Annotated in this window: 94 protein-coding genes and 9 pseudogenes (2 of these 103 running past the window's edge); 60 read left to right on the top strand and 43 right to left on the bottom strand. The window is 68.3% G+C overall.

Translation table 11 applies throughout. From position 1 onward, the window contains the following. The 17 genes and pseudogenes from OHT21_RS06045 to OHT21_RS05960 all read left to right on the top strand — a co-directional run. Nucleotides 1-10, top strand: partial view of a mycothiol-dependent nitroreductase Rv2466c family protein gene (locus OHT21_RS06045; RefSeq protein ID WP_328767205.1) — the final stretch only. The gene continues 632 nt to the left of window position 1, outside the view; 10 of the gene's 642 nt are visible here — the last part of the coding sequence; its start codon lies off the left edge, out of view; it ends in the stop codon at nucleotides 8-10. Between the two features lie 301 nt (nucleotides 11-311). Then, nucleotides 312-953, top strand: a complete 642-nt coding sequence (locus OHT21_RS06040) for a mycothiol-dependent nitroreductase Rv2466c family protein (RefSeq protein ID WP_328767204.1) — start codon at nucleotides 312-314, stop codon at nucleotides 951-953. Nucleotides 954-972: 19 nt separating this feature from the next. Then, nucleotides 973-3,000 (top strand): ATP-binding cassette domain-containing protein, encoded by a 2,028-nt coding sequence (locus tag OHT21_RS06035; RefSeq protein WP_328767203.1) that lies wholly within the window; start codon nucleotides 973-975, stop codon nucleotides 2,998-3,000. Beyond that, complete coding sequence (locus OHT21_RS06030) at nucleotides 2,997-3,815, top strand: energy-coupling factor transporter transmembrane protein EcfT (protein ID WP_328767202.1); 819 nt, start codon at nucleotides 2,997-2,999, stop codon at nucleotides 3,813-3,815. The genes OHT21_RS06035 and OHT21_RS06030 overlap by 4 nt, the downstream gene beginning before the upstream one ends. Before the next feature lie 81 nt (nucleotides 3,816-3,896). Continuing rightward, a complete protein-coding gene (locus tag OHT21_RS06025; RefSeq protein WP_328767201.1) occupies nucleotides 3,897-4,580 on the top strand; it encodes a class II aldolase/adducin family protein in 684 nt (227 codons plus the stop codon). A 602-nt stretch (nucleotides 4,581-5,182) separates the two neighbouring features. Continuing rightward, entirely contained in the window at nucleotides 5,183-6,151 is a 969-nt protein-coding gene (locus OHT21_RS06020; protein WP_328767200.1) for a YihY/virulence factor BrkB family protein, read from the top strand. Nucleotides 6,152-6,745: 594 nt separating this feature from the next. Next, complete coding sequence (locus tag OHT21_RS06015) at nucleotides 6,746-7,741, top strand: hypothetical protein (protein ID WP_328767199.1); 996 nt, start codon at nucleotides 6,746-6,748, stop codon at nucleotides 7,739-7,741. Beyond that, nucleotides 7,738-8,844 (top strand): alcohol dehydrogenase catalytic domain-containing protein, encoded by a 1,107-nt coding sequence (locus tag OHT21_RS06010; protein WP_328767197.1) that lies wholly within the window; start codon nucleotides 7,738-7,740, stop codon nucleotides 8,842-8,844. The genes OHT21_RS06015 and OHT21_RS06010 overlap by 4 nt, the downstream gene beginning before the upstream one ends. Before the next feature lie 25 nt (nucleotides 8,845-8,869). After that, nucleotides 8,870-9,544, top strand: coding sequence for an MBL fold metallo-hydrolase (locus OHT21_RS06005; protein ID WP_328767196.1), 675 nt, complete (start codon nucleotides 8,870-8,872; stop codon nucleotides 9,542-9,544). Between the two features lie 205 nt (nucleotides 9,545-9,749). Beyond that, a complete protein-coding gene (locus OHT21_RS06000; protein WP_328767194.1) occupies nucleotides 9,750-10,541 on the top strand; it encodes an antibiotic biosynthesis monooxygenase family protein in 792 nt (263 codons plus the stop codon). Nucleotides 10,542-10,610: 69 nt separating this feature from the next. Continuing rightward, complete coding sequence (locus tag OHT21_RS05995) at nucleotides 10,611-11,168, top strand: pyridoxamine 5'-phosphate oxidase family protein (RefSeq protein ID WP_328767193.1); 558 nt, start codon at nucleotides 10,611-10,613, stop codon at nucleotides 11,166-11,168. Between the two features lie 170 nt (nucleotides 11,169-11,338). Beyond that, nucleotides 11,339-12,553, top strand: coding sequence for a sensor histidine kinase (locus OHT21_RS05990; RefSeq protein ID WP_328767192.1), 1,215 nt, complete (start codon nucleotides 11,339-11,341; stop codon nucleotides 12,551-12,553). A 7-nt stretch (nucleotides 12,554-12,560) separates the two neighbouring features. Continuing rightward, nucleotides 12,561-13,295, top strand: a complete 735-nt coding sequence (locus OHT21_RS05985; RefSeq protein ID WP_328767191.1) for a response regulator transcription factor — start codon at nucleotides 12,561-12,563, stop codon at nucleotides 13,293-13,295. A gap of 243 nt (nucleotides 13,296-13,538) precedes the next feature. Next, nucleotides 13,539-14,403 (top strand): annotated as a pseudogene (locus OHT21_RS05980) (M1 family aminopeptidase); the annotation flags it as partial. 134 nt (nucleotides 14,404-14,537) lie between these two features. Continuing rightward, nucleotides 14,538-15,787 (top strand): annotated as a pseudogene (locus OHT21_RS05970) (serine hydrolase domain-containing protein). A 274-nt stretch (nucleotides 15,788-16,061) separates the two neighbouring features. Then, nucleotides 16,062-16,115: pseudogene (locus OHT21_RS05965) on the top strand (hypothetical protein); the annotation flags it as partial. Between the two features lie 175 nt (nucleotides 16,116-16,290). Then, the gene (locus tag OHT21_RS05960) at nucleotides 16,291-16,542 is read left to right on the top strand and encodes a transposase family protein (protein ID WP_328767189.1); all 252 of its coding nucleotides are present in this window, start codon (nucleotides 16,291-16,293) and stop codon (nucleotides 16,540-16,542) included. Here the strand turns inward: OHT21_RS05960 and OHT21_RS05955 are convergent. Continuing rightward, nucleotides 16,481-17,332, bottom strand: a complete 852-nt coding sequence (locus OHT21_RS05955) for an SDR family oxidoreductase (protein WP_328767188.1) — start codon at nucleotides 17,330-17,332, stop codon at nucleotides 16,481-16,483. The two genes, OHT21_RS05960 and OHT21_RS05955, sit on opposite strands and share 62 nt — an antisense overlap. 234 nt (nucleotides 17,333-17,566) lie before the next feature. Between OHT21_RS05955 and OHT21_RS05950 the strand changes: the two genes are divergently transcribed. The 5 genes from OHT21_RS05950 to OHT21_RS05930 all read left to right on the top strand — a co-directional run bounded on the left by OHT21_RS05950 (nucleotide 17,567) and on the right by OHT21_RS05930 (nucleotide 22,503). Further along, nucleotides 17,567-18,091 carry a flavin reductase family protein gene (locus tag OHT21_RS05950; protein WP_328767187.1) on the top strand — a complete coding sequence of 175 codons (525 nt, stop codon included), beginning with the start codon at nucleotides 17,567-17,569 and terminating at the stop codon, nucleotides 18,089-18,091. A gap of 73 nt (nucleotides 18,092-18,164) precedes the next feature. After that, the gene (locus tag OHT21_RS05945) at nucleotides 18,165-19,376 is read left to right on the top strand and encodes an acyl-CoA dehydrogenase family protein (RefSeq protein ID WP_328767186.1); all 1,212 of its coding nucleotides are present in this window, start codon (nucleotides 18,165-18,167) and stop codon (nucleotides 19,374-19,376) included. Nucleotides 19,377-19,410: 34 nt separating this feature from the next. Beyond that, entirely contained in the window at nucleotides 19,411-20,283 is an 873-nt protein-coding gene (locus OHT21_RS05940; protein WP_328767185.1) for a fumarylacetoacetate hydrolase family protein, read from the top strand. A 27-nt stretch (nucleotides 20,284-20,310) separates the two neighbouring features. Then, the gene (locus OHT21_RS05935) at nucleotides 20,311-21,243 is read left to right on the top strand and encodes a VOC family protein (RefSeq protein ID WP_328767184.1); all 933 of its coding nucleotides are present in this window, start codon (nucleotides 20,311-20,313) and stop codon (nucleotides 21,241-21,243) included. Between the two features lie 318 nt (nucleotides 21,244-21,561). After that, nucleotides 21,562-22,503, top strand: coding sequence for an SGNH/GDSL hydrolase family protein (locus tag OHT21_RS05930; protein ID WP_328767183.1), 942 nt, complete (start codon nucleotides 21,562-21,564; stop codon nucleotides 22,501-22,503). Between the two features lie 486 nt (nucleotides 22,504-22,989). On the opposite strand, the gene OHT21_RS05925 is transcribed toward OHT21_RS05930, so the two are convergent. From OHT21_RS05925 to OHT21_RS05910, 4 genes are read right to left on the bottom strand one after another with little or no spacing between them, the layout of a single operon-like run. Further along, on the bottom strand, nucleotides 22,990-24,447 hold the full coding sequence (locus tag OHT21_RS05925; RefSeq protein ID WP_328767182.1) for a HAMP domain-containing sensor histidine kinase: 1,458 nt from the start codon (nucleotides 24,445-24,447) through the stop codon (nucleotides 22,990-22,992). Further along, nucleotides 24,444-25,163, bottom strand: coding sequence for a response regulator transcription factor (locus OHT21_RS05920; protein ID WP_328767180.1), 720 nt, complete (start codon nucleotides 25,161-25,163; stop codon nucleotides 24,444-24,446). The genes OHT21_RS05925 and OHT21_RS05920 overlap by 4 nt, the downstream gene beginning before the upstream one ends. A gap of 49 nt (nucleotides 25,164-25,212) precedes the next feature. Then, a complete protein-coding gene (locus tag OHT21_RS05915) occupies nucleotides 25,213-27,120 on the bottom strand; it encodes an ArnT family glycosyltransferase (RefSeq protein WP_328767179.1) in 1,908 nt (635 codons plus the stop codon). After that, entirely contained in the window at nucleotides 27,117-28,358 is a 1,242-nt protein-coding gene (locus OHT21_RS05910; RefSeq protein WP_328767177.1) for a bifunctional glycosyltransferase family 2/GtrA family protein, read from the bottom strand. The genes OHT21_RS05915 and OHT21_RS05910 overlap by 4 nt, the downstream gene beginning before the upstream one ends. A 116-nt stretch (nucleotides 28,359-28,474) precedes the next feature. On the opposite strand from OHT21_RS05910, the gene OHT21_RS05905 reads away from it, so the two are divergent. The 3 genes and pseudogenes from OHT21_RS05905 to OHT21_RS05895 form a co-directional block, all read left to right on the top strand. Then, nucleotides 28,475-29,806 carry a glycosyltransferase 87 family protein gene (locus OHT21_RS05905; RefSeq protein ID WP_328767176.1) on the top strand — a complete coding sequence of 444 codons (1,332 nt, stop codon included), beginning with the start codon at nucleotides 28,475-28,477 and terminating at the stop codon, nucleotides 29,804-29,806. Between the two features lie 51 nt (nucleotides 29,807-29,857). Beyond that, nucleotides 29,858-30,496, top strand: coding sequence for a DedA family protein (locus OHT21_RS05900; RefSeq protein ID WP_328767175.1), 639 nt, complete (start codon nucleotides 29,858-29,860; stop codon nucleotides 30,494-30,496). A gap of 485 nt (nucleotides 30,497-30,981) precedes the next feature. Next, a pseudogene (locus OHT21_RS05895) lies at nucleotides 30,982-31,443 on the top strand (transposase family protein); the annotation flags it as partial. Between the two features lie 56 nt (nucleotides 31,444-31,499). Here the strand turns inward: OHT21_RS05895 and OHT21_RS05890 are convergent. From OHT21_RS05890 to OHT21_RS05880, 3 genes are all read right to left on the bottom strand, one after another. Continuing rightward, nucleotides 31,500-33,434, bottom strand: a complete 1,935-nt coding sequence (locus OHT21_RS05890; protein ID WP_328767174.1) for an ATP-binding protein — start codon at nucleotides 33,432-33,434, stop codon at nucleotides 31,500-31,502. A 375-nt stretch (nucleotides 33,435-33,809) separates the two neighbouring features. Then, nucleotides 33,810-36,119 carry a beta-L-arabinofuranosidase domain-containing protein gene (locus OHT21_RS05885; protein ID WP_328767173.1) on the bottom strand — a complete coding sequence of 770 codons (2,310 nt, stop codon included), beginning with the start codon at nucleotides 36,117-36,119 and terminating at the stop codon, nucleotides 33,810-33,812. Nucleotides 36,120-36,480: 361 nt separating this feature from the next. Beyond that, on the bottom strand, nucleotides 36,481-37,836 hold the full coding sequence (locus tag OHT21_RS05880; RefSeq protein ID WP_328767172.1) for a glycoside hydrolase family 43 protein: 1,356 nt from the start codon (nucleotides 37,834-37,836) through the stop codon (nucleotides 36,481-36,483). A 281-nt stretch (nucleotides 37,837-38,117) separates the two neighbouring features. Between OHT21_RS05880 and OHT21_RS05875 the strand changes: the two genes are divergently transcribed. Beyond that, the gene (locus tag OHT21_RS05875; protein ID WP_328767171.1) at nucleotides 38,118-38,405 is read left to right on the top strand and encodes a hypothetical protein; all 288 of its coding nucleotides are present in this window, start codon (nucleotides 38,118-38,120) and stop codon (nucleotides 38,403-38,405) included. Between the two features lie 22 nt (nucleotides 38,406-38,427). On the opposite strand, the gene OHT21_RS05870 is transcribed toward OHT21_RS05875, so the two are convergent. The 4 genes and pseudogenes from OHT21_RS05870 to OHT21_RS05855 form a co-directional block, all read right to left on the bottom strand. Further along, nucleotides 38,428-40,695 (bottom strand): glycoside hydrolase family 97 catalytic domain-containing protein, encoded by a 2,268-nt coding sequence (locus OHT21_RS05870; RefSeq protein ID WP_328767170.1) that lies wholly within the window; start codon nucleotides 40,693-40,695, stop codon nucleotides 38,428-38,430. A 209-nt stretch (nucleotides 40,696-40,904) separates the two neighbouring features. Next, on the bottom strand, nucleotides 40,905-41,345 hold the full coding sequence (locus tag OHT21_RS05865) for an AbfB domain-containing protein (RefSeq protein WP_328773970.1): 441 nt from the start codon (nucleotides 41,343-41,345) through the stop codon (nucleotides 40,905-40,907). Between the two features lie 12 nt (nucleotides 41,346-41,357). Then, nucleotides 41,358-42,221, bottom strand: a pseudogene (locus tag OHT21_RS05860) (family 43 glycosylhydrolase); the annotation flags it as partial. 336 nt (nucleotides 42,222-42,557) lie between these two features. After that, a complete protein-coding gene (locus OHT21_RS05855; protein ID WP_328767168.1) occupies nucleotides 42,558-43,988 on the bottom strand; it encodes a glycoside hydrolase family 43 protein in 1,431 nt (476 codons plus the stop codon). Nucleotides 43,989-44,916: 928 nt separating this feature from the next. Here OHT21_RS05855 and OHT21_RS05850 point away from each other — a divergent pair. Then, nucleotides 44,917-46,878: an RICIN domain-containing protein gene (locus tag OHT21_RS05850; RefSeq protein WP_328767167.1), complete on the top strand. Its 1,962-nt coding sequence runs from the start codon at nucleotides 44,917-44,919 to the stop codon at nucleotides 46,876-46,878. Between the two features lie 208 nt (nucleotides 46,879-47,086). Then, nucleotides 47,087-47,538, top strand: a pseudogene (locus OHT21_RS05845) (transposase); the annotation flags it as partial. 361 nt (nucleotides 47,539-47,899) lie between these two features. Here the strand turns inward: OHT21_RS05845 and OHT21_RS05840 are convergent. From OHT21_RS05840 to OHT21_RS05820, 5 genes are all read right to left on the bottom strand, one after another. Beyond that, on the bottom strand, nucleotides 47,900-48,028 hold the full coding sequence (locus tag OHT21_RS05840) for a hypothetical protein (protein ID WP_328767165.1): 129 nt from the start codon (nucleotides 48,026-48,028) through the stop codon (nucleotides 47,900-47,902). A 117-nt stretch (nucleotides 48,029-48,145) separates the two neighbouring features. After that, complete coding sequence (locus OHT21_RS05835; RefSeq protein ID WP_328767164.1) at nucleotides 48,146-50,527, bottom strand: beta-glucosidase family protein; 2,382 nt, start codon at nucleotides 50,525-50,527, stop codon at nucleotides 48,146-48,148. 144 nt (nucleotides 50,528-50,671) lie between these two features. Continuing rightward, on the bottom strand, nucleotides 50,672-51,565 hold the full coding sequence (locus tag OHT21_RS05830; protein ID WP_328767163.1) for a carbohydrate ABC transporter permease: 894 nt from the start codon (nucleotides 51,563-51,565) through the stop codon (nucleotides 50,672-50,674). A gap of 1 nt (nucleotide 51,566) precedes the next feature. Further along, nucleotides 51,567-52,469, bottom strand: coding sequence for a carbohydrate ABC transporter permease (locus OHT21_RS05825; protein WP_328767162.1), 903 nt, complete (start codon nucleotides 52,467-52,469; stop codon nucleotides 51,567-51,569). After that, a complete protein-coding gene (locus OHT21_RS05820) occupies nucleotides 52,466-53,782 on the bottom strand; it encodes an extracellular solute-binding protein (protein ID WP_328767161.1) in 1,317 nt (438 codons plus the stop codon). Before OHT21_RS05820 ends, OHT21_RS05825 begins: the two co-directional genes overlap by 4 nt. 751 nt (nucleotides 53,783-54,533) lie before the next feature. Here OHT21_RS05820 and OHT21_RS05815 point away from each other — a divergent pair. Further along, a complete protein-coding gene (locus tag OHT21_RS05815; RefSeq protein WP_328767160.1) occupies nucleotides 54,534-55,562 on the top strand; it encodes a LacI family DNA-binding transcriptional regulator in 1,029 nt (342 codons plus the stop codon). A gap of 67 nt (nucleotides 55,563-55,629) precedes the next feature. Here OHT21_RS05815 and OHT21_RS05810 read toward each other — a convergent pair whose 3' ends face one another. From OHT21_RS05810 to OHT21_RS05800, 3 genes are all read right to left on the bottom strand, one after another. Further along, nucleotides 55,630-56,850: a metallophosphoesterase gene (locus tag OHT21_RS05810; protein ID WP_328767159.1), complete on the bottom strand. Its 1,221-nt coding sequence runs from the start codon at nucleotides 56,848-56,850 to the stop codon at nucleotides 55,630-55,632. Nucleotides 56,851-56,944: 94 nt separating this feature from the next. After that, nucleotides 56,945-58,834, bottom strand: coding sequence for a propionyl-CoA synthetase (locus OHT21_RS05805; RefSeq protein WP_328767158.1), 1,890 nt, complete (start codon nucleotides 58,832-58,834; stop codon nucleotides 56,945-56,947). A 195-nt stretch (nucleotides 58,835-59,029) separates the two neighbouring features. Further along, a complete protein-coding gene (locus OHT21_RS05800; protein ID WP_328767157.1) occupies nucleotides 59,030-59,941 on the bottom strand; it encodes an alpha/beta hydrolase in 912 nt (303 codons plus the stop codon). Between the two features lie 166 nt (nucleotides 59,942-60,107). On the opposite strand from OHT21_RS05800, the gene OHT21_RS05795 reads away from it, so the two are divergent. Together OHT21_RS05795 and OHT21_RS05790 are read left to right on the top strand one after the other, a co-directional pair. Next, entirely contained in the window at nucleotides 60,108-60,266 is a 159-nt protein-coding gene (locus tag OHT21_RS05795) for a hypothetical protein (RefSeq protein WP_328767156.1), read from the top strand. A gap of 83 nt (nucleotides 60,267-60,349) precedes the next feature. Further along, nucleotides 60,350-61,360 (top strand): enoyl-CoA hydratase/isomerase family protein, encoded by a 1,011-nt coding sequence (locus OHT21_RS05790; RefSeq protein WP_328767155.1) that lies wholly within the window; start codon nucleotides 60,350-60,352, stop codon nucleotides 61,358-61,360. Nucleotides 61,361-61,494: 134 nt separating this feature from the next. Here the strand turns inward: OHT21_RS05790 and OHT21_RS05785 are convergent, their stop codons facing one another. Together OHT21_RS05785 and OHT21_RS05780 are read right to left on the bottom strand one after the other, a co-directional pair. Then, nucleotides 61,495-62,508, bottom strand: coding sequence for an NADP-dependent oxidoreductase (locus OHT21_RS05785; protein WP_328767153.1), 1,014 nt, complete (start codon nucleotides 62,506-62,508; stop codon nucleotides 61,495-61,497). Between the two features lie 332 nt (nucleotides 62,509-62,840). Further along, nucleotides 62,841-63,731 carry a DUF1963 domain-containing protein gene (locus tag OHT21_RS05780; RefSeq protein ID WP_328767152.1) on the bottom strand — a complete coding sequence of 297 codons (891 nt, stop codon included), beginning with the start codon at nucleotides 63,729-63,731 and terminating at the stop codon, nucleotides 62,841-62,843. A 131-nt stretch (nucleotides 63,732-63,862) separates the two neighbouring features. Between OHT21_RS05780 and OHT21_RS05775 the strand changes: the two genes are divergently transcribed. Beyond that, nucleotides 63,863-64,222, top strand: coding sequence for a DUF6463 family protein (locus OHT21_RS05775; RefSeq protein WP_328767151.1), 360 nt, complete (start codon nucleotides 63,863-63,865; stop codon nucleotides 64,220-64,222). A gap of 97 nt (nucleotides 64,223-64,319) precedes the next feature. Here the strand turns inward: OHT21_RS05775 and OHT21_RS05770 are convergent. Beyond that, nucleotides 64,320-64,691, bottom strand: a pseudogene (locus OHT21_RS05770) (IS5 family transposase); the annotation flags it as partial. Between the two features lie 85 nt (nucleotides 64,692-64,776). Then, on the bottom strand, nucleotides 64,777-65,343 hold the full coding sequence (locus OHT21_RS05765) for a TetR/AcrR family transcriptional regulator (RefSeq protein ID WP_328767150.1): 567 nt from the start codon (nucleotides 65,341-65,343) through the stop codon (nucleotides 64,777-64,779). A 348-nt stretch (nucleotides 65,344-65,691) separates the two neighbouring features. Here OHT21_RS05765 and OHT21_RS05760 point away from each other — a divergent pair, with 348 nt between their 5' ends. The 3 genes from OHT21_RS05760 to OHT21_RS05750 all read left to right on the top strand — a co-directional run bounded on the left by OHT21_RS05760 (nucleotide 65,692) and on the right by OHT21_RS05750 (nucleotide 68,932). Next, nucleotides 65,692-66,483: an SDR family NAD(P)-dependent oxidoreductase gene (locus OHT21_RS05760; protein ID WP_328767149.1), complete on the top strand. Its 792-nt coding sequence runs from the start codon at nucleotides 65,692-65,694 to the stop codon at nucleotides 66,481-66,483. Nucleotides 66,484-66,843: 360 nt separating this feature from the next. Then, on the top strand, nucleotides 66,844-67,905 hold the full coding sequence (locus tag OHT21_RS05755; RefSeq protein WP_328767147.1) for an alkene reductase: 1,062 nt from the start codon (nucleotides 66,844-66,846) through the stop codon (nucleotides 67,903-67,905). Nucleotides 67,906-68,014: 109 nt separating this feature from the next. Further along, entirely contained in the window at nucleotides 68,015-68,932 is a 918-nt protein-coding gene (locus OHT21_RS05750; protein ID WP_328767146.1) for an alpha/beta hydrolase, read from the top strand. A 382-nt stretch (nucleotides 68,933-69,314) separates the two neighbouring features. Here the strand turns inward: OHT21_RS05750 and OHT21_RS05745 are convergent, their stop codons facing one another. After that, nucleotides 69,315-69,827, bottom strand: coding sequence for a winged helix-turn-helix transcriptional regulator (locus tag OHT21_RS05745; protein WP_328767145.1), 513 nt, complete (start codon nucleotides 69,825-69,827; stop codon nucleotides 69,315-69,317). A 103-nt stretch (nucleotides 69,828-69,930) separates the two neighbouring features. Between OHT21_RS05745 and OHT21_RS05740 the strand changes: the two genes are divergently transcribed. Beyond that, a complete protein-coding gene (locus OHT21_RS05740) occupies nucleotides 69,931-70,431 on the top strand; it encodes a PaaI family thioesterase (RefSeq protein ID WP_328767144.1) in 501 nt (166 codons plus the stop codon). Nucleotides 70,432-70,604: 173 nt separating this feature from the next. Next, the gene (locus OHT21_RS05735; RefSeq protein ID WP_328767143.1) at nucleotides 70,605-71,195 is read left to right on the top strand and encodes a TetR/AcrR family transcriptional regulator; all 591 of its coding nucleotides are present in this window, start codon (nucleotides 70,605-70,607) and stop codon (nucleotides 71,193-71,195) included. Nucleotides 71,196-71,338: 143 nt separating this feature from the next. Here OHT21_RS05735 and OHT21_RS05730 read toward each other — a convergent pair. Further along, nucleotides 71,339-71,725 (bottom strand): annotated as a pseudogene (locus tag OHT21_RS05730) (response regulator transcription factor); the annotation flags it as partial. Between the two features lie 58 nt (nucleotides 71,726-71,783). Here OHT21_RS05730 and OHT21_RS05725 point away from each other — a divergent pair. The 8 genes and pseudogenes from OHT21_RS05725 (at nucleotide 71,784) to OHT21_RS05690 (ending at nucleotide 80,899) form a co-directional block, all read left to right on the top strand. After that, nucleotides 71,784-74,561, top strand: coding sequence for an ATP-binding protein (locus OHT21_RS05725; protein ID WP_328767142.1), 2,778 nt, complete (start codon nucleotides 71,784-71,786; stop codon nucleotides 74,559-74,561). Nucleotides 74,562-74,680: 119 nt separating this feature from the next. Next, a pseudogene (locus OHT21_RS05720) lies at nucleotides 74,681-75,085 on the top strand (zinc-binding dehydrogenase); the annotation flags it as partial. A 467-nt stretch (nucleotides 75,086-75,552) separates the two neighbouring features. Further along, on the top strand, nucleotides 75,553-75,981 hold the full coding sequence (locus tag OHT21_RS05715) for an ester cyclase (protein WP_328767141.1): 429 nt from the start codon (nucleotides 75,553-75,555) through the stop codon (nucleotides 75,979-75,981). 11 nt (nucleotides 75,982-75,992) lie between these two features. Continuing rightward, nucleotides 75,993-76,799 carry a strictosidine synthase gene (locus tag OHT21_RS05710; RefSeq protein ID WP_328767140.1) on the top strand — a complete coding sequence of 269 codons (807 nt, stop codon included), beginning with the start codon at nucleotides 75,993-75,995 and terminating at the stop codon, nucleotides 76,797-76,799. A gap of 214 nt (nucleotides 76,800-77,013) precedes the next feature. After that, nucleotides 77,014-77,829, top strand: a complete 816-nt coding sequence (locus tag OHT21_RS05705; protein ID WP_328767139.1) for an oxidoreductase — start codon at nucleotides 77,014-77,016, stop codon at nucleotides 77,827-77,829. A 162-nt stretch (nucleotides 77,830-77,991) separates the two neighbouring features. Further along, on the top strand, nucleotides 77,992-79,092 hold the full coding sequence (locus tag OHT21_RS05700) for a hypothetical protein (RefSeq protein ID WP_328767138.1): 1,101 nt from the start codon (nucleotides 77,992-77,994) through the stop codon (nucleotides 79,090-79,092). A 249-nt stretch (nucleotides 79,093-79,341) separates the two neighbouring features. Beyond that, nucleotides 79,342-80,208 carry an alpha/beta fold hydrolase gene (locus OHT21_RS05695; protein ID WP_328767137.1) on the top strand — a complete coding sequence of 289 codons (867 nt, stop codon included), beginning with the start codon at nucleotides 79,342-79,344 and terminating at the stop codon, nucleotides 80,206-80,208. A gap of 217 nt (nucleotides 80,209-80,425) precedes the next feature. Then, on the top strand, nucleotides 80,426-80,899 hold the full coding sequence (locus OHT21_RS05690; RefSeq protein WP_328773969.1) for a winged helix-turn-helix transcriptional regulator: 474 nt from the start codon (nucleotides 80,426-80,428) through the stop codon (nucleotides 80,897-80,899). Between the two features lie 125 nt (nucleotides 80,900-81,024). On the opposite strand, the gene OHT21_RS05685 is transcribed toward OHT21_RS05690, so the two are convergent. After that, nucleotides 81,025-81,972, bottom strand: coding sequence for an MBL fold metallo-hydrolase (locus tag OHT21_RS05685; RefSeq protein ID WP_328767135.1), 948 nt, complete (start codon nucleotides 81,970-81,972; stop codon nucleotides 81,025-81,027). A gap of 138 nt (nucleotides 81,973-82,110) precedes the next feature. On the opposite strand from OHT21_RS05685, the gene OHT21_RS05680 reads away from it, so the two are divergent. The 10 genes from OHT21_RS05680 (at nucleotide 82,111) to OHT21_RS05635 (ending at nucleotide 92,949) form a co-directional block, all read left to right on the top strand. After that, nucleotides 82,111-82,746, top strand: coding sequence for a TetR/AcrR family transcriptional regulator (locus OHT21_RS05680; RefSeq protein WP_328767134.1), 636 nt, complete (start codon nucleotides 82,111-82,113; stop codon nucleotides 82,744-82,746). A gap of 377 nt (nucleotides 82,747-83,123) precedes the next feature. Beyond that, a complete protein-coding gene (locus OHT21_RS05675) occupies nucleotides 83,124-84,317 on the top strand; it encodes an ABC transporter substrate-binding protein (RefSeq protein WP_328767133.1) in 1,194 nt (397 codons plus the stop codon). A 244-nt stretch (nucleotides 84,318-84,561) separates the two neighbouring features. Continuing rightward, complete coding sequence (locus tag OHT21_RS05670; RefSeq protein WP_328767132.1) at nucleotides 84,562-85,335, top strand: ABC transporter ATP-binding protein; 774 nt, start codon at nucleotides 84,562-84,564, stop codon at nucleotides 85,333-85,335. Next, complete coding sequence (locus OHT21_RS05665; RefSeq protein ID WP_328767131.1) at nucleotides 85,332-86,249, top strand: ABC transporter ATP-binding protein; 918 nt, start codon at nucleotides 85,332-85,334, stop codon at nucleotides 86,247-86,249. The genes OHT21_RS05670 and OHT21_RS05665 overlap by 4 nt, the downstream gene beginning before the upstream one ends. Continuing rightward, nucleotides 86,246-87,106 (top strand): branched-chain amino acid ABC transporter permease, encoded by an 861-nt coding sequence (locus OHT21_RS05660; protein WP_328767130.1) that lies wholly within the window; start codon nucleotides 86,246-86,248, stop codon nucleotides 87,104-87,106. Before OHT21_RS05665 ends, OHT21_RS05660 begins: the two co-directional genes overlap by 4 nt. A gap of 118 nt (nucleotides 87,107-87,224) precedes the next feature. Next, entirely contained in the window at nucleotides 87,225-88,349 is a 1,125-nt protein-coding gene (locus OHT21_RS05655) for a branched-chain amino acid ABC transporter permease (RefSeq protein ID WP_328767128.1), read from the top strand. A gap of 109 nt (nucleotides 88,350-88,458) precedes the next feature. Then, entirely contained in the window at nucleotides 88,459-89,067 is a 609-nt protein-coding gene (locus tag OHT21_RS05650; RefSeq protein WP_328767127.1) for a TetR/AcrR family transcriptional regulator, read from the top strand. Nucleotides 89,068-89,149: 82 nt separating this feature from the next. After that, on the top strand, nucleotides 89,150-90,622 hold the full coding sequence (locus OHT21_RS05645) for an aspartate aminotransferase family protein (RefSeq protein ID WP_328767126.1): 1,473 nt from the start codon (nucleotides 89,150-89,152) through the stop codon (nucleotides 90,620-90,622). 27 nt (nucleotides 90,623-90,649) lie between these two features. Continuing rightward, a complete protein-coding gene (locus tag OHT21_RS05640; RefSeq protein WP_328767125.1) occupies nucleotides 90,650-91,729 on the top strand; it encodes a phosphotransferase in 1,080 nt (359 codons plus the stop codon). A gap of 47 nt (nucleotides 91,730-91,776) precedes the next feature. After that, nucleotides 91,777-92,949 carry an ROK family transcriptional regulator gene (locus OHT21_RS05635; RefSeq protein WP_328767124.1) on the top strand — a complete coding sequence of 391 codons (1,173 nt, stop codon included), beginning with the start codon at nucleotides 91,777-91,779 and terminating at the stop codon, nucleotides 92,947-92,949. Between the two features lie 140 nt (nucleotides 92,950-93,089). On the opposite strand, the gene OHT21_RS05630 is transcribed toward OHT21_RS05635, so the two are convergent. Both OHT21_RS05630 and OHT21_RS05625 read right to left on the bottom strand, forming a co-directional pair. Next, a complete protein-coding gene (locus OHT21_RS05630; RefSeq protein WP_328767123.1) occupies nucleotides 93,090-93,662 on the bottom strand; it encodes an SDR family NAD(P)-dependent oxidoreductase in 573 nt (190 codons plus the stop codon). After that, a complete protein-coding gene (locus tag OHT21_RS05625; protein WP_328767122.1) occupies nucleotides 93,620-93,892 on the bottom strand; it encodes a class II aldolase/adducin family protein in 273 nt (90 codons plus the stop codon). The genes OHT21_RS05630 and OHT21_RS05625 overlap by 43 nt, the downstream gene beginning before the upstream one ends. Between OHT21_RS05625 and OHT21_RS05620 the strand changes: the two genes are divergently transcribed. Next, a complete protein-coding gene (locus tag OHT21_RS05620; protein WP_328767121.1) occupies nucleotides 93,886-94,017 on the top strand; it encodes a hypothetical protein in 132 nt (43 codons plus the stop codon). The two genes, OHT21_RS05625 and OHT21_RS05620, sit on opposite strands and share 7 nt — an antisense overlap. Before the next feature lie 138 nt (nucleotides 94,018-94,155). Here OHT21_RS05620 and OHT21_RS05615 read toward each other — a convergent pair whose 3' ends face one another. Further along, nucleotides 94,156-94,707, bottom strand: coding sequence for an aldehyde dehydrogenase family protein (locus OHT21_RS05615; RefSeq protein WP_328767120.1), 552 nt, complete (start codon nucleotides 94,705-94,707; stop codon nucleotides 94,156-94,158). A 265-nt stretch (nucleotides 94,708-94,972) separates the two neighbouring features. Between OHT21_RS05615 and OHT21_RS05610 the strand changes: the two genes are divergently transcribed. From OHT21_RS05610 to OHT21_RS05600, 3 genes are all read left to right on the top strand, one after another. Beyond that, entirely contained in the window at nucleotides 94,973-95,944 is a 972-nt protein-coding gene (locus OHT21_RS05610) for an SMP-30/gluconolactonase/LRE family protein (protein WP_328767119.1), read from the top strand. A 75-nt stretch (nucleotides 95,945-96,019) separates the two neighbouring features. After that, entirely contained in the window at nucleotides 96,020-96,859 is an 840-nt protein-coding gene (locus tag OHT21_RS05605; RefSeq protein WP_328767118.1) for an SDR family NAD(P)-dependent oxidoreductase, read from the top strand. Between the two features lie 52 nt (nucleotides 96,860-96,911). Then, nucleotides 96,912-98,183, top strand: coding sequence for an MFS transporter (locus tag OHT21_RS05600; RefSeq protein WP_328767117.1), 1,272 nt, complete (start codon nucleotides 96,912-96,914; stop codon nucleotides 98,181-98,183). Between the two features lie 81 nt (nucleotides 98,184-98,264). Here OHT21_RS05600 and OHT21_RS05595 read toward each other — a convergent pair whose 3' ends face one another. From OHT21_RS05595 to OHT21_RS05560, 8 genes are all read right to left on the bottom strand, one after another. Beyond that, nucleotides 98,265-100,934 carry a family 78 glycoside hydrolase catalytic domain gene (locus OHT21_RS05595; protein ID WP_328767116.1) on the bottom strand — a complete coding sequence of 890 codons (2,670 nt, stop codon included), beginning with the start codon at nucleotides 100,932-100,934 and terminating at the stop codon, nucleotides 98,265-98,267. A 50-nt stretch (nucleotides 100,935-100,984) separates the two neighbouring features. After that, a complete protein-coding gene (locus tag OHT21_RS05590) occupies nucleotides 100,985-102,367 on the bottom strand; it encodes an MFS transporter (protein ID WP_328767115.1) in 1,383 nt (460 codons plus the stop codon). 77 nt (nucleotides 102,368-102,444) lie between these two features. After that, entirely contained in the window at nucleotides 102,445-104,325 is a 1,881-nt protein-coding gene (gene uidA / locus OHT21_RS05585) for a beta-glucuronidase (RefSeq protein WP_328767114.1), read from the bottom strand. Nucleotides 104,326-104,401: 76 nt separating this feature from the next. Beyond that, nucleotides 104,402-105,223: an SDR family NAD(P)-dependent oxidoreductase gene (locus OHT21_RS05580; protein WP_328767113.1), complete on the bottom strand. Its 822-nt coding sequence runs from the start codon at nucleotides 105,221-105,223 to the stop codon at nucleotides 104,402-104,404. Nucleotides 105,224-105,249: 26 nt separating this feature from the next. Further along, entirely contained in the window at nucleotides 105,250-106,455 is a 1,206-nt protein-coding gene (locus tag OHT21_RS05575) for a glycoside hydrolase family 1 protein (protein WP_328767112.1), read from the bottom strand. Between the two features lie 352 nt (nucleotides 106,456-106,807). Beyond that, on the bottom strand, nucleotides 106,808-107,416 hold the full coding sequence (locus OHT21_RS05570; protein WP_328773968.1) for a TetR/AcrR family transcriptional regulator: 609 nt from the start codon (nucleotides 107,414-107,416) through the stop codon (nucleotides 106,808-106,810). Between the two features lie 161 nt (nucleotides 107,417-107,577). Next, the gene (locus tag OHT21_RS05565) at nucleotides 107,578-108,333 is read right to left on the bottom strand and encodes an aminoglycoside phosphotransferase family protein (RefSeq protein ID WP_328767111.1); all 756 of its coding nucleotides are present in this window, start codon (nucleotides 108,331-108,333) and stop codon (nucleotides 107,578-107,580) included. 136 nt (nucleotides 108,334-108,469) lie between these two features. Continuing rightward, entirely contained in the window at nucleotides 108,470-109,240 is a 771-nt protein-coding gene (locus OHT21_RS05560) for a methyltransferase domain-containing protein (RefSeq protein ID WP_328767109.1), read from the bottom strand. A 264-nt stretch (nucleotides 109,241-109,504) separates the two neighbouring features. On the opposite strand from OHT21_RS05560, the gene OHT21_RS05555 reads away from it, so the two are divergent. Further along, nucleotides 109,505-110,191: a phosphatase PAP2 family protein gene (locus OHT21_RS05555; RefSeq protein WP_328767108.1), complete on the top strand. Its 687-nt coding sequence runs from the start codon at nucleotides 109,505-109,507 to the stop codon at nucleotides 110,189-110,191. Nucleotides 110,192-110,198: 7 nt separating this feature from the next. Here the strand turns inward: OHT21_RS05555 and OHT21_RS05550 are convergent, their stop codons facing one another. The 5 genes in view from OHT21_RS05550 to OHT21_RS05530 are tightly spaced (at most 7 nt apart) and all read right to left on the bottom strand, a layout consistent with a single transcriptional unit that may run on beyond the window. After that, complete coding sequence (locus OHT21_RS05550) at nucleotides 110,199-111,542, bottom strand: glutamate-1-semialdehyde 2,1-aminomutase (protein WP_328767107.1); 1,344 nt, start codon at nucleotides 111,540-111,542, stop codon at nucleotides 110,199-110,201. A 7-nt stretch (nucleotides 111,543-111,549) separates the two neighbouring features. Further along, nucleotides 111,550-112,101, bottom strand: coding sequence for a dTDP-4-dehydrorhamnose 3,5-epimerase (gene rfbC / locus OHT21_RS05545; protein WP_328767106.1), 552 nt, complete (start codon nucleotides 112,099-112,101; stop codon nucleotides 111,550-111,552). Beyond that, nucleotides 112,098-113,375, bottom strand: coding sequence for a polysaccharide pyruvyl transferase family protein (locus OHT21_RS05540; RefSeq protein WP_328767105.1), 1,278 nt, complete (start codon nucleotides 113,373-113,375; stop codon nucleotides 112,098-112,100). The genes rfbC and OHT21_RS05540 overlap by 4 nt, the downstream gene beginning before the upstream one ends. Next, nucleotides 113,372-114,337, bottom strand: a complete 966-nt coding sequence (locus OHT21_RS05535) for a glycosyltransferase family 2 protein (RefSeq protein ID WP_328767104.1) — start codon at nucleotides 114,335-114,337, stop codon at nucleotides 113,372-113,374. The genes OHT21_RS05540 and OHT21_RS05535 overlap by 4 nt, the downstream gene beginning before the upstream one ends. Next, nucleotides 114,334-115,343: the 3' portion of a hypothetical protein gene (locus OHT21_RS05530; RefSeq protein WP_328767103.1), read on the bottom strand. The gene runs 289 nt beyond the window's last position; only the last 1,010 of its 1,299 coding nucleotides appear in the window; its start codon lies beyond the right edge, outside the window — the gene reads right to left on this strand; it ends in the stop codon at nucleotides 114,334-114,336. The genes OHT21_RS05535 and OHT21_RS05530 overlap by 4 nt, the downstream gene beginning before the upstream one ends.

Below are 115,343 nucleotides of genomic sequence, written 5' to 3'. Positions count from 1 at the left end.
CTTCGGCTGAGCTGCGGGCTTGGGCGCTCGGAACTTGGTGGCTGAGGGCCTTCAGTAACCGAGGTGCAGAGCCTCAGCCAGTCTGCTGCGACGAGCGATCACCTCTCCTTGCGGCTACGTCCGATGTCGCACGCCGCGCAGTTCGTGTGCACGATCGTGCGCCCGCGTTGAGCCGCCGCACCGGCGGCGAAGGCGCTGACCTGCAAAAAACCATCCACTAGAGCACGGTCTGAACCTGACTCAAGACATTGGGTGAGCGGCCGTGACTCGATCCCCATCGCACCCGATTTCATCTCACTGAGAGGTATGCCATGTCCGACAAGGCCCGTGCCGACTTCTGGTTCGACCCGTTCTGCCCGTGGAGCTGGATCACGTCCCGCTGGCTCCTGGAGGCGAGGGCGGTCCGTGACTTCGAGGTGTCGTTCCACCTCCTGAGCCTGGCGATCCTCAATGAGGATGACCTTCCTACCCAGTTCAGCAACCCGAAGATCATGGCGAAGGCGTGGGCGCCGGTCCGGGTGTTGGCGGCCGCCGAGCGCGCGCACGGCGCGGAGATCGTGGAGCCGCTCTACGCCGCGTTGGGCTCGCGCATCCACAACGGCGACAACAAGGCCTTCGGCGACCTGCTGAAGAAGGACTTCGACAAGATCATCGCGGAGGCGCTTGCCGAGGTCGATCTGCCGGCCGAGCTGGCTGACGCCGCCACCTCGGAGGAGTACCAGGAGTCGCTGCGCGCGAGCACTGACCAGGGCGTGAAGGCGCCCGGCGCCATCGCCGGCGTCCCGACCATCCACATCAACGGTGTCGCGGTGTTCGGTCCGGTGCTCTCTCGCATCCCTCGGGGCGAAGAGGCCGGCAAGCTGTGGGATGCCGTACTGACACTCGCTTCCTATCCGGATTTCTGGGAGATCAAGCGCCAGCAGCCCGAGGACCTGACGCCTGACGTCAGCTGAAGCGGAGAGGGCTGCGAACATGAAGACTGAAGCGTTCCGGCGAACCGGGCCGCTGCAACCAGCCGAACTTGCGCACGCGGCGGTGATGGCAGCCCTCTGCAGCGCCATCGCAGTCACCGCCGCCGCGCTGCCGTTCGCAGCCCCGCTTCTGACGCTCGGCACCGTGCCGATGGCTCTGCTGGCGTTCCGCCACCGTCTTCGGGTGCTCGGAGCAGCGGCGATCGCCAGCACCATCGTCACGTTCCTCGTCGTCGGCCTGGCAGGTCCCTGCGTGATAGTGATCTGTGCCTACATCGGTGGCCTGGTCGGCTTCGTGAAGCGTCGGGGCGGAGGCATCTGGAGCATCTCCATCGCCGCCGTCACGGCGGGCGCCGTCTTTGGGGTCGGTGTCGCAGCCTTGGTGGCAGTGCTCTCGGCATTCCGGAGCGTGATCTTCGAGCTCATCACCGGCTACTCCGACGGCGTCGCGAACATCCTCAGCGTGGTGCCCGCGCTGGAGTCGGTCGGCGACTGGGTGCGCGACGCCGCGGCGACGCTGATCGACTACTGGCCGATCTTCGTCATCTCGACCTCGATGGTCATCATGACCATCATCAACATGGTCGCCTGGTGGGCCGTGTCGCGAGTGTTCGCCCGACTCGGCAGCGTTCCAGACGTCCACCAACTGGACTTCGCCCACGACGACCGCCCGGTCGCACCCGTGCCGGTCACCTTGCGCGACGCCTGCTTCCGCTACCCCGGTACGGTCCAGGACGCTGTCGGCCCGCTGAACCTGACCATCAAGTCGGGGGAGCACGTGGCCGTCACCGGTGCCAACGGGTCCGGCAAGACGACTCTCATGCTGATGCTCTCCGGTCGTGAGGCCACATCAGGCGCCCTCGACCGCCCCGGGGCGGTCGGTCTTGGCCAGTTCGGTGGGACCGCAGTGGTCATGCAGCACCCGGAGAGCCAGGTCCTCGGTACCCGCGTCGTCGACGACGTCGTGTGGGGTCTCCCGTCCGGCGTCTCCGTCGACGTTGACCGCTTGCTCGCCGAGGTAGGTCTTGCGGAGCTGGGTGAACGCGACACCGGAGCCCTGTCGGGCGGCGAGCTCCAACGTCTTGCGGTCGCTGCAGCGCTTGCTCGGGAGCCGCGCCTCTTGATCGCCGACGAGATCACCAGCATGGTCGACCAGCCTGGCCGGGACACGCTCATCGACATGTTGACAGGGCTGACCCAGCGCCACGACATGGCGATCGTCCACATCACCCACTTCAACGACGAGGCCTGCACCGCCGATCGCATCGTCAACCTGACTGGCAACGAGGACAACGTCGACATGGTGGTCTCGGCGCCCGTCCCGGCCGCCAAGCTCGCGCCGAGCCACCGCAGCGGTCAACCACTGCTCGAGTTGCGGGGCGTCGGACACGAGTACGGCAGCGGCACCCCGTGGGCATCGACGGCCCTCCACGACATCGACCTTACGATCGGCGAAGGTGACGGCGTGCTGATCCACGGGCTGAACGGCTCGGGAAAGTCGACACTCGCGTGGATCATGGCTGGACTCGTGGAGCCGACGAAGGGCAGCTGCCTGCTGGACGGCAGTCCGGTGTCAGACCAAGTGGGTGCGGTCGCGATGTCGTTCCAGGCCGCTCGGCTCCAGCTGATGCGTGCCAGCGTCGAGTTCGAGATCGCTTCGGCGTCCGGGTTCGACCCCGGCGACCACAGCCGCGTGGAGCGCGCCCTGGTCACTGTCGGTCTGGACCCCGCGTTGGCGAATCGCCGTATCGACCAGCTCAGCGGCGGTCAGATGCGGCGTGTGGTACTTGCCAGCCTGCTGGCCCGTGAGCCGCGTGCGATCATCCTCGACGAACCACTTGCGGGCCTCGACGCTGCGAGTTCGCGTGGCTTGTTGGCGCTGCTCACCGAGTTGCGCCGGGACACAGGACTCACGGTGATCGTCATCTCCCACGACTTCTCCGGGCTCGACGAGCTGTGTCCGCGCACTCTGCAGCTGCACAAGGGCACACTCGTGCCGGCGCCGACTCACACCGGAGGCGCTCGATGACCGCGGCACAGACCGAATCCGTCAGGAAGCGCAGGCGTACCAAGCCGTTGGTGCTGCTGCGTCCGGTTCCCGGGAACTCACCCGTCCACCGTTTGTGGGCAGGTACCAAGCTGATCGTCGTGGCGGTCTTCTCGGTGCTGCTGGTGTCCTTCCCTACCTGGACGACGAGCGGACTGCTCGCTGTGTTCGCGCTGGCCGTGGGCAGGCTGGCCGGCGTCACGCGGGGAGTGCTGCCCACGATGCCGCCCCTGCTGTGGGTGCTCCTGCTCATCGGCGGCGTGGCGTTCGGCGCCGCAGGCGGTGACCCGGCCGGTCTTGGCGGCCTGCTCGGCTACCTGCAGTTGCTCCTGCTGACAGCCTCGCTGATGGGGATCTGCGCACTGGTGTCGTGGACGACCAACGTCTCGGAGGTCGCGCCCGCTGTCTCGAAGCTGGGCCTTCCGTTCAAGGCGTTGCGGTTTCCGATCGATGACTGGGCGGTGACCCTCGCGCTGACCCTGCGGGCGTTCCCGATCCTGAGCCAGGAGTTCCGTGTGCTTTTCGCTGCACGGCGGTTGCGCCCACGTGTTGCTGCGACGACCCGGCGGGAGCGCTGGCGTCGACGCAGAAGCGAGATGATCGACATGCTGGCCACCGCGATGACGGCCTCGCTCAGGCGCGCCGATGAGATGGGCGACGCGATCACGGCCCGGGGGGGCTCGGGCCAGATTTCAGCCCAGCCGTCGCGGCCGACGTCGAGAGACGCCGTCGCCTTCGCCGTGGTGCTGGCCGTGTGCGTGGTGTCCGTCCTGGTCCAGGTCACGACTGGCAGTTGAAGGCGGTCTCGGGTTCGAGCGGATCCGGATGGCGGAAACCTGTGCCGGGCCCCCGGGCGCGTTCGAAGGAGGTTCGACCAGATGAATGTTGTTGCTGACGTCGTGAGCGCCAGCCGCGCACTCGCGACCACTGGCCTGTCCGACATGGTGTGGGGCCACGCCTCAGTCCGCGATCCTGAGGGTAGGGGCGCCTGGATGAAAGCTTCGGGATTCGGCTTCGATGAGATCAACGAGGACCGGGTTGTCCTGGTCTCGCCGGAGGGCAAGGTGCTGCGGGGAACCGGGAACCGGCATCTGGAATTCCCCATCCACACCGAGATCCTCGCTCGCCGTGCAGATGTCGCGGCAGTGGTGCACACGCACGCTCCCGCGCTGAGCGCCTTCTCCTCGCTCCAGCGCGAGCTCCTGCCCATCTCCCACGATGCAGTGCCGTTCGCCCATCCGCAGTTGCCGCGGTTCACGGTCACAGGAGCATTGATCGTGACCAGGGACCTGGGCCGAGAGCTTGCCCAGGGGCTCGGTGACGCCAACGCGATACTGATGCCGCACCACGGCGCCGTGACGGTCGGCCCGGACATTGCGACGGCCGTCATGTACGCGGTGCTGCTCGAGCGCGCCTGCCACACCCAGCTCCTCGCTGAGGCTGCCGGCGGCGTACTCACTGCATCGAACGAGGCCGAGACCCGGTTCAAGCGTGAGCAGATCTGGAACCCACACCAGATCAAAGCCGGGTGGGAGTACTTGGTGCGCCGTGCACACAGCTAGGCGTGGGGCCAGCCCCGACGCGCGGATGGGGCCTCGTGGCCGAGGAGTGAGGTGGAGCGATGGTGACACCGGTCTGAGCACACATGCGACGGCCGTACAGGGGGAGGGCCCTCCCTCCTTGCGCCTTTGCGGAGGCAGGTCGCGCCGCCCGCCCTGCAGGGGAGTCGCTCCCGGCAGGATGTGCTGCGCCAGCAATCCGCTGAGGATGGCGGGAGCACCAGATCAGCCGATTGCGCGCCGTGGCTCCGCCAGCATTTGGTCGCCGAGATCGCATGGCCCGATCCCGGCCTGGTCGACCGCCTGATCCACGGTGCCCACAGGCACACGACGCGCCGCGCAGACGAGTTGGCTGCCGCCATCGCCTATGTCGCCGGACTCGGCGTCAGCCCTTACATCGCCAGCGCCACGCAGATCTCCTTGACGGCGGTCGCTCGCGACTCGGGCCTGGAGCAAGGCCGCACGTGCCCAGGAACAGGCTTGGGAACTGCAGACCATCGAGTCGTTCCACACGCACGGAACCCCGGCAGCAGAGGAACTGGCCTCCCTCGGCGAAGGAGACAGCAATCAAGTCTGATGAAGTCTTCGACGACGATGCGCAGGACATGGGCCGGGTCGTCAGGAAACTCGGGCAGGTCCGTCGGCTGGTCGTCCATGTCGCGGCCAAGTCCTGGGCCGACTCGATCTTCATGCGCTCGGCCGCTGCCGCATTCTGGCAGATGCTGTCCTTGGCGCCACTCCTGCTCGTCCTGCTCGGCAGCCTCGGTTATGTCGGCCACTGGTTCGGCCCGGACACCGTCGCGGTTGTGGAATCCAAGATCATCACCTTCTCCCGAAAGCTGATCAGCCCGAGCGTAGGCGACGACCTGGTGGCGCCGACGGTCGCCGACGTTCTTCAACCGGGCCACGGCGGCGTGCTCTCGATCGGCTTCGCACTGTCCTTGTGGGCCGGTTCGTCAGCCATAGCCGCGTTCGTGGACGCCATCACCGCGGCACACGGGCAAGCATCTGCCCGTCACCCGGTCTGGCAGCGCATCTTCGCCCTGCTCCTCTGCATCGGCTTCCTCATCGCCGCTGTGCTGATTCTGCCTGTGGTGGCCCTTGGCCCCTCGCTCGCGGGCCGCGTGCTGCCGGTGGAGTGGCGCGAACCCGGCCTGCGTCTCATCGACATCTTCTACTATCCCGGGACAGGCTTGCTGCTGATCGTCGCGCTCACCACCCTGTACAAGCTGGCTCTGCAGCACACGCTGCGATGGCGTCGCCTTTTCGGAGGCGCACTTGTCGCGGGCGTGTTCTTCATGGCTGCAAGCGAGGGCCTGCGCCGATATCTCAGCTGGACCGCACAGGCCGGCATCAGTTACGGCGCCCTGGCAACCGCCATCGCCTTCTTGCTCTTCAACTTCTTCCTCGGCTTCGCGGTCATCCTCGGGGCGGAGTTCAATGCGGGCGTCCAGGAGTTCTGGCCTTCTCCCGAGACTCGCTGGCCGCATCCGCTGACATGGTGGAGAACGCGCCGTGAGCTCACGCCGATCCGCAACCTGCAGACGTGCCTTCGCCGAGCGCGGGGACGGTGAACGGTATGGACGTAGCTCCGCCGAGTCCAACGAGGCGCGCCGTGCTGCTGTGGTCACGACGACCTCGGCCACGGCGTGGCGCGCCTGATCCGATCCTCCGCCCGGGGGCGCGTCTGGAGGCGGTCGCGCGACGCGAACGGCTCGGTCAGCAACGCTGTCGCGTCGCGTCCACGCGCCGTCATGGACGCACAAGTGGCTGACCTGACGCGGGAGTTCGATGGCAGTCCGCAAGCAGTCCTTGAGGGCCGTGGGAAACGCGACAGGGATCAGCCTGACCGTGTTCTCGTTTCTGGCACTCCGGGGGGCCAAGACCTCTGATCCATCACTCCGGGCCCAGCTGCACCCCTCTGTGACGGGCGACGCGAGGCGACAAGCGTCAAGTACGTAGACATATATCAACCAGGTTGATAATAATGGTGTGCGACCCTCGCCGCGCACCGTCGCACCACGGTGGTACGTCGTGGGTGGGGTCAGGCGGGGTCCTTGAGGCGCGAGCTCGGCGCTGAATCGCAGGTCTGCCACATCGGAGCGTCGTCCCGGCGTCACGCGGATGCTGCCGCGGCGCCTCCCATATTCAGAGACGAGGAGGTCTCCATGAGAGTCGTCGAAGACGTGATGACCATCAGATCTGATCGGCCACTGCGCAGCATCGATCGCGACGAGGATCTGCTTCTTGCGTCTCCTTACCCGAGCAAGCTACCGATCAAGCTGTGGAATGATCACGAGCTCCTGCCCATCGTTCACTTCCCGCAGAAGTACGTCGAGCAGAGGTTCGCGCCCCCGCGCGGGGTGTACGAGAACGACCAACTCCGGGTCGAGTGGCAGGTCATGAACGGTCGTCAGCCGTTCTACCACCGCAACTGCGATGTCGATGAGCTCTCGTACCAGATCGATGGTGAACGGACGCTGATGACCGAGCTCGGGGTCATCGAGCACCGGCCGGGCGAGTTCTCCCGGATCCCGTGCGGGGTCGGCCACGACAACTACGGTCGTAAGGAGAGCCACCTGGTCTTCTACCTGCCCGCGCCGGTCGCCGAGCTGGTCGAGCCGATTCGGACGTCGCAGCCGGTGATGCCGCCGTTCCCCGGCTGGGAGCCGGGTGAGGTCAACGAGGCCGTCACCCAGTGCATGGGGACGGTCGGCCACGACATCGCGGTGTTCCCCGCGGACGAGACGTTGCTCCTCGAGCGCGTGCACGCCGAGCCCGAGCGGATGCGGGTGCACTCGATCGGTGATGCTGTCGGCGCCACGTGGATCTACGCCACACCGACGATTCGACTCGGATACGTCAACACGACGGCCCGTGACGGGAGTCGGCGCTACCGGCGGACGCTCGACGCCGACGAGATCCAGTACCAGGTCTCTGGAATGCGCACCCTCGCGACCCAGCGGGGCATCGTTGAGCTGCATCCGGGCGACTTCGTGCGGATTCCGCTCGGCCTGGCCCACGCCGGCATCCCGCGCGACCGGTCGACCCACGTCTCGCTCTTGTCGCACCTCGAACTTCCGCAGGTCATCGATACCACGCGCACTGCGGATCCCTACTCGCCTGAGCGGCTGGGCGCAGCCGTCGAAAGGAGCCAGGCATGAGCACCATGCTGGCAACGCGGGCCCACGACGCGGAGAGTGCCCTTGTCCTTGAGGAGGTCCCGGTTCCCGAACCGGCTTCCGGTGAAGTGATCGTCAAAGTCGAGTCCGCCGGCCTTGCCCCCGGGATGATGTCGCTGCTCAAGATGGGGGCCTTCAAGCAGCTGCCAACGATCCTCGGGCACGAGATGGCAGGCACTGTTTCGGAGGTCGGACCCGACGTACCGGGCTTCACTGGAGGCGAGCGCGTCCGGGTCCACCCCCAGCTCAGCTGCGGTCACTGTGTCTACTGCCGATCCGACCGCGAGAACATGTGTGCTCAGTACGCGATGATCGGCCACGCGGCGTTCAGCGACGGTCCGTTGCCGCTGTACGAGCGCTACCACGACGGAGGGTTGGCCGAGTACGTTCGCGTCCCGTTCTGGCTGCTCGACAGGTTGCCCAACAACGTCAGCTTTGACGTCGGCGCGAAGGTCCACGACCTGGGTAACGCCGTCCGGATACTGAAGGAGTGCCACCTGCCACAGGCTGCGACCGTGGTCATCACCGCGGCGACCGGCACGATGGGCACCGCGAGCGTCAAGTTCGCCAAGCAGTTCGGCATTGGCCGGCTGATCTTGGTGGGCCGCAGCGGCGAGCGACTCAAGGACGTCGAGAAGCTGGCGGAGGCCGACGGCATCCCCGTCGACTCCATTGCGACCGAGAATCTATCCGAGGGCTGGGAGGCCAACAGCGGCCTCACCGGGGCGATCCGGCGTCTAGTTCCGCAGGGCGTCGACGCTGTCCTCGACTATGTGCCATCCAGCCCGATCACTGCTCACGCCATGGCGTCCATGGCCACAGGCGGCGTTCTGGCGCACATGGGCGGCAACACCGTCCCGGTGCCCATCCCGCCGATCGCGATCATGGGTAACTGCTGGCGATTCGTCGGCACCAGGGGCGACACGCGCAACGACGTGGTGGACGTGCTGAAGCTCCTCGAGATCGGTGCCGTCACTGCAGACGACCTGATCACGCACCACTTCCCGCTCGCCGAGACCGTCACGGCGATCCAGGACATGCAGCAGCGCAGGAAGCCCATGTGGATGACGATCGTCCACCCGTAGTGGACCGCCGGCAAGGAATCTCACAATGAAGCTGACGCACTACGGGCACGCGTGCGTACTGGTGGAACTCTCGGGCGATAACGGCATCATTCGCATTCTGTTCGACCCCGGTGGCTATTCGCGGGACTTCGAGCACGTGGTCGACCTCGATGCAGTCTTCCTCACTCACGCGCATGCGGACCACGTTGACGGCGAGCGCCTCGGCAAGCTACTGGCCGACAACCCTGCGGCCGAGCTCGTGCTCAACGCTCACACGCAGGCAGCCCTCGCGGGACTTGGGGACATCGCACCAAGCCGGATGCGAATCGTTGGTCCCGGGAGCACGTTCGTCCTTCGAGGGGTCAGGGGCGAGGTCGTCGGCGGTGACCACGCGTGTATCCACGCCGCACTCCCGATCGTGCCGAACAACGGGTACATCATCGACGGCAGCCTGCTGCACCCTGGTGACGCCTTGGACGCTCCGACCGGATCGGTCGACGTCTTGCTGCTTCCCATCGGTGGGCCGTGGATGAAGATCGGCGAGGCGATCGACTACCTGCGGACGGTGGCGCCCCGGCTCGCCGTGCCCATCCACCAAGCCGGCCTCGCCCCGGCCCACCAGAAGATGCATTGCGGACTGCTCCGCGACCTGGCGCCGGAGGGGACCGAGATCGCGGTCCTCGAGCACGGGGTCTCTCAGGACGTCGGGACGTCGCAGTGAGCAGCTCCGCAGCCTGGTGGCCTCCCGGGAGGAGAGCATGACCGTGGCGTGCATCTGTGCCAGAGGGCGCGAAGGCTTCATGCAGCCCGATCTTGTCAAACCGAGGGGCAGATGGGTCTCGGAGCGCTGGTACGACGAAGATCACCACAATTAGCGGTTCGCCGGTCGACCAGCGTCGATCGCCACAGAATGAGGAAGACCGCCGATGATCACACTGCACGACTTCGACGCTCGGGCGCCGTTCATGGCTCAGTTGAATGAGTCCAGAGACGAGCCCGTCACGATTGTGAACACCTTCGTCACGCCTCCCGGCCTGGAGGACGACGTCATCGAGGTATGGCGCCTGGACTCAGAGGTCATGAAGACGAAGGCGGGGAACATCTCCCAGCAGCTGTACCGCGGAGCGGCCGGCCGCGTCGTCACCAACGTCGCTGACTGGGAGTCGGCGAAGGACCTGCAGAACGCCTTCATGAGTCCCGAGTTCCAGACCCTACTCCCGACCTACCCGGACGGATCGGCGGCGTACCCGCACCTGGTGCGGCCGGTGGAAGTGCCCGGTGTCTGCCTGGGCGCACCGTGGGACGGGGAGCCCGCCCCGGCGGCGGGGGAACCGGCTGCCGGCGCATCTGCGATCGAGTACGTCGACTTGTGTCCTGACGTTCCGCTCGCCGAACAGTTCCAGGCCACCAATGGCGCCTTCACGCTGCTGGACATCTTCGTCGTTCCGGACGGCGCGGTCGACCAAGCCATCCACGCGTACCAAAAGACCGGTGCATACATGAAGGGCCGCAGCGGGTTCATCCAGGCCCAGCTCTACCGGGGCATCGGGACCAGCAACGTTCTCGTCAACCTGGCGGTCTGGGAAACCGTGCGTGCCCTGCAGGACACCTTCTTCGACCGAGACTTCCTGGCCGTTCTTGCCCACTACCCACCCGGAATACGTTGCTTCCGACAAGTGCTCCGCCGCGTCGCCGTACCCAACGTCTGTGTCGACTAGGCACCTCGTGTCATGCCTGTTGCGGGCGTGACATGTGAAGACAACTCCACCCCAGTACAAGGAGCGATCATGTCCAAACCTGAACCGACCGTGGCGGAAATCGAGACCGAGATCATTGAGCTGCTGCGCACCGAGGAGCTCTCAAGCCTGGCCACGATCGACGCCGACGGGTTTCCGTCCTCGGCGAGGATGCACCTCGCCGGCGACGGGCTGATCGTGTACATGCACACCTTCAAGAACACGCGCAAGCACGTCCACATCCAGCGCAATCCCAATGTCAGCTACGACATCGCCTACCTGCCGCCCGACGGCTTCTACGGTCGGTTCACGACCCGGTCGCTGCAGGTGCAGGGGATCGCCACAGTCGTCACTGACATCGACGAGATCCGTCACGCCTCGAAGATCAGCCTGGACCAGTTCCCCTGGGCGTCAGACACCTCCCTGTTCAACAACATCAAGCCGCCGGACAAGGGAATGCAGGTCTTCTACCGCATCCAGCCGGTGCGCGGGATGTGGGCCGATGCCCGAGTCAGCCTGGCCTACCGAGCGCTGCTCGAGTTCAGCGAGGACGGGAAGTCGATCGCCCAGGTGTCCGGCTACAAGATGGCGGCTGCGCCTCCGGCGTGAGCCGCTGGCAGCAGGACGGAGACCCGAGGGCGGGGCACAGCGATGCTCGCCGACTACGCTGCGTACAGTTGGCCGCCAGCCACCGAGTGGGCGCTGTCGCACGACGGGACTCGCTCGCGAGAGGATGGGCGCCAGAGCCGTTACCTTCGAGGCGCGGGGAGGTAGAGCCAATGGCGGCTCGCCTGGAGCAGTATGCCGACCGGCGTCCATGGCTGACAGACGGGGCCATCGTGCTCGCGCTGTTGGGCGGCGCGATCCTCGGAGCCAATCTCGCCACTCCGGACGGCGACAGGCCAAAGAACGTCTGGGTCGCCGAGGTGTTGGCTGTGGTGGCGTGCCTGGCGCTGTTCAGGGCGCGTCAGCACCCACGTATCACCGTTGTGGTGACGACCGCATGTGTCGTCACCACTGGTGGGATGGGCTACCTCATGACCCCCCTGTTGCTTGCCCCGCTGATGGTCGCCCTCTACTGGCTGGCTGCCAGGACAAGCAGCGCGACGGCCTGGACGTATGGAGGTGCTGCCACGGCGCTGGTAGTGGCAGTCGCGATCGGGTTCCATATCGATGGATCGGTGCTCCTGCGCACCGTGGGACCAGCACTTTGGCTGTTGCTCCCCTTGGCTCTGGGGAGCCGATCCCAACTTCACCACGCTTACCTGGACGCCGTCCGCGCGCGGGCTGAGTACGCCGAGCGCACGCGCGAAGAGGAAGCACGACTCCGAGTGGCCGGGGAGCGAATGCGCATCGCCCGCGAGCTGCACGACGTCGTCGCGCACCACATGGCAGTGGCCAACGCACAGGCGGGCACGGCAGCCCACATGCTCGACATCAGCACGGAGACTTCCAGGAAGCTCCTGGCCGACCTACAAGGCACCACCTCGAACGGCATGCTCGAACTGCGTGCGACCATCGGTGTCCTACGTCACGCCGACGGCGCAGACGCCGACACGTTGGAACCGACCCCAGGGCTGGCCCAACTCCCGGCCCTCTTGGAAGCCTGCCGCTCTGCTGGGCTCACCGTCGATCTGCAAACTGCGGGAGCGGCTCGAGAACTGCAGCCCGGAGTCGACCTCACCGCCTTCCGCATCATCCAAGAGGCGCTCACGAACGCGACCAAGCACTCCGCGACACCGAAAGCATCTCTGCAGCTCGCCTACGACGCTTCCCGCTTGACGATCCGCGTCTCGAACGAGACCAGCGACGCCTCCTCTCGCCGGGAGGACCACGGCGGCTACGGCATTATCGGAATGCGGGAGCGTGCTAAAGCTGTGGGGGGCCACTTGGAGATCAACGGCAGCAGCACCGGTTTCGAGGTTCTCACCAGTCTTCCTCTACACATCGGACCGCCTGCACTTCCGTACATCGCAACCGAACCGGGCCGGTGACGCCAACATGACGACGAGAATCCTCCTCGCTGACGACCAAGCCCTGTTGCGAGGGACCTTCAAGATATTGATCGACTCCTGCGACGACCTTGAGGTCGTCGCCGAGGCCGAGGACGGAGCCGAGGCGATCCGCCTGGCTCGCGCCCACCAACCCGATGTCGTCGTGATGGACGTGCGGATGCCGGGCATGGATGGGTTGGCGGCCACCAAGGCCATCTGTGCCGACCCGGCCTTGACCAACACCCGCGTGCTCATCCTCACGACCTTCGAGAACGATGAGCATGTCGCCCGTGCACTCCGCGCAGGCGCCAGTGGCTTCTTGGGAAAATACGTCACGACCGACGCGCTGCTCGAAGGCATACGGATCGTCGCCGCGGGCGAGAGCATGCTGTCCCCGGGGGCGACCAAAGCCCTCATTGCGCAGTTCGTCGCCATCCCGTCGCCGGGCCGGCCGGCCGCGACGATCACAACCCCCGGCCTCGCAGATCTGACGAATCGTGAGGTAGAGGTGATGAAGTTGGCCGCCGACGGCAAGTCGAACGACGAGATCGCGGCTGAGCTGCACCTGAGCGTCCTCACCGTGCGAACCCACGTGCAACGTGCGATGGCCAAACTCGGCGCCCGCGATCGCGCCCAGTTCGTCGTCATCGCGTACAAGAACGGATTGATGTCCCCTCTACCGGCACGGTCGGCCCGGCGGGATGGTGTTCGTGAACCCGTTGATCTCCACGGCGAAGACTAGCGTCGAGGGTGGCCATGGCAAGACCCCTTGGTCCTGTCCTTGTACGGGCCTGACGGAGCTGAAGCGAAGTTGGCCGAGAGAGCATCTTGTGTTCGTCGCCGAACGATGCTCTGCCCTCAGGCTGTTCGCACGCTGGGCGGCAGATGGTCCCAAGGGTTAACATGCACCACGTGCCATCGGCCGTCCCTCCATTCGATGGCCGTGATGCCGCAGTTGTCGAGCATGGCGCTGAAGGCGTCACTCCCCTCGGACAAGGCGACGCTCGACCGGTGGATCACCGCACCGACGGGTCTGACCGCCGTCACCAACGGTCGGCTGGTGTCTACCGCCCGCCTCGGCGGAACCACGGGCGCCCACTGGCACGAGGCCTGACCCAGGCGACCTACCTGCCCACCGCGACCATAGTGCACTTCGACGTCCGTACAGGGCGCACGCCCGGCGGCATCCCTGTCTACATGGCCAACGACCCGTTCCTGTCAGATACCAACGGCGAAGACGTCTACGGCCTCACCGACGCCGCTACGGACTACTGGTCCTCACTCTTCGGCCCGTACCCGGGTGTTCGAGGGGACGAGGGCCATCGTCGACAACGTGCCGCAGGCCGGCTTCTCGCTGGAACTGCAGACGAAGCCCGCGGACTCGTCCGAGCCCTACGACACGACTGTCGTGCACGAGCTGGCCCATCAGCGGTTCGGCGGCGCGGTCACACAGTGGAAGGAACATCTGGCTCAACGAGGGCTTCGCGACCTACGCGACCTGGCTGCTCTGGGCTGAGCATCAGGGCACCGCCTCCGCACACGACTCTCCTGGCCGACTACGACTCCCGCCCCGCCGACTCCGCCTTCTGGGCTGGCGAAGGTCACCGACCCGCAGCGCGACACCCTCTTCAGTTCGCCCGTCTACCACCGCGGTGCGATGACGCTTCAGGTCCTGCGCGAACGGATCGGGACGACGCCTTCGTCGCTCTTTGCGCACCCAGTATCTGACACACCGTTACGGCAACGCGGACACCGCCGAGTTCGTCTCCGCCGAGAAGATCTCCGGACAGCAGCTGGGCGACCTGTTCAGCACCTGGCTGGACACGGCAGGACGCTCACAACTGAGCTGACCAGCAAGTATGTTGGAAGCCTTACGACTCGGTTGGCGATTGCTGATAGGTGCTGGGTCGTGACATGAGTGCGGCCGACAGGGGGCCGTCGGCCTCGATGTCAGCCCGTCGGGAGCCCGCTCTATCGTCGTCGCATGGTCTTAAAGATCGATGTGCCGATGGCCCTTGTCCGCGGCGCCGTGGAGGAGGGTTACGGTGCCGTCGCGGACGCGTTCCGGCGCAACTTCGCCGATGGCAAGGAGGTCGGTGCCGCGTGTGCCGTCTACCGGGACGGGGTCAAGGTCGTTGACCTCTGGGGTGGTTACCGCAATGGCCTGACACGAGAGCCGTGGCACGAGGACACGCTGGTGCCGGTGTTCTCCACCACCAAGGGGATCGCGTCACTGGCGGTCGCAGTCGCCCACGCCCGCGGACTGCTGAGCTACGACGAACGGTTGCCGCCTACTGGCCCGAGTTCGCCGAGGCCGGCAAGAGTGACGTCACCGTGCGCCAACTGCTGTCGCACCAAGCCGGGTTGCCAGTCATCGACCGGCCGCTGAAGCTGGCGGACCTGGCGGATCCGCACGTGTTGTCCGCGGCACTGGCCGAGCAGCGCCCGGCGTGGACACCGGGGACGCGGCACGGCTACCACGGCCAGTCGCTGGGCTACTACGAGAGCGAACTGATCCGCCGGGTGGACCCCCGAGGCCGCAGCCTGGGCCGTTATTTCGCCGAGGAGATCGCCGCCCCGCTCGACGCCAAGTTCCACATCGGCTTGCCCTCGACGGTGGATCCGGAGCTGATCGCGCACATCCACGGCTTCGCCGGTGTCGAGATGCTCCTGCACATGGGCGAGATGCCGTTGCCGTTCGTGCTGGCGTTCAGCAACCCGCGCAGCCTCTCCGCCCGGGCGTTCAGCAATCCCCGGGAGCTGGGCAAGGTCGAGGCCTTCAACCGCCCGGACGTGCGCGCCCTGGAGATACCCGCCGTCAACGGCATCGGCGAGGTGCGTGCGATCGCCAAGCTGTACGGCGATGCCGCGACCGGAGGCAAGGCCCTCGGCCTGGACCCGGCCACCGTGGAGGCCCTCACCCGAGCCGCCCGGCCTCCTTCCGAAGGGCCGCGGGACCAGGTGCTGCGCGTCGACACCCAGTACTCCCTCGGTTACATGAAGCCCTTTCCCCGATTCCGCTTCGGCTCCTCCGCGGGCACGGCGTTCGGCACGATGGGGCTGGGCGGATCGTTCGCCTTCGCCGACCCGGACACCGGTGTCGGATTCGCCTACGCCATGAACCGGTGCGGCTTCCACTTGTGGGACGACCCGCGTGAGGTGGCGCTCCGCGACGCGCTGTTCTCCACCGTCCTGGGCGAGGCGCCGCAGCGTCCGGACACACGCCGGCGGTAATCCGCTCGGTCGGCCAGAGCTGATCGCAGCCCGGCCGTTACATGAGGACGGCCGCGCGGGTTCTTCGAGTTTGACCAAGATGTAGGCCCGCGCAACCTTGTCCCAACCTGCCTTCACCGGCGTCTCCCGCCAACATCTCGACGATTTGGTCGACGAGTTGGCCGAGCCGTGGTCCGCTTTGCAGGGAGCGGAGCTGCGCCAGCGGCGTGGTCACAAGCGTGTGAGAGCGGCGGGGGCCGGCGCGAAGTAGGAGCTGCTCTTCACGGACCGCGTCGTGCTCACAGTGGTCTACCTGTGCACGAATCTGCCGCATGCTGCGCTGGGCGAGTTGTACGGCGTCGGCCGCTCGACCGCCAGCGAGGCGGTTGGCCAGGTCAGGCTCCTGCTCGCCAGGGGCGGTTTCGCACTCCCGACCGGCCGGGACTGCGACTGGGTACCCTGGCGGATGTGTTCGCCTACGCCGCCGAGAGCGTCGAGCCGTGGATCGACGGTGTGGAGATCAGGTGCACCGGCCGAAGGCGCACCGGCCCGGTCGCCGCGCGTTCGTCTCGGGCAAGAAGAAGCAGAACACCATCAAGACCACCACCATCAGCGACGGCCAGGGCCGCACGCTGTGGAACGGCGTCGACCGGCCAGGGCGCATGCACGACCAGACCGCCATGCGCACTGAAGGCATCACCGAGCAGGTATGCGTCACTCTCGATCGAGAGCCGCGCGGAAAACATCGACCGCCGGAGTCGCTGGGCGGCCTATGAGTCCGGCGAGGTCGTCGCTGTCGACGAGCAGAGCGTCCTCGGCGATGCGCAGGTCGGCGTCGGTCAGCACCTGCGCGAATCCGGTCGGCACGCCGGCCCGCTCCAGGGCGGCGGTGAAGTCCTCCGGTGGAAGGTCTTGGTACCGCACCGGCTTGCCGGCTGCGTCAGACATGGCTGCTGCCAAGCCTGCATACGTGACGGCATCGCCCCCGAGCTCGTAGATGTGGCCGGCGTGGCCCTCTGTCGTGAGTACGGTGGCGGCCGCCTCTGCGAGGTCGGCGCGGGCGGCGCCGGAGACGCGACCGTCGCGGGCGGCACCGTACATGACACCGGTCTCCACGGCACGCGCCAGGTTAGGTATGTAGTTCTCCCAGTACCAGCCGTTGCGCAAGAACGTGTGCGGCACGTCGGCATCGACGAGCGCCGCCTCGGTTGCCTTGTGGTCCTGCGCCATGACCATCTGGTTGCGATGCGCATTCGGGATGCTGGTGTAGGCGAGAAGCCCTACATGCGCCCGCTCGGCGGCGCGAATCACGTTGACGTGCTGACCAACCCGGACGCCGAAGTCGCTGCCCGAGACAAGCAGGAGTCTCTGGACGCCCGCGAGTGCCTTGTCGAGCAGTCTGGGGTCGTCGTACGTCGCTTGTCGGACATCCACGCCGCGTTCGGCCAGCTTGGCGGCACTGGCACGGTTTCGAACGATGGCCACTACCGGCGTATCCGTGAGCAGAAGCGCCTCGACGACGAGGCGTCCCAGCTGTCCGCTGGCACCGGTTACCGCGACAGTCATTACTTCCTCCATGGTGAACCGCGCTGACGTGCAGGGGCGCAGGGGGAGGGTCTGGCTCGCGCACCAACCTGCGATCAGGGCCCCGCAAGACGGTGGCGCCACTGTTGGAAGTGTTTCGGAGTCGGGCCTATAAATCAACCAACTTGACATGTGTGGGTGAAGCCCTTGACATGCGACCACCGCCGTCGAGACCATCAACAAGGTTGATATAGGGGCGAGTGGATGGGAGTGGCCATGATCGACCAGCAGCAGTTCCGCGACGTGATGTCCGGTGTGTGCACTCCGGTCACGATCGTCACCTCCGCTGTCGACGATGTCCCCTTCGGGACGACGGTGAGTTCATTCGCCTCCCTGTCGCTGGATCCGCCGCTGGTCAGCCTTGCCCTGGCCCGTCGCTCGTCGCTCCTCGCTGCGATCCAGACCGTCGGGCGCTTTGCGGTCAACATCCTCGGGCAGACGCAGGACGACCTCGCGGTGGTCTTCGCACGCCGGGGCGTCGACCGATTCGGCGCGACTGACTGGTACTTCGAGTGCGGACTCCCGCGACTGACCGACGCTCCCAGCTGGATGGAGTGCGGCCTGCACCAGACGGTGGAGGCCGGTGACCACTTGCTGCTGCTCGGCCTGGTGCGCTCGGCCAGGAGTCGTGGCACCGTCGGCCCGCTCGTCTACGCGAACCGCACCTTCGGCACCCACTCACGCTTCTGCGAGCGGTCACGCCCGGACATCGTCGACCTCATCGCCGCGTGCGCCCGCTGACATCACCGACCAGCCCATCAGATCGACCGCGGGCCTCGCATCCCGACTCGACGGCGTCAAAGGAGACACCTTCATGACCACTGTGACCGACCGTTCCTTCGGCACGGGTGGCGTCCCGACCACAGCCGAGCTGCTCGCGCGCATCGCCGAGATCCAGCCGCTGATACGCAAGAACGCCGCTCAAGGTGAGCAGGATCGCCGGGTCGTCGAGGAGAGTATCCAGGCTTGTCGCGACGCCGGCCTGTTCAAGGTTGCGCAGCCCAAACGGTATGGCGGCTACGAGACGTCGATGCGCACGATGCTCGACGTTTCGGCCGGCGTTGGGGAGGCTGACGGCGGCACCGCCTGGGTGGTCGCCCTGCTCAACGTGTGCGCATGGATGACGGGGCTCTTCCCGCAACAGGCCCAGGACGACGTGTGGGCCGATGATCCCGACGCTCTGGTCTCGGGCGTGCTCACCCCATCCTCCGAGTCCCGCAGGGTGGAGGGCGGCTACCAGGTCACCGGACGTTGGTTCTGGAACTCCGGTTCGTACCACGCCTCGTGGGCCGTGCTCGGCATCCCGGTCACTGACGACCGGGGTGAGGTCGTCGACCAGGGGCTGGTCCTGGTCCCGCGCAGCGACCTCGCATTCGAGGAGACCTGGTTCGTCGCCGGGATGAAGTCCACTGGCAGCAACTGCCTGACCGCCACGGACGTTTTCGTACCCGACCATCGCGTGATCTCGGTGCCGCAGGCGATCGAAGGCAACTACGGCACCGAGCGGACTGAGGAGGTGATGTTCCGGTCGCCGTTCGTGCCCTTCCTCGCGCTTGTGCTGACCGGCACGCAGCTCGGCCTGGGCCGCGCGGCGCTGGACATCGTCCGAGCGAATGCCGGGAAGAAGCCTGTTTCGTACACCTTCTACACCACGCAGGCGGACTCGGTCGCCTTCCAGCTCCAGCTGGCCGAAGCCGCCATGATGATCGACACCGCCCATCTCCACGCCTACCGGGCAGCTGACGACATCGACCGGGCGGCCGCGGCCGGCGAGTACCCGGACTACCTGGCCCGCGCCCGTGTCCGGGCCGACACCGGATGGATCGTCGACCACATCACGAAGGCGATCGACATCCTGCTCACCGCTCACGGCGCGGGGAGCTTTGCCGAGGCCAACCCGCTCCAGCGGATCTGGCGCGACTCCGCGGTCGCCGCCCGCCACGCCGTGGCCACCCCCGCCATCGGCTACGAGGTCTACGGCAAAGCCCTGCTCGACCGCGACGACCACATCACCCCGCTGGTCTGAGACACCACTCCCCACTCGACCTGGAGTCGTCCGCATGCGCGTTGCCAACCTGAAGGGCCGTCTCGTCGTCGTCACCGGTGATCCCGGGCACGAGATTGCCCAAGACGTCGAAAAGGCCAGTGGAGGCCGGTTCGGCCCCGACCCGCAAGGCGTCTACCAGGACTGGGGTGCCTTTACCACCTGGGCGGCGACGGCCGGCTGGGAGATGGGCTCCCCGTTCTCGGCCGACGACCTGGGATCGCCAGTGCCCGCACCGAGGCAGGTCTTCGCGATCGGGCTCAACTACGGCGAGCACGCGGCGGAGGCCGGGTACGACGCGCCCACGACGACGCCGCCGGTGTTCACGAAGTTCCCCAGCTGCATCACAGGGCCCCGAGCAGCCATCGAGATACCGCAAGGGGGTCATGTCGACTGGGAAGTTGAGCTCGTAGTCGTCATCGGTCGCCATGCCCATCGTGTGTCTGCGGGGGATGCGTTCGACTGCATCGCGGGCTACTCGGTGGGGCAGGACATTTCCGAGCGGGTTCTGCAGATGGCGGCAACGCCGCCGCAGTTCAGCATGGGCAAGTCACTGCCCGGCTTCGGACCCGTCGGGCCGTGGCTGGTGACCTTGGACGAGCTCGCCGACCCGGACGACCTCGAGCTGGGCTGCGCGATCAACGGGGAGCCGGTGCAGCTCGGCCGTACCAGCAACCTGATCTTCTCCGTCCCGGCGCTGGTCGCCACTCTCTCGGCGAGCACTCCGCTGCTGCCCGGTGACGTCATATTCACCGGCACACCGTCCGGTGTCGGCATCGGTCGTGATCCGCAGCGCTGGCTGGCTGACGGTGACGTACTCACCAGCCACGTAGAAGGCATCGGCGAGCTGCGGAATCGCATGTTCGCTGCCACACCGAGCACCACCTGAGTCGCGCCTCTGAGAGGAGAGACCCCGATGGCTCTGCACCGCCTGACGTCCATCACCATGGGCGTCCCACATGTGGACGAGGTCGGCACGTACTACGAGGAGTTCGGCCTCATCCCCGCGGACGTCTCGGAGGGGGAACGGTGGTTCGCCACCCGGGACGGTGGCCGGCAGCTGCACATCGTCCATGCCCCGACTCGGCGACTGGTCGACGTGCACGTCGGTGTCGACGACGAGGACGACCTCGGACGCGCCAGCCGCAATCTGCAACGCATGGGGATCACGGTCGACCGGGGCCCTTGCTGGATCAGCGCTGTCGAGAGGGCTACAGGAACCCGCGCGTTCCTGGAGATCGCACCCCGTGTCGTGCAGGACAGCAACCCCGCCACTCCGTACAACGGGCCCGGACGCTACGAACGCACCGGAGACCGTGCGCCGGGCGTGCTGCGCACCGATCGGGTCATGCCCCGAAAGCTCGGCCATGCTGTCGTTGGCACAACCGACTACGCCTTTACTCAGGCGTTCTTCGTCGAGGGCCTCGGCTTCAAGATCAGCGACCACATCAAGGGTGCCGGCACCTTTATGCGCTGCTCGACCGACCACCACAACATCCTCGTGCTTTCCGCACCAGTGCCGTTCCTGCACCACACCTCATGGCAAGTCGACGACATCGACGACGTCGGCCGCGGTGCGCACGCCATGCTCGAGGACCATCCCGAACGGCATATCTGGGGACTCGGGCGCCACTACGGTGGCTCCAACTTCTTCTGGTACCTGAAGGATCCAGCGGGCAACTTCAGCGAGTACTACTCCGACATGGACTGCATCGTCGACGACCAACTGTGGACACCGGAGGACCTCGAGGGTGCCCAGGGCCTCTACTCGTGGGGACCGCCACCACCGCCGTCGTTCCTGCACCCGGACGACCTCGCAGCGCTGATGACCGGAGCCCACTCCGGCTGACAGCACAGTGCTGGAGGCAGGCGAGGAGAACCGGTCAGTCGCACGCAGCTGCTGATGGGCGACTCCGACCTATGGAGCCGTGGCCTCGAAGCCGTCGAGGCCAAACAGGGTGCGGCCTGTCGTGCCCTCAAAGGACAAACGGTCTTGCGTGTACTGCCACGGCAGTAGGCGACTGCCAGCAGCGGCACGACGACAGGAAGGGCCCTGCACAGGAACCCTGATGAGGTATTCGAGACTGGCCGACCGCTGTTCACGTGCCCGCGTGAGCTGCTCGACCTGCCTTCGTTCGGATTCCCGCACCAGGAGGCAGAACCTCATATGAGAACTCGTACACGGCTCGGAGTGGGGGCGGCCTTCGCGTGCGCCGCGCTGCTCACCGCGGTCGGAATCGGTTGGGGCGAGGGCGGTGCTGCCTCGTCGCTCTTCACACCCCCGAACGGGCCCTACGTGGCGCTGGGTGACTCTTACACGGCCGGCCCGAAGATCCCCGGCCAGACGGGGGAGCCCGCGGGCTGTGGCCGCTCCGATCGGAACTATCCGGCGTTGGTCGCGGACGGGCTCGGTCTGGAGGCGGACGAGTTCCGCGACGTGAGCTGCAGCGGGGCCACCATGGGCGACCTGTTCGCGCCGCAGTCCACGGGCAACGGGGTCAACTCGGCCCAGTTGTCCGCTGTTTCCACCTCGACCCGGCTGGTCACCCTCGGCATCGGTGGCAACGACATCGGATTCAGCTCGCTGATCACGATGTGCGTCACGGCCGACGTCCGGGACCAGGTGGAGAACTGGCTAGGGGATAGGAAGGCGAAGGAAGCGCCGTGCCGGGAGCGGTACGTCTCCGCCGGTACCGACGAGGTCGGAGTGAAGATCAAGGCAGCGGGCGAGCGGCTGTCCGGCGCGCTGAGCGACATCAAGCGCCGCGCGCCGAAGGCCCGGGTGTACGTCGTCGGATATCCCGCGATTCTGCCGGCCAAGGATGCTGCCTGCGGACCCGCGATGGGGCTGGTGCCGGGCGATGTGGGTTTCCTACGACAGAAGCAGCAGCAGCTCAACGCCATCCTGCGCGCCACCGCGCGCACCGCCGGAGCCGTGTACGTCGACACCTACACACCCTCCGTGGGCCGAGACGCCTGCTCGGACCCGGACACACGCTGGGTTGAGCCTCTGATCCCGTTGGCTCCGGCGGCGCCGGTGCACCCCAATGAGCTCGGCGAGCGCGGGATGGCGCACGCCGTGCTGCGCGCGGTCAGAGTGCCGAGCTGACGGGGGGCAGGTTCATGGAGATGGAGACGACGGCCCGGACTCGTACTGCGGTATCAGCCCGCGTGGCTCCTGCGACGGCGCCGCGAGCTCCCACGGGCGGCCCAAGGAGCCGCCCTCACAGCCTGAACGACACAACCACGGTGTTCGTCAAACCGGAGCAAGCTCACCCATCGCAACCCGATGACGAGCAACCTCGAGCGCTACACGTCGCGCCATCCGCATGTTGTAGACACAGCGATGCTGGCCCTGTTTGCATTTCACGGCGCGTCCGGGTCTCCGCCGTCGTCACCTGAACGCCGACCTCCATGACGGTCTAGAAGGCTTCGCCGACTACATGGCTTGCGCGGCGGCAGGGAACCAAGGTCTGTACCCCAACGGCGAGATGACATCACCAAGGCCCCGCAAGTCCCTGCCCTCACATTGAACTCGGACACGCCCCTTCCGTGCCCTACTTCACATGATCTGCGAGGAAGCAGTCATCAGGAGCTAGGGAAGCAGCACGGTGAAGCGGGCACCTTCGCCGGGCGCCGTCCTGAGTTCGACGCGGCCGCCGTGGGCCTCCAGGATTGCGGCGGTGATGGCCAGGCCAAGTCCGGTGCCGCCGCGGGTGCGGGAGCGGGCCTCGTCGACCCGGTAGAACCGATCGAAGATGTTCGGCGCGGCCTCCAAGGGCACGCCAGGCCCTTCGTCGACTACTTCCAGCACGACGCGGCCGCGCGACTCCGGACTTCCCGCCACGGCCACAGGAGGTTCTGACCGTTCGGCGGGCATGGCTACGCGGATGTGCACGGGCGTGCTGGGCGGGGTGTGGGCCATGGCGTTGCTGACGAGGTTCGTGATCACTTGGCGCATCCGGTGTTCGTCCACCGTGACCCGGATCGGTTTTTCGGCGCTTTCGAGGAACAGTGGCCGCTGCGGGTCGCGGACCTTTGCGTCGTGCACGGCGTCCTCGACGAGTGTGCGAAGGTCGAGTTCGGCCAGATCCAGGGCGCGTTCCTGGTCGAGGCGGGCCAGCAGCAGCATGTCGTTCACAAGGCGGCTCATCCGGATCGCCTCGCCCTCGATCCGGCCCATCAGCCGGTCCACATCGGCCCGGTCCGGCGCGCCGCCGCAGCGGTTCAGCTCGGCGAAGCCACGGATCGACGTCAGCGGGGTGCACAGTTCGTGCGAGGCGTCCGCCACGAACCTGCGTAGGCGCTCCTCGGACCGTTCCCGCTGGCGCAGCGCAGAGGAAAGCCTGCCCACCATGGTGTTCAGCGCGCCACCGAGCCGACCGACCTCGGTACGTGAATCAGACGCGACCCGCAGATCGAGGTGGCCGCCGGCGATGTCCTCCACGGTCTTCTCGATCTTGGTCAGGGGTTGCAGCCCCAGCAGTACCAGCAGGAACCCGACCCCGCCGAGGACGAGCAGCAGCGCGACTCCGACCCCGACCTCGATCCAGATCAACTGCGTCACGGTCGCCTCGGTGGTCGCCGTCGACTGCGCAGCTACGATGATCCGCGGCTCGTCGGACATCATCTGCTGGGTCACCATGACCCGCCAGTCGGCACCGCCCTGCTTGTCGTGGACCATGAACGGGCGCTCGTCGTACTGGTCGATGTTGGTCGAGTTGATCTCTGGCCATGCCGGCCCAACCGCGCCAGCCGGGGCGGACATCTGAGGCTTTCCGTTGGGGTGCAGCACTCGGATCGCGAAATCCGTGGGCAGACCGTCAGAGTTGCGCCCAGGATCCTCCGGCGACGGCGTCGACTGTTCCGGGCTGCCGTCCAATTGGCGCACGAGATCCCTGAGCTGGTCGTCCATCCGGGCGATCATCGACTGGCGGATCAGCACGACGCTCGTGACCGCGATGCTGCCCAGGCCGAGGGCGGCCAGCACGAGCAGCGCCATGATCAGGCGTGCCCGTAGTGTCCACGGTCTGCGCCAGCGGTTCCTGCTCATCGTTCTTCCCTGGGCAGCCGCAGTGAGTAGCCGATGCCCCGGATGGTGTGGATCAGCGGCGGTTCCACCGAGTCGATCTTGCGGCGCAGATAGCTGATGTACGACTCGACGATCCGGCCGTCCCCGCCGAATTCGTAGCTCCACACCCGGTCAAGTATCTGCGGTTTGCTGACCACCCGCTCGGCATTGACCATCAGGTACCGCAACAGGTTGAACTCGGTGGGCGACAGTCGGACCAGCCGACCGGCCCGGTGGACCTCGTGGGCGTCCTCGTCGAGCACGAGATCGGCGTACCGGAGGGTGCCGTCGTCCTGCGGGATGTCGGTACCGCTGCCCGTGCGCCGCAGGATCGCCCACAGCCGCAACACCACTTCCTCCAGGCTGAACGGCTTGGTCACATAGTCGTCGCCACCGGCTGTCAGGCCCGCGATCCGGTCTTCCACGGCGCCCCGTGCGGTCAGGAAGAGCACCGGCAGCCTGTCATGCAGCGTACGGAGGCTGTGGGCGAGGCTGAAGCCGTCGGTGTCGGGCAGCATCACGTCCAGAATGACGATGTCCGGCCGGACATGCCGGGCCGTGGCCAGCGCTTCGGCTCCGCAGTTCGCCGCGTGCACGGTGAACCCGCTGAGCCGGAGCGCTGCCGACAACAGCTCCAGGATGTTCGGTTCGTCGTCCACTACGAGGACGGTCGCCTCGCCACGTTGATGCTGGTCCACTTGACCAGCATCAACGACGAACCTGGGAACTTGCTGAGAACGCTGTGATTCACGCGTCCGTGCACTCGTGCAGCGTCCCGCTCTCGCCCGCTGTGAGTACGGGTTTGCAGTTCTGCTTGATCCACTTGGACCGCTCGATGACCGTCTTTTCGTCCGTCATCATCATCCCGCCGCCGGTGAGAACGAACCGCAGCCTGCCCTCACGCACCCAGGTGGACAACTGGTCCACCGAGGGCACCGGGTCCTTGCCGTCGAACCCGCCCATGCCGACCACGGTCTCGTTGGTGGCGACGATGTACACCCCCGCGGACTGGGAGCCGCCCTCGACCGCGAGCGTGATTTTGGCTCCGGACGCATGCGACTTGGCGTAGTCCAGGACCTTGCGTTGGTCCGCGGTGAGTTTTCCGCTGTCCCAGCCGACAGGCATCTCCTCCTCCGCCGGCCCTGCGGCCGGCAGGCTCGCGATGGCTGTGGTGGAGACCGCAGCGGCAGCCGACCATACGGCAGGTGCCAGCAGCACTGCGCCGAGCCCGAGCGCGAGCGCGAGCTTGGGGACTTTGCGCAGCACCAGGGCCAGGATCGCGGCCAGCGCGACGATCAGCACCGCGTACCGCAGCCAGCCGTGCCATGAGGTGTCCCGGGAGATGAGCACCCACGCCCATGCCGCGGTCACCGCGACGTCGGCGGGCAGCACGAACCGGCCCAGTCCCTCGCGCTCTTGGTACTGCTGGAACGCCCACATGGTGCCTGCGCCGACTAGTGCGCCGATCGCGGGTGCCATAAGGGTGGTGTAGTACGGGTGGAAGACGCCTTTCTGGTTGCTGAACACGAGGGCGTTCACCAGGAGCCAGCCGCCCCACAGCACCCAGCCTGCCCGGTGGGCGGGGTCCGCAGGGGCGGAGCGGCGCAGCCGCCGGAAGCCGAGCACCGCCGCGAACGCCAGCGCGATCAGCGCCAGCGGCAGCAGCCAGCTGATCTGCCCGCCGACCGCGTCGCCGAACATCCGGCCCGCACCGGGCGGGCCGCCGAACGAGGCGCCGCCTGCGCCGGGGCCGCCTCCGCCGCCGGTGGCCGCCGCCCCGCCGTTGCCGTTTCCTTCACCGCCGAACACGCGGCCGAGCCCGTTGTAGCCCAGGATCAGGTCCAGGGCCGTGCCATCGGTGCTGCCGCCGACGTAGGGCTTCTTGCCCGGCCACAGTCCGCATGCCGCGACCCACCACAGTGAACTCGCCAGCAGCACCACGGCCGCACCGGCCAGGTCGAGCACCTGACGGCGCCAGTGCGCCTTGCTGCCGGCCAGGTACGCGGCGAAGAAGGCAGGAACGACGATGTACGCGGCCGCCATCTTCGCCAGGAAGCCGCACCCGAGCAGGAACGCCGTGAACAGCAGCCACTTCGTCCTTGTGCGTGGTTCCAGCGCTTGCATCGCGCGGGTGAAGGTGTAAGCCGCTGCGACGAGCATGAGGACGAACATGGTGTCGGTGTTGTTCGTGCGGGTGATCGCCACAGTGATCGGCGTGAGCGCGTAGACCAGCGCGGCGATCAGCGCGGCCTTTTCCCCCGCCCACATCCGGACCGTCCGGTGCAGCAGGAAGATCGCCGCGACGCCTTCGACCACCTGCGGCAGCAGCACGGACCACTGGTGGAAGCCGAAGATCTTCACCGAGACCACCTGCGGCCACAACGACAACGGCGGTTTGTCGATCGTGACCGCACCGGCCGGGTCGAACGAACCGAACAGGAAGTTCGTGAAGTCCGACGACATCGACTTGACCGCGGCCGTGTAGTACGTGTTGCCCCAGTTGTCGGTCCACATCACCCAGCCGTACAGCACCGTCCCCAGGACAAGGATCGCGATGAGCGCGTACCGCGGCCAATGTGGGGGACGTTGCCGTGCCGGTTCAATGGGCACAGCCTGCTCTGCCTGTTGCGCTTGGCCGGTATCGGCGGCGGTCATTTGTTTCCCTTTTCTTGTTTGAAAACCCAGCCACGCAGCAGGACGAACCGACCGGCCGTGCCGAGCAGGGACGCGCCCAGCAGCACGAACAGCTCAAGGAGACGCGAGGGTTCGGCCACTGCCGAGTGCAGGACGAGCAGCGCGGTCGACGTGAACGCGTAATAGAGGCCGAAGACGATGAGTCCTTGCAGGTGCGCTCTGCCGGACGAGCCACGGGAGCCGAGGAACGTGAACCGCCGGTTGGCCTCGGTGTTGAATATCGTGGTGACCACGAGCGCCAGCAGATTGGCTGCCAACGGATGCATCGTCGGCCGCAAGAGCGCGTAGAGCACCAGAGTGACCGCTGTGGACAAGAGTCCGATCGCGCCGAACGACAGCAGTTGCCAGAGCAGACCCGGGTCCCGTCGCGACAACACCGCGTCCGGGTGGGCCGCTTGGGGTTCCGGACGCCGCGGCAGGTCAGCGACTCTTGCCGTGCCAGCGGCCTTCGCCCGCGCCACCCGGATCAGACCCCGGATGTCCTCGAGCGCGGTCGATCCGATCCTGACCCGGGTGTCGATGTCCTCGACCCAGTCGACCGGAACCTCGTGCACCCGCAGGCCATTGTGCTCGGCCAACAGCAGCAGTTCGGTGTCGAAGAACCAGTTGTCATCCTTGACGTGGCCGAGCAGCGGGCGGATCACCTCCGTGCGCGCCGCCTTGAAGCCGCACTGGGCGTCGGAGAACTTCGCGCCGTGGCTGAGCCGGATGAGCGCGTTGTATCCCCGGGAGATCAGCTCACGCTTCGGACCGCGTACGGTTCTCGAACTCGGGGACAGCCGCGAGCCGATTGAGACGTCCGAGTGGCCGTTGACCAGCGGAGCCACCAGGGGCAGCAGCGCGTCGAGGCCGGTCGACAGGTCGACGTCCATATAGGCCACCACGTCTGCGTCGCTCCATTGCCACGCGGTACGCAGGGCACGGCCACGGCCCTTCTCGTCGAGATGCAGCACACGGACCTGATCCGTCGCTTCGGTCAGCTCGTTGGCGGTCGCCAGAGTGGCGTCGGTGCTGGCGTTGTCGACGATGGTGATAGTCCACTCGAACGGCAACTGTTTGTCCAAGTAGGACTTCAGGACGTCCACGCAGCCACGCAGCGCTCGTTCCTCGTTGTACACCGGGATCACGACGTCGACCGTGGTGGTCTTGGTCGCGCCGGTCAGGTCCGGCGGTGTCGCCGGGGCAGGGGTGCCAGTCATGACAACAGGTGTGCCAGGCGTAACCGCAAGCAGCCTGGACGGAACCTGAAAGAAGCCTGGGAGTCTGCGAGTTCGGCTCCCAGGTAACTCGCACAAACGCGCCCTACGGTCGCGGCGTGTCAGCATCGGAATCCGTCGGCATCGACGAGAAACGAAAGCAAGTATTCCGCCGAGTGGGACTGGTGGCCACAGGGGCCGTGCTCGCGGTCGTGGTCAGGGTCGCCATGTTCGACCACGAGTCCACCGACTACAAATTCTTCGTCAAAGGCTGGTATGAATTCATTTCCACGCACGGTGGATTCGGCGCTCTCAAGTACAGCTTTGCGGACTACAACGTCCCATACCTGTACCTGATCGCAGCGTTGACCTATCTGCCGATACCCGCACTCATCGGGGTCAAGATCATCTCGGTGGTGTTCGACCTGGTACTGGCGTACTTCACCTACCGTGTCGTCGCGCTGCGCCACACCGGCCGCCGGTTGCCGGCGCTGGCTGCCCTCAGCGTGCTGTTCCTCCCCACCGTGGCGACCAACAGCGGGATGTGGGGACAGGCCGACTCGCTCTACGCCGCGTTCGGCCTCGGCGGCGTGTACTTCCTCCTGCGTAGGCGGCCGTGGCCGGCCGGCCTCTTCTTCGGCCTGTCACTGGCCTTCAAGCTGCAGGCGGTCTTCTTGTTCCCGCTGCTTCTGGTGCTGGCATGGCGACGGTGGATCCCGTGGCGGGTACTGCTGGCCGTCCCTGGGGTCGTCCTGCTCCTTGACGTGCCGGCGTTGCTGGTCGGAGCGCCCATAGGGCGCTTGCTGTCGGTGTATGCGGAGCAGACGAGCGCATATCCGGCGCTGTCCATGCTCGCGCCGTCGATCTACCAGTTCCTCCCGGCGAGCGCCGACGCGGAGGTGATCCGGCCCATCGGTATCGCGGTGACCGGGCTGGTGATCCTCGGGCTGTGCCTCGGCGTATGGCTGAGCCGAGCGCGCCTTACGACTGCGAACGTCGTGCTGATGGGAGCAGCCGCGGCTGTCCTGGTGCCGTTTCTCCTTCCGTCGATGCACGAGCGCTACTTCTACCTGGCCGAGGTACTCACCGTGATCGCGGCGTTCTACCTGCCGCGCCGCCTCTGGTACGTGCCTGTCCTCGTACAGGTGGCCTCGTTTCTCGCCTATCGCCACGTGCTGTTCCCGGCAGCGGATTCGACGCCTCCGGGAGACCTGCCAGGAGGGCCCGGCCTTCCCGTATCCGACGGGCAGGCGACGCCCGGGGACATGTCGGGCGGTATGCCGGGCGGAATGTCGAGCCAGTACGCGCCCACCCTGGAATTCCGGATCCTCGCTGCGCTTATGGCAGTTGCGGTCGTATCCGTGGTGTGGACGGCATTACGCGAGTTCCGGCGAGACTCCCCGCCGGAAGCACAGAAAACACAAATTCACGATGCGTTGAGTACGCGGTAATCCATCAGTTTCACTGCGGAATTTCCACAGCCAATCCGAGGGAGTCAGAACATGTACGTGGCAGCCGCCGATCAGCCAGGAGGTCTCGCCGGCTTGGTGGTGGACATCATGGACGAGCTGGGGGGACCGGGCGCGGCGCTCCTCGTCGGCATCGACAACATCTTCCCGCCGATGCCGAGCGAACTGGTGCTGCCACTGGCCGGTTTCGCCGCGAGCCAGGGCACGATGAGCCTGTTCATGGCGCTGTTCTGGACCACCCTCGGCTCCGTCGCCGGCGCCCTGCTCACCTACTGGCTGGGCGCGTGGCTCGGCCGCGACCGCGTGCGCTCTCTGATCACTCGCGCGCCCCTGATGAAGCCGTCAGACTTCGACCGCACGGAACGCTGGTTCCTCAAACACGGCACGAAGGCGGTGTTCTTCGGCCGGATGGTGCCCCTGTTCCGCAGCCTCATCTCGCTGCCGGCAGGCGTCGAACGGATGCCTGTGCTGCGGTTCCTGTCCCTGACCACGCTCGGCAGCCTGATCTGGAACGCGGGCTTCGTCGTGGCCGGCTACCAACTGGGTGCCAACTGGCAGGACGTCGACGAGTACGCGGGCATCTTCCAAAAGGTGGTCATCGCAGTCGTCGCACTGGCAATCGTCGTGTTCGTGGCGGTCCGGATACGCGAACGGAGACGAAGCCAGGGTTGAACTCGGCTGGCATGTTCGGCCCGCCGCCTCACTCTCCATCTGCCCGAACGCTGGTCCTGGTGGGACGACTTCACCCAGTTCTTCGACCTCGTGCACGCGCCGCCACCCGCCGTCGAGAAGGCCCTGACTACCCCGCCCTCAAGGGCCTGAGATCTCCGAGCATGTGGAAAAGCCGGGCAGACCAGCGGGCACACCCCATGCCCGAATCCGCAGCTCAACCTCGGACCGCCCACGAACCACCCGAAACGGACCTCCGAAATCAAGCTGATGGATCCGGGCTCAGCGAATGCGGCCCGGACGCGCCCGTGGTGGGATCCGACGGTTCTCTCCGCCCTCGGCGATGTGCCACTACAGACGCCAAGCGTCAGTGAGCTCTTTCAGCGTGGCCACTGATCGAGTGACGGCGTCGGCGTCCGCAACGGACAAGGCTCCTATGCCGTTGAGGGAGGTGTTCGACGTCTCAACTCATCGGCGCAGGAGCCTTGTTGGTTCCCTATCCTGCCGCACTCGACCTGCCCCATGCCCTGGTCGAGTGGGTCACCATGCTCATCGTCACCCGCGAGGGTGACCGCCGCTGCAAACTCCCGCCGCACCAGCGTGCCCTGGTCGGTCTGGTGTACCTGCGGCGGCACGACACCCTCGCCCAGCTCGCGGCTGGCTTCGGTATCTCGGTGGGCACCGCCCACGCCTACACGGCAGCCGTCATCGACTTGCTCGCCGACCGGGCACCCGGGCTCCTGCGGGCCCTGCGCGAAGCCGACCCCGACCACGTCCTGCTGGACGGCACCCTCGCGGAGTGCGACCGGGTCGGCGACAGCCGGGCCGACTTCTCCCAAAAACACCGACGCCACGGGGTGAACGTGCAGGTGGTAACGGATCCAGCAGGACAACTGCTGTGGATTTCGCCCGCCCTGCCCGGCCGCGCGCACGACCTGAGCGCGGCCCGCGAGCCCGGCCCTCCAGCTCGTCAATCAGCCGGTTGTCCACATACTCCGCCGGCGCCTCAGACGGCTCGACGGCCTCGGACTCGGTCACGTTGTTGCTGGTCATCGATGCATCTTCCAGGGCCGCCGCGGTCCCGGCGTAGTCGTTGAATCCCCGCAGGATCTCCAGCGCGGCCCGTGTCAGCGCCACGGCCTCCTCGCGGTCGCCGTGTGCCCAGACCACATAGCCCAGTGCCCACCTCGCGTAGGACCCGCCCAGACGCTCCCTGTGTGCTTCCGCGAGCCGTACCGCGCGCCTGGCGGTCTCCTCGGCCGAGCGCGGATCCCCAAGGTAGGCCTGCGATCGCCAGCTGGAAAAGCCAGAACAGCCCCTCCGCTCCTTCGCCCGCCACCTCGTGCGCGGCCAGCGCCCCCTCGTACAGGGGCACGGCCTGCGCCATCCGCCCCCGGAAGGTCGCCGACGCGCCGCGATAGCCCTGGATGTAGGGCCGGACCGACGGGTCGTCCAGTCGTTCGCCCAGCTCCTCGGCCTCGTCCAGCCACCGGTCGGCCGTCGCCAGATCGCCCTGGAGTATCGCCACCCAGGCGGCGGCCCACAGCGCCCTGGCCCGGACCGGGGTGGGTTCGGGCGCTGCCGCGAGGAGCCGGTCGAACTGACGGCGCCCCTCGCCGAGGAACCCGTCGGCGCACCAGTGGAAGCGCAGCGCCGCCGCCAGGCGCAGAGCGGCCTGTGCGTCGGCAGGATCCGCGACCGTGCGCTCCGGCGGGTGCGGCTCCGCCTGCCCGGGCCCTGCCGGGGCCGGCTCGGCCACGGCTGGGTGAACCCTCGCCCCGAGGTCCAGTGCCACCCGGAAGTTGCCGTGCTCGGCACGCATCCGGGTCAGAGCCTCTTCCTGGCCGGGACCGTACCAGTCGGAGGCGGTGCGCTCCGCGAGGGCGAGGAAGAAATCGCGGTGCCGCCGCAGCAGCTCCAGCTCTTCCCCCGATTCGGCGAGCCGGGCCCGTCCGTACGTGCGGATGGTTTCCAGCAGCCGGTAGCGGGGCAGATCTTCGCGTTTGCAGGTCAGGACGACAGACTGGGACACCAACCGGTCGATGAGGTCCAGCACCTCATGCGCCGCGATACCGTCCTGTGCGCAGACGTATTCGGCGGCGTCCAGGGCGAAGCTGCCGGTGAAGACAGACAGCCGGTTCCACAGCAGTTGTTCGGCGGGCGTGCACAGCTCATAACTCCACTCGATCATCCCGCGCAATGTGCGCTGCCGTGGAAGGGTGGTCCTGCAGCCGCCGGTGAGCAGCGCGAAACGGTCCTCCAGACGCTCCACGACCTGCTCGACGGTCAGCGTCCGCAGCCGCGACGCGGCCAGTTCGATGGCCAGGGGCAGCCCGTCCAGGTCGGCGCACAGCCGGGTGGCCTGCATCCGGTTGGCGTCGGTGATGCGGAAGTCCGGCCGGATGGCGGCGGCTCGCTCCTGCAGCAGTTCGACCGCCTCGTCCGGTATCGACAGCGGAGGGACGACGGAGACGTTCTCGCCCGTGACCCCCAGCGTCTGGCGGCTCGTCGCCAGGATGCGCAGCTCCGGACAGGCCGACAGCAGCGTCTTCGCCACCCCGGCGGATGCATCGATCAAGTGTTCGCAGTTGTCCAGCACGATCAGTGCCCGGTGGCGGGCCAGGTGGTGCGTGAGCTGGTCAAGGGCGGGCTTGGCGCCGTAGTCCGGAACCCGTAGCGCACCCGCGGTCGCGGCGTCCACCGCCGACGGGTCGCGTACCGCGGCCAGGTCGACGATCCACACGCCGTCCGGGAACGCCTTCCTTGAGGCCGCGGCGGCGGCAAGTGCCAGCCGTGTCTTGCCCACGCCGCCCGCTCCAGTGAGCGTCACCAGCCGACCGACGCCCAGCAGGCGGCGAATCTCGGCCACCTCGCGGCGCCTGCCGACGAAGCTGTTGAGGGCCGTGGGCAGATTGCCCACGGCCGGAAGGACCGTGATCACGGCTCGACCCCATGCATCGACGGACAAATACCCAGGAGGCTAGCAAGAGCCCCGAATGCCACTGCATCCAGGCACCGGCCGGAACCGACGCCGCGCAAGGCGCCGCTGGTGGCCGCCTGGGCCGGGTTGGCGACGAGCGCCGCCGCCGATGCGACCAGGGCCGCGAGCGCCACAGACAGGTGTCTGCGGTTGAGACCATGTCTGCGCATGGAGCCTCGTTCCTTGAATAGGAGTTTCCCGTCGGCCCTCGTCAGAGACTGTCCGGAGTGTCGATGGGCGCCTCGATCCCCTGCTGTTCGTGATACCGAACGAGGGTCGAGGCGTCGAGCGCGCGGGAGGATGGAGAGCGACCAGGATCTACATCCGTGGCGGACCTCAGTTCCTCACGATGCGCCACCGGTTGTCGGCGGTGCCGTCGTCCGAGTCCTGGATGGCGAACGCGCCGAGAGCGGTGGAGTCGTTCGCGATGGCGAGCAGCTTGCCGCTGTTCTCGTTGCGGATCTTGTAGGTCCCGTTCCCTTGGTCGAGCAGCGTCCATCTGTGGTCGGCGGTGCCGTTGTCCGACCACTGCAGGACGGTCGCGTCGTCTGCCGTGGACATGTTCAAGACGCCGAGCACCTTGCCGCTGTGGGCGTTGCGGAAGCGGACCGCGTTTCCATCGGTGATCATGAACCAGTCGTGGTCGGCGGTGCCGTTGTCCGACCACTGCAGAGCGCGGCCACCGTCGGCCGTGGACATGTTCTGGATGCCCAGCAGGAGACCGCTGGCCACGTTGACGAGACGGACGCTGCCGCCGGCGTTCCAGTAGACGGTGTAGTTGTGGCCGTGCGCGTCGTGGAACGGGCCCAGGTTGACGGTGGAGCCGTTGGCGGTGGCGGTGAAGGCGAGCGAGCTGCTGCTGGTCCGTGTGATCGAGGACGTGTTCAGCGACGGCAGAGAGCTGAGCGAGGAGTTGCCGTAGTTGCCGGACAGGACCACCGGGCCGTAGGTGATCGCGGCGACGTTCGCGTTGTCGTTGGCCGTTCGCATGACGATCCGCATGGGCAGGCGGACGGTGACCGTGTCGCCGGAGGTCCAGGAGCGGGTCAGAGTGGCGTAACTGCCCGGCGTGGTGGTGATGTTCTGCCGCGTGCCGTTGACGCTGATCGTGGCCTCGGCGGTCCAGCTCGGGATGCGGATGCGCATCGCCCAGGTTCCGCTGACGTTACCGGTGACCTGCAGGGTCGTGGTGTCGCTGACGGGGTAGGTCGTGGTCTGGGTGACCGTGATTCCGCGCTCCGACCAATTGAGCACCGAGGGCACGAACATGTTCACGATCAGCGTGTTGTCACTGCGGTAGTAGATGGAGTCCATCAGCCTGGTGTGCATCTCCAGGCCCGTGCCCTGACAGCACCAGAAAGTGCCGTAGTCGGTGCTCCAGGTGCCGCCGCCCCACGCCGGGCCGACACCGCGTCGGCCGCCCGGGTTGAGCGGCGTGAAGTAAGTGACGTGACCGTGGTCGTCGGCCGGGTTCTGCTGGCCGATCATGTGGTTCAGCCATGCCCGCTCGTAGTAGTCGAACAGCGCGGCCCGGTTCGGGTCCAGCGCGAACAACTCCCGGGTGAGGAGGAGCATGTTGAAGGTGTTGCAGCTTTCGCAGGTGTCGTTGTTCAGGAAACCGGCGATGGCGTTCGGGGCGCGGAAGTGCTCCGCCTGGCTGTTGCCGCCGATGGCATAGGTGTGCGCGTTGACGGTGATGTTCCAGGCGTTGGTGGCGATGTCCCGGTAGCGGGTGGTGCCGGTGGCCTTGTACTCCCGGGCGGCCCCGATCCACTTGGGGACCTGCGTGTTGGCGTGCAGTCCGCTGAGCCGGTCCTGGTTGGACGCCAGCGGGTCGAACACCGCGGCGTGGTCGAACCGCTGGGCGACGGTGAGCCACCGCGCGTTGCCTGTCTGCTGGTAGAGATCGGTCAGCACGGTGTTCATGCCGCCGAACTCGGTCTGCAGCATGGCCTGCATCTGCTGGCTGCTCAGTCGGCCGGTGCGCGAGTCGACCCATCCCGCCAGGGCGAGCAGCACGTCACGCGCCTGTGTGCTGCCGATGTGGCGCCATACGTCCAGCAGGCCGACGAGGGTCTTGTGGATGGTGTAGTACGGCACGTTGCCGTTGCTCAGGGTCCGCTGTTCGAGAGCGGTGAAGTCGGACTCGGGGTAGCCGGAGAGGTAGCCGGCGTTGAAACCGGCGGCGCTGTTGTTGGCCTGGCACTTGGCCAACTCCGCCACCATGTAGGTGGCCTTGTCCCGGCAGGTGGTGTCCCCGGTCACGGCGTACAGCTGTGCCCATGCCGTGAGGAAGTGCCCCTGGACGTGGGTGCGGAAGGGGAAGTTCGGCGCGTCCCAGCCGCCGGTGGCGGCCGCGCCGTTGGTGGACAGCCGGTGGTTGGCGCGGAAGTTGTACAGCAGTCGGTCGACATCGACGAACCGCAGGTAGTTCTGCGTACGGTTCTGGTTGTCCAGCCACCGGCTCGCGGTGAGCCGGACCTGGCCGAATTCGAAGGGGTGCGCGGAGACCCCGATGTCGGCCCTTGCGGGAGGGACGACCGCCGCGTGGGCGGGAAATGCGCCGATGAAGGATCCGGTGGCAGAGGCGGCGACGGTGGCCCCGGCTATTTGCAGGAGGCGGCGTCTGCTGACGGAGGAGGCCATCTTGCACCTTTCGGTGAGGAGAGAGCGATAGCTCGGTCGTTGATCTGTTGGCTCATATGGCCGACGGGCGACGGCATCGTGGCGGAGGTGGTGGTGTGGGACACCGCCCTCGCCACCATGCCGGCGAGACGTGAGGTGCAGGAGACTCATCCGGCCCGCCAGGCAAGGCGACCTGGCGGTGTGTGTCCGGAAGGCGCCCTGGCACCGAGTCAGACATTGGAGGTGCCGAGGCCGGTGTCGGCGTACGCCTGCGACAGCATGATGAGGAAGTGGCGGGTGGAGCGACCGCGGGGGGCGCGGAGAGAAGGCCGCGCCGCCGCGGGTGGGCCCCGCGACAGCACGACAGGGTGGGCCGGACAGGTCAGGCCCAGGGGATGATCACCGTGAAGGAGCTGTCGGCTCGGAACGTGTCGGTGTTCTGGTAAGGGTCCACGCGCAGCGCGTAGTTGTAGTGGCGGAGGTAGCGGCCGGGGTAGTTGTACGACTCCAGGCTGACGGAGCCGGATGTGCTGCCGGGGCGGGCGCAGTAGGTGGCGTCCTTGTTGAAGGTGTCGGTGCCGTTGCTCGCGTCGAAGCGGATCCGGTAGTCCCAGTGGCGGAGATAGCGGCCGGCGGAGTCACGGAAGGAGTAGCAGTTGGCGTCCGCGAGGCCGGGCACGACGGTGAAGGTCGCGCTCTGCTTGACGGCGGTGCTGCTGGAGGCGCTCACCGGGTCGACGTAGCCGAGGCTGTCGGAGCGCACCACGGCGGACCGCCCGGGGAAGTTGACCGACTGCAGTGACCTGGTGGTGTTGGTGGGCAGGGTGACACCGCCGGCGACCGTCTCCTTGAGCACGGTGGCGTGGCGTATGAAGCCGGTCAGGCCGGGCACCTCGGTGGGCGTGGTCCAGGTGGCGAAGTTGTCGTAGCTGTCGCTGTACCAGTACTTGCCGGCGCGGTAGCCGTCGTAGTAGATGCGCCAGCCGCCGTTGTCGAGCTGGACCAGGGCCGGGCCCTCGACCCAGTCGCCGAAGCCGGCCCAGTTGCCCGTCTTCCGCATGGTGTACGGGCCGGTGAGGCTGGAGGCGGTGGCGTACTCGATGTACTTCGTCGTCTCGTTCTTGGTGAACGCGTGGTACGTGGAGCCGACCTTGACGACGAAGGTGTCGATGTAGTTCGGGCCGATGCCGGAGAGCTGGGTGGGGGCCGACCAGGTGGTCAGCGCGGCATTGGTCGCCGTGATCTTCCAGGCGGTGAAGTGGGTGCCGGAGCTCGCCGACGTCAGCGACATGATGACGTTGACGCTGCCGTCGCTGTCGACGAACCACTCCGGCGCCCAGGTGCGGGTCAACCCGCTGACCGGGATCGTGTAGTTGTACAGGAACGTCCAGTTCACCCGGTCGGTGCTCCGGGCGAAACCGATCGTGTTCCCGGTCCAGTTGGTGGTGTAGGTGATGTAGTAGAAGCCGTCGGTGTGCTTGAAGATGCTGGGGTCCCGGATGAGACCGGACGGCGGGGTGTAGGCGGGGCCCTTCCGCAGGGTGAATTTGGTGGCGTCCGGCGAGTCGTACACATACATGTTCGACTCGCTGCTGTTGGTGAACGCGGTCATCGTGTACCGCGTGGCCTGTCCGGCCGGTGGGGCGGCGGCCGTGGCGGTGCCCTGAAGGGCGGGGGCACTCAGCAGGAGCAGCAGCGGGCCCAGCAGGGCGAGCAGCGTTCTTACGGTTCTGTTCAACTCTTCCTCCGGGCTCGGCCAGTCCGCTTGGCCGATCGCCGTGGTGCGGGGCGTGATTGTTCGATATTGAGAACAATGTGCGGCACTTCGAGCAGAAGATAAGTTTCAGTCATGGTTCCGTCAATGTTTCCGACGGGTTCCGTTCTGGTGCAGTTCGCGCCGCCCGGGTAACGGAAAAGCCGTACTGCCGCATGCGTTGACTTCCGTACGGGGCACCCTTTACGTTCGGCGCCGACCAGTTCCGCAGATCGACGCACGTTCGGAATCCGGACATTCGCGGTGTGAGAGCGGCAAGGCCTCCGGACGGAACCCGTCGCGGTGACTCACACCAGATCGCGGTGCCGCCGGCGCCGATGGGCTGGGCGTCCTGGAGCACCGGCGCCACGGGCACCAAGGTCGTCGACATCGCCTTCACCAACGGCGGCAACGCGGCCCGTACGGCCCTCCTCCAGGTCAACGGCCCGCTACCCGCCACGGTCTCCTTCCCGCCGCCCGTCAGCGGGGCCGTGGCTCTCGACCACGGCCCCGGCCACGGGGCGCAGGGTTCTGACCCAGTGATGTACCGCTAGACGGCTGTCGCGTTGAGCGCCATCAGGAGACGGTGAACGTCTGGTGGTCGGCGCCGTACGGGTGTTGCTCCAGTCGGTCGCCCTGGGCGCTGCCCGCGGTGAGGTAGAGACCGCTGTGGCGGTTGAGGAGCCGGATACGGCCGTTGCCCGCGTCTTCGGCCAGCCATTCGTCGTTGGTGTTCGCGTTGGCTTCGTACGGGTACTGGACGGCCTTGGCGCCCGCGTCGCGGGAGGCCCACCGGATGACGACGTCCTTGCCGCTCGCCTGGTTGACGATCCGCGTGTATCCGTCGCCGAGGGGCACGAACGCGAAGCGCTGGTTGGCGCCGCCGGCGCTGGGCCAGCGGATGATCTCGGCGTCGTTCGCGAGGCTCCCGCTCTTCACGTCGAGTACGTGGCTGCTGCCGGCGATGGTCACCGTGCGGTTCCCGGTCGGGACGGCCGGGACCTTGGTCAGCTTGACCACATGACCGCCGTTGGCGATCACCGGGACGCTCAGCGTGTCACCGGCCTGGATGACCTTGCTGGTGCGGCTCAGGCCGTTGGAGCCGTCGGTGGTGATCTCCGCGTGCCAGCTACCGGAGCCGAGGAACGTGGTCGGGTAGCTGGTGGTGGTGGCGCCGCCGCTCCTGAACCCTCCGACGAACCACCGGTCGCCGCTGCGGCGAGCGATGACCCCGCCGGTGAGCGGGTCGCCCGACACGTACTTCGTCTCGTCCCATGCGGTCGGCAGCATGCGCAGCCACCGCTGCGCCTCGGGCCGGGCCTGGTAGTCCGGGATGCGGCTGCCGGGCAGCATGATGCCGCTGTCCAGGAGTACGCCGAGGGCGAGTTCGGCGGCGTCGCTGTTCGGGTTGCGCTGCTGGAAGCTCATCGGCGAGTAGTCGGCCGGGCCGAGCAGGCCGCGAGTGAACGGGAGCGCGGCCACGTGCCCGGTGTTCCGTCCGCCGGGGTATTCCTCGCCGCGGACGGCCTCATTGGTCAGCACGTGCGGCCAGGTGCGGTGGACGCCGACGGACAGGCGTGAGCCGTGCAGGTCGACCATCAGCTTGTGGCGGGCGGTGTCGGCCAGGGTCGCGTCGTACCACTGCTGACGGGCCTGGGTCTCGGAACCCATGAAGTCCATCTTGACGCCGACGACACCCCACCCGGTGAGCTTGGTGAACTCGGCGTCCCGCTCGGCGGCGGTGTCCAGGTCCTGCCAGTGGTACCAGAGCATGACCTGCACGCCGCGCTCCCGGGCGTAGGCCACGAGCTCGGGAATGATCGACTGGTTGGACTTCCAGCCGTCGTCCACCAGAAGGTAGGGCCAGCCCTGCGAGGAGGCGTAGTCGGCCCACTGCTTGAGCTTGGGCAGGTCGCGCTGGGTGGGGATCATGCCGTCCAGCCACGGCCACGCGGCGACACCCGGCTTGATCCACGAGGTGTCGGAGATCTTCGACGCGGGCGCGACGTCGTCGACCAGCGTGGACTCCACGATCGTCGCCGTGCTGCCGATGGCGGCGGTGCGCCACGCTGTGGTGAACGCGCCGGATCGCGCGATCTGCGCGTCGGCCAGCGCGACGGTGAACCGGCCGGTGCCCTGGGTGTGGGCGAACCGGCCACCTGAATAGCCTCCGTCCACACCGGACTCGGCGAGCAGCACCCGCGCGCCGTTGGCCTGCTGGGCGAACATGCCCATGTCATACGAGCCCGTGGGGACGTCGGCGACGGGAGAGGTGACGTAGCCCTTCTCGTGGTCGGGAGTGAACTCCTGCCGGGACAGCTGGGCGTTGGTCGGCAGTTCGAACGAGGTCGCCTCGCGCAGCACCGTCGCACCCGACGGCAGCTCGTAGCGCAGCGCCACACCGTCCGCGGACGTGCGGACGTGCACGGTCATCTGCGCGGAGCCCTTCGCGAACACCAGTCTCGTCTCGGTCGCGGACCGCGTCCGGTCCTGGGACTTCCCCGCTTTGACCTTGTAGTTGTACGAGACGGGCGTATCCGTGCGTCTGACGAAGTCCAGTCCGGTGGTGAAGTCGGCCTGGCTGGTCACCAGCCCGATCGGAGCGGGTATCAGGGCTTGGCGGCAGTTCCAGCTCGCGCCGAGCGAGAGGGCGCCGTTCGCGTCCAGCGCCACAGTGGCGCGTACGCCGTCACAGCCCGTCTGTGCGGCACCGGGCTGGACCGAGGTCCAGCTCCCCGGCTCGGCGGCGGATGCGGGCACCGCGGTGACCGAGGAGCCTATGCCGGCGAGGACGGCGGCGGCCGTACCGGCGACGCGAATTCCGTTTCGTTGGAGGAGTCTCATGGGGCCTTCCGGGGGGTGGGGGGTCCGCCGCGCATCGCACGCGCCGGGAGTGGGAGGGAGATCTCGACTGTCGTGTGGAGCAAACCGTTCGCAGGCTGCGCAAGCGAGCTCGACGGGTCTGCTCCCTGCTGAGGCCGTACGGCCGCTCGGGCAGGCCGGTGGCCCGCAGGGCTTCGCGGTGCGGGCCACCTGGCGGGCGAGGGAATCGATCAGGCCCAAGGGCTGACCGCCGTGAAGGAACTGTCGGCGCGGAAGGTGGCGTTGTCCTGGTAGGCGTCGATGCGGAGCTCGTAGTAGTAGTGGCGGAGGTAGCGGCCGGGGTAGTTGTATGACTCCAGGCTGACCGAGCCGGTGGTCGAACCGGGCCGGGCGCAGTAGGTGGCGTCCTTGTTGAAGAGCGTCGTGCCGTTGCTCGCGTCGAAGCGGACCCGGAGGTCCTTGTGGCGCAGGTAGCGGCCGGACGAGTCACGGAACGAGTAGCACTTGGAGTCGGCCAGGCCGGGGATGACGGTGAAGGTGGCGCTCTGCTTGACCGCCGTGGTGCTGGAGGACGTCACCGGTTCGAGGTAGCCGAGGTTGTCCGACCGCACGACGGCGTAGCGGCCGGGGAAGTTGACGGACCGTAGCGAGCGCGTGGTGTTCGTCGGCAGGGCGGTGCCGGCGGTGACCGGGTCGATGCTGCTCAGGGTGGGGACGACCTTCTTGATCAGGCCGTCGGAGGCGAACTCCAGCTTGTCGATGGTGGTTTCACGGTGGGTGCCGTCGCCGCCGGGGATGGCGAAGCGGTGGTAGGCGATGTACCAGTCGTCGGTGTTCGGCACATTGACCACCGAGTGGTGGCCGGGGCCCTTGATGCCGAGCGAGAGGTCCTTCTCCAGGATCACGCCGCGCTTGGTCCAGGGGCCGGTGGGCGACGGGCCGGTGGCGTAGGCGACGCGGTAGTTCTCGTCGCGGGTGTCGTTCTCCGACCACATGAAGTAGTAGGTGCCCTTGCGCTTGATGACGAAGGTGCCCTCGTTGTAGCCGACGGGCGTGATGTCGGTGACCTTCGAGGCGTCGAAGGAGATCATGTCGTCGTTCAGCGGCACCACACGGGCGCGGCCTTGGCCCCAGTAGAGGTACGACTGGCCGTCGTCGTCCGTGAAGACCGCCGGGTCGATCATCTGGCCGGTATACGCGCCGCGGGCGATCAGCGGCTTGCCCAGGGGGTCCTTGAACGGGCCGGTGGGTGAGTCGGAGACCGCGACGCCGATGTTCGTGTCGGCGGAGTAGTAGAAGTAGTACTTGCCGTTCTTCGCCTCGATCGCCGGGGCCCAGGCCCTGATGTCGGCCCAGCTGACGTCCGGGCCCAGGTCGAGGATGACTCCGTGATCCTTCCAGTGGACCAGGTCCTTGGAGGAGTACGCCTTGAACTGCGTGCCGCTCCAGCCCGGGAAGCCGTCGGTCGTCGGGTACATGTAGTAGGTGTCGCCGAAGCGGATGATGTTCGGGTCGGCGGTGAGCCCTGGCAGGACCGGGCTCTCCGCCGCCTGGGCGGGTACGGCAGAGCCGGCAAAGCCCAACAGGAGCGAGGCGGCGGCCGCGGCGGCCAGAGCGCCCGGCCGGAACCTGCGGCGGCCGGGAGGTCTCACGCTGTGCATGGATTCACATCCCTGAAGAAGACATGGCTGTGGCAGGTGCGCGAGGCCTCGGTCAAGGTGCTGGCATTCGGCCCGTATGACATCGCGCTGGCGGTCGGCGGCGGGGAGAAGTGTCCCGTCGGGGTCGCCGGGATGGCTCGTGGAGGGGAAGCCGGCGCCTCCTCCGCTGGTGGGCGGTTGGCAGTGAGGGGGCGCCGTGAAGGCGCCGGCATCCCGGTCGGGTCAGCTCGTCACGCGAAAGGTGGCGTCGCTGCGTCCTGTCGCGGTGGTGATCGGGTCGAGGCGGAGTTGGTACCCGAAGTGCCGGATATAGCGGTCCGGGTGGTTGTACGACTGGAACGACGACCAACTGGAATCGGCGAGCCCGGCGACCTGCCGGAACGTGGCGTCCGCGGCGAACTGGGCGGTGCCGTCGTTGTAGGCGAGCTGGAAGTCGTAGTTGGAGTGCCGCAGGAAGTAGCCGGGGAAGTTCACCGACTCGAAGGAGACGGTGCCGGAGCCGGACAGGCCGGGCCTCAGGCGGAACTGGGCGTCCTCGCTGGTGATGTTCTGGTCGATGCGCACGTCGAAGTCGGCGTGTCGCACGTACCGGTCCTGGAAGTTGAAGGACTGGAGCCGCTTGGCCGGGGTGTTGGGCCAGCGGGCGAGGACGCGGGCCTCCTCGGCGGCCGTCAGGGTCAGGATCGAACCGTGGCGCTTCTTGGTGCCGCCCATGTTGTAGCTTCCCGATGCCGGGAGCTTGTAGGTGCCGGGGCTGGACGGGTTGGTCGTGGTAACCGGCATGTAGCCGCGGCCTGAGGCGTACTGGTCGAGGTACAGGGTCCACTCATTGCGGTCGCGGAACTTCATCCACATCGGGCCCTCGACCTGGGAGCCGGTCAGGCCGATGCCGGAGAGGTCGCCGAGCCTGGTCCAGGTCCCCAGGATCGAGTTGCTGCCTTCGAGGGTGATCTGGCCGTCGCCGGAGGCCCGTACGTAGCGGTAGTTGCCGACGCCTGACGGAACCTCGACGATCTGGGTGTCGATGAGTTCCTGGGTGCCGGGGCGGTCGATGTAGATCTTCGGGGTGGTGATGGAGCGGAAGTCGCTGGTGCGGGCGTAGAAGATGCGGTGCTTCGTCTTGCCGTCGAGGGGCACGTTCGTCGCCCAGTACAGGACGTAGTCGTTGGTGGCCGGGTTCCAGATCGCCTCCGGCGCCCAGGCGTTGCGCCCGTCGGGAATCGCGCCGGCGACGTTGAGCAGCCACGGCTTCGACCAGTTGACCAGGTCCGTCGACTCCCACACCACGAGGTTGCGGCTGCCGTTGTTGATGGATCCGTCCACGGTCGACCCACAGCCCCAGCACAGGTCGGTCGCGATGATCCAGTACTTGCTGCCGTCGGGGGATCTCACCAGTGCGGGGTCGCGCACCCCCTTCGTGCCGACCGTGGAGCGCAGGACCATGCCGCCGCCGTTGAGGTCGTTCCAGCGCAGGCCGTCCGTGCTGTGCGAGAGGTACATCTGCTGGTTGGCCGACCCCTCCCCGGTGAAGTGCACCATCAGGTAGCCCGGGTCGGCGGCGGCCGCCCGGTCCGGTGCGGTCAGGGCTTGGCCTGTGAGGAGGAGGCAGGCGGCGACCAATATCGCCGCCAGCCTGGCGCGAAGCGCGGACATGTACATCTCCTGTCGTTCTGCAGATGCCACCACCCGGTGAAACAGGGAGAAGCGGGGTGGCGAGGGGGGAGCTCGGTCTCAGTGTTGGGGGGACAGGACCGGCTGCTGCACGACGCGGAAGGGGGTGGTCGGATCCGGTCAGCGGTATGTCTCCCGTGTGCGGTGCACCTCGCCGTGGTGACCGCGGGACTGGCCACACGATGCCGGTGCGTTTCGTGGTGACAGCTTGTGAGGTGACGGCACGGTTCTCGCCCGAGTGGGGCGGTCGTGGTGCGGGGTCTGCCGGTCGGTTGTCGATTCGAGCGCGCGTGGGCGCGGTGCCGTGTGCCTTCCAGTGCTCGGCTCGGCCGGAGGAAGCCTCTGTAGCCGACTGCCTGTCCGCCGAAGTGATGTGTTCGGTAAATCGAACGACGTTCGTATGGTCGGGCAGACGTTAAGTGTGAGAAGCGAGATGCGTCAATACCTCCGGCAGCAGTAGCCCGTTGGATCTGAAAAGGCTGGTCGCGGTCGGCGAATGTGCCACGCATGGCGTTCCTGCCGACGCAGGGCTGGGTCGGCCGTGGGTTCTGCGGTCACGGTGCTGTTCGTCGTCTGCATTCCGGGTGGCCCGGGTGGGTGGAGGCACTAGACATGTGATGTCTGGCGACGGGCGAACCGCAATATCACGGCTCTTAACGGTCAAAGTTACTTCTCGTGGATGGTGATTCATCCCTGCACGCCCGTTGACACGGACGGGTCACATGGTCGAACTTCATGCGTAACATCCGGTACCCGACACCCAGAAGTACCGCGCCACTCGTGTGTTCTCCCTGTCAAGGCACGCCCTCGTGCCCAAGTCGTCGGGGTGTGCGGCTTCCTCCCGCGAACGGACAAGTGGTTTCCCGTGGAGGCAAGCGCCGAATCCCCTGGACGTAGGAGTAACCCCCCCATGTCGTCAGGAAGACTGTCCCGTCGCACGCTGCTGGGCGCCGCGGGCGCCGCGGGCGCCGCTGTGGCCGCGACCGCGCTGCCCGTGATCCCCGCGTTGTCGCCCCTGTTGGCGGAGGCGGCTGCCGCGGACCCCCAGACCAACCTGGAAAACCTGGTGAACATGCGGTTCGGCATGTTCAACCACTTCAGCCTGGGCACGTTTACCAACGAGGAGTGGGCCGCCCCGAACCAGAACCCCGCTCTGTTCGCCCCCACAGCCGTGGACTGTGCTCAGTGGGCGGCCGCCGCCGCCGCGGCGAAGATGAGTTACGGCATCCTGACGACCAAGCATCATGACGGCTTCGCCCTGTGGCCGAGCGCGTATGGCACCCAGAACGTCGCGAACAGCTCCTACAAGCAGGACGTGGTGCGGGCGTACTGCGACGCCTTCCGGGCGAAGGGGCTGAAGGTCGGGTTCTACTACTCGATCTGGGACCGCACCTTCGGCGTCGAGGCATGGGAGAGCCGGCACAAGGTGTCCGGTCTCGAGATCACCGATGCCATCCAGCCCAGCGATATGACCTTCATGCTCGGTCAGATCACCGAGTTGCTCACCAACTACGGCACCATCGACATGTTCGTCACCGACGGCTACGCGTGGCAGATGGGCCAGCAGGCCGTCTCGTACCAGCGGATCCGCGAGCACGTGAAGTCGCTCCAGCCGGACATCGTCATGATCGACCACGGCGGACTGTCGGTACCGTTCCTCGGCGACGCCATCTACTTCGAGGAGCCGCTGGGCATCACCGCGCCGGCCGGAAACACCTACGCCGCCACGCAGGGACAGACGATCAGCAACGGGTGGTTCTGGCATCCGTCCACGCCGACCGAGGGCCTGATGAGCAAGGACGCGATCCTGTCGCACCTGGCGGACCTGGAACCGAAGTACACCTCGTTCATCCTCAACTGCCCGACCAACCGCAACGGCAAGCTGGACACCAACATCGTCAACCGACTTGCCGAAGTCGGGGCGGCATGGAGCCCGAACACCTCCCGCCCGCCACTGCCCGCCCAGATGTCCCGCGCCGAACACCCGGTGACCCCCGTCAGCGCCTACGCCACCGGATTCCGCACCGGCGAAGGACCGCTCAACGCCATCGACGGGCTGAGCGACAGGGGCTACGAGACCTGCTGGTCGACGTGGGGACTGTCCCCGGCCCTGCCTCACTCGATCACGATCGACCTGGGCGGGGTGTGGAGCAACGTCTCCACCCTGGAGTACCTGCCCAAGCAGTGGAACCGCAGCAACTCAACCGACGGTGACATCACCTCGTACACCATCTCCACGAGCACCGACGGCACGAACTTCACCCGGGTCGCCACCGGCACCTGGGCCGGCGACCGCGCCACCAAGGTGGCCGAATGGCCCGCCCGGAACGTGGGCTTCGTACGGATCCAGGCCAACGCGGCCACCGGCGGCTACGCCAACATGGGCGGCGTCAGGATCGGCGGCCGGACGGCCAAGCCTGTACCGGTGTCGAAAGTCCTGCCGGGCGACGGCACTGTCTACCGCATCGTCAACCGCAAGAGCGGAAAAGTCGCCGACGTGTACAACTTCGGCACCGCCAACGGCACCAACATCCAGCAGTGGCCGTGGCTGAACAACACCGCCCAGAAGTGGACCTTCGCCTCCACCGGAGACGGCTACTACGAGATCAAGAACGTGAACAGCGGCAAGCTGATGGAGGTGGCCGGACTCTCGCGGGTGGACGGCGGGAACGTCTCCCTCTACGGGGACCACAACGTTCCCCAGCAGCACTGGGCGGTCACGCCGACCGGCGACGGCTACTACTACCTCACCAACCGGTTCAGCGGACTGTCGCTCAACGTCGACGGAGGCTCGACCGCCGACGGGGCCAACATCAACCAGTTCGCTTACAACCGCGCGCTTGAGAAGCAGTGGCAGATCATCGCCCTCTGACGATTCCGACGACGGGCGGCGCCTTCACCGACGCCCGTCGTCGGTCGGCTTTTGCGGAACGGTGTCGAATGACGGGGGAGCGGTGCGGATACGCCCGCTCCCGCCACCCCGCGCTCGCGCCCAACGAGAACGGCCATGATGGCGTCGTGCGGAGTGCCGCATCTCATGCAGATCATCCTGTTCCACTGTCCATGCTGGGATGCAGGGTATGGAGCGAGAGCCGTACCCCAGCGACTTATCGGACGAGCAGTGGCGGTTGATCGAGCCGATGATCACTGCCTCGAAGCAGGACCGGGTGGCACGGTCGGCGACCGGGGACCCCGGGGCCTGTGACCTGCGGGAGGTCGTGAACGCGATCTTCTACCAGAACCGGACGGGCTGCCAGTGGCGCTATCTGCCCCACGACTTCCCGGCCTGGTCGGCGGTGTTCTACTACTTCACGCTGTGGCGTCAGGACGGTCTCGACCAGCGGATCCAGGAACTCCTGCGCTGCCAGGTGCGGGAGAGGGCCCGCCGATTAGAGGACCCGTCCCTCGTGGTCTTCGGGACACCCAGTCCGTCCGCGCGGCCGCCGGTGTCCCGAAGACCACGACGGGACTGGACGCCAACAAGAAGGTGTCGGGCCGCAAGCGGGGACTGGCCGTGGACGTTCTGGGGCTGGCTCGCCCCCGTCTGGCCGGTTGCCCAACAAAGCCACCCGGAGGTGCGGATGATCGAGGGCTGGCTGCTGGTCGCCGTCGTCGTGATTGCTGCCACCGACACCCGGGCAGGCCGTCGCGTGTTGTTGTTCGGCCTGCCGGGCCGCCTCGGTGAGGCGTCTGCCGTGGGGTCGGCCCCCGGCCATGATGCCGTCACCGGCGGGTCTGTTGGCCGGACTGCTCGAAGTGGCGGGGGCGGTAACCCGATTGGATCGAACCGTCGAGGCGCATGCCGCCGAGCCTGGCTTCTCCCCTCACGTGGCTGCGGACAAGACACCGACCGGGCCGGGGTCCGAACTCCGACTGATCCCCAAGTCGGCTCGTCAGATGCCGTGCGGACACCGAACCGGGTTGTCGGCGACAGCCTTGCCGCAGATGGTGGGGTGGTTGGGGGCGGCGTTCTTCCGGGTGATGTGCAGGCGGCGCAGCTCGTGCAGGCCGCGTAGCCACAAGGCACCCAGGATGCACCGGGCCCCGACCACCACATGCCGGGCCCTGCGGTTCCGTGTGCGCAGCGCAGCGCAGCGCTACCGCTACCGCTACCGCGACGTGCCCTGCGCACGTCTGGTTCATGCCCGGGTAACCGGCTCCTGCCCGATCGTGGCGTGCAAGCGGCGCGTGTGATCCACATGGCGCTCGGTTCCGGTCAATGTGACCCTGGCCGTCAGGCGCGGATCCGCGCTGGAGGCGGCCAACCGCACTTCCAGCTCGCCCGGTTCGACGACGCGCCGACCGTCGCGTCCGGTGAAGGAGGCGAGGTCGGCCGGGACCGTGGCACGGAGGCGCCGGGCTTCGCCTGGCTTCAGTTCCACCCGGGTGTAGCCGACGAGGCGCTGCACCGGCTGGACGACGGAGGCGACCGGGTCGTGCAGATAGAGCTGGACGACCTCGGTTCCGGACCGCTCGCCTGTGTTGCGGACGGTGAAGGTGAGGGTGAACTCACCGTCCGTCGGAGCCTCCTGGACGTCCACGGTCAGGCCTGTCCAGTCGAACCGCGTGTAGGACAGACCGTGACCGAAGGCGAACGCGGGGGTCGGGTCGATCGTGGACACCTCGCTGACGTGAGCGAGCCGTGCCCCGAGGTACGTGGCCGGCTGGGAGCCCGGCCCGCGCGGCACGCTGACCGGGAGACGTCCGGAGGGATTGGTACGGCCACTGAGCACCCCGGCGATCGCGTGAGTGCCCTCCTCACCCGGGAAGAAGGACTGCACGATCGCAGCGGACTCCTCCACGGCGCGGCCGAGGGCGTACGGTCGTCCCGCGAGCAGCACGGTGACCACGGGTGTCTCCAGGTCGAGCAGGGCGTCGAGCAGTTGCTGCTGCGCGCCGGGCAGCCGCAGCGAATCGACGTCACATCCCTCGCCGCTGGTGCCCCGCCCGAAGAGCCCGGCGCGGTCGCCGAGCACGACCAGGGCGATGTCGGCCTCGCGTGCCACCCGGGTGGCCTCGCGGATGCCGGAGAGATCTCCGTCGTCGATTCCGGTGCCGCGGGCGACCGTGATCTCGGCGTCGGGGAACTCGGCGGCGAGAGTGTCGCGCAGCGTGGGCAGCTCGATGCCGAGTGGGGTACCGGGGTGGCGGACGCCGATGTGCTGGGGGAAGGAGTAGCAGCCGAGTACGGCGCTGGGCTCGTCGGCGTTGGGACCGAGCAGGGCGATGCGGCGCGGCCTCTCGAGCGGCAGGGTGCCGTCGTTGCTCAGCAGCACGACCGCTTCCTCGGCGATCGTGCGGGCCAGCGCGCGATTCTCCGGACCGTCCAGGTCGATCCGGCCGCGCAGGGCGGCCGGGTCGTCCAGGTCCACCCCGTCGAGCGCGGCCGGTACGGGGCTCCAGTCCGGGTCGAGCAGGCCGAGCATCGCCTTCTGGGTGAGTGTCCGGCGCAAGGCGCGATCGACCAACGCCTCCGGTATGCGGCCGTCGGCGACGGCCTCGGCCAAGGGCGCGCCGTAGGTTTTGACATTGGGCAGTTCGACGTCGATGCCGGCGCGCAGCGCCGTGCCGGCGGCGCCGGCCCAGTCCGCTGCGATGCCGTGCAGCGTCGTCAGGAAGGCGATGGCGAAGTAGTCGGCGACGACAGTGCCGTCGAAGCCCCACGTGTCGCGCAGCAGTCCGGTGAGCAGATCCTCGTCGGCCGCGGAGGGCATGCCGTCGGTGTCGGTGTAGGCGTTCATCACCGACCGGGCGCCGCCCTCACGGATCGCCATCTCGAAGGGAGGCAGCAGAACGTCGGCGCGTTCACGCGGGCCCATGGAGGAGGGAGCGAGGTTACGGCCGGCGTGAGAGGCCGAGTAGCCGGCGAAGTGCTTGAGGGTGGCGACGATCCCGGCGGACTCAAGGCCCTGCACGTATGCCGTCCCGATGGTGCCGACGAGGTACGGGTCCTCGCCGATGGTCTCCTCGACCCGGCCCCAGCGGGCGTCGCGCACCACATCCAGGACGGGCGCGAGTCCCTGGTGGACGCCGACGGCACGCATGTCGCGGCCGATGGCGGCGGCCATGAGCCGCACCGTGTCCGGATCGAAGGTGGCGCCCCAGGACAGCGGAACGGGGTAGGCCGTCGCCCCCCAGGCGGCGAAGCCGGCCAGACACTCGTCATGCGCGAGAGCGGGGATGCCGAACCGGTTCGTGGCGGCGATACGGCTCTGGGTGCGGGCCAGGGAGAGTGCACCCAGGGCGGGGTCGACCGGGACCGTGCCGAAGGGCCGGGTCAGCTGGCCCAGTCCGTTGGGCAGGAGCGCGTCGAGATCGACGGCCTCCTCCATGTCGTGCTGGTGGGGGGCCACTTCACCGCCCTGATCGGAGGCGCCCACCCACACTCCGTACAGCTGGGCGATCTTCTCCTGAAGGGTCATCGCGTCGATCAGGGCGTCGACTCTCGCGGTGACGGAAACGGTGGGGTCGTTCCAGAGGGAGATTTCGGTGGTGTTGTCTACAGCCACGTTGGCTTTCACTTTCCTCCGACGCCCGTCAGCCCCTTGGCCAGGGCGCGACGGGCGAACAGGTAGACGAGGGACTCAAGGGGGGCAGATCGCGTCAGGGCTCCGGCCCGGCCCAGATCCGCTTCGCCTGCCCACCGGCCACGGCGTCAGCGTCGGTCAACGGCTGAATCCGGCGGTCAGACCGCTCAGCAGCTGACGGCGGCCGAACGCGTACAGGATGATCAGGGGCAGGGTGGTGAGGACGACGGCGGCCAGGAGGGCGGGGACGTTGACCCCGTACTCCCCTTGGAAGGTCCACAGGGCGAGCGGCAGAGTCCGCTGGGAAGGGCTCTGGGTGAGGATCAGCGGCAGCAGAAATCCGTTCCAGATGGTCAGCGCGTTGAAGATGGTCACGGTGAGGATGGCCGGGCGGGTGAGCGGCGCTGCCAGGCGCCACAGCGTCCCCCACTCGGTGGCTCCGTCCACCCGCATCGAGTCGAACAGCTCCTTGGGCACGTCGCGGATGAAGTTGGCGAGTATCAGCACGGACAGCGGGATGGCGAAGGCGATCGACGGCAGGATCAGCGCCAGCAGGCTGTCGTACAGCTGCAGCTTGATGATGATCAGATAGACCGGGATGGCCGTCGCCTGCAGCGGGATGGCGAGGCCCATGAGGAACATGCCGTTCGCCACGCGCAGGAACCGCATGCGCCAGCCGCGCACGATGGCGTAGGCGGCCATGAAGGAGACCGCGACCGCCGGCACCACCGCGCCGGCGGTGACCACGACGCTGTTCCAGAAGTAGCTGATGAAGTCGGACTCGAGGACCAGCTCGTAGTTGTCCAGTGTGGGGTCGGTCGGCGGCGCCAGCGGGTTGCTCGCGTAGTAGTCGCTACGGGCCTTGAGGCTGGTGATGAGAATCCAGTAGAGGGGTACGACGACGACGGCGAGCCAGAGCCATCCGCCCAGACCGCCGAGCCAGTTGCGCCGGCGGGCGGTCGCACCGGGACGGTGCCCCCGCTCGCGTGGGGTGGTCTTCTGCGGATGCGGCTTGGTCAGCGTGGTGGTCATGTCAGACTCCCTCAAGCTGGCTCTCACCGGCGTCCCGGCCTCCGAGCCGGCGCAGCAGCAGGGCGATGGCGAGGCCCATCAGGACGAGGATGACCGCGATGGCGCTGGCCGGCCCCATCAGGTCGGCCTGGAAGCCCCGTTTGTACATGTCCAGCGCGAGGACCCGGGTGGCGTCTCCTGGGCCGCCCTCGGTCAGGACGAAGATGAGGTCGAAGAAGGTGAGCGAGCCGATCACCATCAGCGTCGACGAGGTGATGATGGTGTATTTGAGCTGGGGCAGCGTGATGCTGAAGAACTGGCGGATCTGCCCGGCGCCGTCCAGCTGTGCGGCCTCGTACAGGGACTGCGGGATCTGCTGGACGCCCCCCTGGTAGATCAGCGAGTGGAACGGGACGAACTGCCAGGAGACGACGAAGACGACGACGCCGAAGGCGAGCCAGGGGCGCCCCAGCCAGTCCTTGCTGAGCCACTCGAACCCCAGCCCGGCGCCCAGCCCGAAGTTGGGGTCCAGCAGAGCCCTGTACGCGACCGCGATCGCCGCGGAGCTGAGCAGGAGCGGGACGAAGTAGATCAGGCTCAGCACCGCGCGGTAGCGCTGGCGGCCGGCCAGGAACGTACCGAGCAGAATGCTTGCCGGTGTCTGAACCGCCCAGGACACGGCCATCACCAGGAATGTCACCCAGAGGGCGTGCGGCAGCCCGGGGTTGGTGAGCACCGCACGCCAGCTGGTCAGCCCGGACGGGTGGATGGTGCCGATCCCGTCCCACGTCGTGAAGCTCAGCACGAAGACGCCGACGAGCGGGACCACGGCGAAGCCGACGAAGAACAGCAGCGCCGGCACGGCCAGCCAGGGCAGGATGCTGCGCCGGCCCTCGCGCGCTGTAGAGCCCGTGAGTGCGCTCACTTGCCGATGACCTTGTTGAGATTGTCGGTGAACTGCCGCGGCGAGATGGACAGTTGGAACAGCTTGGCGATGTTGTCCAGCAGCGTCTCGGCGGCCGTCGGGCTGAGCGCCTGGTCCCAGGACTGGCCGAACGCCTTCGCGTTGCTGGCGATGCCGTAGACGAACTCCAGGAACTCGGAGCTCTCAGATTCGGCCAGCAGCTTCTCCGAGCCCTTCCGGATCGGCACCGCCCCGGTGTCGATCCACGCCTTCACCTCGTCGTCCGTGAGGACGCCGGTGGCGAAGAAGTCCTTCGCGATCTTCTTCTGCTTGGCGCTGGCCTTCGAGGAGATGGACAGGTACTGGGCGGGGTTGCCGACGGAGTTTCCCGGATCGCCCTTGCCGCCTTCGACGGGTGGGAAGTTCATGAAACCGAGGCCGCCGCTGGAGACGAAGTCTCCGCCCTCGGTCTGCTGGATGCCGTACGACCAGGAGCCTTGCAGCATCATTGCGGCCTTGTCGGTGTACAGCAGCGCCTGGTCGGCGTTGGAGTCCGCGGTGATCGAGGAGAAGCCCTTGATGAATCCGTCCGCCTTGACCAGGTCCTGCACCTTGGTCAGCGCCTCGATGGCGGCCGGGTGGGACCAGGCGTCCTTCTCGCCGTCGAAGACGGCCTGGAACACCTCGGGGCCGCCGATGCGGTCGAACAGGAACTCCAGCCACATCATGTTCGTCCACCGGGACTGGCCGCCGAGGGAGAACGGCGCTATGCCCTCCGCGTTGAACTTAGGCACCAGGGCCATGATGTCGTCCCAGGACTGGGGCGGCTCCACGCCGACGTCGTCGAAGACCCTTTTGTTGTAGAACAGGACGATCGGCTCCACGCTCTCGAACGGCATCGCGTAGATCCTGCCGTCGACGGTCGCCGCGCCGAACGAGGACGGGAAGAGCCGGTTCTTGATGTCAGGGTTCTCGTCGAACCACGGGGTGAGGTCGTCGACTTGATCGGCTTCCACGTAGGTGCGCAGCGTGCCGCCGCCCCACCCCCAGATGATGGTGGGCGCTTTCCCGGCGCCGATGGCGGTCTTGATCTTCGTCTTGTAGGCGTCGTTCTCGAAGGTGGTGACCTCGATCTGCCCCTTGGGGTTGGCCTCGTTGAACCGCTCCACCGCACCGGTCCTGACGCCTTCCTGAGGCTGGCCGCTCAGGTGCCAGTACGTGGCCGTGCCGTCGCCGCCGCCCTTGCTGGGGCCGGACGTGCCGCAGGCCGCGAGGGCCGCAGAGGCCGGCACGCCGGCGGCCAGGCCGAGGAGGGTACGTCGGGAGAGCGCCATGTTTTTCTCCGCACTCGAGAGCCATCGGCTTCTCGTGAGTCATGGTGAAAGGTTTTCGTAACAGACTTCTCCGTGCTCCGTTCGTGCAAATTAAGTTTCGGGCTGACGCCGTGTCAAGGTGTATGCAGCTGCGTTGTCGTGCTGCCGTCAGCCGCGTAATATCGGGCAAGAGCGGCCCTCGAGAAACCCTTGGCAGGGACCGAAACTATTTCGAAGTCGACCGGTTGAGGGACGGAGAGGTGATGCGATGGTCCCGGCTGACGCACTGTCGGTGCAGGTCATGCACAAGGTCGCGCACCTCGGCAGCCGCTGCGTCGGCAACTGCCCGGAGCGTGTGGCCGAAGGCGGCGACGGACAGGCGGAGAGTCCACAAGTGGCGCCTCCGGACGATGTGTTCGCGGGAACCCGGGAGCGTTCCGCCGGCAGGGGTCGCTGCGGGTGCAGATCCCCGCCGTCCGGGCGGTCGGGCGGGACACTGCGGCAGTGGGCCCGCTGCGCCCAGATACGGCTGGAACCGCGCGCAAGCGCGCACGTACGGGCCGCACGCGTACCGGTCGGCGTGCATGCCCCGGACCGCGATCACCGGACGCGATCTCACACGGATCGTCGGACGTGTCGAGGTTGAAGGGCTCGTCGGCACCTCTCCGGAGGAGCTCGGTGCCGGGTTGCCGTACGGTTGACCGGTTCCACCCGCATTGCCGGCCCGACCGGCAGCTCACCACACCGGTGGACGTACAGCTGGGAGGAACCGATGCGTCCGAACGCCAGGCGCACCACCTTGGCGGACATCGCCCAAGCGGCGGGAGTCTCCGTCGCGACCGTGTCCAAAGTGGTCAACGGTCGCGGTGACGTGGCGCCGCACACCCGCAGCCGGGTGCAGGAACTGCTGCATCAGCACGACTACCTCGCGCCCGTGTTCCGCCACACCGAGGTCGTCGAAAGCCCGACCATCGAGGTGCAGTTCCAGGGCGGCCTCAAGTCGTACGTGGCCGAGACCCTGGAAGGCATCATCGACTCCGCCGCCGAATCGGGGGCCTCGGTGGTGATCAGCAAGGCGTCCCATGCCCCGCACTGGGCCCGGGACCTGGTCTCAGCCGGGCGCCGCGCCGTCATCGCGGTCACCAGCGTGTACACCACAGCGCACCTGAACGAACTGGCCCGGTCCGGGCTGCCGTTGGTCGTGCTGGACCCCCTGCACCTGCCGGACAGCCGCGTCCACAGCGTAGGGGCGACCAACTTCGCCGGCGGCCTGGCCGCGACCCGGCACCTGCTCTCCCTGGGGCACCGCCGCGTCGCCTATATCGGCGGACCGGCCATGGCCGTATGCAACCAGGCACGCATGCACGGCTACCGCGCCGCCATGGAGGCGGAAGGAGCGCAGGTACCCGACGTCTACGTCCAGCCCGGAGATTTCACGTACGAGACCGGGTTGCTCGGCGCCACGGCGCTACTGGGCCTGCAAGAGCCACCGACGGCGATCTTCGCAGGCAACGACGAGATCGCCCTCGGCGTCATCGAGACCGCCCGCACCCGAGGCCTGCGCATCCCCGAAGACCTGAGCGTGGTCGGCTTCGACGACACAAGCCTCGCCCAGATGGCCTCACCGCCACTGACCACCGTGCGCCAGCCACTACGGGAGATGGGCGGTGCCGCCCTGCGCACCGCCCTCCGACTGGCCAACGATGAAAAGGTCGACTCCCACCACATCGAACTCGCCACCGAACTCGTGGTACGCGCCTCAACGGCGCCACCCCGCGAAGAGAGTTCGGCGCGTGGGTAGTCATCTGTCGATGCCGCATCCCTCGGCTCGTGGGCTGCTCCGAGCGGATGTGTTGGCCCGTCCAGTGCTACGGCGAGGTGGGCTGGTTCGGGGAGCGGAGCACGAGCAGGGTGATCTCGCTGGGGGCGAAGACGCGGAACGGCGGGCCCCAGAAGCCGGTGCCGCGGCTGGTGTAGAGGAGGGTGCGGGTGCCGTGGTGGCTGAGGCCGGCGAGGGCGGGCTGGTCGATGCGGACCAGGTGGTGGAAGGGCCAGATCTGGCCGCCGTGGGTGTGGCCGGAGAGTTGGAGGTCGATGCCGGCGGCTGCTGCCCGGTCGATGAACTTGGGCTGGTGTGCCAGGAGCAGGACGGGTAGGTCGGGGTCGGCGCCGTTCAAGGCTCCGGCGAGGTGGGCGCGGTGGCCTGCCAGGCCGGAGGACTCGGCGGTGACGTCATCCACGCCTGCGACCACGAGGGTGTCGCCTCCGCGTTCGAGCAGCAGATGGCGGTTGCGCAGCGGCTCCCAGCCCAGTTCGTCCATCAGGTTGACCCAGCCCTGGGCCTCGCTGTAGTACTCGTGGTTGCCGGTGACGTAGACCCGGCCCTGGGTGGCCTGCACGGTAGCGAGTGGGGCGGCCTGGGCGCGGCGGCGTTCGGCCGTGCCGTCCGCTATGTCGCCGGTGTGGCAGACCAGGTCGGCTTCCAGAGTGTTCACCGTCTCGCACACCCGTGCCGACCAGCGAGCGCGATCGAGCGGGCCGTAGTGGGTGTCGGTGATGAGGACGACGCGGGTGCCGTCCAACCCGGCACCCAGCCGCGGGAGTTGTACGTCGAGGCGGCGCACGCGTGGCACGCGGCGGGCTTCGGCGTATCCCCAGGCGAGTAGTACGGCGGTGATGCCGAGGACGGCCCACGTGACGATTCGGGCCCGGTCCTGGCTCTCGCCGACGCCGGCCACGGTCAGGGCGAACCGCAAGAGGACGCCGAGCAGAACGGACCAGGTGAACAGAACCCAGCTGGCGCCCAGCAGGGTGTCACCGACGATCGCCGCCCGGTCCTGCTGGCGCCGGCCGTGACCGCGCCCCATCGCGAGCGGCATACCGACGAGGCCGAAGGCGAACAGGGCGGTGCCGACCAGCATGACGGGCAGCGGCCAGTGCTGGCCGGCGTGCAGGAGCACCCAGCAGGGCACGGCCCACAGCAGGACGGGGGCGATCAGGGGGAGGTAGCGCATCAGGCGGTGCAGTCGGCTCTGCCGCGGAGCTTGCACTTCGCTGTCGGCGGGTTGGGTGTCGCTGATGTCGGTCACGCTTCCCCTCTCTGACCGCGCTGCCGTCTCGCGCACTGTATCCGGTCGCCCCGGGGCTGGTCGGAGGGGCGTGGGGCGTCTCGGGCGGTCACGTTCACGGGGTGTCGGTGCGGCGGAGGAGGACGGGGCGCAGGTCCTCGATGACGCCGGGGTCGTCCACCGTGGACGGGATGGGTTCGTCGTGGCCGTCGGCGATGCCGCGCATGGTCTTGCGCAGGATCTTGCCCGAGCGGGTCTTGGGCAGGGCGCCGACGACCGTGACGTCCTTGAGGGAGGCGACGGCGCCGATGCGTTCGCGTACGAGTTGGACGAGTTCGGCCTCGACGTCGCTCGGTTCGCGGTTGCTGCCTGCCTTCAGCACGACGAAGCCGCGCGGGATCTGTCCCTTGAGTTCGTCGGCGACGCCGATGACGGCGCATTCGGCGACGTCAGGGTGGGCGGCCAGGGCCTCTTCCATGCTGCCGGTGGACAGCCGGTGGCCGGCGACGTTGATGACGTCGTCGGTGCGGCCCATGACGAAGACGTAGCCGTCGTCGTCGATGTGGCCGCTGTCGCCGGTGAGGTAGTAGCCGTCGTAGGCGGTGAGGTAGGAGGTGACGTAGCGGTCGTCGTCGTTCCAGAGGGTGGGGAGTGCGCCGGGCGGCAGGGGGAGCTTCACGACGATCGCGCCGTCGGCGCCCGCGGGCGTCGGCTCGCCCGAGGGGTCGAGGACGCGGACGTCCCAGCCCGGCAGCGGGCGGGTGGGGGAGCCGGGTTTGACGGGAGCGGCCTCGATGCCGACCGGGTTGGCGACGATGGGCCAGCCGGTCTCGGTCTGCCACCAGTGGTCGATCACCGGGACGTCCAGCAGGGTGCTCGCCCAGTGGTACGTCTCGGGGTCGAGGCGCTCGCCGGCGAGGAAGAGGTAGCGCAGGTGGGAGAGGTCGTAGCCGGCGGTGAGTGCCCCCTTCGGGTCCTCCTTGCGGATGGCCCGGAAGGCGGTGGGGGCTGTGAACATGGTCTTGACCTGGTACTCGGCTGCGACGCGCCAGAACTGGCCCGCGTCCGGGGTGCCCACCGGCTTGCCCTCGTACAGGACCGTCGTCGCGCCGGCCAGCAGGGGAGCGTAGACGATGTACGAATGCCCGACGACCCAGCCGACATCGGAGCCGGTGAACATCGTCTCGCCCGGGCCCACGTCGTAGACGGCGCCCATCGACCAGTGCAGGGCGACCGCGTAGCCGCCGCAGTCACGCACGACTCCCTTGGGCTTTCCGGTCGTTCCCGACGTGTAGAGGATGTACAGGGGATCGGTGGCGGGGACGGGGACGCAGTCGGCCGGCGGTGCGGTGGCGACCAGGTCGGCCCAGTCGAGATCGTCGGGCCCCAACTCGGCCGGTTCCTGCGGGCGTTGCAGGATCACGCTCTTCTCCGGCTTGTGGGCGGCGAGTTCGATGGCCCGGTCGAGCAGGGGCTTGTACGAGATGACCCGCTTGCCCTCGATGCCGCAGGAGGCGGAGACGACGACCTTGGGGGCGGCGTCGTCGATGCGGAGGGCGAGTTCGTGCGGGGCGAACCCGCCGAAGACGACCGAGTGGACCGCGCCGATCCGTGCACAGGCCAGCATCGCGACGGCGGCCTCGGGGACCATCGGCATGTAGATCACCACGCGGTCGCCGTGCCCCACGCCGAGCTGCGTGAGTGCTCCGGCGAAGGCGGCCACCTCGTCCCTCAACTGCACGTAGCTGTAGGTGCGTTGGGCGCCGATCACGGGGGAGTCGTACACGAGCGCGGGCTGTTCGCCCCGGCCGGCTTCGACGTGCCGGTCGAGCGCGTTGAAGCAGACGTTGAGCCGTCCGTCGGGAAACCAGCGGTAGAAGGGTGCGCCCGAGGAATCCAGGGCGCGTTGCGGAGTGACATCCCAGTCGATGGCCTCTGCCGCCTTCAGCCAGAAGCTCTCGGGGTCCTCGGTGCTGGCGCGGAAGACATCCTCGTACGTTCCCATCGCGTCGGGCACTCCTTTGTGGCATCGAGGGACGGTGGTGGGGCTGCGTGCGGAAACAGTGTCGGACACAAGTACCGCATGCCGCCCGGCCGGGGTCGAGCGGGATGCCGGTGACCGGCGTACCGGTCACCGGCATCGAGGTGGTGCGCCGGCCCCGCCGGCAGACCCCGTCCCGCCGTCAGGTGCGGCTTCTGCTCACGCGCCGAGGTGCTTACGGAGCCACTGGCCCATCTGCTGGATCGCCTGGTCCACCTCGGGTACGCGCCCGGCGCCCAGGACGAAGGAGTGCTGGCCCTCGGGCATCGGGTGGACCTCGGAGGTGACCTTGAAGTCCGCGAGGCGGCGACCGAGTTGGGCGCCGTCGTCGGCGAGGGTCTCGTACTCGCCGTAGTGGACGGTCGTGGGCGGCAGGCCGGTCAAGTCGGCGTTCACGAGGCTGATCTGGGGGTCGGTGAAGTCCACCGCGGGGTCCTGCAGCCAGGCTGCTCGGAAGAGTTCGAGGGTGTTTCTGCTGAGCATCTTGTCGTTGTCCTCGTTCGCGTCCACCGACGGGTTCTGGATGGTGAGGTCGGTCCACGGCGAGACGCTGACGATCGCGCCCGGGGTCGCCTCGCCCTTCGCGAGCAGACGCAGCGGCAGCATCACCGCGAGGGTGCCGCCGATCGAGTGGCCCGTGCTGCCGATGTTGCGCGACTCGAAGCCCTGCGAGAGCAGCCACCGGTAGGCCGTCTCGGCGTCGTCGAGCTGGGCGGGGTAGGGGTGCTCGGGTGCCAGACGGAAGTCCACCACGAGGGAGCGGGCTCCGGCCGCCTTCGCGATGTGGCCGGCGGCCTTGCGGTCCGAGTGCATGGAGGCGGCGACGGATCCGCCGAAGTGGAAGTGGAGCAGTGCCTTGTCGGGGTCCGCGCCCTCGGGGATGGCCCACAGGGCGGGGACGCCGCCCGCGTCGACCTCGGCGTAGGTGACGCCTTCCGGCTCGGTCGACGCCTTGTGGTTCGAGTCGACGATGTCGCGGACGATGGCCAGGTCGAGGCCGGGTATGGCCGCCTTCGCGTTCGTACTCGCGAGGAACTCCGCGAATTGCTGTGCTTCTGGGCTGATTCCCATGGTGGTGCTCCTTCTCAGACAGGTGCCGTGCCGGGTTCCCCTGCGACAGCCAGCCGGGTCGATGTGCTGGTCATGACGCTACTGGCTGAGTATAGGAAAGTAAACTCAGATCAGGTTGGAATCACCCACCGCGGAGGCGCTCCGAGCCGTGTGCCAGGATCTTGAGGTGCCCACGCCCCAAGCCCACGGCATCGACGAGGACGAGTGGTTCCGCCTGTTGTCACTCGTTGCCGAGCAGTCGCTCGCGTCCGGATCCCCGGCCGGCAAGCCCGTCGTACCCACCGTGGACGAGATCCAGGATCTCTACGCGCAGATCTACGCCTGACACCCGGCGAGTGAGGAACGTGATGGCCACGACAGCCAGGCCCGCGCGGGTGGAGAAGTGCGGATGGAGAAGTGACGACACCGATGACTGATACCGCTGCGGTCGAGATTCTCGCCGACGTCCACCGGGGCGTCGGCCGCATCCGGTTGAACCGGCCCAAGGCGCTCAACGCCCTGACGACGGGCATGGTCGCCGCCATCGACCGCGCGCTCGTTGAGTGGGAGCGCATACCGCTGTCCGCTGTGGTGCTCGCAAGCACCAGCGCGAAGGCGTTCTGCGCGGGCGGAGACATCCGTACGATCCGCGAGCACAGCCTCGCCGGGGATGCCGAGGCCAGTGAGCGGTTCTTCGCCTCCGAGTACCGGCTCAACGCTCGGATCGCCGAGTATCCCGTGCCGATCGTGTCGCTCATCGATGGGCTGTGCATGGGCGGCGGCCTTGGTCTGTCCGTCCACGGCAGGTTCCGCGTCGTCACCGAGGGCGCGGTGCTGGCGATGCCTGAGACCGGGATCGGGTTCTTCCCGGATGTCGGGGCCAGTTACTTTCTGCCGCGGTTGCCCGGCGCGATCGGCATGTACCTGGGACTGACGGGGCACCGGGTCGACGCGGCCGACGCCCTGTATACGGGGCTGGCCACGCACTTCGTCCCCGGAGAGGGGCTCGACGCGGTCGGGGATGCCCTGGCCGACAGCCCCGGCGACCCGGTGGACGTGGTCCTGAACCGCCTCGCCGGCCGTTCCCCGGTGGCGCGCAGCGGGCTGGCGGAGGTACGCGGGGATGTGGACTGGGCGTTCGGCGCGCCGAGTCTCGGCGAGATCGAGAAGCGCCTGCGCCACCTCGACAGCCCCTGGGCGTCATCCGCGCTGGCGGCCTTGGAGTCCGCCTCGCCGCAGAGTCTGGAGATCACTCACGCCCTGCTGGCCCGGGGCAGGCAGCGTACGTTGCGCGAGTGCCTCAGTGCCGAACTCGCCCTCACGCGCACGACCATCCGCACGCCGGACTTCCTGGAGGGCGTCCGGGCGGCTCTGGTCGACAAGGATCGCAGTCCCAACTGGCAACGTGCGTCGCTCGGCGGGAGGACGCTGCCGTCCTGAGCGTGTCCGCCGTGATCAGGCTCCCGATACGCAGCCGGGGCGGGAGCTTCTCGGTGCCATTCCGCACGCCATACGTCACCCCCTCCCGTGACCGTGTGACCGTGCCGGACGGAGGGTCCGTGGCCGGCGCGGTCTCAGTCGTCGTCGGGCACCATCGAGACCACGACCTTGCCGGCCTTGGTGCGGCCCTGCTCGACGTACGCCATCGCCTCCAGTGTCTGGTCGAACGGGTAGGTGCTGTCGATGACAGGGCGGAGCTTCCCGCTGTCGTAGAGGGCGCCGAGTTTGCGCAGCTGGGAGCCGTTGGCCTGCATGAAGAGGAACTGGTAGCGCACGCCCAGCGCCTTGGCCTGCTTACGGACCTTGCGGCTGAGCATGTTCATGACCAGGCCCAGGAACGAGGGGGCGCCGAGCTGCTTGGCGAAGCCGGCGTCCGGCGGGCCGACGACGCTGATGGCGAGGCCGCCGGGCTTCAGTACGGTCAGCGACTTCTCGAGGTTCGCTCCGCCCAGGGAGTCCAGCACCAGGTCGTAGCCGGACAGCACCTTCGAGAAGTCTTCCTCGGTGTAGTCGACGACGACGTCGGCGCCGAGGCTCCTGACCAGCTTCTCGGTGTCGGTGTCCGTGGTCGTCGCCACGGTGGCGCCGAGGTGCTTGGCGAGCTGGATGACCGTCGAGCCGAGGCCACCGGCACCGGCGTGGATGAGCACCTTCTGCCCCGGCTTCACCTGGGCACGGTCGACGAGAACCTGCCAGGCGGCCAGGGCCACCAGCGGCACCGCGGCCGCATCCTGGAGGGTGAGTGAGGCCGGCTTGGGCGCGACGTCGTCCATGTCGATCGCGATGAACTCCGCGAAGGCGCCGATCCGCAGGTCGCGCGGACGGGCGTAGACCTCGTCGCCGACCTTGAGGCCGTGTACGGCTGAGCCGACCCGCGTCACGACACCGGCCACGTCGTGACCGAGCACGAACGGCAGCTTGTACTTCAGGACCTGCTTGAACTCCCCGTTGCGGACCAATTTGTCCAGCGGGTTGATGCTGGCGGCGCTCACTCTGACCAGGACGTCGCGGTCTCCGACGGTGGGCTCGGGTACCTCCGCGGCGCGCACGCCGTCCTTGCCGTACTTCTCGACGACGAATGCCTTCATGCCGGCCGCCTTTCTGGGTGGGTGTTCCGTTGGTCGAGGTGATTCTTCGCGCAGGTCCCCTGCGCGCCCGTTATCGCTTGCGGCCGGGTTGATGTGCTGGTCACGACGCTACCGGCTGAGTATAGAAAAGTAAACTCAAGTGCGTCGGGGTCGCCCCCATGGATGTGTGGACTGAAGCTCTCCAGGGTGCCGGCGTGGACTCCCGTCTCGACCGGGGCATGCCAAGCTGGCATGGCTCGTTGCACGCAGCAGGGCGCCTCCCGGCGGTGGACCGAGGTGGGCCACCAGATCGAATTGTCTCTTGCCGTGCCGCGCAGGCTGCGCCCGGCGCCTCATTCGGTGAACTCCTGATAAGAACGCACCCGGTCGAAGCGGGCCGCCGCCAGGTCCTCCCGGCGGATCATCAGCCGGGCATTGGTGTATTCCTCGTCCTGCACGCTGAACTGAGCCAGAGGCAGCCACTCGCGATACACCTGCTGCTTACGCTCCTGCCTGGCCTTGCTGGAACTGTCCTCCCCGGGTGGTGCCAACTCCGCGGCGATCGCGTCTTCGCAGTCCCATTGCTCCCCCCACGTGTGGCCGCCGACCTGGACGCCCTCCCAGTACGGACCAACCGGCAGAAAACGCAGCGTCAGGTCCTTCAGGACAGCGGAATGCGGGTGGTCCGCCGGCAGTCCCGGCAGCTTTGTGCCGTAATCGGGGTCGAACCCCGGAATGTCGATCCGCAGTGTTGCCCGCAGTTCGACACGCTCGTGCACCGGGACCGGCCATTTCTCCGCATGAGCGTATTCGGGAACGGCACGCTGCCCGGCCAGGCCCAGGTCGGGAACGTGAACCACTCGAACGAATCCGAGAGCTTCCTCCTCCCCGGTGCAGTGCTGACTGCGTGGATCCTGGGAATACAGGTAGAACAGTTGCAGGAGCCCGGTGGCCGGCAGCGTGAACGGCAGTGCCTCCCGTAACCCCTCCCAGGGCAAGGCCGCCAAGTCGATGGTGACAGCCAGAGGGAAGGGCTCGGCCTCGACGTCGTGGTCGTTGCCGTCGGCGCGCGGCCACGCCACACCGTCGGGAAGCACCGGCAGTCCACCCACCCATCCGGCGACCGGTCCGGGTCCGGGCCCCAGGCGTAGGCAAGGGCGCCCATCCGCCAGGTACGCGTCGACATCCGCAGACGAGACGCCCTGCTCGATCGCCGCCGTCCGAAAGGCTTCGTAGAGATCCACGGCGGAAACGGTACGGGGGCAACTCCCGCCCCGGACACGGCCATAGAGAACGGGATCACTTACTTCCTGCTGACACGAGCCCGCAGGCCCGGCCCCCGGGGGACGCCCAGGCCGGCCCATACGATGAGGCCATGAAGCGACATGCAGTAGGACACTGGCTCCAGATTGTCGGCGTCGGTCACGGTGCCATCGGCGCCGTGATCTACCGCGATGTGTTCGCCGACATGGTTCGCGGAGACCTTCTTAACTCCGTGCCCGACCGGGGCGATCGCGCCGCCGCCTTCTGGTTCATGGTCGCTGCGCCCGCCCTGTGGATGGGCGGCCGGCTGCTCCGGTCCGCGGAGGAGCACAAGGACATCCCGGCCCAGCGCGCCGCGGGTGTCGTTCTGACCGCCGTCGGCGTGACGGGCACCGCGGCCATGCCAAAGAGCGGCTTCCCTGCCCTGGTGGGGCTCGGCGGCCTCCTGCTGCGCAGGTCGCTCCGCGGCTGAGCCGTTGTGTTAGCAGGTCCGGCCTGGTGCGGGGCCGCCCTTGCCGGCGGTGAACGCGCAGGCGGGCCATGACGTCGGTGAAGGCAGGTGCGTCGCCGGCCTGGCCCGCGGTGAGCACGAACGCCAGAGGCTGGCAGCGGCCATCGGCCGCGAGGTGGATCTTCGTGGTCAGTCCGCCGCGGGAGCGGCCGATTGCGTGGTCGTGTCGGCTTCGTCTGCCCGGGCCTCTTTTGCGGGCCCTGGCCGCGTGCTGGTGGGCACGCACGATCGTGGAGTTCACCGAGACGGCCCAGTTGAGGTCCTCGCCGGTGTCGGCCTGGACCATCAGCGCGGTGAACACCCGCTCCCAGGTGCCGTCGATGGCCCACATCCGCAGCTGGTCGTAGACGCCTCGCCAGTTGCCGAACTTCTCCGGCAGGTGGACCCACTCAGTTCCGGTCTGCAACTTGAACGCGATCGCATCGATCACCTCCCGGTGGTCACGCCACCGGCCGCCGCGCCTCGGGATCCAAACGAAACTGCCTGGTCGCACATCCCGTATCCAGGATTCCGGGTCAAGGCGCGTCTGGTGCAGTCAGGGCTTTGTGGGTCGACTCCAGGATCTTCTCCGACAGTTCCGTGCCCGCCGTGGCCCGGGCCAGCAGGAGCGCGCCGACCAGAGTGGCCACCATGGGAAGGCCGTCTTTGGTGTCGGTGGACAGCCACGAGGCGAATTCCTCGACCCCGGCTGCGTACGTTTCTCGCACCTCCCCAGCCGTGGACTCGCGAGCCATGTCCCCTGCGAATCCCGCGGTGGGGCAACCGGTGCCGGGCTGGTCGCGGTGCTCGGGCGACAGGTAGAAGTCGAGGAGGGCGGCGCGCGCGGTGTCGTGATCGCCGTGGGCCGTGTCGAACTCCGCCAGGAGTTGGTCAAGGTCCCCGAAAGCGGCTTGAGCCGCCTCTGCGATCAGGGCCTCCTTGGAGGCGAACTGCTTGTAGAAGCCGCCCGTGGTCAGCCCGATGGACTTCATCAGATCGGCGACGCTGATGCCGTTCACGCCGCGCTCCCGGAAGAGCTGGGAGGCCGCGGCGACCGCCCGCCTGCGGTTCTCGAGCGCTTGTGCTTGCGAAACGCGACTCATCAGTCACCTACCCACGTTAGATAGTAAAGCTCATCTATCGTATGCGATGTGTCGGGCGGCCGGTCGCGTCGCCCTCGGCAGGGATGTCGTTCGCCGAGCCCGCGTGCTCGTCGCGAGGGCAGTACGCGAAACCGTCCGTGGCGACCATGCGCCCGAAGCGCCTCCATTCGAATCTGATCGGCCGTCAACTCTGTGGTTCGGCGTGCGCGTCGAGCAGTCTCCGACCGCCGGCGGGGGACGACAGCACGGGGGCCGTTGACTGAACGGCTTTAGATACTTATCGTAATCTAAAACGGGTCGACGCCTTGGCTCCCACTCATCCGCCACCCCAGAAATGAGATCCACCCCATGACCACGCAGAACAAGACCGCCGTCGTCACCGGTGCGTCCGCCGGCCTGGGTACGGCTTACGCGCAGCGGCTTGCCGACCGGGGCTACGACCTGATCCTGGTGGCCCGGAACACTGCGCGGCTGGAAACGCTGGCGGCGGACATCCGTAGTCGCACGGGCCGCGCAGTGGACGTCGTCACCGCCGACCTCACCGATGCGGCGCAGATCGCCGTGGTCGAGGAGCGTCTGCGGACCGACGAGAGCATCGCGGTATTGATCAACAACGCCGGCGCGGCGCTGTTCGCTCCGCTGGCAAGCTCCGACGCGGCGGCCTCCGCGGCGCTGATCAACCTCAACGTGACATCGCTGACCAGGCTGACCACCGCGGTCCTGCCGGGCCTGATAGCCCGCGGGCACGGCACCGTGGTGAACATCTCCTCTGCCCTGGCGCTCAACTTCCTGCCCGGCGGTTCCGTCTACAGCGGCACCAAGGGCTACGTGCTGACGTACACCCAGGCCCTGCAGCAGGAACTCGCCGATAGCCCCGTCACTGTGCAGGCCGTGCTGCCGGGCGCTGTCCGCACGGAGATCTGGGACCGCGCCGGCGTCGACCTCTCGGGGTTTCCCGACGAGGCGATCATGAGCGTGGACGACGCCGTCGACGCGGCGTTCGCCGGCCTCGACGCCGGGGAGCCCGTCACCATCCCGTCACTGCCGGAGATCAGCGACTGGGAGTCGTACGAGAAGGCACGTCAGACGCTCGTCCCGAACCTGTCCCTGCGGGTCCCGGCCGCCCGCTACCGCGGCTGACCACCGCTTCGACTCCGCTGCAGGAGTCCCCTTTGTAACGGACGGCACGGCCGCTGCTGCACCTGCACACGACCGATGCGTCCTCCGGCGTGAGGGAAGGCCGACGCGCTCGGCGTCCTCCGTCCCCCCCACCCGTACGAACAGCCGGGGCCGCCACCGCACTGGCGGCGGTCATGTGCGTGGAAGCCCGGCAGCACCCCGGCAGCACCGTCGACTGCCCCTCCACGCAGTCCGCCTTCCACGATCGAAGGTCGAGGTCGCCGGGCCCATCCGGCCGGTCACCGCCTACGCGCTGTCCGTGGGGCGCAGGCAGCCCGCCTCCCCGCAGCTCTCTCTAACCCCTTATTGCGAGGAACACCCATGTTGAACGCCCTGTGGAACCCGACCACCGTCGGGAAGATCGCCCTGCCGCACCGACTGGCCATGGCCCCCTTGACCCGGAACCGGTCCACCCCGAACGGCGCGCCCACCGAGCTGAACGCCGAGTACTACGCCCAGCGCGCCTCGCACGCCCTCATCATCACCGAGGGCACCCAGCCCAACGCCGACGGCCAGGGCTACCTGCTCACCCCCGGCATCCACTCCGAGGAGCACATCGCCGGCTGGCGCAAGGTCACCGACGCCGTACACAAGGCCGACGGACGCATCATCATCCAGCTGATGCACACCGGGCGGATGTCCCACCCCGACAACACCCCTCACCACCGGCAGCCGGTCGCCCCCTCCGCAGTCCAGCCGGCGGGCGAGATGTTCACCGCGTCCGGCCTCCAGGAGATGCCGGTACCGCGCGAGCTGTCCACCGAGGAAGTCGTCGCGACGGTCGACGACTACCGCCGCGCCGCCGCGGCCGCCATCGCGGCCGGCGCCGACGGCGTCGAGATCCACAGCGCCAACGGCTACCTCCCGCACCAGTTCCTCGCCACCAACACCAACCAGCGCACCGACCAGTACGGCGGCTCCATCGAGAACCGCATCCGCTTCGCCGTCGAGGCCGCCACCGTCGTGAGCGACGAGATCGGCGCCAGTCGTACCGGCATCCGGATCTCCCCCGGCAACCCCTACAACGACATCGCCGAGAGCGACACCCACGAGCTGTACCCCGCCCTCGTACGTGCTCTCGCCCCGCTCAACCTCGCCTACCTGCACATCCTCCACGGCGGCGACGACGAACTCCTGTACACGCTCCGCAAGTTGTGGCCGAACACCTTGGTTCTCAACCGGGCCGGCACCGACATCGCCACCCGCGCGAAGGACATCGAAGACGGCCTGGCCGACGTCGTCACCGTCGGCACCATGGCCCTCGCCAACCCCGACCTGGTCGAGCGCGTACGCACCGGCGCGCCGCTGAACACCCCCGACCCCGACACCTTCTACGGAGGCGGCGAGGCCGGCTACACCGACTACCCCACTCACACAGCCTGACAACCCCCACCCTCACCGCCTGACAAACCCCACCCTCACCGCCTGACAAACCCCGGCCATACCGGTGCTGGCGGGCCCGTACGCCCAAATCGTCCCAAGGAGGTACCACGTGACTGAGCACGCTGCTGTTGAACTGAGCCCGGAAGCGACCGAGTTCGCGGAATGGCTGGCCACAGGGCAGAGTCCCCCGTCCGAGTTGGATGCGGCGCGCATCCAGGCGGAGCAAGTCCATCTCGCGGCCCGGGAGCCGGAAGGCGTCACCTACCGGGAGGTGGACGCGGGTGGCGTGCTGGGAATCTGGTGCGAACCCGTCGACGCCAACACCGACTACGTCCTCCTGCACACGCACGCCGGAGGCTCCGTTCTGGCGTCGGCACACGTCGACCGAAAGCTCGCCGGCCATATCGCCAAGGCCACCGGGGCCCCCGTACTGGTCCTGGACTTCCGGCGAGCACCGGAACACAAGTACCCGGCTCAGGTGGACGACGCGGAGGCGGCCTTCAACTGGCTGCTCTCCGAAGGGTATGAGCCGGCCAACATCATCACGATCGGCCACTCGATCGGCGGGTTCATCGCCGTCGCCCTGGCGCTTCGCCTCCGCGACAAGAAGCAGCTGCTGCCCGGCGCCATCGTGTCGATCTCCCCCTGGTGCGACCTCGAGATCGCCAACGAGACCATCGCGGCCAACGCCGAGACGGACAAGATTCTCAGCAAGGATCTGCTGGAGTTCTTCCGGGATGCCTGGATCGGCGGCACGGGCATCGAGTTCACGGACACCCGGATCAATCTGAACCGGGCGGACTTGAGCGGTCTCCCTCCGACCCTCGTCTCCTGGGGAACGTACGAGGTCCTGGCCGGCGAGGACGAGGAGTTCGCCGCCCGCCTCAAGGACGCCGGAATCGACACGGCGACCGTGGTGGTCCCGGGAGGCCAGCACTCGTACGTCTACGGTGCCGGCCGAATTCCGGAGACCGACGCCGCCATCGCACAGATCGGCGCGTGGGTCCGGGAGAAGACGAAGATCTGACCTGAGCGGGGCCGGGGAAGTGCGGGTGCGTTCCCGCGCTTCCCCGGCCCCGCTTAGCGGTCCGGGCGCGGCATTTGCAAGATCCGCGCGTCTGCCGGATCGGGACGGTGGCCGGACGCCGACATGGCCTGCGGTGGCGCGCAGATCCGCGACGCCCGCGATCTCGTCCCGCTCCGGCAGACGACGGCGGGGACGGCCGACCACGACGGCGGCTTCAGTACGCGTTGCGCGAGGCACTCGCCGACAAGCGCAACGCTCCGGACCGCCGCCCTCGGCAAGCATGACCGCCGGGGCCTGCGGCGACCCGGCCCCGGATCATGTCCGGTTTCCGCGCGGTGAAGCGATCCGAGAACGGCGGAGTACACGGCACTCAGCTGATGTCTCACCGCCGTCTGGCCCGCGACCGCGAGGCCGATGGCTCACGACCTTCAGGCCGGAGGCGGGCGCCTGTTCCCAGTCGGGCGGTGACGTCACGGGGAGTGAGGGCGGAGTGCTCCGCGGAGCACTCGACGACGACGCGGACCGGGGCGTCGCAGTCGGTGTGGCGGACGTCCAGTACGGGGCCGTCGGCGTCGAGGGCGTACGTTTCGCCCCACTGGCTCAGTGCCATCAGGACGGGCCACAGGTCCCAACCCTTGCGGGTCAGGCGGTACTCGTTGCGGGAGCGCCTGCCGGGTTCCTGGTAGCGGACGGTCTTCAGGATGCCGGCCGCTGTCAGCTTGCGGAGGCGGTCGCTGAGGACGGCTTCCGACAGGCCGATGTGGCGGTGGAAGTCGTCGAAGCGGCGGACTCCGTTGACGGCGTCGCGCAGGATCAGCAGCGTCCATTTCTCCCCGATCACGTCGAGGGTGCGCTGGACGGGGCAGTTCTCCGTGCTCGCCTCAAGCCACTCCATTCCGCCATCGTACGAGCCTGGCTTCGTCATTGACAGTCAGGTGGGCGAAAGCCTAGCTTCACTTGAAAAAGTCAGCTGACAGTCAGAGGGAAGGGCGCCGGCCGTGGGGCGAACGCGTACGTACAACTGGGACGATCCCGCACTCTCGGCGGAGGCCGCCGGGCGCATGGCCGGCATCGACTTCCTGCGCGAACTGCAGGCGGGGCGGCTGCCGGCGCCTCCCATCAACTACACCCTCGACTTCGCCCTGGACGAGGTGGAGCCCGGCAGGGCGGTCTTCTCGCTGACGCCGGGGGAGGAGCACTACAACCCGATCGGCAGCGTGCACGGCGGTATCTTCGCCACCCTGCTCGACTCGGCGGCGGGCTGCGCCGTCCAGTCCACCCTCCCGCAGGGCATGGCGTACACCTCGCTCGACCTGACGGTGAAGTTCCTGCGACGGATCACGGTGGATTCGGGTACGGTGCGCGCCATCGGCACGGTGGTCAGCAAGGGCCGCCAAACCGCCCTCGCCCAGGCTCAGTTGGTCGACGCGACGGACCGACTCCTCGCCCATGCCACCAGCAGCTGCATGCTCTTCCCGGTGCCTCCCTCTCGGGTGTGACTCCGCAGGCAGGGTCCTCGGTCTGTGGGGGCAGCCGGGGCAACGGGGAGTGCATTGCGGCGAGGCGGTGACCGTCGCCGCTGCCGACTCTTTGGATTACGTTCGCAATACCATAGGCTGGTGAAGTCGGGGAAGGGCAACCGGCCCTTCTGGTCGGCGTAGGAGTGTGTGCTGTGGTGCGGTACGGGAAAGAGCACAAGTCGGAGACGAGGCGGCGGATCATCGAGACGGCGGGCCGCCGGCTCAAGCAAGACGGTATCGACGGCTCCGGGGTCTCGACGCTCATGAAGGACGCGGGGCTGACCAACGGGGCCTTCTACGCTCACTTCGAATCCAAGGATGACCTCGTCGCCACGGCAATCGCCGAGCAGTTGAAGGTGCAGGCCGAGGATGTCGTCGCGCGGGCCGCACCTGGCCGTGCCGGACTCGAGCAGATTGTGCGCGGTTACCTGTCGCCCCGGCACCGCGACAGCCTTGGCGACGGCTGCCCCAACGCCGCTCTGCTCGACGAGATCGGGCGCTGCACCGACACAACCAGGCAGGCGTACACCGACGGCGTGCTGGTCCTCGTCGAGGGCGTTGCCGCCCGCATGGCGCCCGAGGACCCGTCCTCCGCACGTGTGAAGGCGCTCAGCCTTCTCGGTCTGATGGCCGGGACACTGCAGCTTTCCCGCGCCTTGACCGACCGCCAACTCGCCGAAAAACTCCTCGATCAGGGGGTCAGCAACGCCCTCGCCCTGCTGGACGCCGAGCAGCGCGTCTGACGCACCACATCCCTGGCCCGGGGCCCTCCCGTCAGCGGCAGGCTGGGTGCGGATCCCCGCGTGACTGGACCTCAGCCTGCTGCGGGCAGAGCGTCAGGACCTCTGCGGCCGGCGGCGCCGACCGCGCGTGGCGGTGCTGGTCGTGCGGGCCTGACCAGTCCGGTGTCGTAAGCGAAGATCACGGCCTGGACGCGGTCGCGGGCGCCGATCTTGGCGAGGATGCGGCTGACGTGGGTCTTGACGGTGGATTCGGCCAGCGACAACCGTTCGCCGATCTCGGGGTTGGTCCAGCCGGAGGCAATGGCGGTCAGCACCTCGCGCTCGCGCTGGGTCAGGGATTCGCGGCGCAGCGACTCGCCGCGCATGGTGGCCGCGTCCACGGTGTCGATGGTCTGCGATTCGCGCTGGGGCAGGAAGACGAGCTGCCGGTTCTGGCCGGGGGCGCGGCCGGGCCGCCGGCTGGGAAAGACGTCGATGAGCTCGCGCGTCAGGCCGGGGGCGATGACCACGTCCCCGGCGGCCACGGACCGTGGGACGCGGGTGCCGGCAGTGGCTTGGGCGAGCGCAGCCCATTAAGGTTTCAAGCAAATGGACCTATACGGACGGCGCCCTGAGCAGGCAGCCCTAGACCGGATCCTTGACGGTGCTCGGCAAGGCGACGGGGCAACGCGGGTGCTGTGGGGTGACCCCGGCATCGGCAAGACCGCCCTGCTGGAATACGTGGCCGAGTCAGCGGCCGCGGACTTCACCGTCTTGCGATGCGGGGGCACTCGCCTGGAGTCGGGGCTGACGTTCGCCGCGCTGCACGAACTGCTGTGGCCGGTGACGGAGCGGATCGGCACGCTCCCGGAGCCGCAGGCCAACGCCTTGAACGGGGCGCTCGGTACCAGCAACGACGTGCCGGACCGGTTCCTGATCGGCGTGGCCGTACTGACGCTCGTCGGCGAGCTGGCCAAGGAACGGCCGGTGCTGATCATCGCCGACGACGCCCAATGGCTGGACGAGCCGTCCGCAGAGTGCCTGGCCTTCGTCGCGCGCCGACTGCGCAACGAGCCCGTGGTCATGCTCCTCACCGGACACGACGACCCTGTCGACGGCCTCTGGGAGAAACTGGCGGCCATGGAGGTCCGGGAGCTGGGCGACGAGGACGCCCGGCTCCTCGCCCGTGCCGTCGCTCCCCAAGCGGACGAGTCGGTGATCCGCCGCACGATCCGCGCGGCCGCAGGCAATCCCCTCGCACTCCACGAACTGCCTACTTCCATGGCGGCCGGCGACCTCTCGACGCACCCTCTCGCCGATGAGCAGATCGCCGTCGGGCCACGCCTGCGCCGCGCCTTCCGCGCCCGCATCGAGAGGCTGTCCGCGCCCGCTCGCACCGCGCTCCTGCTCGCCGCCGCCGATGACCCCAGCGATCGCAACACCGTGCGCCAGGCCGGTGATGTGCTCGGCCTCGACTCGGCCGCCTGGGACGAAGCGCTGCACTCGGGCCTGCTCACCATGCGCTCGGACGGGCGGATCTGTTTCCGTCACCAGCTGATGGCGGCGGTGGTCTACGAGGAGGCGCCGCCCGCGAACCGCCAGGCCGTTCATCGCGCGCTCGCCTCCGTACTGACCGGTGAGAACGCCGACGAACTGCGCCCCTGGCACCTCGCCGCGGCTTTGGAAGCCGTGGGCCGGCTCGACGAGGAGGTGGCCCGGCTGCTGGAGGAGTCGGCCCACCGGTCCTGGGCGCGTGGCGGCTGCGCCACGGCGGCTCGTGCCCTGCGGCGTGCGGCGAAGCTGTCCCCCTCGACGGACGACGCGGCCAGACGGCTGGCTCACGGAGCGAGGGCGGCCTGGGAGGCCGGCCACGTCGACGTGGCGCGCGGCATGCTGGAGCGGGCCGAAAGGCTTTCCTCCGCGGCCACGGTCGCGGAGCTCAGCGAGGGGCTGCGCGGGCTGATCGAGTTCGCGCACGGCAATGCGGAAGCCGCCTGCCGTCAGCTGACCCGGGACATGGAGCAGGTGGCCGATCCCGGGCAGGCGTTCAGACTCGGCAGCATGGCGCTACGGGCGGCGTGGGCGGCCAGTCATGGTGAACTGCAGCGCCAGGCGCTCCAACGGCTTGATCGGCGGCTCCCGCGAGGGGACTTCCCGAACGCCGATCTGCTGCCGTTGCTGCGCCAATGGTGGACGGAGGACGGGGGCGGCGCCGCCGCTGACCGCGACCAGGCCGTGGCCCCCGTTGCTGAGATCCTCACCCGGCTCAGCGGCAGTTCCTGGCTCCTGATGCCACCGGCACCGCTGGCGGTGGCCTGGGGCATCGAGTCCGCCCTGCAGGAGGCGCTCCGCCGCGAGATCGACACGCTGCGGCACACGGACCAGGTCACCGCCCTGACCCAGGCGCTGGCCCAGACGGTGGCGCCCGACATCGCGCAAGGCTCCTGGACCTCGGCCAAGGCGAACGCCCTTGAAGGGCTCCAAGTGGCCGAGGGGACCGGCGACGACCACTTGGCGGAGCAGTGCCGCACCGGTCTCGGATGGCTGGCAGCCGCGCAAGGCGATGAGCGGACCGTCAGGGACGTCGCCGACCGGACCATCGAGGTATGGGTGCCGCGTGGGGTGCGCGTCTTCAGTGCCTGCGCGGAGTGGAACCTCGGCATGTCGGCGCTCTTCGCCGGCCGGGCCGAGGAGGCGCTGGACCGCCTGGTCCGGCTGAGCGAGGACGGACACCACGCGGCGAACGCCACTGTCGCGCTGCTCGCCGCGCCGGACACCGCCGAGGCCGCCCTCCAGGCCGGGCAGCGGGCGACGGCCGAGGAACAGGCGCGGCTGCTGCGGCGGTGGGCCGAGCGGACCAACGCGGCGTGGGCGGTCTCCGCGACGCACCTTGTCCATGCCCTGCTGGCGTCCGGAGCGGCTGCGGAGAAGCAGTTCCGGCTTGCGCTGGAGGTCCCCGGAGCCGCGTCGCGGCCCTTCGCCCACGCCCGTACGCGCCTGCTGTACGGCGAGTGGCTGCGGCGCACTCGTCGTCGTACCGACGCCCGGACACAGCTGGCCGAAGCCGCGGAGACCTTCCGGCGACTGGACGCGGCTCCGTTGCTCGCCCGCACCCGGGCCGAACAGGAGCTGACCGGGCAGCAACCGCGCCGGGACTCCGCGCGGACACGAGCAGGGGACACGTCAACGACCCTCACGGCGCAGGAGTTGAGAGTCGTACGCCTGGCCGCGCAGGGACTTACCAACCGGGAGATCGGGGCACAACTGCTGATCAGTCCTCGTACGGTGGCTCATCATCTGGCGAACGTGTTCCCCAAGCTCGGCATCGTCTCGCGCGCTGACCTCGCGCGCATCGACTTCGAGGACGGGCTGCGATTGATGGGGTGACCGGCGGTATCCCGGGGTCGCCCGGGTGGCTGGCCGATGCCCGGATTCTTGACCTGGTGTTCTTGGACGTACCTAACCGGGGGTACATGGACGGGATGGTCGGCCGCTCAGTGCGTGGCGACTTCCTGCGTTCCCTGGGCGCGGACGAGGCCATCGATTACCACACGGTCGACTTCACCGAGGCTGTCAAGGACGTCGACGTGGTCCTCGACCCGGTCTCGTTGGACACCGCCGCCCGCGCTCGCTCCCTCGCCGTGCTGCGCCCGGGCGGCACACTCGTCTCGATCCTTCCGGTAGCACCCGTGGGCCCCGACGAACTGGCCGACATCGCCGAGCGGGGCATCCGCTTCGAGTCCCTCCTCGTCGAGGCCGACCGCGCCGGCATGCAAGCCATCGCCGACCTCGTCGAAACCGGCGCCCTGCGCGCCCACATCGAGGCCACCTTCCCGCTGGCCGAGGCCGCCAAGGCCCACATCCTCGGTGAGACCGGCCGCACCACCGGCAAGATCGTGCTGACGGTGGAGGGGACGGTGAAGAAGCAGATACGGGCAGGCACGTGCGCTGAAGGGCGCGTTGTGGGCCGACCGAACGTGAAGGCAGACCGAGTCCATACGTGGGCGTTGGGGTCGGGTGAGACTCCACGGGGACCTCGACGCAGACAGCTCGACCGCATGGGCAGCTCCCTGACGGATACGGTGACGGATCCGCTTCCCTCTCTTCATCCGTAACGTCGGGGATGTAGGCAGCGACAGGGCCCCGCCAGGGCGTGACGCCCTGGCGTCCATTGGCCTCCGTCGGACATGACGGTCCGTCGAATTTCTCCGGCGGGGGGTCGTTTCGGCTCCTGCGACTACTTGTCGGAAGGCCGAACCCACGAAAACGTCCCCCCACCAAAGATGGAGACCCTGCTCGTCCAACCCACCTGTTCGACCCGATTCCGCTGTCCATCACCGGGGCGGAGCCGCTCCGTCCATCCACATCGGAGAAACACATGTCTTCCTCGAACGTCGAGACCCCAACGTCCACCGCCGACTTGCACCGGCTTGCCGATGAGTACGTCAGGCGCGTCAACCTGCGTGACCTCGACGCCCTGTTCGCCCTGTACGCGCCGGACTTCCGCTCCCACGCCGCCGACGGCACCACCACCGGCGTCGAGGAGACCCGCGCGGTGCTGACGTCGTTCCTCGAAGCGGTCCCCGACATGGCCGCCGCGCCGGTCCGTGTCGTCGCCGAGGACGACTGGTTCGCGATCAGCTTCATCCTCACCGGCACGAACACCGGGTCCTTCAACGGCACTCCCGCCACCGGCCGATCGATCGAGGTGCTGGAGGTCCGCATGTTCAAGGTGGCCGACGGGAAGCTCACCGACCACTGGGGCCTCATCGACCTGGCGACGCTCTTCGCCCAGTTGCAGTCCTGAAAGGCAACACCATGAGCACGCCATCGACCGCCGCGCAACCGGACGTGACGAAGCACTTCACGTCCTCGATCCTGTTGTGGGTGCGCACCGACCAGCCCCGTCAGACCGGCATGGACTACTGGAAGGGCCCGCACTCAGGGATCATCTCCGCCACCCCGGGCCTGGAGGAGTACCGCCAGATCCACCTCGCCGAGCACAACCCGGGCCGGTGGCCGGCGACCGGCGGAGTGGAGACCTCGATTCCCATCGACCGGAAGATCGACGGCGTCGCGGAAGTCACCTTTCAATCGGCCCTTGCGCCCGCGCAGGGGCGCAAGCAGACGAAGCTGGCCTACCAGGACGAGATCAACGTGTTCCGCCGCACCCTGCTCTACGCCGGCCCGCCGAACTCATCCCGCTGGTATGACGTCGCAGGCCCGGGCGAGAAGGTCGGTGCCCGAGTCCTGGTCTACCTGCGCCGCAGAGACGGGGCCGGCGCAGGTGAGTTCCGGAAGTTCGTCAAGAAGCAGCTCGTCCCCGCACTCACCGGCACCGGAGTGCTGAAGGAACTGCGCACCCAGACGTTCCTGCCCTGGATCGAAAAGCTCTGGGACACCCCGAACGTCGCCCACGACAACCCCCACGACCAGCACTTCCACGCCTCCCTCATCCTCGGGTTCACCGACACCGCAGCACGGGACGCCTTCTTCACCGGCAACGTGATCCAGGACCTGTCCGACCAGCTGGCACCGCTGGTCTCCGCGATCCACGCCTACGACGTCACCGCCGCCCTCACCTACGTCAAGAAAGGCGAGATCCTCCCGCACTACCAGCAGTGAGCGGCAACGGCCGGGAGGACGACCGCCGGACCTGCTCGGTAATCCATCCGCCCCAGGCGCCGACACTGCTGCGCAGTGACAGCCGGGACTGCGCCACCAGTCCCGGATCTTTCTCCGATCGCCGGACGTGACCCCTTGCCATCGACCGACGACCACCATATGGTCGTACGACCGTAAGGCTTACGAACGTAATTCAAAACCAAGGGAGCTCGTGATGGCGACAACTCGGCCGGTGGCACTCGTGACAGGTGCCTCATCGGGGATTGGCAAGGAGGCGGCCCGCGCCCTCGTCGGTGCGGGTTTCGAGGTGATCGGCACCGGCCGCAGGACCTCCGGGCTCACCCCGCCCGCCGGAGTGACGTACCTCGATCTCGACGTGGGCAGTGACGACTCGGCCACCGCCGCGGTCGCGGAGGTGATTGAGAAGTTCGGGCGCATCGACGTCCTGGTCAACAACGCCGGTATCGGCTCGGCGGGCGCCGTCGAGGAGAACTCCGTCGCCCAGGCCCAGAGCGTCCTCAACATCAACGTTCTCGGTGTCATCCGAATGACGAAGGCCGTTCTGCCGCACATGCGCGCCCAGGGCAGTGGACGCGTCATCAACATCTCGTCCGTCCTCGGAGTCGCCCCTCAGCCCTTCATGGCTCTCTATGTCGCGTCGAAGCACGCCATCGAGGGCTACTCCGAGTCCCTGGACCACGAGGTCCGCGAGCACGGCATCCGGGTCCTCCTCGTCCAGCCCGCCTACACCAAGACCAGCTTCGACACGAACGCCGCACAGCCCGACACCCCGCTGCCCCTGTACGCGGAGCGACGGCGCGACTTCGACGAGATGATCGCGCAGGCGATGAAGGACGGCGACGACCCCGCCGTCGTCGCCAAAGTGATCGTCAGCGCGGCCACCGACAAGAAGCCGAAGCTGCGTTACACCGCCGGCCCGCTGGCCTCGCGCGTCAGCGCGGCGCGCCGCCTCGTCCCCGCCGGAACGTTCGACAAGCAGATCCGCAAGACCAACCGCCTGCCCGGCTGACCTCCCGGTCCGGCTTCGAGGGCGCCGGCTCCGCCCGTATGTCTCCGCTGTGCCCGACATCGCTGATGTCTCCGCTGTGTCCGGCATTGCTGGTGTCTCCGACATGTCTGATGTCGCCGAAAGTTCGTTGATCAGTCACTCGTTGATTTGCCGAGGAGAGTCATGCAGCAGCAGCGCCAGCAAACGGCCCAGCGCAGTCCATCGGGCGCACGGCGTTTTCTGGAGAAGAACGCCGCCGTCGTGCTGGCGGTCACCGCGACGGCGGCCGTCCTGGGGTCGGCGCCGTCCGCGTCCGCAGGGACGGGACACTCGGGACACTCGGGACCCTCGTATCGCGGATCCGTTGTCACCGACGTACGCACCGCGGCGACGTTCGACTACGCCGCCGGCGAGATCCCCGAGAACATCACCGCCAACCCCGACGGCTCGGTGACCCTGTCCATGCTCGGCAGTTGCGCGGTGTGCGAGCGCACCCATGGGCCGCAGCTGATGCGTATCTCCGCCTCGGGAGAGCGCACGGTGCTCGTCACCGGGCAGGTGGGTGAGGCGATCAGCGGCAACGCCCGTGGCATCGACGGCACCGTCTACTACAGCGTGTGGGCCCCGGGCAACGCGGCCAGGAACGGCGTGTACGTGCTTGGTCCGGGCGGCGGCCCTCAGCGCATCGCCGCTCTGCCCGCCGACTCGGGCCCCAACGGGCTGGCCATCGATGCGGCCGGACGCACCCTCTACATCGCGGACAGCCTGAAGGGCATCATCTGGTCCGTTCCGGTCTCGGGCGGATCGGTGACCCCGTGGCTGACCGACGCCGCTCTCGCGCCGGTGCCGACCGAAGCCCTGCCGATCGGTGCCAACGGGCTCAGATTCCACAACGGCGCTCTGTGGGTCAGCAACTTCAACAAGGGAACACTGCTGCGGGTACCGGTCAGCGGCACCGGCGCGGCCGGTCCCATCCGCCTTGTCACGGGCGGCCTGCCCAACATCGACGATTTCAGCTTCCTGACCCCCCGCTCCGATGTGGTGTTCGCGGCGCAGAACGGCTCCTCCTCGCAGAACGGTCCGGACAGGGTCGTGGTGGTCTACCCGAACGGCACCTACAAGCCCGTCCTGACCAGCGCGGACGGTCTCGCCTCGCCTTCCGCGACCGCGGTCCGCGGCGACCGGCTGTACATCACCGACGGCGGAGTTCCCGAGCCCCACGACGCGAAACTGCAGACCGGGAGGATCAACTTCGCTGCTCTCCTTGCCCACGCGGCACACTGACTCGCCCAGGACGGCAGCCGGGGCGCACGCCCGGGCTGACTGCCGGCGGAATCGATTCGTTGTCGCGGCCTCGCTGTCATCGAGTGCGGCGCATCTCTTGCGGGCACATAGAATTACGGTCATACTTCAATAGTCGACGTGATGCTGAACAACTCAACCGAGCAGGGTTCTCACTCCTGCGGGCCTTCTGCCGTCGACCGAACTGACTGCAGTCGCAGTCCAGAAACCCCCATGTAGAAGGGCACGGCCATGAATGACGCACAGGGAGTACGAGGCGACGCGGTGAGGTCGTACAAGAACGCACCGACCCGCACCCTCACCGCCGGGGGAGTGACCTTCGCCTACCGCGACCTCGGTCCCCGGACTGGCGTCCCGGTGGTCTTCATCAATCACCTTGCCGCGGTCCTCGACAACTGGGACCCCCGGGTCGTCGACGGCATCGCCGCCAGGCATCGCGTCATCACCTTCGACAACAGGGGTGTCGGCGCCTCCAGCGGCTCGACGCCGAAGGCCATCGAGGAGATGGCGAAGGATGCCGTCACCTTCATCCGCGGACTCGGCCTCGACCATGTCGACATTCACGGCTTCTCGATGGGCGGCATGATCGCCCAGGTGATCGCGCAGACCGAACCGCGGCTTGTCCGCAAGCTGATCCTCACGGGCACCGGCCCCGCGGGCGGTGAGGGCATCAAGAACGTGACTCGACTGTCCCATCTCGACACCGTCCGGGGCCTGTTCACCCTCCAGGACCCGAAGCAGTTCCTCTTCTTCACCCGCACTGCGAACGGGCGCCGAGCCGGAAAGCAGTTCCTGGCCCGCCTCAAGGAGCGCACCCGCGACCGGGACAAGGCGATCTCCCTCACGTCGTACTTCGCCCAGCTCAAGGCCATCCACCGCTGGGGGCTCGCGCAGCCCCAGGACCTCTCGGTCATCCATCAGCCCGTGCTCGTCGCCAACGGCGAGAGCGACCGGATGGTGCCGACGAAGAACTCGTTCGAACTGGCCCGGCGACTGCCGAACGCCGACGTGGTCGTCTACCCCGACGCCGGCCACGGAGGCATTTTCCAGTTCCACGAGCAGTTCGTGACGGAAGCCCTCAACTTCCTTGAGCGGTAGTGGGTTTCGGGGACGGGCGGCGCGTGCGCAGGGGGTGGTGTTGAAGGCTTCTCCGGCCAGGGTGGTCGGCACCCGTCAACGCTCGGCTCAATGCTTCTCGTGTGCGGCCAGGTCGAGTGGCCGATCGTGGCACCGAAGGCTGAGTATCTCAAAGTAAACTCAAACGGTTACCATCGCTCCCATGGATGCGTGGACCGAAATTCTCGAAGACACCGGCATGGACCCCCGACTCGACCGGGACACGTCCAACTGCTCGATCGCGCGGACTCTTGAGATCGTGGGTGAGAAGTGGACGATCCTGATCCTGCGCGAGATCTGGTACGGCTCGCACCGGTTCAGCGACATCGAACGGGTCCTCGGCTGTCCTCGCAACCTCCTCGCGACGCGGCTCAAGATGCTGGTGGAGGAAGGGATCCTGGCGACCGAGACGTACAAGGAGCCCGGTTCGCGGAGTCGGCCGAAGTATGTGATCACCGCTAAGGGAATCGATCTGGTGCCGGCCGTGATGGGGCTGCTGCAGTGGGGTGACCGTTACCGCGCCGACCCGGAGGGGCCGGCCGTACTGGCGCGACACCGTGAGTGCGGCGCGCACGTCGGCGTCGAGATTCGCTGCGAGCAAGGCCACCCGGTGCAAGCGAAGGACATCGAGAGCGTCCCCGGCCCCGCCTTTCGTATGAGGTCGCCCGAGTGAGCTGAGGACTCCTTCCGTCAGCTTTCCGTAATCCGGCCGCTCTGTCGTGTACGTGCCTGATGGGAGGCGGACCTTGGTGCGGTTTCCGCCGCGGGACATGGAGCACCAGCGGCGCCTGACGTAGCTCAGAGCCCGGGGCAGGGGCAGGCGAAGTCGGCCATGCGGCCGAAGAGTTGGGGGCCGTCGAGCGGGGGCAGCGAGGCGTCGAGCTCGCGGTAGACGGTGTGCACGTTGACGGCTAGGCGTTCGCTCTCGTCGAGGTCGGCGAAACCTCCGAGGTTGATGTCACGTGCGGCCGCCTCGGCGGGCATCCCGGCGCTGAAGCGGGCGGTGGCCTGTTCGTGGACGTACGACAGGTAGTCGTGGACGGTGCGGACTGCCTCCTTTGTGGTGACCGGGCCGTGGCCGGGCACGATGGTGTCCACGTCGAGGCTGAGGAGCAGGTCGCAGGCGGTGAGCCAGTTGGCGAACGGGCCGTGCCATATGACCGGCGTGGAACCGGCGAAGACGATGTCTCCGGTGTAGACGGTCCGCGCACGCGGTACGTGGACGATCGTGTCCCCGGCGCTGTGTGCGGGGCCCACGTCGATCAGATGGACCTCCGTCCCGCCGATGTCGAGGACCGTCTCGCCGTCGAACACCCGGTGCGGAAGCAGGGGTTGGATGCCGGAGTAGTCGAAGCGGCCGAAGATCCGGCGGGCAAACCGTCCCGCGTCCGTGTCCGCGCCGGTCAGTGCCCGCATCTCGGCCGGGCCCACCTGCCGCATGTCGGTCAGCGAGCCACGGGCCGCGATGATCTCGGCGTGGGCCACGAGCTGGTTGCCGAACCAGTGGTCGCCGTTGCCATGGGTGTTGACCACGGTCGAGACGGGCGCGGCGTCGGTCACCGGCGCCAGCCCGTCGAGCATGGCCCGGGTGAGGCGCAGGTCGTAAAGGGTGTCGACGAGCAGGGACTCGCCCCGGCCGGTGACCAGCCCGGCGTTGCTCATACCCCATCCGGCCGCACCCGGTACCCACGCATGACAGCCATGGTCGAGGTCGATCCGGTCGGCTGGGGAAAGTACGGGAGCCACGCTGCCTCCTCCACGTCCCGAAGCAGCAAATTCGAGACTTAGATCTATCGATGGACTTGAGTCCATTCATGGGGCGTAATCTAAAGAGGTGGCTCGGGGAGGGTCAAGACCCGTGTATGCCTGTGCTGTACTGGGCCCATGACGATCTCTGAGGCGGGAGGCGACGCGCCCGCACAGGACGCCCCGCCCCTCGGGCGCCGCGAGCGGAAGCGGCAGCAGGTGCGTGACCAGCTGTACAGCGCCGCGGTGGGGCTGTTCGTCGCCCAGGGCTACGAGGCGACGACCATGGAGCAGATCGCCGAGTCCGCCGACGTCGCCCGGGCCACCGTCTTCAACCACTTCTCACAGAAGGTCGGCTTCCTGGAGGAGTGGGGCGTCCGCCGCCGAGCTCGAGTCGCCGCCATCCTCGGCCAGGAGCATGCCGAGGACCTGCCGGTCGGCGACCGGCTGCGCCGCTACCTGGGGGAGATGGCCGACCTCAACGTCACCTCCCGTGCGGAGACCACTGTCCTGATGGATGCCTCCGCGCGCTTCGGCCGCCTGCTTCAGGACCCCTCTCTGGAAACCGAACTCGCGAAGATCGTCGAGGAGGGGCGGCAGCGCGGAGAGATCCGGTCGCAGGTCGACCCTGAGCAGGCCGGCGCTCTGCTCGCGTCCTGCTATTTCTCCTCGGTCCTGCGCTGGATCCGCGAGGAGCCGGCGCCGTTCGACCTGCCCGGCCGCCTCGATGGGGCGCTCGACATCATCCTGCTGGGCATCCTCGCGCATCCGTGACCTGCGCAGAGGAGCGGAGGGGCGGGGGAGCGCCGCAGGGGCGTCATGGCTGCAGCTCCCGCAGGCGGTGCGTCCGTCGGTATCCCGCTCATGACGGGCGGTGGCCCCGCCCGGTTCGCCGTCGGCCGTGCGGCGCCTCCACCTCATCCTGGTGATCGGCGGACTTGAGAGCAGAATTGGACTTGAGTCCAGGAATTTTTGCTTGAAGTGTTGACGGTCATGTGGTCGCGGCTTATGTTCAACCCGTCGATCGGGCCGCAAGCCGCAAAGGCCCGCAAAGCGACTCTTCTTGCATCGTTTTCGTGCGCGCCGCGTCTCCTCCGGGTGCGTGTGCCTCTTCCCCCATGCCGTTCCCGCTCCGTATCCGGGAGGTTCCCGTGCGCCCTCGTACGCCCATTGCCGCTCTCACCATCGGTCTGGCGCTCACCGTCACAGCGTGTGGAGGCGGTTCGTCCGCGTCCTCCGCCGATGACGGCCCGATCGAGATCGGCATGATCACCTCGCTCACCGGTCAGCTCCAGACCCTCGGTACCGAGGGCCGCAAGGCCGCGGAGCTGGCGGTCGAGCAGATCAACAAGGACGGCGGGGTCCTCGGACGGAAGCTGGAGCTGACGGTCAAGGACGACAAGAGCCTGCCCGACCAGTCCGTACTGGCCTTCAACGCGTTCAAGGACCAGGGCGTGACCGCGGTCCTCGGCTCACCGTCCGCGGGGTCGGCGCTGGCCACGCTGCCCGCGGTGGACCGGGCGGAGATCCCGTACATCTCCCTGAGTCCGGCCGACGAGCAGGTGGCGCCCGTCCATCCGTACGTCTTCGTCGTCCCGGCCCTGGCCTCCGACTACGCCGAGCGGCTGTTGCAGTACTACAAGTCGGAGGGCGTCACCAAGCTGGCCGTGGCCTACGACACCAAGACCGCGTATCCGACCGCCGGCTACAAGGCGATGAAGGCGAAGGCCGGGGAGTACGGCATCAAGGTCGTCGCCACCGAGGAGATCCAGAGCACCGCGTCCGACTTCAGCGCCGTCTTCACGCACGTCAAGGGCACCGACGCCCAGGCGCTCGCGGTATGGGTGACCGGCCCCGCGTCCGTCGTCCTCACCAAGCAGTACGCCGCCTCGGGACTGGACGTCCCGATCTCCTTCACCGGCTCCCAGGCCAGCAAGTTGTGGCTCGACCCGGCCGGCAAGGCCGCCGAGGGCGCCATCGTCGCCGGTTCCATCGGCCTGGTCGGCGACACGCTGCCCGACGGAGCGCAGAAGAAGGCCATCGAGGCCGTCAACAAGCCGTTTACGCAGAAGTACAACTACCCGCCGCCGCAGTTCGCGCAGGACGGATACACCGGGGTCCAGCTGCTGGCCGCCGCCATCGAGAAGGCGAAGAGCACCGACCACGAGAAGATCCGGCAGGCGATGGAGGAGCTGACGCTCGCCACCCCGAACGGCACCTACCGCTACAGCGCGAAGGACCACTCGGGCCTGTCACCCGACTACATCTCGGTCAACGCCGTCACCGACGGCAAGTTCGTGCCGACCGTCTGGTCCAAGAGCGAGTTGGAGAAGGTGGCCAATTGAATCCTCCCCCAGCTGAAGCAGGGGGATTCCTGGCTCACGCTGCCTGCGGGTCAGCGACCCGACAGGTCTTCCACGATCAACACCAGCCGGGTTGGAACCAGCCCGGGTTCGTATCGCAAAGCTTGGAGGTGCATGTGCTGTCTTGGCTCTCGATCAGCACGGCGTACGCGCTTGGTTCTCGCAACGCACGGCAGGCAACTTACCCGACCGCGTGGGCGGTCCGGGGCATCCTCGGAGGAATCAGGTGACCGAGCCCCTGCTCCGGGTGAGCGGCCTGTCACGGTCGTTCGGCGGGGTGTACGCCGTGGACGGCGTCGACCTGACGGTAGAACGTACGAGCACCGTCGGAATCATCGGCCCCAACGGGGCGGGCAAGTCGACCCTGTTCAACCTGGTCAGCGGTCAACTGCCCGCCGAGCGGGGCGAGATCCGACTCGACGGACGACGCATCGACCGACTGCCGCCCCACCACAGAGCCCGCCTCGGGATCGCCATCGTCTTCCAGGGCGCCCGCACCTTCCACGGGATGAGCGTGCTGGAGAACGCGATGGTCGGCGCCCACGCCACCACCGGCGCCGGATTCGCGGCAGCCGCACTCAGGCTGCCGCGCCACCGCCGGGAGGAACGCCTGATCGCCGAGCGGGCACGCGAGGCGGTACGGCGGGTCGGGCTCGAGGACTGGGCGGACCGCCCCGCGGAGCTGCTGCCGCTCGGGCAGCAGCGCGCGCTCCAGGTCGCCCGCGCCCTGTGCGGGGAACCCACCCTGCTGCTCCTCGACGAACCCGCCTCCGGCCTGCGGGCCGGGGAACGGGACCGGCTCGCCGAGCTCATCGAGCAACTGCGTGCGGACGGACTCACCATCATGCTCGTCGAACACGACGTCGCCCTCGTCGGCCGCCTCGCCGACCGTGTCACCGTCCTGGACCTGGGCAGGGTCATCGCCGAGGGCACGCCGGACGAGATACGTACCGATCCGCGGGTCGTCACCGCGTATCTGGGCACGGAGGCGGCTGCATGAGCGCCTCGCAACCGCCCCGGAGTGATGTCGTCGATGCCGTCGAGGTACGCGACCTGGTGGTCCGCTACGGCGCGGCGACCGCCCTCGACAACGTCTCGCTGCGGGTCGCGCCCGGTGAGATGGTCGCCCTCGTCGGGCCCAACGGAGCCGGCAAGTCCACCCTGGTCAACACCCTGACCGGGATCCTGACACCGGCCTCCGGCAGCGTGGAGGTACGGGCCAGGATCGCCCAAGTACCCGAGGGGCGGCAGATGTTCGGCGACCTCACCGTCGACGACAATCTGCGCCTGGGCGCCTGGCAGCTGCCCGGCCGCGGCAAGAGCCGTCGCAAGCAGCGTGACACCTCATGGGTGTACGAACTCCTCCCGGACCTGGTGCGGGTACGCGACCGGAAGGCGGGCGGGCTGTCGGGAGGCCAGCAGCAGATGGTCGCCGTCGGACGCGCCCTGATGAGTCGGCCGGAGGTCCTCGTGATCGACGAGCTGTCTCTCGGCCTCGCGCCCCTCATCGTCGCGGACCTCGCCGAGCACCTGACCGAGCTCAACCGGGAGCAGGGCACGGCCGTTGTGCTCATCGAGCAGAACGCGCGGCTCGCCCTGGACCTGTGCAGCCGCGCCTACGTCCTGGAAGCGGGACGCATCGCCGCCGAGGGCGACAGCGCCGACCTGGCCGCCAGCCCCGACATCGCCCGGGCCTACCTCGGCGAGGCCCAGGCACTCCCGAGCCCTCCGGACGCTCAGGACGACCCGGGCCCGTACGCCCCACGCGCGGATGGCCCCGGCCCGGACGCCCCAGGTCCGGACGACCGGGCCACGGCCGACCCCGCACTCACGCCCGGCAAGGCCAAGACCGCCCGGGGCAACCAGGACACCGCCGTCCAGGCCGCGCAGGCCGCGACACGGGAGGCGAAATGAGCGACTTCCTCGTCTACCTCATCACCGGACTGGGCACCGGCTGCGGCATCGCGCTGATCGGCAGCGGCCTGGTGCTCATCCACCGGGTGACGCGTGTGGTCAACTTCGCTCAGGGCACCTTCGCCGTCGTCGGGGCGCTGACCGCCATCTCGCTCCTCGACACCGGCCTCCCGCACGGGCTCGCCGAAGTGCTCGGGGTCGCCGTCGCCGCCGTCGTGGGACTGCTCTGCGGCATGATCGCCATCGGGCGGCGGGGCACCTCGCCGCAGGCCGCGCTGATGGTCACCCTGGGCCTTGGCATTCTGGCGTACGCCGTGGAGGTCATGCTCTGGGGGGACCAGGGCCGGTCCTCCGAGGGGCTCTCCGGCGCTGTGACCGTGTTCGGCGCTCGTATCCAGACCCACTACCTGCTCATCATCGGCGTCACCGCGGCCGTATTCGCCGCGCTGGCCGCGCTGTTCGGCCGTACCGACGCCGGCAAGGCCCTCTCCGCCTGCTCCTCCAACCCGTACGCGGCCCGCGTCGTCGGGATCTCCGTCACCCGCATGGGGCTGATCGCCTTCGCCGTCGGCGGCGCTCTCGGCGGTCTGGCCGGCGTTCTGCTGGCGCCTATGAACTCGATGGCCTTCGACTCCGACGTGGCGCTGATCATCAACGGTTTCGCGGCGGCGGTCGTCGGGTCCATGCATCACATCGGCCGCACGCTGGCCGGTGCGCTGTTCCTCGGAGTGGCCGAAGCGATGGTCGCGGGCTATGGAAGCGCCACGTACCAGACCGTGGTGGCGCTGGGTCTGGTCCTGGCGCTGATGATCGGGCAGGCGGCCCGCACCCACAGCGTCGTGGCGGAGGCCGGATGACGCCTCATCAGTCCTCTGCGGGACGCCCGCTGCCCTCCGCGTACACCGGGCGTACGTACGCACGGCGCACCCGTTCCGTGCCCGATCCGTATCCGCCGCACCAGAAAGGCAGCACGATATGAGCGCCGTCACCTCCGGCCGTGAACGGGCCGTCTCCCAGCCTCCCGGCGGCGCGGGCGGCACGGAGGACACCGACTCGTCGGACGCCGGAGGGCCCTTCGGCGCCCGTTTCGCCGGCCGGGGAAGGCGGGCTGGCCTCGTCGCGGCCGGCGCGGCCGGGGCCGTGACCCTCGCCCTGCCTCCGATGCTGACCGCCAGTCAACTGTCGGTGTACATCCTGCTCGCCCTGTCCGCCATGGTCACCGTCGGGCTGAGCCTGCTCATGGGCTACGCGGGCCAGGTCTCCATCGGCCAGGCGTCGTTCTACGCCATCGGCGCCTACACGGCCGGCCTGCTGGGCGTCCACGGCACGCCACCATTGCTGGCGCTGGCCGCGGCACCACTGATCGCCGCCCTGTTCGCCGCCGCCATCGGCGGACCGCTGCTGCGGCTGCGAGGGCATCACCTGGCCTTCGCCACCATCGCCCTGCAGCTCATCCTCATCTCCTTGCTCGGCGAGGCGGACTGGGCCGGTGGCTCGGTCGGTCTGCAGGGCATCCCGCGACTCTCCGCCGGAGGTACGGAACTCGGCGAGGACATCCACTACGCCTACCTGGCCTGGGCTGCCGTGGCCGTCACCGTCCTGGTCGCCCGTAACGTCGTCACCTCACGGGCCGGCCGCGGACTGCGCGCGCTGGCCACCAGCGAGACGGCGGCGAGCGCCAGCGGAGTGCCGGTGGCCCGCTACAAACTCGCCGTGTTCACCCTGGCCGCCGCGTTCGCCGGACTCGCCGGAGGGATCTACGCCTTCTTCATCGGCTACATCAATCCGGGGTCCTTCCCGGTCCTGCTGTCCATCCAGTTCCTGGTGATGGCCGTCGTCGGCGGGCTCGGCACCATCTGGGGCGCACTCCTGGGCGCCACCGCGATCACCCTGATCGTGCAGTTCCTCAACGACCTGGGCTCCAGGCCGGGCATGCCCGCCAGTGCCCCCAGCATCCTCAACTACGCCGTGTACGCGGCCCTTCTCATCCTCGTCGTACTGTTCCTGCCGCGCGGCATCGTCCCCGCATTGCGCGACGCGTGGCAGCGCCGTATCGCGGGACACGTACGTGCGGGAACTGGGACCGTCGAGCGGGCCTGATTCGATCTACCGCGCGACCGCACCTTGTTGGTCGATCGTCCAAGACGCTGCGATATCATGGAGGACGCGCATTTCACTCTTGAAGCAGAAAGCGGGCCAGATGCCGCGTATGGCAGCAAAGGACCGACGGGAAGAGCTGCTCGCTGCAGCGTTCCGGGTCATGGTCCGGGAGGGAGTCGCCAAGGCGACGACGCGTGCGATCGTCAATGAGGCGAAAATGCCGCTGGGCGTCTTCCACTACTGCTTCAGCTCACGCGAGGAGCTGCTTCAAGAGGTTCTGACTCGTTTTACGGGCAGTTCGGTAGCCGCGGCGCGGAAGACCTTTGAAGGCGACGGCGACCTGGGGTCCCGTATCACCAAGAGTCTGAACGCCTTCTGGGAAGGTGTTGAGCGCAGCCCCGGACAGCACCAGGTGAGCTACGAGCTCACTCACTACGCCCTGCGCCAAGCCGGATTCGAGGATCTGGCTCGTCGGCAGTACCAGCATTACCTGGAAGCCCATACAGAGCTCCTGACGGAAGCCGCCGAAACCGCGGACATCGAATGGGTCGTTGCCGTCCCGGTTTTGGCCCGCTACCTCAACGCGGTGCTGGAAGGCATCACCTTGAGCTGGCTGGTCGATCGCAACAGCGAGCACAGTCGCGAGGTCCTCCGGCTGACCGCCGAGCACCTCATGACCCTCGTCGGCGAGAAGGTGGTAGCCGACAGGGTGTCGTAGTCGTCGCCCGGCGAATCCGATGCGGCCGGCGCCTGCCTCCGTGAACTCGGGCGGGCCCCGGCCGCATCGCTTGTGGCAGCCCGTGGTTCTGCAGGGCGACGGCCTTGGCAGAAATAAGTTTCAGGTTGGAACTGAAACAAAAGCTGGTAGGCTGCCGCCGAAGCAGCCGCGACGAGATGCAAGCCACGAAGGAGGGGACCTGCTGATGACGTCCACGCTGAGTCGAGCGCTGGCCAACTACCCCAACAGGTTCGACCCCGCAGCGCTCGGTGAACTGCCTGAGCGATTGCAGTCCACCGTCAAGCGGCGGAACAAGGTGCTGGGCCCTGGGTACGCGCTGAACTACCGGGAGCCGGTCGAGTTCGCCTCCGGCCGAGGTGCTCACCTGTTCGACCGGGAGGGCAACGACTACCTCGACGCCTACAACAATGTGCCCTGCGTTGGTCACGCACACCCGCACGTGGTCGAGGCCGTGTCCCGCCAGATGGCGGCGGTCAACACCAATACGCGCTATGTCCAGGAGTCACTCGTCGACTACGCCGAGCGCCTTCTCGCGACCATGCCCGAGGCGCTCTCGAAGGTCAGCTTCGCGTGCAGCGGGTCGGAGGCGAACGACCTGGCCATGCGCGTGGCTCGCTTCCACACGGGCGGCGAGGGAATCGTCGTGACGCGCTGGGCTTACCACGGTCTCACTCGCGAGGTTGCGAGCTTCTCGCCGACGCTCGGCGCGGGCTCACCGCTCGGGCCGAATGTGCGGGTCATCGATGCTCCTGATCCGCGACTCGTCCCGCCGGGTTCATCGCTTCCCGACCACATGCGAAGCCAGGTGCGCGGCGCGATCAACGACCTCGAGCGTCACGGCTACAGGCTTGCGGCGCTGATCACCGACTGCGCGCACTCCAGCGACGGCCTCTTCACCGACCCCGTCGGTTACCTGCGTGACATGGTCGAGGAGGTGCACGCCGCGGGCGGCGTGTACATCGCCGACGAGGTTCAGTCGGGATTCGCCCGGCTCGGAGAGTCGATGTGGGGGTTCAGCCGCCATGGGGTGCTTCCGGACATCGTCACGATGGGCAAGCCCATGGGTAACGGCATGCCGATGTCCGGCGTGGTGTTCAGGCCCGAGGTGTGCGAGGAGTTCGGGCGGAATGTCCGTTACTTCAATACCTTTGCCGGCAGTTCGATCGCGGTTGCCGCCGGTGCCGCGGTTCTGGACGTCTTCGAAGCGGAGAACGTGCAGCAGCGAGTTCTCGACAACGGCAGCGCGCTCAAAGCCGGCCTTGAGGAGATCACTCGCGAGTCTCCCCACGTCGCGGAGGTCCGCGGCAGTGGTCTGTACGTGGGCGTCGAACTCGTGAAGGACCGGGAGTCGCTGGAGCCCGATCGTGTCCGCGCCGACCACGTCATCAACGACATGCGTGAGCGTCGAATCCTCATCAGCGGCACCGGGGAAGCAGTCAATGTGCTCAAGATCCGACCGCCGCTGGCCTTCGACTCGGCCGACGTGACGCGATTCCTCGAGACCTTCGCGGAGATCGCCGAGACGCGCCTGTAGCAGGCTGAAAGCCGAAGGGACCGAACGGTGAACACCTCGCCCCCCGCACGTATCGCCCAGCAGTTGTTCCAGGAGAGCGGCCTGGCGTCGTCCCACGAGCCCATCGAGACGAACGTGGTGGACGCCCTCCTCGCGCGGCACTACCGGCTGAGCGGACGTCTTGAGCGGCTGGCAACCGAGAAGGACGACACGTTCCGGCTGCGGACCGGCACGGCCGACCATCTCGTCAAGGTCTCCCCGCCCGACGAGGCGGTAGCTGTCGTAGCTCTGCAAACGGCTGTGATGCGCCACCTCGAAACCGAAGCTCCTCATCTTCCCGTCCAGCGGGTCGAGGAGACCACCGAAGGCAGCGACAACGTACCGATCGAAACGAACGATGGCCGGGTTCGAGTCCTGCGCGTCTTCGACTTCGTCGAAGGTGCCGTCCTGGCGCGGACGAACCCCGATCCCCACCAGCTTGCCCAGGTCGGACAGATGCTCGGGCGAGTGGATCTGGCTCTGCGGTCATTCAGGCATCCAGCGGACGAGCGGAGCCTTGTGTGGGACCTTCGGCACTTCGACCAGCTGCGGGAGCTCATCGAGTACACGCCCGGCGCCGCGCACCGTCGGCTGGCACAAGAAGTGTTCCGCCTTTTCCACGAGGCCATTGTTCCGAGACTGGGTGATCTCGAGACCCAAGTGATCCATGGTGACTACAGTCCCTACAACGTCCTGGTGGATCCGCGGACGGACAGTTTCGTCACGGGAGTGATCGACTTCGGTGACAGCATGCGCAGTGCTTTGATCTTCGACCCTGCCGTGTCTCTCGCGAACCTGCTCGGCCGGACACCGTCGGATCCCTGGCGTGAGGCATGCAGCTTCGTTACGGGATACGAACGGGCCCGGCCGATCAAGGACACCGAACTCCCGCTCCTGCCTGTCGCCGCGCTGGCACGCCTCACACTTCGCGCGCTGGTCACCCATTGGCGCGCGGAACGCGTGCCGGAGCGTCGCGACTACCTGCTCGAGCACGCCAGAGACGACTGGGTCAACGTGGAGCGGGCCATGGCCGTCGCCATGGAGGAGGTCGTGGCCCGCTTGCTGAGCACCCGCCAGGACACGACTTGAGCGTGACCACTGATTCGGGCTGCGTACGGTCTCGCTAAGGTCAGGAGGTGAGCAGCATCAACCCCACACCCCGCGACTACAACAAGGCAAGTGTCCTTGAAGTGCTTCTCTCCCATGCGCCGTTGACCCGGAACAGCCTCATCGAGCTCACGGGGCTGAGCAAGGCGACGGTGTCTCGGGCCGTCGAGGAACTGCGCTCCGACGGGTTCGTCGTGGACGGGGGAGTCGACGCCGTCGTCGGGCGTGGCCGTCCGTCGACGTACCTCGATGTGCCCGAGACGGCCGGACATGTCGTGGGGGTCGGCTTCGGCGCCGTGACCACCGGCGTGCTGGTGACCGACCTACGCGGCCGTGAGATCGGACATGTGATCGTTCCGACGGTCGAGCACCACGACGTCCCCGCTGCCGGCCGGTGGCTGGTCGACCTGATCGCGCAGACCAGCGCCTCCGCACGCGGGCCACTGCGCCAGGTCGTCGCGGCACTGCCCGCCCATGTCCGCGACGGCGCCGAGGTCTTCCGGCCTGCCGATCCGATGAAAGTCTTCTCCGGCAGAGACTTGCACCGAACCGTCGAAGCGCTCGTCGGTGCTCCAGTGTCCTTCGACAGTGACGCGAACGCGTCCTTGCTGCAGGTGCTCACGGACGACGCGAGCATCCATGACGCTGCCCTGTTCAGCGTCAGCAGCACCCTGAGTTTCGCCACCTGCAGGGACCGGGAACTGGCTCGGGGACGTACTCCTTCGTTCGGCGACATCGGTTCCCTGTCCTCGGGCATCGGCGACCGCAGCCTCAACGGGCTGCTGAGCACCGCAGGGCTTGTGAAGTTCGCTCGTGAACACGGACTGGACTTCGAACGCGTCGAGGACCTGTGGCTGGCACCTCAGGACCATCGAGGCCGTGCGGAGATACTCAAGGCGTTCACGACGGCGGTCACGACCGCCGTGAGCATCGCCACCGTGACACTCGATCCCGAGTCCGTCTACTTCGTCGGCCGGTTGCACCCCTTGGTGGACGAGGTACTCCCCGAGGTGCGCAAGCGACTCGCACAGAACTTGCCGGTCAGCCCCCGGATCACGACCGTCTCCCAGATTCTGGGACTCTCGGTGGCACGCGGCGCGGTGCATGCCTGCCTGTCCATGACCCACAACCGCCTACGGGACGCACTGCTCAAGGCACGCAGTCAGGGACCGCGGCAGCAGCAAACCGCGCCGGCATTCTGATCCGCAGGCGGAACTCCGCGCCGCCTAGCGGTTGTTGTTCTCGAACTCGGGGGAGGCCCGGGCGACGATCCGGTAGAACAGGCTCGGGAACCAGCGGTGGAGCCGGACCGCCAGGCGTTCGGTGGGTCCGGCGATCACGATCAAGGGCCGATGTCGTTCGAGGGCGTCGACGGCCCGGGGGAGAACCGGTCGACCGACATCCCCGTCAGGCTCGCCTCGGAGCGCTCGCCGTAGGTCTGGCCGCTGCCGTTGATGCTGTTCACGGTGATCGGTGGCGCGACGAAGCCGGGTGCGATCACCGAAACGACGAGCTCCGGCTGCTCGGCGCGCAGTGCGTCGTAGAAGCCGAGCAGGGCGTGCTTGGCCGCGGCGTACGCCGAGCTGCACTTGTCGCTGAGCAGGCCGTTGATGCTGCTGACCACCGCCACCTGGCTGCCCGGGCGGAGGGAGGGCAGCAGCGCCAGGGTCAGCGAGATGTTGCCGTAGTAGTTGATGTCGGTGACCCGCTGGTAGATCGAGAGCGGCGTGTTGCGGACCCAGCAACACTGGGTTCCTGTTCCGTTACCACTCGGACTCCGACGTCGGAGTCGTCGTCCGGCGAAACCGATGCGGCCGGCGCCCGCCCCCGTGAACTCGGGCGGGCGCCGACCGCATCGCGTATGGCGTTGTGTCAGTCGAACAGGTCGGGCTGTTCCGCGGTGATCTGGTCCCACAGGGGGCGGAACTGGAACCAGCCCGGCAGGGCGCCGGAGATCTGCGTACGGACCGTTCGCGCTGTTTCGGCGTCGATGAGCTTCGGCTTTCCGGCGGCCATGGCCAGGAGTTGGGCCTGGCAGGAACGTTCCATGGTGATGAAGTACCAGGCCGCTTCGGCGACGGACGCCCCGACCGTGAGCAGCCCGTGGTTCTGCAGGACGACGGCCTTGCCCTCGCCCAGTGCCACGTGATGTGCCCGGCCACCCCCTCGGAGAACCCGAAGCGGGCGAACAGGAGGAAGGCGGCGGCGAGTTCCTGCTTACGGACCTCGCGCTCCTCCTCGACGCTCAGGTTCTGCTGGGGGAGTGGTAGGTAGACGCCCTCGGGCATGGCGCCGACGGACGCGTGCGGGGCTGCGGCGGGTGTCATGGTCATGGGCTGGCCTTTCGGAATCCGGCGATCTGCTCAGGAGTGGCGCGGCTACTTGGTACGGCCCTACTTGGTACGGCCCTACTTGGTACGGCCGCGCAGACCGGCGCCGTACATGACGTCCGCCAGGCGCAGGATGAAGCGGTAGGCCGAGGGCTCGTACGGGATCATGTGCATGTCCCGGCGCATCGGGAACCGGTTCGCGCTGACGGCCTGGAGCCGGGTGTACTTCTTGATCCCCTCGATGCCGTGGCGGACGCCGAGGCCGGACTCCTTCCAGCCGCCCATGGGCAGGCCGAGGGCCATGTAGTTGGTCTGGGCGTCGTTGATGGTGACGCAGCCGACCTCGAACTGCTCCGCCAACTGCCGGGCGCGCTTCATGTTCGAGCCGATGATGGAGGCCTGCAGCCCGTACGAGCTGTCGTTGACCAGCCGGACGGCTTCCTCGGCGCTCGCGACCTTCATCACGGGCAGGGTGGGACCGAAGGTCTCCTCCCGCATGCACTTCATGGTGTGGTCGACGTCGACGAGCAACGTGGGCTCGAAGAACCGGCCGGGTCCGTCGGAGCTGTGACCTCCCACGAGTACGCGGGCGCCCTTGTGCAGTGCGTCGAGCCGACGCGTCGGAGACATGGCCGACCACCGCTCCGGTGGCGGGATTGTCCACGGCGATACGGGCACCAGTCGGGGAGCCGTCTGTCATGAGGGATCGAGTCTGTGCCACGGAAATCTCCCACCGGAACGTTGACTTGGCTTCACCCAGAATGAGACGGTCATCCGAACAAGTCAGACGTCTTGTACGAGCGTCCAAGTAGCGCGAGACGGCTGAGAGAGTCTCGAGACGGACCCCGAGACGGCCGAGAAACCTCTTCGATCCGCGTCACGAAGGAGCGGTTGGATGAAACGGACGACGGAGGTCGCGTTGAGCGGCCTGGGTGTGCCCGAATCCCTGCGCTGGCACGAGGGAGCCCTCTGGTTCTCCGATCTCGCACACGGCACAGTGCACCGTTGGGACGGCACCGGTGAACCGGAAACGATCCTCGACGTCCCCGGCCGGGCCGGCGGGCTCGGCTGGCTCCCCGACGGCCGCCTGCTCGTCGTATCCATGGACGGGGGATGCGTCTACCGGCAGGAACCCGACGGCGCACTGGTCGAGCACGCCGATCTGCGCCCCATCGTCGGCGGTCCGGTCAATGACATGCTCGTCGACCCGCAAGGGCGGGCCTACGTCGGCAACTTCGGCTTCGACTACCACGCCTTCTCGCGCGAGCACCCGAATTCCATGCTCTACGCGCCGCCCGGCCCGCCGCGAACCCCCATCGCATGCCTCGCCCCGGACGGAAGCCTGCTCGCATTGACCGAACCGCTGCTCTTCCCGAACGGCACGCTCCTGACCGCCGACGGCAGCGCCCTGGTGGTGGCCGAAACCCTTGCCATGCGACTCACCGCCCTGCCCAGGACCCCCGACGGCATCCCCGGAAAGCCGCAGCCCTGGGCTCCGCTGATCGCACCGCTGCTCTGGCGGCTCCTGAACCACCCGGGGCCGGCCGGACGTATCACCCGCAAGATCTCGGCGCTCCTGGACCACCCCGCCATCGCGAAGCGTTCCGCGTCGCCGATCGCACCGGACGGCATCGCGTGGGACACCGACGGCGAGTCGATCTGGGTCGCGAACGCGCTTCGCGGTGAATGTGTGCGGGTCGCCCCGGGCGGCCGCGTCCTCGATCGGGTCGCGACGAGCCAGAACACCCTCTGTTGCCTGCTGGCCGGACACGACGGGCGGACCCTCTTCGCCGCCACCGTTCCGACGGACGATCCGGTCCGAGCCGCTGAACTCAACAGCGGCCGGGTCGAGATGGTGCGGCTGTGACTGCCGCAGTAACGATCAGACTCCACCCGTACCGGACGATTGACTTGGACGTACGACCGAGGAGAATCCATCGGCATGCGCCATATATCTGACAAGGGCCAGGTCATTTTCGTGACCGGCGCGGCCAACGGGATCGGGGCAGCCGTCGCGGAACTCGCGATCGCCCGCGGCCACCGCGTCATGCTGACCGACGTGGACGAGGCAGCCGTTCTGGCTCGCGCCCGTGAACTGGGCACGCGGGCGGCCGCCTGCGCGCTGGACATCCGAAGCACCGAAGGCTGGAGCCGCGCCTTCGAGGCGGCGGAGGCCGCTTTCGGCGTCGTCGACGTGCTGGTCAACAACGCCGGCATCATCCACACCGGACACGCGCGGGACCTCAGTGCGCAACAGCACCGCGACATCGTCGAGATCAACCTGCTGGGCACCATCACCGGGGTCTGCACGGCACTCGAGCGCATGACCGCGCAAGGACACGGTCACATCATCAACGTCTGCAGCATGACCGCGTTCCTGCCGCTGCCCGGATACGCCACCTACTGCGGCACCAAGTACGGTCTGCGGGCCTTCCACCACAGCGTCGCCATCGAGGAACGCGACGGGCCGCTGGACTTCACGATCATCCATCCGCCGTCCACCCGGACGGGCATGCTCGACCAGGAGATGGCCGATCCCTCCTGTGCCATCTCCTTCGCGGAGAAGTCCTACGCACCGGAACGGATCGCCGAGGCCGTCGTCGACGCGGTCACCAGCAAACCGGTCGAGGTGGTGTTCCCGCCGCTCGCCGGCCGCGTCCAGCGAATCGCCGGCGTGTTCCCCAGGCTGATGCGCCGTGTCATCCCCATGGCCGAGGCCAGGGGGAGGCGGCAGAGGGAGAAGCTCCTCACCGCCCCGACGACTGCCCCGTCAGCAAAGTAGGCCTTTCTGTGATCCCGCCCTGACCAGGCCCGTTCCGTCCCCCGGAGGCTCCATGCCCACAGAGTTCCACCAACCGGCACGGGTGCCGGCCGCCGTCGCCGGAGCGGATGCCGGCCAGGGACCGGCCGAGCCCGTCTCACGTGGCTGGATCACCTTGTACGGCCTGGTCTGGTTCGGGTACTGGATGGCGAATCTCGTCCCCCTCCAACTGCTGCTCCCTCAGCAGTTGGAGGCGATCGACCCGGCGTCCAAGGTCCACGACTTCGCCGTCGTCAACGCCGTCTCGGGACTGGTCGCGATCCTCGCCCTCCCCTTGTGCGGCGCACTGTGCGACCGCTCCCGGAGCCGCTTCGGACGCAGAAGACTCTGGCTCGCGGCCGGCACGCTCGCGTTCGCCGCGGGACTCGTCGTCACCGGGGAACAGACGACCGTGGCCGGGGTGACCATCGCGTGGGCGGCCAGCATGCTCGGACTCATCGCCGCCACCTCCGGGCTGACCGCCCTCATCGCCGACCGCGTTCCCGTCAACCAGCGCGGTCTCGTGTCCAGCGCGGTCTACGGCCCCCAGGCCCTCGGTGTGGTGGTCGGCATAGCCGTCGTCTCCGCCTTCGCGCTCTCCCCCGAGAGCAGTTACGTCGTCATCGCAGCCGTGCTGATCATCTGCACCGTGCCGTTCATGGCGCGCTTTCGTGACCCCGTGGCCGGCTCCGAGCCTCCACTGAGTCTGCGCGCACTGCTCACCTCCATGGGCGGCTCTCTCAAGAACCGCGACTTCGCCTGGGCCTTCGGCGGGCGGCTGGTGGTCAACCTGGCGAACTCCCTCGGTGTCTGCTACACCCTCTACTTCCTGACCGACAACCTGAAGGTCCCCGATCCGGCCGGAAGCCTCCTGGTCTGCACCGTGCTCTATCTGGTGGCCGGACTCCTGGCCACCTCCGTCGCCGGGGTACTGTCCGACCGCCTCGGCAGACGGCGGATCTTCGTCGCACTGGCGGCGCTGCTGCAGGCGGCCTCGGGCTTCCTCCTGGCGAGCTTCCCGAGCCTCACCGTCATTCTGGTGGCGTCGGCTCTCATGGGCGGCGGCTTCGGCGCGTACATGGCCGTCGACCAGGCTCTGATCACCCAGGTCCTGCCCGACGCGGAGAGCCGGGCCCAGGACCTCGGCATCATGAACATCGGTACGGTCATCCCACCCGCGCTGGCCCCGCTCATCGCCAGCTTCATCATCACCTCGAACCGCGGCTATCCACTCCTCTTCGCCCTGGTCGGCGTGACCGCGACCATCGGAGTCCTGCTCGTGTACCGCGTACGTTCCGTCAGATAGAGACGCCGAGCCACCTCCTCACCCGAAGACCCCTCACCCGAAGAAGGAAGGCCGCGGAAACGTAAGTCGTCGGTGGTCGCCTCAACTCCCTTTCGTCATAGGTCGGGTGGCACGGAAGGTACCTGCCGTGGCGGTCTCGGTGGTGCCGTCGGGGAAGACGATCCGTGCGGTGGTGGCCGGTGGCACGTCGACGGTGAGGGTCAGCTCGTCGCCGGTCGTCCGCCACTCGACGGTGATCGTGCCCTGCGGGGACTCGTGCGTGCCCCGGGCCCACGTCAGTGACGGGTGGGGGACGGGCGCGACCTCGATGGACTCCCATGCGACCGAGCCCGGTGCCTGGCGCAGGCCCAGCGTGTGGGTGTGCAGGAAGCGGATCACGGCGCCCTTGCTGTAGTGGTTCAGGGAGTCGTGGGCGTCTCCGTTCTCATCGATGCCCTCCCAGTCCTCCCAGATGGTCGTCGCGCCGCGGTCCAGCATGTACAGCCAGGACGGTGCGGTGCGCCGGAAGAGCAGCTTGTACGCGATGTCGGCGTGGCCGGTGACGGCCAGGACCGGGAGCAGGTCGCCCGTGGCGAGGAAGCCGGTGCCGAGGTGGGTGTCGGCGGCGCGGATCAGTTCGACGAGGCGTGCGGCGGCGGCCGCGCGCAGTTCGTCGGGGACGAGGCCGAGGGAGAGCGCGCGTACGTACGCGGCCTGGGTGTCGCCGGTGGTGTGTCCTTCGGGGGTGAGGAACTCGGTGCGCCAGGCGTCCCGGACCCGTTCGGCGGTCTCGGCGTAGCGGGCCGCGTCCTCGGTGTGGCCCAGTACCCGCGCGATACGGGCGAGGGTCGACGTCGAGCGGTACAGGAACGCCGTGCCGACCTCGCCCTTGTCGGCCATGAACCAGGCGACGGGGTCGCTCTGGACCGGGTCGATGCGGGTGCCGTCGGCCGCCTTCGCCTTCGGCTCGGTCCACTCGCCCCAGTGGAAGGAGCCGTCCCACAGGTACTGCTCGTGCGGCAGCGGCTCGGGCGAGCGCTCGATCCGGGACTGATGGCGGGCGGTGCGGGCGGTCCGTAGCGCCCACTCGACCCAGCGGACCATCGCCTCCCAGTTCTCGGCGAGGACCTTCCGGTCGCCGTAGGACTCGTACAGCTCCCAGGGGACGGCGACGATCGCGTCGCCCCAGCCTGCCGAGCCGGTCATCATGGCGAACTGGTCGTCGAGGTGGTGCTTGATACGGCGGCCGTCGGGCGAGAAGTTGGCGATGCGGCCGTCGGGCAGCTGGTCGTCGCGGACCGAGCGGAGCCATTTGCGGCTGAATCCGAGGACGTCGTAGAGGCGCGTGGCGGTGGGGGCGAAGACCTGGAAGTCGCCGGTCCAGGCGAGGCGTTCGCGGGTCGGGCAGTCGGTGGGTACGTCGACGGCGTTGCCGCGGAAGCTCCAATCAGCGATCTCGTGAAGGCGGTTGAGGTCGTCGTCGCTGCAGGCGAAGGTGCCGGTGCGGCGCAGGTCGGTGTGGACGACGCGCATCGTGATGCTCGCGGGGTCGAGCGGGGCGCCGTCGCGGCGGAGGCGCGCGTACCGGAAGCCGTGCACGGTGTGGCGTGGCTCGAACGTCTCGCTCCGGCCCGCGGAGACGGCCTCGTCGCGCTGGACGAAGGGGATCGGGTCCGCGCCGGGGCGTACGGAGTCCAGATGGGCGGTCGTCAGATCGCCGTCGGCGCCGGCGTGTTCGCCGTAGTCGATGACGGTGCGAGTGCCGGGCGGGCCGAGGTCGCTCAGGGCGAGCCATCCCGAGGCGTTCTGGCCGAAGTCGGCGATCCAGAGCCCGTCTTCGAGTTGCTTGACCGACTGTGCCGTACGCGACTCCACGACGCGTACGGGAGGCGCGGGCGACCAGTCGATCGCGGGGGCCTCCACCTGATCGACGAGGACCGGCTGCTCGGCGCCGGGCTCGGTGCGGAAGTCGGTGGTCTGCCCATCCATGAGGTCGGCCCGGGTGATGGCCGACCGGGTGCTCGTCCAGGTCTCGTCGGTGCGCACGACCTGGTGCGAGCCGTTCTCGTACGTGATGTGCAGCTCGGCGCGTGCGGCGAGCACCGTTCCCCAGCCGGCCGGCAGGCGGAAGGCGCCGACCTGGCCTTTGTACCAGCCGTCGGAGAGGACGATCTCGAGCTGGTTGGCGCCCGCTTGGAGCGCGGCCGTGATGTCGGATGCCTGGGCGTGGAGCGTGCGGTCGTACGACGTGGCACCGGGCGACAGTTCGGCGGTGCCGGCCCGCTCGCCGTTCACGTAGGCCTCGTACACGCCGAGCGCCGTCGCGTACAGCCGCGCCGAGCGCACCCCGGCCCGTGCCTCGAACCGGGTCGTCAGGGTGTGGGCCGGGCGCTTGCCGTAGCCGGGGTCGTCGCCGGATTCGGCAGGTGAGATCCAGTGCGCCTGCCAGTCCTCGTCGAGGAGGCCGACCTCGAAGGTGCTCAACTCCGACCACGGCGACGGGCCTTCGGCATCCCGGGCCCGGGCCCGGACCCGCCAGGCCACCTGCCGGCCGCTCCGCAGCGCCGCCCAGGGCCAGGGGAGGAAGCGGTGCTGGTCGGGCGCGACCGGCACCGCGGGCTGCGCCTCGCCGTCGACGGTGCATTCAAGTTCGTATCCCGTTGTGCGTCCCGCGTCCGACGGCGGCTTCCACGACAGGCGGGGTGCGGGGCCCGACACGGGGAACTGGTCACCGCCGTAGTCGATGCGCAGGTCGTACGGTGCGTTCTTCATGTGCTGCTTTCTCGGAACGGTGGACTGGGGACGATCGCCGAACTGCCCTGTTACCGAACCGACTTGATCTTGAACTTGATGATCAGGCCGCCGGTGAGTGCGAGCACCGCGCCGCTCAGGTAGAGCAGTGTGTAGTTCTTCTCGCCTCCGCTCGTGACGCCGATGGTGATGACGAGCGGGGCGATGAGCGGGGCGAGGGCGCTGGGGATCTTCTGTGCGAAGGCGACGACCGCGAGATAGCGGCCGGCCTGGGCCCGGTCCGGGAGGACGGCGAACACGATCGCCTGGTCGACGGCGCTGAACATCGCGATGGCGAGCTGCATCAGTACCGCGCCGACGATGAGTTGGGGCAGCGAGTAGGCGAAGGCCTCGGCGACGGCCCCGGCGACGAAGATCGTGGATCCGATCACGGTGAACAGCTTGCGCCGGCCGAGCTTGTCGGAGAGGAAGCCGCCGCCGATGGCGCCGGCGGTTGCCGCGAGCACTCCGAGGATGCCGATCGCCGATACGACGCCGGCGACCTCCTTGACGGGCAGGTCGAGCCGCTGGGCGTAGAAGAAGGTGCCGAAGGTGGTGTTGAAGTACAGGCCCATGAAGAAGACGAAGCGGCCGAGCCAGTTCCAGCCGAAGTCGGGGTACTTCCGCGGATTGAAGCCGTAGCTGGCGACCATGCCCTTGAGGCTCACCTGGCTGGTGTGGACGAGCGCGCGGGAGTCGCCCTCCGGCTTGAGCAGCGGGAACAGCAGCAGCATGGCCGCTCCGATGACGCCCGGGACCAGGAACACCAGAATTGTGCTGTCGGCCACCGTGTACGCGATGCCGATACCGACCACGGGCGCGATCTGGGTCATGACGCCGGTCACCGCCGAGACGCGTCCGCGCTGTTCCTCGGGTACGCGGTCGGCCTGGACGTTCTGGATGGCCTGCCCGACCGTGGACCAGCCGACCATGCCGACGACCCACGCCAGGCCCACCAGGAAGACGGTCGGTGCGACGGCGATTCCCAGGAGCCCGGCCATGCCGATGGCCGTGCCGGCGAACATGAACGGTGTCCGGCGGCCCAGGCGGGAGCGCATCCGGTCGCTCCAGAAGCCCATCAGAGGGCTGAGGACCAGATAGACGAACTGGGCGGATCCGGTGACGTATCCGAGCAGTTGCTCGCGGCCGGGGGCGAGCTCGTCGATCCGCAGGGCCAGCGAGTAGGAGAGCGGAACCATCAGGGCCAGGGAGGCCCCGAAGCTGGCGATCATGATCCAGGCGAGGTAACTCCTGCTGACCCTCTCCAGCGGCGGGGCCTCGATCTCGGGGGTGGGGGTCTCGGCCGGTTCCTCGCTGTCGCCCTTCGCCGGATCGGTGGGTTCCTCGCCGTTGCCTGTTGCCGGTTCGGTCGGCGGGGGTCCGGCCACGCTGATGTCGCGGTTGTTCTTCGTCATTGAGACTCCTTCGTCTCATGTGTGCGAGGTGGCACGGCAGTTGGTCCGTTACGAGGGCAATCTGTGGTTGGAACGTTTCAGTGAGGGGCGTCCGTGTGCGGGTCCGGCTTGCGTCCGTCCAGGCCGTGCCAGCGGTGGCGGAGGGCGAACGCGGCCGTCTTCGGCTTGCGGTCGCGGGTGAACACGCCCTTCTTGTTGCCGTCCACGCGATGGATGCCTGCGGCGGTCTGGAAGTCGGCGAAGTTCCAGACGTGTTCGCCGATGAACTCGGGGATGCGGTCGAAGACGCGGTGGTACAGGGCGAGGTAGTCGCTCTGGTACTCCTCGCTCCACGGCGTGTCCCAGATCGAGTGCAGACCGGGCTGGGTGTCGGCGCCGTACTCGGACATCATCACCGGCTTGCCGAAGCGCGCGGCCCAGCCGCGGAGGTCCTGTTCCAGGGCCTGTTCGGCGGTCGCGAGGTCGCCGGTGAACACGTACCAGCCGTAGTAGCGGTTGATGCTCAGTACGTCGAAGAGGTCGCCGATCAGGTCGTTCTGCGGTGTGGCGAACATGACCGCGGAGTAGGTGAGGGGGCGGGTCGGGTCGAGTTTGCGGGCCAGCTCGACCAGGGGCCCGAAGTACTCGCGGGCGCCGTCCTCGTTGGAGGCCGGTTCGTTGGCGAGGGACCACATCACCACGCTTGGGTGGTTCTTGTCCCGTTCGATCAGCTCGCGCAGGTGCTCGGCGTGGACGTCGCGGGTGGTGCCGCCGAAGTTCTCCGGTGCGAAGGTCGGGGTCGGTGCCTGGCCGGTGAGGCCGCCCATGACGCCCAGGTTGAGGCCGACGGCGGCGGTCTCGTCGATGACGACGATGCCGTGCCGGTCGGCGAAGTCGAGCACCTCTTCCGCGTACGGGTAGTGCGAGGTGCGGAAGGAGTTGGCGCCGGTCCACTCCATGAGCTGGAAGTCGTGGACGAGGTAGGCGTCGTCGTGGCCCTTGCCCCGGACGGGGGTGTCCTCGTGCTTGCCGAAACCGGTGAAGTAGAACGGTTCGCCGTTGATGAGGAAGTCGGTGCCGCGCACTTCGACGGTGCGGACGCCGAAGGGCTGGGTGTAGCTGTCGACCACGTCCCTCGCGGCGGGCTCCGCCTCGTCGGTCAACTCCACCACGAGGTCGTACAGGTAGGCGGCGCCGGGCTGCCAGAGGATGACGTCCTCGATGCGGAGGATGCCCTCGGGGCCGTATGCCTGCGCAATCGTGTGGCCCGACTCGTCGACCGCGCGTACCCGGACGGCGATCGTGTCGGTGGCCTCGCCGGCGGTCTCCACGCGGTACTCGACGATGCCGTCCGCGCCGTCCCGACCGGTGACGACCGTGACGTCCTCGACGAAGGTCCGTGGCGTGCTGCACAGGCGGACCGGGCGCGCGATGCCCGCGTAGTTGTAGAAGTCGTGCAGGTACGACTGGCGTTCGCGGCCGTCGGGTCCTGTGGTGACGGTGCCGGGCGGGATCGTCACGTTCGTCAGCCGGTTGTCGACGCCGACCGTCAACCGGAACTCGGCGCCGGGCTGCACGATTCCGGTCAGGTCCGCCTCGAACGGGGTGTAGCCGCCGGTGTGTTCGGCCACGAGCCGGTCGTCCACGTAGACCTGCGCGGCGTGGGTGACGGAGCCGAAGCGCAGGACCACCCGCCCACCCGTCTCCCGGCCACCACCCCTACCAGAAGTCGCTTCGCTCCCCTTGTCTGTCCAGCCGCGCGGCACCCGCACCTCGCGCTGGTACCAGACGACGCCGACGTGGTCACGGATCTCGGGGTCCACGAACAGGTCGTTGTAGCTGGCGGGGACGGGGGCTTCGAGGGGCGAGGTGAGCCGCGACGTCCACGGGGTGGCGCCGGTGCGGGTGTCGAGGGCGAACCGCCACAGGCCGTCGAGGCTGACGATGTCACGGGTGGGGCTGGTGCGGGGGGAGAGCATGGGGCTCCTACGCGTCGTTGCGGGGCCGGTGGCCCGGGGAGGACGAGGTGGGATGCGGCGTCGCGGATGCGCGGACTCAGATCGTTTCGCCGGCGTCGGCGAGGAGGGTGCTCCCCGTCATGAAGGCCGAGAGGTCGCTCGCGCAGAACAGCACCACACGGGCGATGTCGTCAGGAACACCGAGCCGTCCGAGCGGGCCCGGCTTCATCACGGACATGAGGGACTCGGCGTCCAGCGAGACCCCGGCCTCGGCGGCTGCCGCCATGTTCCCCTCGGTCGGCACGAATGTCGGTGCCACGCCCAGGACGCGAATACCGAACGGTGCGAATTCCAGGGCGAGTTGGCGGGTGATGCCGCGCGCCGCGTGCTTGGAGCCGACGTAGGCGGCGAGCCCGGGGGCCGTCCCCCGAAACCCGGCCGTGGAGACGACGTTGACGATGATGCCGCCGCTCCCGGCCTCGCGCATCCGGCGCGCGGCCTCCCGGGAACCGAGAAAGACACCGCGCGCGTTCACGGCGAACACCTCGTCCCAGGTCTCCTCGGACATCTCCAGCGCGGGAACGCTGGGGAAGATCCCGGCGTTGTTGACCCAGATGTCGACCCCGCCGAGCTCCCGGACCGCGAGATCGGCGGCCGCGACCACGCTCCCGGCGTCGGCGACGTCCACGTGGGCCGTCACCGCACACCCCGGGCGGCGGGCGTTGAGGCCCTTGGCGACGGCAGTGGCGAGCTCGCGGTCGATGTCGGCGACGAGCACGTCGGCGCCCGCTTCGACCAGGCGCTCGGCGATGGCCCTGCCCAGGCCACGGCCCGCGCCGGTCACGACGGCACGCCGCCCGGACAGCGAGATCAGTTCCGCCAGGGACCGGGACGAGACGTCGGGTACGGATACCTGCACGATGTGTCCTTCCGGTGGCGGGGCGGTCAGTTGAGCCCGCGGCGGGCGGTCTCGCCCAGCCAGGCGAGGCTGGGCTTGGGGCGACGCTCGAAGGTCTCGCGGTCGACCTCGACCAGTCCGAACGTCGGCTCCCAATGGCCCCACTCGTAGTTGTCGAGAAGGCTCCAGTGCAGATAGCCGCGTACGTCGGCCCCGTCGGCGATCGCCGCCTGAAGGTGCTTCAGGGCCTCGTCGGTGTAGGCGATCCGGCGGGTGTCGTCGCGGGTGGCGATGCCGTTCTCGGTGACCAGGATCGGCAGGCCGCCGGTGACCTCGACGGTGTGCCGTACGGCGATGGCCAGGGCGTCGGGCCGGTAAGCGGTGCCGACGAGCGTGTTGTCCGGGTGCTGCGGGTGGGGCTCGACGCCGTCCGGGCCGACCCACTGGCTCGAATACGACTGCACGCCCACGAAGTCGTCCCCGCGCGACCCCTCCAAGTAGAGGTCCTCCCAGACGTACTCAAGTTCGCGCTTCTTCTCCTCCGCCCCCGGGCGGGCGACGAAGGCGCGGTTGGCGACCGTCCAGCCGACCTTGGCGCCGGCGCGCTCGTGCAGCAGGTCCCGGGCGGCGTGGTGCGCCTCGACCAGCCGTTCGCCGATCTTCACATCCGGGGCCGGCGTCTTCGGCCGCGGACTCTCGTTGTCGAGGGTGGGGCTCATCCACGCGTCGGCCGCGTGCGGGTCGTTCTGCAACGCCCGTGCCATGCCGATCATGATGGCCAGCATGTTCGGCTCGTTCATGGTGACGATCCACTCGACGCCGTCGAGGATCGGGGTGACCGCTTCGGCGTAGGCCCGGAACCGCTCCACGGCGCGGTCACCGAGCCAGCCGCCCTCCTGGGCGAACCAGAGCGGGCTGGTGAAGTGGTGCAGGGTCACGACCGGGGTCAGGCCGAGCTCGAAGGCGGTGTCGATCATCCGCCGGTAGTGGGCGAGTTCGGCCCGCGAGATCATTCCGGGGACCGGTTCGATCCGTGCCCACTCGATGCCGAAGCGGTAGGCGTTGAGGCCGGCGTCGGCGAGCAGTTGCATGTCCTCGCGGTACCGGTGGTAGCTGTCGCAGGCGTCGCCACTGCGCTCCATGCCGGGCATGCGCCCCTCGCTCGCCCAGAAGTCGCTGTTCAGGTTGTTGCCCTCGATCTGGTGCGGCGCGGTGGAGGCTCCCCAGAGGAACCCGGGAGGGAATTCGGTCATCGTCGACTGCTTTCCATACGCGGCGTGCTGGCCCGCCAACTCTTACCATGTGGTTGGTTTTGGATCGGACCGTAGACCGGGGCCGCAAGGGCGGGAAGGCTGCGGCTCTATTTCGTGATCAAAGCGTTACGTTGTGGCGTCCCGGCCAGGGGGAAATGAGCGCACTGTGGACAGGGCAGGGCAGGGCAGGGCAGGGCAGGGCAGGGCAGGAGCCGGGCAGGCCGTTGTCCGTCCGTCGCGTCGGCGGCCGGCGTCGAGCCGGTGTGGGGTTACGCGCTGCTCGGCGATCGGCCCTGACCGTCGGCCCGTATCCAATGAGCCTGCCGCGGCACCGAGTTGGGCGCCGATCCGCTCACTCGTCGGTGTGGTCGTGGTCCAAGAGGAGGCGGACGAAGTCGGTGACGGGGCTGACGATGTCGAGGCCCGGGGCGAGGACCCACTGCAACTGGAGCCCGGTGAGTACGGCATGGAAGAGGACTGCGGCGCTCTCGGGGCTGACGCCCTCGCGCAGCGTGCCGCGGGCGTCGTTCTCGTGGAATCCCTCGGCGAACTGGGTGCGCCCGCGTTCGTAGCGTTCGACGAAGTATGCGTGGGCGGGATGATCCGGCCGTGAGGCCGCTGCAGCGAGTTCGATCCACAGGCGCATCAGCTCGGGCGCCTTCTGGTGGTGGCGGATGAGTTCGGCGAGGTAGGGCGCGAGCTCGTCAGGGCTGTCGACCTGCTCCAGGCCCTGCTGCCATTCCTCGGCATCGCGTTCGGCGAGCACCGCGGCGAGGAGTTCGTCCTTGTTGCGGAAGTGGTGCAGGAGCCCGGCGTGGGTGATGCCGGCCCGCTCCGCGATGTCGCGCAGGGAGGCTTTGGCGTAGCCGTTCTCGGCGAAGCTGTCGCGTGCGGCCCGTACGATCTCCGCCCGGCGGGCCGGTGTCTTGGCGTACGGCCCACGCGCTTTGGCCTGACCCACGGTGCGTTCACTCTCCTCGACGAATTCCGTCCAGCGCAGTAGCTGAGCCATTAAAACCTACCGGTGGTTGGTATTAACCACCTCACGTGTGGCTGTCAAAGAGCTGGGATGGCCCGCTCGATGCGTCAGAACGCATACGTGGCGGTCGGCCCCGCGCGGCTTCACATCCGGGATCTCAGTACGTCGACCTCGCAGCCCGGCGCGAAGGGGTCGAAGCCGTGCTCGCTCAGCCAGCGGACTGCCAGCAGGCTGCGCAACGACCACCACGCGTGGATCACGTCGAGGTCGATGTCGGCGCCATATCCGGAGATGACGTCGTCGAGGTGCTCCTCGTGTCCGAGCGTGAAGGTGGCGAGGTCGTACAGGGCATCGCCCTGGCCCGCCTCGGACCAGTCGATGATGCCGGTGACCTTTTCGCCGTCGACGAAGACGTGCGCGATCTGCAGGTCGCCGTGTGTGAAGGCCGGAGTCCACGGCCGGAGCGCGGCCTCGGCGACCCGGCGGTTGCGGGTGACCAGGTCGGCGGGCAGGACGCCGTTCGTCACGAGCAACTTGCACTCGTCGTCGAGTTCCGCCGCCAGTGCGACGATGCTCCGGCCGGCTCGGCCCGGCCGGGGCGGCAGGGGCGGCAGGGGCGCTTCGTGCAGCTTCCGGATGGCGGCGCCCGCCGCGGCCCACGCCGCCGGCGACCCGGTCGACGGCCCGCCGAGGCGGCCGAGCGTCGTCCCCGGCAGTGCGGCGAGCGCGAGCGCGGGCGGCTTGCGCCACAGGACCTCCGGGGTCGGGACCGGCGCCAGGGCCATCGCCTCGACCTCGACGTCCAGGCGCGTCTGATCGGCGTCCACCTTCAAGAACACGTCACCGACACGAAGCGTCGCGCGCTCGGAATGCGCGACGACGACGTTGACCTCATCCATGGGCGACCAGTATCCCGGGGATGATCGCCGACGTCGCCGGGTTTATCGCCTGCGATGACGCGCCTGAACGCGTCCCGCTACCCGTCGGCCTCGTGCACGACACCGACCCCTGACCAGGTCAAGCCCACCCCCAGGGTCAAGCCCTCTTTCTGAAGACAAGGACCTCCGTGGAGCCAACACCCATGGGCGCCACGAAGCTGGCCTCCAGGCTGCAGTCGAGGGTTGCGAAGAGGTCCACGCATGTTCGGCGAGGCATGGCGGCCGGGAAGGAGTCGTGGCCCGCGCCGCCCTGTGTGGCCCAGGTGCGTACTGCGGCCGGGTCCAGGCAGGTCTCTGTCATGACGTCGAAGACGATTCGGCCACCGGGTCGCGTGACGCGTGCCATCTCGAAGAAGTAGCGGGAGGCGCCGAGGAAGGGCACGGTGTTGAAGACCTTATGGGCCTGTACGAGGTCGACGCTGGCGTCGGGTGTCGGGGCGAGACTGCTTCCTGCGGTCGGTTGGGCGACCACGCCGAAGGTGTCCACCAGGTAGGTGGCCCAGGGCGCTGCCGTCTCGTAGATCTCGTAGCGGTCTGGCGAACACTCCTTCAGCGTCTTCTCCAGGTACCGTCCGGACCCGGGACCGATCTCCAGCACCGTCTGCGGCTTGGCGGCGAAGACGCCGAGAGCGCTCAGTTCATCGATGGTGGACTTGGTGGCGCCAGGCGTCCCGTTCATGACCTCGTCGATGTAGTCACCGACCGACAGGCCGGCCGCCCGTGCGGCCCGCATCGTTGCCTCGAACGGTATGAAGTCGTCGACGCCCCCCAGGTTGTTGGTGCTGCGCACGATGTCGAATCCAGCACGTCCCAGGAGCCGCTTGACCCCCGACTTCAATACTGACGTTCCCTTGCTTACCGCCCTCATCAGGCATGCCCCCCATATCGTCCTTACCCCTTGGTGTCAGCATAAGATCGCGGCCGCAGACGCGCAGTGGGACGGCGAACTTCGCTACACGGCAGTCGAAGGCTGATCCACGGCACCGAGGGCCACCGTGCATTCGGACTTTCCGATGGCGGTTTTCCGCGACCGCATCGCCGCGGACGCATTGTTGGTTAGGGTGACAAAATCAGACACAACGGGGGCTCATTGGTGGGGGATTGGGGCAGTAGGCACCGGTCGGATGAAGGGGTGGCCCGACGTTCGGCGCCCGCGCTGCTGCCCCCGTCGCTGCGCGCGGGGCTCGGGCTGATCGCGGCGCTCGCCGCGCTGGTGGTCGTCGTACTCGGGGTTCTGTACGCCGGTCACAGCGAGCCCGGCAGGGTGGACAGGTGGATCGTCGAGCCGACGGCGGATAGCGTGCGGCCGCCGTGGCGGCGGGTCGCACTGGCCACGGACTTCCTGGGAGAGCCCGCCGGGGCCGCGATGCTGGTCGTGGCCGCCGTGGCAGGCTGCCTGTTGCTTCGGTGGCCTCGCGCAGCGGTGCTCGTCGGTGCGGGAGCCGCCCTGACCGTGGGGACGGTGAAGCTGCTCAAGCCCCTGGTGGGACGCACCATCCACGGCGACGGCAATCTGTCCTACCCGAGCGGGCACACCGCCTTCCTCACCGCGTTCGCCCTCGTGGTGGCCCTGATCGCGACCGGGCGGCTCGGTCTCGGCAGGACGGCCGCCATGTCACTCGTACTCGCCGCGGCGCTGGTTGCCGGCGCCGCCATGGGGTGGGCGCAGGTCGCTCTGAGCGCGCACTACCCGACCGATGTCCTCGGCGGCTGGTGCACCGCGCTGGCGGTGGTACCGGCGACGGCGTGGCTGGTCGACCGGATGGCCGACCGGCTCGTTGATCGGACCGCCAACGCCGGTCCGCTGGAGCATCGCTGACGTCACGTCAGGCCAAGCGACGGAATACGGGCTTCACCGGTCGCCCGCCCAGCCAGGGGGTGGGGTCGGCGGCGTCCAGCGCCTTCCGGTACACCGCGCAGGCCTGGGCCACCACGTCCACGGTGTGGTCGATGTCGGCGTCGCTGAGCGCGCTGCTCACCACGAACGACGGGGCCAGCACCCCGCCCGCGAGCAGTCGGCGCAGGAACAGAGTGCGGTACTGCTGCGACGGCTGCCCGTTCTCGTCGAGGGTGGCGAAGACCAAGTTGCTGGCCCGGCCCCGGACGACGACGTGGTCGCCGACGCCCATGCTCGCCGCGGCGTCGCGAACACCGGCGGCCAACCGCTCGCCGAGGGTGTGCAGTTGGGCGGTGACGCCCTCCTCGACGTACGTGGTCTGCACGGCCATCGCGGCGGCCAGGGAGTGCGTTTCCGCTCCGTGCGTGGTGGACAGCAGGAACACCCGGTCGCCGGAGTGACGCAGCCCGCCCCGCTCCATCAGCTCACGGCGCCCGGCCAGCGCGGAGACGGCGAACCCGTTGCCCAGCGCCTTGCCGAACGTGGAGAGGTCCGGGACGACGCCGTACAGGCCCTGGGCGCCCCCCTCGGACCAGCGGAAGCCGGTGATCATCTCATCGAAGATCAGCACGCAGCCGTGCCGGTCGGCCAGTTCGCGCAGGCCGGCGAGATATCCGGGCGGCGGCTCGGTGTGGCCGGCGGGTTCGAGGATCAGGCAGGCGATCTCGCCGACGTACCGGTTGAGCAGCTCCTCCGTGGCGGCCAAGTTCCCGTACGGGAACGCCACGGTGAGCTCGGTGGTCGTCGCCGGAATACCGGCCGACATCGGCGTCGTACCGATGAACCAGTCGTCGACGGAGAAGAACGGATGGTCGCCGCAGATGGCCACCCGCGGGCGCCCGGTGACGGCGCGGGCGAGGCGTACCGCGGCGGTGGTGGCGTCGGAGCCGTTCTTCGCGAACTTCACCATCTCGGCGGTCGGCACGGTGGCCAGGAAGCGTTCCGCGGCCTCGACCTCGACGATGGACGGCCGTACGAAGTTGCTGCCACGGTCGAGTTCGCGCCGTACCGCCTCGTTCACGCGTGGGTGGGCGTGGCCGAGGCTGACCGACCGCAGCCCTGACCCGTACTCGATGTAGCGGTTGCCGTCGATGTCCCACACGTGGGCACCGTGGCCGTGGCTGATGACCGGGGCCAGGTGCTCGGGGTACTGGTCGTCGCCTTTGGCGTAGGTGTGCGCGCCCCCGGGGATCATGGCGTGCAGCCGCTCGTTCGCCATCCGTGATCGAGGCAGGGAGAACTCCTCGGTCTCTTCGGTGTGTTCGGTCTCCACGCCGACCTCAACTCTCTCTCTGCTTCAGGACTTCGGCGAGGCTCGGCGCCTCCCGGTCCCGCTGGGACATCGATGTGACCGGCAGCGGCCAGGGGATGGCGAGCTCCGGGTCGTCGAAGGCGATCGTCACGTCCTCGGCCGGATCGTGCGGGCGGTCGATCCGGTACGAGGTGTCAGCGGTTTCGGTCAGCGCCTGGAAGCCGTGCGCGCAGCCCGCCGGGATGTACAGGGTCACCTGCGTCTCGCCGGACAGCTCGAAGAAGGCCCGGCCCAGGTAGGTCGGCGAGTCCGGCCGCAGGTCCACGACGACGTCGAAGATCCTCCCGTACGAGCACCGCACCAGCTTGGCCTCGCCGGCGCCGGAGCGCAGGTGCAGGCCGCGCAGCACGCCCCGGACCGACCGGGACAGGCTGTCCTGGACGAAGGCATCCGGATCGAGGCCCACCGAGCGGACCACGTCGGCGTCGAAGGTGCGGCAGAAGAAGCCGCGCTCGTCGCTGTACGGCGTCGGCTCGAACAGGTACGCCCCGGCGATCTCCGGGACTTCGGTCGCTTTCATGGAGTCTCCTGGCGGGTGCGGGTGCGGGTGCGGGTGCGGGTGCGGGTGCGGGTGCGGGCTCTGGCGTGGTCGGTCGCCGGGAACAAGGCCGCGGTCAACTCGGCGAATTGCTCCTGGAGTTGCCGGGCGGCGGCCTGGTTCCGCTCGGCGAGGGTCCGCCGCAGCTCCGCCGACCGCCCCTCCAGCGCCCGGAACTGCTCGAGCAGCCGGTCGGGGTCGACCTCGCGAGCCGGGTGGCAGTACGCCTCCAGCCCCATCCGGTCCATGAGCGCGTCGCTCTTCGCCGCGTAGCTGAGAGCGAGGGTCGGTGTGCCGGCCTTCAGGGCGCAGACCAGGTTGTGGTAGCGGGTCGCCACCACCGTGTCGGCAGCCGCCGTCTCCTTCATCAGGTCGGCCAGCGAGGCCGCCTCGGCGGCGGTGACCAGCGGCGAGTCCACCGCGTCCAGGATCGCGGCGACCACCGGCGCATCGCACGCGTCGCCGGTGAGCAGCCGGACCGGCCTGCCGTCCTCGACCAGTGCGCGGACGAAGCGGGTCGTCCCCTCGAGGTAGCGCCGGTGGATCTCCTCGGCCCGGGCGCGGTCGTCGTTGCCGCCGTGGAAGTCCATGACGCCGACGCAGACTTGGCCCGGCGGGTCGTCCGGGGGCGCGCTCGCCTCCGGCGTCGGAAGGGCGAAGGCCAGGTCCGGGTAGACCCTGTCGCGTGTGGTGTCTACGCCCATCTCCCGCATGGCGTCCCGGGATTGGGCGTCGCGGTACGAGCGGTACGCGGCCAGTCGCGCCGACCAGCGCACCAGGGCCCGGGTCGGCCGGTTGCCGATCGGTGCGGCGCCGACTCCGACCAGCGCGACCCGGGTGCGCAGCAGTCGGCCACTCGCGCAGAGCAGGAACAGCGAGTACGGGAAGCCCCACGGCCGCAGTGGCAGCGTGGCCTCCAGGACACCCATGCCCGGCACGATCACCACGTCGTGCCGGCGCACCCAGGCAGCGGTGCGGACGGCGTCGACGAGTTTGCCCAGACCCTTGGCCGCGATCGCGCCCGCACGTGACGCGGTCCGGTACTCCCCGCGGTACCAGTGCAGCCGCGTCGCGGGGATCCCGTACCGGGCCGCGACGACCTCGGGCCCGCCGCACAGCGCGTCCACGACCGCCTCCGGATGCTCGGCGCGGAGATACCCGAGCACGGCCTCCAGGGACCCGTCGTTGCCGAGGTTGCCGGAGCCGAGCAGGCCGAACACCCCGACGCGTACCGGGGTTTCACCCGCGGACGTCATGCCTGACTCCCCTCACGACCTGTACGACCCTCACGGCCCGCGACGAGGGCGTCGACGGAGACGGTGAGCTTGGCCGGGTCGACCGGGGCGCGGTCCTCGACCCGCTCGCCGGCCCCCGGCCGGGCCCGGCTGGTCATCCATGCCGCCAGGTGGCGGTAGCACGCGCGCCGGTCGGCCGAGGACAGCGGCGCCCGCCGGATCGCCGAGACGAAGCCGAGGACGTACTCGGCGAGCAGACGGGGCGTCGGGTGCAGCGGGCCGGCTCGGCGCGGGTCGAGGTTGACGCACCGGGAGCGCTTGCTGGGGTTCGCCCGCTCGGCGCGGGTGGGGTGGTCGCGGCGGAAGTACAGCAGCTCCGGCACTTGGTGGAAGGGGCCGTGCAGGCCGATCTCGGCGACGAATGTGCGGTCCGCGTGGTGGTAGCTGTCGTGCGGCTTCACCCGGCGCAGCACGTCGGCCCGCATCACCCCGTAGAAGTCGTCGCCGCCGGGCTCGAACAGCATGCTGCGGAATCGCTCGGGCGCGCTCGGAGAGGCGGTGGCGAGCGTGTACTCGTACGGGACCTTCACCTTGCCGTCTTCGTCGATGACCGCCTGGTCGGCGTGGGCGAGGATCACGTCGGGCCGCGCGTCCAGCGCCTCCACACAGCGCCGCAACAGGTCCCGGGCGTAGAGGTCGTCGTGTGACGCCCACTTGAACAGCTCGCCGCGGCACTCGGTGAACACGTAGTTGTGGTTCGGCGCGGCGCCGATGTTGCGGAGCAGCCGGATGTAGCGGATGCGCGAGTCCTGCGCGGCGTACTTGCGGCAGATGTCCTCGGTGCCGTCGGTCGAGGCGTTGTCGGAGATGACCAGCTCGAAGTCCTCGTAGGTCTGGCCGAGCAGGGCGTCGAGCGACTCGACGAGGTACTCCTCGCCGTTGTACACGGGCAGGCCGATGCTCAGCCGGGGATGGGCGGTCATGGCGTCCTCACTTCACGGATGGAATCTTGGTGGCGCTCGCGCAGGGCGGACCGCAGGTGCAACCACCACACGGCGGAGCCGGTGACGGTCGCGGCGGCGACGCCCCAGGCCGAGCCGACCGTTCCGGCCACGGCCGCCCCGCCGAGACCGCCGCCGACGTAGCAGGCGAAGGCGAACAGTTGGGCGCGCAGGCTGCGGCGGGCCGCGCCGAGTGCGCGCAGTCCGGCTGCCGCGCCGGTGCCGAGTCCCGCGCCCACGACGCCGAGTGTGACCGGCACGATGAGCTCCGAGGCAGCGCTCCAGACGCCGCCGAGCACGAACTCGCCGAGCCGGTCGGGGACCAGCAGCAGCGCACCGCCCCAGAGCAGCGCGGCGGCGGCCTGCCCGCCGCCGAGCAGGAGGCAGAACGCGCCGAGGCGGTGGGGGGCCCGCCGCAGCACCCGGGCCGCCTCGGCGACGGTGACCAGCGAAAGGCCCATCAGCACAGCCATGAACGGGCCGAGCAGCAGTTCGGCGCCCCGGATCACGCCCACCGCGCCGACTCCGACGATCGCGCCGAGTCCGTACACCCGCAGTTGGCCCGCGCCGCTGCTGCTGACGTTCTCGACCAGGTACCGGTAGCCGAGGTCGCGGTGTGCGCGAAGCCAGTCGCGCGCACCGGTCAGGTGGGGCCGGATGCCGGACTGGAAGCAGCCGTACGCCGCGGCCACCGCGGCGGACCCGCCCCAGGCGAGCACGAAAGCGGACACGCTGCCCACGCGGGCCGCCACCACCATGGCCGGGATGAGCGCGATGCCCCACACGAGGTCGTTGACGAACGCCTTCTGCCCGGTGCCGGCGGCGAAGAACGCGAACCGCCATGCGTCCTGCAGCAGCAGTCCCGGCAGTACGACGCCGAGGCAGGCGAACGCGGTGCCTATACGGCCGCCGACACCCAGCCCGACCACCAGACTTACCGTCCCGAGGGCGGCAGCGACGCAGAGCGCGGTACCCGACGACCGGGCCA

It is taken from the genome of Streptomyces sp. NBC_00286 (genome assembly GCF_036173125.1).
Classification (GTDB): Bacteria; Actinomycetota; Actinomycetes; order Streptomycetales; family Streptomycetaceae; genus Streptomyces.
Note: the sequence above shows the minus strand (reverse complement) of the source record. Positions and strands in the feature narration are given on the sequence as shown.

Bases quoted from the DNA above. Each gene is read 5' to 3' on its own strand.
- OHT21_RS06040 (WP_328767204.1), top strand. From the start codon at position 312: ATGTCCGACAAGGCCCGTGCCGACTTCTGGTTCGACCCGTTCTGCCCG.
- OHT21_RS06035 (WP_328767203.1), top strand. From the start codon at position 973: ATGAAGACTGAAGCGTTCCGGCGAACCGGGCCGCTGCAACCAGCCGAA.
- OHT21_RS06030 (WP_328767202.1), top strand. From the start codon at position 2,997: ATGACCGCGGCACAGACCGAATCCGTCAGGAAGCGCAGGCGTACCAAG.
- OHT21_RS06025 (WP_328767201.1), top strand. From the start codon at position 3,897: ATGAATGTTGTTGCTGACGTCGTGAGCGCCAGCCGCGCACTCGCGACC.
- OHT21_RS06020 (WP_328767200.1), top strand. From the start codon at position 5,183: ATGGGCCGGGTCGTCAGGAAACTCGGGCAGGTCCGTCGGCTGGTCGTC.
- OHT21_RS06015 (WP_328767199.1), top strand. From the start codon at position 6,746: ATGAGAGTCGTCGAAGACGTGATGACCATCAGATCTGATCGGCCACTG.
- OHT21_RS06010 (WP_328767197.1), top strand. From the start codon at position 7,738: ATGAGCACCATGCTGGCAACGCGGGCCCACGACGCGGAGAGTGCCCTT.
- OHT21_RS06005 (WP_328767196.1), top strand. From the start codon at position 8,870: ATGAAGCTGACGCACTACGGGCACGCGTGCGTACTGGTGGAACTCTCG.
- OHT21_RS06000 (WP_328767194.1), top strand. From the start codon at position 9,750: ATGATCACACTGCACGACTTCGACGCTCGGGCGCCGTTCATGGCTCAG.
- OHT21_RS05995 (WP_328767193.1), top strand. From the start codon at position 10,611: ATGTCCAAACCTGAACCGACCGTGGCGGAAATCGAGACCGAGATCATT.
- OHT21_RS05990 (WP_328767192.1), top strand. From the start codon at position 11,339: ATGGCGGCTCGCCTGGAGCAGTATGCCGACCGGCGTCCATGGCTGACA.
- OHT21_RS05985 (WP_328767191.1), top strand. From the start codon at position 12,561: ATGACGACGAGAATCCTCCTCGCTGACGACCAAGCCCTGTTGCGAGGG.
- OHT21_RS05955 (WP_328767188.1), bottom strand. From the start codon at position 17,332: ATGACTGTCGCGGTAACCGGTGCCAGCGGACAGCTGGGACGCCTCGTC.
- OHT21_RS05950 (WP_328767187.1), top strand. From the start codon at position 17,567: ATGATCGACCAGCAGCAGTTCCGCGACGTGATGTCCGGTGTGTGCACT.
- OHT21_RS05945 (WP_328767186.1), top strand. From the start codon at position 18,165: ATGACCACTGTGACCGACCGTTCCTTCGGCACGGGTGGCGTCCCGACC.
- OHT21_RS05940 (WP_328767185.1), top strand. From the start codon at position 19,411: ATGCGCGTTGCCAACCTGAAGGGCCGTCTCGTCGTCGTCACCGGTGAT.
- OHT21_RS05935 (WP_328767184.1), top strand. From the start codon at position 20,311: ATGGCTCTGCACCGCCTGACGTCCATCACCATGGGCGTCCCACATGTG.
- OHT21_RS05930 (WP_328767183.1), top strand. From the start codon at position 21,562: ATGAGAACTCGTACACGGCTCGGAGTGGGGGCGGCCTTCGCGTGCGCC.
- OHT21_RS05925 (WP_328767182.1), bottom strand. From the start codon at position 24,447: ATGAGCAGGAACCGCTGGCGCAGACCGTGGACACTACGGGCACGCCTG.
- OHT21_RS05915 (WP_328767179.1), bottom strand. From the start codon at position 27,120: ATGACCGCCGCCGATACCGGCCAAGCGCAACAGGCAGAGCAGGCTGTG.
- OHT21_RS05910 (WP_328767177.1), bottom strand. From the start codon at position 28,358: ATGACTGGCACCCCTGCCCCGGCGACACCGCCGGACCTGACCGGCGCG.
- OHT21_RS05900 (WP_328767175.1), top strand. From the start codon at position 29,858: ATGTACGTGGCAGCCGCCGATCAGCCAGGAGGTCTCGCCGGCTTGGTG.
- OHT21_RS05885 (WP_328767173.1), bottom strand. From the start codon at position 36,119: ATGGCCTCCTCCGTCAGCAGACGCCGCCTCCTGCAAATAGCCGGGGCC.
- OHT21_RS05870 (WP_328767170.1), bottom strand. From the start codon at position 40,695: ATGAGACTCCTCCAACGAAACGGAATTCGCGTCGCCGGTACGGCCGCC.
- OHT21_RS05855 (WP_328767168.1), bottom strand. From the start codon at position 43,988: ATGTCCGCGCTTCGCGCCAGGCTGGCGGCGATATTGGTCGCCGCCTGC.
- OHT21_RS05850 (WP_328767167.1), top strand. From the start codon at position 44,917: ATGTCGTCAGGAAGACTGTCCCGTCGCACGCTGCTGGGCGCCGCGGGC.
- OHT21_RS05830 (WP_328767163.1), bottom strand. From the start codon at position 51,565: ATGACCACCACGCTGACCAAGCCGCATCCGCAGAAGACCACCCCACGC.
- OHT21_RS05820 (WP_328767161.1), bottom strand. From the start codon at position 53,782: ATGGCGCTCTCCCGACGTACCCTCCTCGGCCTGGCCGCCGGCGTGCCG.
- OHT21_RS05815 (WP_328767160.1), top strand. From the start codon at position 54,534: ATGCGTCCGAACGCCAGGCGCACCACCTTGGCGGACATCGCCCAAGCG.
- OHT21_RS05805 (WP_328767158.1), bottom strand. From the start codon at position 58,834: ATGGGAACGTACGAGGATGTCTTCCGCGCCAGCACCGAGGACCCCGAG.
- OHT21_RS05800 (WP_328767157.1), bottom strand. From the start codon at position 59,941: ATGGGAATCAGCCCAGAAGCACAGCAATTCGCGGAGTTCCTCGCGAGT.
- OHT21_RS05790 (WP_328767155.1), top strand. From the start codon at position 60,350: ATGACTGATACCGCTGCGGTCGAGATTCTCGCCGACGTCCACCGGGGC.
- OHT21_RS05785 (WP_328767153.1), bottom strand. From the start codon at position 62,508: ATGAAGGCATTCGTCGTCGAGAAGTACGGCAAGGACGGCGTGCGCGCC.
- OHT21_RS05775 (WP_328767151.1), top strand. From the start codon at position 63,863: ATGAAGCGACATGCAGTAGGACACTGGCTCCAGATTGTCGGCGTCGGT.
- OHT21_RS05765 (WP_328767150.1), bottom strand. From the start codon at position 65,343: ATGAGTCGCGTTTCGCAAGCACAAGCGCTCGAGAACCGCAGGCGGGCG.
- OHT21_RS05760 (WP_328767149.1), top strand. From the start codon at position 65,692: ATGACCACGCAGAACAAGACCGCCGTCGTCACCGGTGCGTCCGCCGGC.
- OHT21_RS05755 (WP_328767147.1), top strand. From the start codon at position 66,844: ATGTTGAACGCCCTGTGGAACCCGACCACCGTCGGGAAGATCGCCCTG.
- OHT21_RS05745 (WP_328767145.1), bottom strand. From the start codon at position 69,827: ATGGAGTGGCTTGAGGCGAGCACGGAGAACTGCCCCGTCCAGCGCACC.
- OHT21_RS05725 (WP_328767142.1), top strand. From the start codon at position 71,784: ATGGACCTATACGGACGGCGCCCTGAGCAGGCAGCCCTAGACCGGATC.
- OHT21_RS05715 (WP_328767141.1), top strand. From the start codon at position 75,553: ATGTCTTCCTCGAACGTCGAGACCCCAACGTCCACCGCCGACTTGCAC.
- OHT21_RS05710 (WP_328767140.1), top strand. From the start codon at position 75,993: ATGAGCACGCCATCGACCGCCGCGCAACCGGACGTGACGAAGCACTTC.
- OHT21_RS05705 (WP_328767139.1), top strand. From the start codon at position 77,014: ATGGCGACAACTCGGCCGGTGGCACTCGTGACAGGTGCCTCATCGGGG.
- OHT21_RS05700 (WP_328767138.1), top strand. From the start codon at position 77,992: ATGCAGCAGCAGCGCCAGCAAACGGCCCAGCGCAGTCCATCGGGCGCA.
- OHT21_RS05695 (WP_328767137.1), top strand. From the start codon at position 79,342: ATGAATGACGCACAGGGAGTACGAGGCGACGCGGTGAGGTCGTACAAG.
- OHT21_RS05690 (WP_328773969.1), top strand. From the start codon at position 80,426: ATGGACCCCCGACTCGACCGGGACACGTCCAACTGCTCGATCGCGCGG.
- OHT21_RS05680 (WP_328767134.1), top strand. From the start codon at position 82,111: ATGACGATCTCTGAGGCGGGAGGCGACGCGCCCGCACAGGACGCCCCG.
- OHT21_RS05665 (WP_328767131.1), top strand. From the start codon at position 85,332: ATGAGCGCCTCGCAACCGCCCCGGAGTGATGTCGTCGATGCCGTCGAG.
- OHT21_RS05660 (WP_328767130.1), top strand. From the start codon at position 86,246: ATGAGCGACTTCCTCGTCTACCTCATCACCGGACTGGGCACCGGCTGC.
- OHT21_RS05655 (WP_328767128.1), top strand. From the start codon at position 87,225: ATGAGCGCCGTCACCTCCGGCCGTGAACGGGCCGTCTCCCAGCCTCCC.
- OHT21_RS05650 (WP_328767127.1), top strand. From the start codon at position 88,459: ATGGCAGCAAAGGACCGACGGGAAGAGCTGCTCGCTGCAGCGTTCCGG.
- OHT21_RS05615 (WP_328767120.1), bottom strand. From the start codon at position 94,707: ATGTCTCCGACGCGTCGGCTCGACGCACTGCACAAGGGCGCCCGCGTA.
- OHT21_RS05610 (WP_328767119.1), top strand. From the start codon at position 94,973: ATGAAACGGACGACGGAGGTCGCGTTGAGCGGCCTGGGTGTGCCCGAA.
- OHT21_RS05605 (WP_328767118.1), top strand. From the start codon at position 96,020: ATGCGCCATATATCTGACAAGGGCCAGGTCATTTTCGTGACCGGCGCG.
- OHT21_RS05600 (WP_328767117.1), top strand. From the start codon at position 96,912: ATGCCCACAGAGTTCCACCAACCGGCACGGGTGCCGGCCGCCGTCGCC.
- OHT21_RS05595 (WP_328767116.1), bottom strand. From the start codon at position 100,934: ATGAAGAACGCACCGTACGACCTGCGCATCGACTACGGCGGTGACCAG.
- OHT21_RS05590 (WP_328767115.1), bottom strand. From the start codon at position 102,367: ATGACGAAGAACAACCGCGACATCAGCGTGGCCGGACCCCCGCCGACC.
- uidA (WP_328767114.1), bottom strand. From the start codon at position 104,325: ATGCTCTCCCCCCGCACCAGCCCCACCCGTGACATCGTCAGCCTCGAC.
- OHT21_RS05575 (WP_328767112.1), bottom strand. From the start codon at position 106,455: ATGACCGAATTCCCTCCCGGGTTCCTCTGGGGAGCCTCCACCGCGCCG.
- OHT21_RS05565 (WP_328767111.1), bottom strand. From the start codon at position 108,333: ATGGATGAGGTCAACGTCGTCGTCGCGCATTCCGAGCGCGCGACGCTT.
- OHT21_RS05560 (WP_328767109.1), bottom strand. From the start codon at position 109,240: ATGAGGGCGGTAAGCAAGGGAACGTCAGTATTGAAGTCGGGGGTCAAG.
- rfbC (WP_328767106.1), bottom strand. From the start codon at position 112,101: ATGAAAGCGACCGAAGTCCCGGAGATCGCCGGGGCGTACCTGTTCGAG.
- OHT21_RS05540 (WP_328767105.1), bottom strand. From the start codon at position 113,375: ATGACGTCCGCGGGTGAAACCCCGGTACGCGTCGGGGTGTTCGGCCTG.
- OHT21_RS05535 (WP_328767104.1), bottom strand. From the start codon at position 114,337: ATGACCGCCCATCCCCGGCTGAGCATCGGCCTGCCCGTGTACAACGGC.